This is a genomic window from Streptomyces sp. NPDC059008, from assembly GCF_042749045.1.
Lineage (GTDB): Bacteria > Actinomycetota > Actinomycetes > Streptomycetales > Streptomycetaceae > Streptomyces.
The window spans coordinates 1-112,748 of record NZ_JBHYJC010000001.1; the positions used below are offsets into that span (position 1 = coordinate 1).

Sequence of the window (112,748 nt, forward strand, 5' to 3'; positions counted from 1 at the left end):
CGGTTCTCGTGGGCTCGGATATTTTTATAAGAGACAGATTTCAGCCGGCGTCGCGGCCGCCCCTCCGGATCTTTTCCTCCCCCCGATGTGGGGGTTGCGGCCGGCCGCAACCCCCTGTTATCGGCGGGAATTTGCCGGGCGGATCAGGCGGACATGGCCTCGTGGCCGGTGTGTTCGGCCGGCGGGACGATGCCGTACGCCAGGAGTGCCGCCTCCACCCGGCCGTTCACCCCGCACTTCAGATAGATCGAGCGGATGTATTCCTTGACGGTGTTCGGCCGCAGCGAAAGCCGGTGCGCGATCTGCATATTGGTGAGGCCGCGGGCGAGGAAGAAGAGCACGGATCGCTCGCGCTCGGTGAGTTCCGCCAGCCGCGGATGGGCCGTGGGGGAAGGGGCCGGCCGGCGCCGACCGGGGGCCGGCCGGGTGGCCGGGAAGACCACGGCCGCCCCCTCGCCGAGCAGGTGCACCGCCCGTCGCAGATGCTCCGGGGGGACATCGCGGGGAATGACGCCGGACACCCCGGGGCTCAGCGCCGCATCCACGTGCGCCGGGCACGGGGCATCCCGCAGCACCGCGACGGCGGGCGGCTCGGGCAGGAGCGAGAACTCCTCGACCAAATAGCCGGAGTCGGGAAAGTCCGCACCGAGAAGAGTGACGTCGGGCCGCTCGCTCCAGGCGAATTCCAGTGCCTCGTCCGGCGTTAACGAGGCGTGGACGCCGAATCCCGCACCGTGGTCCAAAGAGCTGATGAGACCGGCTCGCAGCAATGGATTTCGCTCCAGTATGTGCACCCGAATCACAGATCTCCCCCGCAATCATTCCCGGTCACTGCGCTTCAACGGGCCGTATGTGGGCCGCATATGGGTCGTACATCGAGGGAATTTCGCCAGCTCTCCCCTTAATGGACCCTACCAGGGGTGATCAAGAAAATAGGAACAAATCACCATTTTCCCGGCTCGGGGTGGGGTGGTCGCGGGGAGCGGGGAGCGGGAAGTGGGGATCGGTGGGGGGGCGGGGCCGGGCGTACGTACTGCCGGGACCGGCGGGGCGCGAAGGCGGCCCGGGCGCGGTCGATGTGGCCTGGGCGCGGCCAAAGACGGCCCGGAGGATCAACCGGGGCCTGGGCGCGGTCAACTGACATTTGTCATCTATAGCGATGACACCGTTCACCGGCCGGCCCGTCGATCGCACGGGAGCCTTGAGGCATGAGAACCGGGGAATTCGGCGGAACCGAGACCGTGATCGAGGTCGGCGGGCTGCGGCGGCGCTACGGGCCGTCGGGCAGGAGCCGCGGCGGCGGGCGTGGGGGGAGCAATGGGCCTGGACCGCGCGGGGGGCGGCCCAGGTCCGTTGCGGCGGGGGACAGCGCGCGCGGCGCGGCCGGGCAGGGGTACGAAGCCGTGCGGGGGGTCGACTTCTCGGTCGCCCGCGGGGAGTTGTTCGCGCTGCTGGGGACCAACGGGGCGGGCAAGACCTCCACCGTCGAGCTGTTGGAGGGCCTGGCCCCGCCGAGCGGCGGGCAGGTGCGGGTGCTGGGTCACGACCCGTACAAGGAGCGGGACAAGGTACGCCCGCGGATCGGGGTGATGCTCCAAGAGGGCGGCTTTCCCTCGGAGTTGACGCCCACCGAAACCCTGCGGATGTGGGCCGGCTGCACCAGCGGCGCACGGCCGGTGGACGAGGCGCTGGCGATCGTCGGGCTGACCCCGCGCAAGGACGTACGGGTCAAGCAGCTCTCCGGCGGCGAGCGGCGCCGGCTGGATCTGGCGCTGGCGCTGCTGGGGCGGCCCGAGGTGCTGTTCCTCGACGAGCCGACGACCGGGCTGGACGCCGAAGCGCGGCACGAGACCTGGGAGTTGGTGCGCTCGCTGTGCGATGTCGGCACGACGGTGCTGCTGACCACGCACTACCTCGAAGAGGCCGAGGAGCTGGCGGACCGGCTGGCGATCATGCACGCCGGGCGGATAGCCGCGACCGGGCGGGTCAGCGAGGTGGTGGCCGCGCAGCCGTCCCGGATCTCCTTCGAGCTGCCGGCCGGGTTCCTGGTGGGCGATCTCCCGCCGCTGGCGGAGCTGGGGGTCACCGGGCAGGAGCAGAAGGGGCGCACGGTGCGGCTGCAGACCGCCGAACTGCAGCGGGCCGCTACCGGACTGCTGGTCTGGGCCCGGGACAAGGGCGTCGAACTGCACGGGCTGGATGTGCGGGCGGCGTCGCTGGAAGAGGCGTATCTACAGATATCGCGCGGCATCGACGAAGGCGTCGACAGCGGTTTCGGAGACGGGATGGAGAAGGGGGCGGAGAGCAAGTGAGTGCTGTCGGCGGTGAGACGGGGGCTCGTGCGGGGGCGGCGGTGAGCGGCGCGACGAGCGCGGCGGGGCGACTGATCGCGCTGGGACGGGCGGAGCTGACGCTGCTGGGGCGCAGCAAGCTCATGATCTATTCGGGGGTGTTCGCTCCCCTGCTGATCACCTACGGCATGAAGGCGTACTTCAGCGAGCAGTTGGATCCGCAGAAGACCGGGCTGTCCATCGGTGCGCTGATGCTGCCCGCGGCGCTCGGCATGGCCCTGCTCATGGCCGTCTACAACAACCTCGTCGGCGTGTATGTGACCCGGCGTGAGGATCTGGTGCTCAAGCGGCTGCGGACCGGTGAGCTGGCCGACTGGGAGATACTCGCCGGCGGAGCGCTGCCCGCCGTGCTGATCACGCTGGCGCAGTGCGTGCTCTATGTGGTCGGCGGCAGCCTGGCGCTGGGAGTGGGGATGCCCGAGGCTCCGCATCTGGTCGTGCTGGGCATCGTGATCGGTGTGGTCGTGATGGCCGGACTGGCCGCCCTCACCGCGGGCGTCACCAAGTCCGCGGAGGCCGCGCAGCTGACGCCGACGCCGCTGTTCATGGTGTCGCTGGTGGGGTCGGGGGTGTTCTTCCCGCTGGCGATGCTGCCGGACCGCCTGGCCCAGGTGCTCGAACTGCTGCCGCTGTCCCCCGTGATGGGGTTGCTGCAAGCCGGATGGACCGGTGGAGCCGATCCGGGTGAGACGGTGAAGCTGCTGGTCATCGGGTTGGTGTGGAGCGGAATCGCGGTGTTTGCTGGACAGCGGTGGTTCCGCTGGGAGCCACGGCGGTAGAGATGGACGAGGGCGAGGGCGGGGATCGCGTGATCGGGCGGGTGCGGCGGAAGTGGCGGGGGCGTAGCACCCTGGTCTGGATCGACACCTACTCGCGATGGATGCTCCAGGGGCAGCCATGGCTGAGCCTGGGTTTCACCTCGCTGATGCTGGTGGTCCCGGATCACCTCACCGCCGCACAGCTCGCCGTCGTCCGCACGATCATCGCGCTGTCCGCCCTGCAGGCCGTCGTGTTCGTGCCGCTGGGGCGCCGGGCCCTGGACCGGTATCTGGGGAAGGGGCCCGCGCCATGGGGCCTGCTTGCCGTCTCGGTGGTGCTGACCGTCGCGGTGTTCGGCACGCTGCTCGCGCTCAGCCTGCTCGTCGGCCGGCCCGACACCACCGACGCCAGCACCCTGGGCATGCTGGTGGGCGGGACGATGGTGACTGCTCTGATACCGAGCTGCGCCGCACTGAGCATGCTGATCCGCAAGCGGGTCTTCCTGGGGGGATTCGGCGCGCTCGCCGCTGCGCTGCTGGTCGTGGGCGGCGCACTCACCGGCGGCTGGTCGACCTGGGGGACCGCAGCGGCCCTGGTGGTCACCGTAGGGCTGATGTCCTGCTCCACCGGGCGGTCCGTCGGCTGGTTCCTCGCCGTGATGTGGAAGCTGGAGGCCGCCCGCGGTGTGCAGGCCCGCCTCGCCGTCGCCGAGGAGCGGTTGCGGTTCGGACGGGACATGCACGACGTGCTGGGGCGGAATCTGGCGGTGATCTCGTTGAAGAGCGAGCTGGCCGTGCAGCTGGCGCGGCGGGGGCGGGCCGAGGCCGTGGACCAGATGGTGGAGGTGCAGCGGATAGCGCAGGAGTCGCAGCGGGAGGTGCGCGAGGTGGTGCGCGGCTATCGGGAGGCCGATCTGCAGGTGGAGCTGGCCGGGGCGCGTTCCGTACTGCAGGCGGCCGGGGTGGGCTGCCAGATCGAGGGCGACGGCGGGACGGGGCTGCCGGCCGACGTGCAGTCGGCGCTGGGCTGGGTCGCGCGGGAGGGCACCACCAATGTGCTGCGGCATGCCCCGGACGCCGGGCGCTGTGTGATCCGGACGCGGGTGAGCGCCGGACAGGCGGTGCTGGTGATGGAGAACGACGGCGTACGGGCCTCCGCTCCCGGGCCGGACACGACTGGCGGGGGCAGCGGGCTGAAGGGCCTGCGGGAACGGCTCTCGCCGCTGGGGGGCACGCTGGAGGCGGAGCGGCGGCCGGACGGCTCGTACCGCCTGACGGCGCAGCTTCCGGTCCCGGCCGCCGGTGTACAGGAAGGCGGGGCGCTATGAGCGGGGCGCCGATCCGGGTGCTGCTGGCCGACGACGAGCATCTGATCCGGGGCGCGCTGGCCGCGCTGCTGTCCCTGGAGGACGATCTGCTGGTGGTGGCCGAGGCGGCTTCCGGGCCCGAGGCGCTGGCGATGGCGAGGGCGCACCGGCCGGACATAGCGGTGCTGGATCTGCAGATGCCGGGGGCGGACGGTGTGTCGGTGGCCACATCTGTGCGGGACGAGCTGCCGGAGTGCCGGTCGATGATCGTGACGAGTCATGGGCGGCCGGGCCATCTGAAGCGGGCGCTGGAAGCCGGGGTGCGGGGGTTCGTGCCGAAGACCGTGTCGGCGCAGCGCCTGGCGGAGATCATCCGTGCCGTCCATGCCGGAAACCGCTATGTGGACCCGGAGTTGGCGGCGGACGCGATCAGCGCCGGGGAGTCGCCGCTGACCGTCCGGGAGGCGGAGGTGCTGGAGTTCGCCGAGGCCGGGGCGCCGGTCACGGAGATCGCGGAGCGGGCGTCGCTGTCGCCGGGGACGGTGCGGAACTACCTCTCGTCGGCGACCGCGAAGCTGGGTGCGGAGAACCGTCACGCGGCGGCGCGCCTCGCTCGCGAGCGAGGTTGGCTATAGTGGACCCCGCACCGCGCGGTGGCGACTGGTTTCAGAAGCCGTGACGCGGAGCATGCGGACGTAGCTCAGTTGGTAGAGCGCAACCTTGCCAAGGTTGAGGTCGCGAGTTCGAGCCTCGTCGTCCGCTCAGGTGAGAAAGGACCCCGGTCGGTGACCGGGGTCCTTTCCGTTATGACCAGCTGAGGCCGGTGAGGCGCTCGTACGCCTCCAGGTACTTGGCGCGGGTGCGCTCGACGACCTCGTCCGGGAGGGCGGGCGGCGGCAGCTCGCCCGTGCGGTCCCAGCCCGTGGCGGGCGCGGTCAGCCAGTCGCGGACGAACTGCTTGTCGAAGGACGGCTGGGCGCGGCCCGGCTCCCACTGGTCAGCGGGCCAGAAGCGCGACGAGTCGGGGGTGAGCACCTCGTCGGCCAGGGTCAGCCGCTCCCCGTCGAAGCCGAACTCGAACTTGGTGTCCGCCAGGATGAGGCCGCGCTCGCGGGCGATGTCACGGGCCCGGCTATAGATGGCGAGGGTGGCCTGCCGCAGCTCGGTCGCGACCTCGGCACCGACCTGACGGGCGACCTCCTCGTAGGAGACGTTCTCGTCGTGGTCGCCGACGGCGGCCTTGGTGGCCGGGGTGAAGATCGGCGCGGGGAGCTCGGAGCCGTCGGAGAGGCCCTCGGGCAGGGCCAGTCCGCAGACCGTACGGGACTGGCGGTATTCGGCGAGGCCGGAGCCGGTGAGGTAGCCGCGGGCCACACACTCGACGGGGACCATCCGCAGCGACTTGCAGACCAGGGTGCGGCCCGCCCAGTCGGCGGGCGCGCCGGCCGGGAGGTCGGTGGAGACGACGTGGTGCGGGGCCAGGTCGGAGAGCTGGTCGAACCACCACAGGGACAGCTGGGTCAGTACGCGGCCCTTGTCGGGGATCTCGCTGGGCAGCACCCAGTCGTAGGCGGAGATGCGGTCGCTGGCGACCATGACCAGATCGCCGGCGGCGTTCTGGTAGAGGTCGCGCACCTTGCCGGTGTGGAGGTGGGTGAGCCCCGGAACCTCCACGGGCTCAGGCTTTTCTACAAAACCGGACACGCTTCCTCCGCGTAGGTTGATCCAGGAGTCGGTCCGATTCTCCCGTATACGGAAAGCCGACGCCCCACGGGGGCCGGAGGGCTTCTGGCGGGTGGACGGCCGGTAGCTCGGGGGCGATGGCCTCTAGGGGGTGGGGGAACAGATCCCGTAGGGGTCGCATGGCCCCCTTGCGAGCCACAACGTGGCGGGGGCGAAGGGGATTCCCGGGTGGCGGGCGGGGCCGGAGGGCGGGCGGACGGCCAAACCCAGGGGCCGACGGGCAACCAGGGCCGGAGGCTGGGGTGGGCAGCATCGGAGGCTGGACGGGCAACCAGGGCCGAAGCCGGGGGTGGGCGACATCGGAGGCTGGACGGGCGACCAGGGCCAGAGGCGAGGGTGGGCGACATCGGAGGCTGGACGGGCAACCAGGGCCGGAGGCTGGAGCGGGCAGCATCGGGGGCTGGGCGGCCGGGCCCGGAGGTTGGAGAAGCGGTCGGCACCAGAGCAGGACCGGAGGAGCCAGGCAGGTCACCGGTACTGGAGGTCGGGGCCAGGGGCCTGACGGGCGGCCAGGGCCGGGAGGGACCGGGAGCTGGAGCCGTAAGCCGGGGCCAGGGCAGGGCGGGCTATCGAGCCTGAATGGCCGGGCAGCGGGGGCCCAGGACCAGAGGGCGGGACCGGAGGACGGGCGGACGGCCAAACCCAGGGGCCGACGGGCGACCAGGGCCAGAGGCGGGGGTGGGCGGCATCGGAGGATGGACGGGCAACCAGGGCCAGAGGCTGGAGCGGGCAGCATCGGGGGCTGGGCGGCATCGGAGGATGGGCGGGCAGCCAGGGCCGGAGACCGGACAGGAACCAGCTGCCGGGCAGGTGGCCAGGACCAGCTGCCGGGCAGGTGGCCAGGACCAGCTGCCGGGCAGGTGGCCAGGACCAGCTGCCGGGCAGGTGGCCAGGGCCGGTGGCCGGGCTGGTGGCCAGGGCCGGTGACCGGGAGGGCGCTTCTGCTGATTGGGGTTAATCGCGTTTGCAGATGCGGTCCAGGAGGTTGGCGGTGGCGCGTTGGATGCGTTGGTCGACGTGGCCGGGGCGGTCCAGGGCGGGGGACCAGGCGAAGGTGCCGGAGGCGAAGACCAGGGCGCCGCTGGGGGCGCGGTAGAGGGACGTCTCCTGATGGCGGGGGGCGCCTTCGCCGTCGCGGTACGGGGAGTGGGCGAGCAGGATGCGGCGGGTGTGCTCGGGGAGGCTGGTGCGCGGGAAGTAGCGGTCGGCCTCGCCGGCGACCATGCCGGGGAGTTCATCGCCTTCGTGGGCGCCGGTGGCCTCCCACAGCCAGTGGTCGGCGTTGCGGACGACCATGGGGACGGGCTCGGGCACCCGGCCGGCGTACTGGATGCCCATCAGGCGCTGCTCGGGGTTGCCGATCTCGCGCCAGAGGGCGGGGCGGCCGGGGCCCTGGCGTTTGCGGCAGTTGAGCAGGGAGTGCGGTCCCGAGGGCGACGGGGAGAGCTCGACCTGCCAGTACATGGTGTTGGCGGAGAGGAAGACCAGTGAGGTGCCGGTGTCGCGGGCCAGCTCGACCGTGCGGCGCATGGGCACCGACCAGTACTCGTCGTGGCCGGGGAAGACCAGGCCGCGGTAGCGGGAGGGGTCGACGCGGCCGGCGTGCAGATCGCGGGCGTCGGCGTAGGCGAGGTCGTAGCCGTAGCGCTCGGCCCAGCGGATGAAGTCGTAGGCGTGGCCGACGTGGAGGGGCAGGCCGGCGCCGGCGTAGGGGCGGTCGAAGGAGACGGTGGTGGCGGCGTCCCGCTCGCCGAGCAGGGCGCCTTTCTCGTCCCAGGCGTGGTAGAGGCTGGCGCCGGTGCGACCGTCCTCCGGGTAGAGGTTGTAGGCCTGCCAGGTGATGTCCGGCAGCAGCAGGAGCAGGTCGGCGGGGTGGTCGTCGCGGACGGTGAAGGGGATGTGGGACCGATAGCCGTCGGCGGTGGTCAGCACCGCGACATAGGCGCCGAGCTGCCAGTACGTGGGGACCTGGAGGCGCCAGGAGAGCCACCAGTGGTGGCAGGAGACCGTGCGGTCGACGGTCAGCGGCGGCGGCTGGACGATGCCGGCCAGCCGGGGGCTGGTGGTGATCTTGGCGGCGCCGGCGCCGCCGTAATGGCCGATGCGGTACACGTCGATGCTGAAGGGCTGTGGAGGGTCGACCGAGACCCGGAAGTCGATCGCTTCACCGGGGGCCACCGCGCCGGTGCCGGCGAAGCCCTTGATCTGGCGGTGGACGTCGTCGGCGCTGCGCGGGCCGTTGTGCTTGCGGGGGGCGGGCAGCCGCAGGTCCCCTTGGGCGACGGCGGGATCGACGTACCAGGGAATGATCTGGCCGGATTCGAAGTAGTTCTCGCTGCCGCGCAGCCAGGGCAGCGGGCCCTGCCCGAACGGGTCCGTGACCGCGTGGGCGAGGGCGCCCGATTCCCATCGCCTGATCTGTTCCGTCGCCACCTTCCGCTCCCCTCCCGCGTCCCCCGTCGGCCTCGCCGATCGGGCCGGTGCTACGTCCGCTGAACGGACCCGGCCACCCCCAGCACATCACATTACGCACTCACTTCGTCACCCTTCGTTGTGAATTTAGATGCCACCGCCCCGAAGCACGAACTGGAATGGAACATTCAGCCGGTGCTCCGGACGCTTGCGGGTGAGGGCTTCGGGCGCGTGTTCGCCGATCGGAGCGGCAGTCGGGGCGCATACGGGCGCGGGCCCCGGCGCACGCTCCGGTCGGTCGCCCGTGTCATACCAGCCGGACCGGCTTCTCGGGGCGTACGCCGACCGTCGTCAGCCAGCCGCGGAGCGGTTCCGCGTCACCGTCGTCGACCAGGCTGAGCACCGGGCGGCCGAGGTCGGCGCGGCGGGCGCCGTCGACCAGCAGCGCCGGGCCGTCGAGCCAGTCGAGGCCGGGGGCGGCGCCGGCGGTGTCGACGGCGGCGCAGCAGACCATGGCCGTGACGTGGTCGGCGAGCAGCTCGCGGCCCGTCCGGGGCGGCTGCAGCGGGAACAGCGGAAGGCCGCCCTCGACCATGCCGTCGCCCCAGGCCACGCCCACCGCGGCGTCCTGCTCACGGCTGCCGCGGGCGGCCTGGCGGGCCGCCTCCTCGCGCTCCTCGCGCTCGACCTCGGCGCCCAGCCGGGCGGCGACGAGATCGCCCGCCCGCTCGTCATGGGCGAGCCGGTCGATGACCCGGGCCAGGGTGGGGCCCGCGGGCGGGGCGGCGGGCTCACCGGCCCGGCGGTCGGCGGGGGCGGGCGCGGGCGCCGGGCTCGTGGGCGGGCCGTCACCGGGGCGGCGGCCGGCGGGCCCGCGGGCCGGGGTGCTGGCGTAGGACAGGGTCGGGGCGGCGGGGGCCGCCTCCGGGGCCGTGGGCGGGGTCGTCGGGAGCGCCGCCGGGAGGTCGTCGAGGACACGGTGGAGGCGGGCGGCCTCCAGGCGCCATTTGCGGTCCACGACCTCTTCCGGGTACTGGTGCCAGCCGACCGGTGACCAGTCGGGTCCCGGCTCGGCCGGGCCGCCGTGGAAGAGGCGGGCGGCCAGCAGGGAGGCGGCGCTGTCGATGGCGCCCGGCTCCTCCAGGAGGTCGCAGGCGGGGCGCTCGCCCAGACGGGAGGCGAAGCCGTCGGCGAGGCGGTCGCGGCGGGAGAGCTCGGTGAGCGCGGAGACCACGCCGGCGTCCAGCCGGGATGGCCAGCGGCCCATCCGCCAGGCGGGCAGCGCGACCCGGGTCAGCAGCCGGTCCCAGCCGGCGTAGGCGAGGCCGACCTGCTCCTGGGCGACGATCCGCAGGCCGTAGTCGACGTTCTGGGCGCGCTCGGAGGCGGCGGCCGCGACGGCCCGCTCCATGATCGTGGCGTGCTCGCGGCAGGCCCGCAGCAGCAGCCGCGCCACCTGGCCGACGAAGCGGAGCGCCGGGCCGCGCAGCGGGCCGCGGGCGCGGGCCGAGACCGCCACCGCGGCGTCCAGCCCGCGGATGAAGCGGCGGGCGGCGGCTATGTCGGGGTGGGCCGACGGGCCGGTGCCGGCGACGACGGGGGCCAGCAGGGCGCGCAGCTCCGCGACCCGCATCCACCACAGGAACGGGGAGCCGATGACCAGGACCGGTGCCTTGGGCGCCCGCCGCGCCTCGGCCGGGGGGCGCTCGCCTCGGTCGGGCGGGCCGTGGGCGCGGTGCGTACGGTCCTCCAGCCAGCTGTCGCAGTCCGGTGTGAGCGCTATCGCGGACGGCGCGGGGACCTCCAGGCGGTCGGCGAGGTCGCGGACGAGGCGGTAGAGGTCGGGGGCCGACTTCTCGGAGATCGGCACGGAGGGACTGAGCGCGGGCCGGGCACGCGCGACGACGGTCGCCACCAGGGCCGCGAGCAGCAGGCTGAGCACCGCGGCGCCGCTGACGATCCAGCGGGCGAGGTCCCAGCCGCCGCCCGCGCCGAGATGGCCGCTCACCCTGCCGGCGAACAGCACCACCGCCGCGGCCGCGGGCAGCAGCGCCACCGCCAGCGCGGCGCCGCGCACCCGCAGCACGGCGAGGGCGCGGGCACGCGCCGCCAGGACGCCTGTTTCCGGACTTGCCACGAGCCTGTACACCCCCTGCTGTCCTGATGGAGCCGGACGGAGAGAACACGGGACGGACGCCTTCGAACACTGCGCTTTGTAGTGGTGCGAGCGAGCTCGCTCATCACCACTGTGGCACTGGCCACTGACATCGCAATGCCGGTGAGCCACTTGCCGGACGCCACCGCGGCAACCGCGCCGTAGCACGGCACGGCATCCGCAGGACGCTTGCGCGGCACCCTAGTTGGGGGTGTGGGCCTCGTCAGCCGGAATCTGGTGTGGTCACTCGATGGAATGGCTTTGGGTAAAGCCGGGAACCCGCGGTGAGGGTGTGGGCGCAGGGACTCGTGCGGGCCGGGGACATCGGTGCCCGCTATGCGCCCGACGCCTGCGCCGCCTCGTCCGCGACCTTGGCGGCGATGTCCGTACGGTGCTGGGAGCCGTCCAGGGAGATCCGGTCCACGGCGCGGTAGGCACGCCGGCGGGCGGTGGTGAGGTCGGCGCCGGTGGCGGTGACCGACAGCACCCGGCCGCCCGCGCTGAGCACCGCGCCGGAATCGCCGCGCCGGGTGCCGGCGTGCAGGACGTAGGCGTCCGGGGCGTCCTGCTCGGCGACCTCGGCCAGCCCCTCGACGGCATCGCCGGTGCGCGGGGTGCCCGGGTAGTTGTGGGAGGCGATGACGACCGTGACGGCCGCGTCGTCGCTCCAGCGCAGCGGCGGGAGCGCGGCCAGCTCGCCGGTGGCGGCGGCCCGCAGCAGTCCGCCGAGCGGGGTCTTGAGGCGGGCCAGGACGACCTGGGTCTCGGGGTCGCCGAAACGGGCGTTGAACTCGATCACCCGCACGCCGCGGGAGGTGATCGCCAGGCCCGCGTAGAGCAGCCCGGAGAAGGGGGTGCCGCGGCGGCGCAGCTCGTCGACCGTGGGCTGCAGGACGCCGGCCATGACCTCGTCGACCAGCTTGGGGTCGGCCCAGGGCAGCGGGCTGTACGCGCCCATGCCGCCGGTGTTGGGGCCCTGGTCCCCGTCGTAGGCGCGCTTGAAGTCCTGGGCGGGCTGCAGCGGGACGACGCACTCGCCGTCGGTGATCGCGAAGAGCGAGACCTCCGGGCCGTCGAGGAACTCCTCGATGACCACCCGGTCGCAGGCCAGCGCATGGGCGCGGGCCGCCTCGACGTCCTCGGTGACCACGACGCCCTTGCCGGCGGCCAGGCCGTCGTCCTTGACGACGTACGGCGCACCGAAGGCGTCCAGGGCCTCGTCGATCTCTTCCGGGGTGGTGCAGACGTAGCTGCGGGCCGTGGGGACGGCCGCGGCGGCCATCACGTCCTTGGCGAAGGCCTTGGAGCCCTCCAGCTGGGCGGCCTGGGCCGAGGGGCCGAAGACCGGGATGCCGCGGTCGCGTACGGCGTCCGCCACGCCCGCCACCAGGGGGGCCTCGGGGCCGACGACGACCAGGTCGGCCTCCAGGCCGGCCGCGAGTTCGGCGACGGCCGCGCCGTCGAGGGCGTCGACCCCGTGCAATTCGGCCACCTCGGCGATGCCGGCGTTGCCGGGAGCGCAGTGCAGCGCGGTGACGTCGGGGTCGAGGGACAGAGAGCGGCACAGGGCGTGTTCGCGGGCGCCGCCGCCGATGACGAGGACCTTCACGGTGGCAGCCTAGACGAACGCACCAGATGGCCGGACGCCGGGCTTGCGCCGATCGCACAAGGGCGGTCCGGCGGCCGGAAACCAACGCGGCCCTTCCGCGGCCGCGGCAACTCTTTCGGGTGAGATCCCCGATGTCCCCATAGCCGACTCCGCACCACTTCTGGGCGGAAATAGCGTGATCTTGGAGCCGACGCCAGCCGTTCGGCGGTAGGAAGGGGCTGTGCGTGACGGTCGTCACGTTATGTCACGCGTGCACCACGTATGTCACGCGCGCCCGCACGTTCTGGCGGGGTGGAGCAGAGAGCGCAGAGAGGGAGTGCACGGGTGAGTCAGCCGGAGATGCAGCCCGAGGGGCCCCCTCGGGAGGGCGGCCGCTCCCCCCGGCGGTACGGGAGGCGGGGCCGCGCCCGGCGGGACCTCGCCGGGCGGGCCTTTCCGCTCGGCGACTGGGGCGAGCCGGGCGGCCGCCTGCAGGCGCTCTATCTCTGGACCGAGGAGGGCGCCCTGCGCGCCGCCGACTGGTATCTGCACGACCGGCTGGCCAAGCGCCGCGGCGCGCGGGCGCTACGGCTGGGGGCCGCGGCCGGGGTCACGGTGGGCGGGGCGCTGCCGCTGCTGGATCTGGCCGGGGTCTGGGAGGGCGGGGCGTCCTGGGGCTGTCTGTCGCTGCTGCTGGCGGCGGTGTGCGTGGCCGGCGACCGGTACTTCGGGGTGACGGCCGGCTGGATGCGGGATCTGGCGACCGCCCAGGCCATTCACCGGCGGCTGGAGGCGCTGCAGTTCGACTGGGCGTCGGAGGGCGTACGCGAGGTGCTCGGGCCGACGGAGGGCACGGCGAGCGAGGCGGTGGAGCGCTGCCTGGGGGTGTTGCGGCGGTTCAACGAGGACCTCGGGGAGCTGGTGCGGAGCGAGACGACCGACTGGATGGCGGAGTTCCGGGCCGGGCCGGTGCCGCAGGCCACCCAGGCGATGGTGCCGTGGGCGGCGGCGCGGCCGGACGGTGCGGGGCCGCCGGGCCGGTTCGCGGTGCCGCACCGCGCACGACCGAACATGCCGCGTCAGCGGCCTCCGGAGCCTCCCCGCTAGGCGCTTGGCGCTTGGCCCGCCTCCCACGTTGTCGGCTGTCCCGCCGTAGTGGTTTGTCGCCGTTGCGCCTGCGGCGGGCGGTTGTTTGTCGGGTGCGGTGACAGCCCTACGGACTCCGTCCTACGGTCTGTCCCCTCCCGTGAGTGGGTGGAAGACGGCCCGGTGGGGGCGGGCCTGATCCGTCGGCTTCCTGCACACGGGGGCTTACGGGGACCCCCACCGGTCTTCCCTCCCCCCTCCCCCGGGAGGGGGCGGACCGCAGGACGGAGTCCGGAGGGCCGCACCCGCTGCCGAAAACGCCCCGCGCAGCGGCAACAGCCCGCCGCAGGCGCAACGGCGACAAACCACCACGGCGGGAAAGCCGACAACGTGGGCCGCAGCAAGGCGCAGCCGAAAACGTGGGAAGCAAACCCAAGCGCAGCGCCTAGCTGAAGACGATCATGGAGCCTTGGCCCAGGCTTCGGGTCGCGGCCGCGTGCAGGCCGAGCCACACATGGCGTTCCCGGGCGAAGGGGCCGTCGTCCGGGGGCACCGCGCCCGCGCGCTCCTCCAGGGAGGTGGGGCCGGACGGCGGTGCGGGGGCGGCCGGGGGGTTGGCCGGATCGATGCCCAGGGACGGCGCGACCAGTTCGAGCTCGCGCAGCAGGCCGTGCGAGGAGCCCAGCGGGCCGCCGCCCTCCAGCAGCTCGTCGTTGGCGAGCGGATGCGGGAAGTCGACCGGGACGTAGGCGCCCGCGTGGTCGTAGTGCCACACCAGGTGGGACTGCTGCGCGGTGGTCTCGAACATCTCCAGCAACTGCTCGTAGTCACCGCCCAGTTCGTCGACCGGAGTCACCTCCAGGCCGCACAGGCGCAGCAGGTAGGCACGGCGCAGGAAGTGCAGCGCGTCGTAGTCGAACCCGGCGATGGGGGCGACGTCACCCGACAGGCCCGGCATGTAGCTGAAGACCGGGACCGGCGGCAGTCCCGCCTCCGTCAGGGCCTTGTCGTAGGCGGCGATCTCTTCGGAGAACGGGTTGTCGGGGCTGTGGCACAGCACATCGACGAGGGGTACCAGCCACAGGTCACATGCCACGAGTGAGGGCTCGCTTCCGGTCGGGGACGGGGACACCGGCGCACGTACAGCTTCGAGTACGGCCCATTACGGCCGAGTCGGGACAGCGTAGTGCCAGCCGCGCGATCCGACGAGGGTGAGCGCGGGCGACAACGGGGTGCTAGCCGACGAGCGCGAGGGAGTGCTCGTTGTACTCGGCGATCAGCCGTTGCGCGGCGGGCAGGTCATGGCGGATCAGGGCGTCGGCCAGGGCGCTGTGGCCCTGCCAGAGGTGGCCCTTCAGGTCGTCCTCGCGGCGCAGCAGCGGGACCGCGAACATCCAGGTCTGGACGCGGATCCGGTCGAGGAAGTCGCTGATGTAGGGGTTGTTCACGATGCTGCTCAGCTCGCGCCAGAACCGCAGGTCGTAGCCGATGAGCACGTCCAGGTCGCCGGCCCTGGCGGCCCGCTCGGCCTCCTCGGCGCGGCGGCGGACGGAGACCAGCACCTGCCCGGGGGTGGCGCGCAGCGCCCGGTCGGCGTCGCTGCGGAAGATGCCCTCGATGATCAGGGTGCGGGCCTCGACCATGGCGCGGAAGTCGTCGGCGGTGAAGGCGTGCACCTTGAAGCCGCGGTGCTGCTCCACGTCGAGCAGCCCCTGGGCGCACAGGTCGAGCAGGGCCTCGCGCACCGGGGTCGCGGAGACGCCGTACTGGTCGGCGATCTCCTTGACGGTGAAGGGGTGGCCGGAGGGCAGCCGGCCCGACAGGAGCTCGTCGCGCAGCGCGTCGGCGATCTGCTGGCGCAGGGTGCTGCGACGTATGACCGAGCTGTCTCCGCCGGGGGCCATCGTGTGCGTCTCCTTCGACGTCCATGACCGCGCAGGTGGGAGCGGCCCCCGCCCACGATAGGCGAGGGCCGCGCGCACGTCTCGGACGGTGCGGGCCGTCGGGGCCGTACGCCCGCGGGCAGCGGGGTCAGCCCGTGTGCGCGTCCGCCGCCGTCAGGGCCTCGTCGAGGGCGGCCAGGCCCTCCTTCGCCTCGGCCTCGGTGACCGTGCAGGCCGGGACGACATGGGTACGGTTCATGTTCACGAACGGCCACAGACCGCCGCGCTTGCAGGCCGCGGCGAATTCGGCCATCGGAGCGTTGGCGGCACCGGAGGCGTTGTAGGGCACCAGCGGTTCGCGGGTCTCCTTGTTCCTGACCAGGTCCAGGGCCCAGAAGACGCCCAGGCCGCGGACCTCGCCGACGGCAGGGTGGCGCTCGGCGATCTCGCGGAGGGCCGGGCCGATGACGTTCTCGCCGATCTCGGCCGCGTTCTCCACGATCCGCTCCTCGGCCATCGCGTTGATCGTCGCGACGGCGGAGGCGCAGGCCAGCGGGTGGCCGGAGTACGTCAGACCGCCCGGGTAGGGGCGCGTTTCGAAGGTGGCGGCGATCTCGGCGCTGATCGCCACGCCGCCCAGCGGGACGTAGCCGGAGTTGACGCCCTTGGCGAAGGTCAGCAGGTCCGGGGTGACGCCGAAGTGGTCGGCGGCGAACCAGCGGCCGGTGCGCCCGAAGCCCGCCATGACCTCGTCGAGGATGAAGACGATGCCGTGGCGGTCGCAGATCTCGCGGACACCGGCGAGGTAGCCGGCCGGCGGGACCATGATGCCGGCGGTGCCCGGAACGGTCTCCAGGATGATCGCGGCGATCGACTGCGGCCCCTCGAAGGCGATCGTCTGCTCAAGATGGGCGAGGGCGCGCTCGCACTCCTGCTGCTCGCTGTCGGCGTGGAAGGGCGAGCGGTAGAGGAACGGGCCCCAGAAGTGGACGACGCCCGCGGAGGCGGTGTCGGAGGGCCAGCGGCGCGGGTCGCCGGTCAGGTTGATCGCGGCGGCGGTGGCGCCGTGGTACGAGCGGTAGGCGGAGAGCACCTTGGCGCGGCCGGTGTGCAGCCGGGCCATCCGGACCGCGTTCTCCACGGCCTCCGCACCGCCGTTGGTGAAGAAGATCTTGTCGAGGTCCCCGGGGGTGCGCTCGGCGATCAGCCGGGCGGCCTCGGAGCGGACGTCCACGGCGAAGCCGGGCGCGATGGTGCACAGCTTCGCGGCCTGCTCCTGGATCGCGGCGACGACCTTGGGGTGCTGGTGGCCGATGTTGGTGTTGACCAGCTGGGAGGAGAAGTCGAGGTAGCGGTTGCCGTCGTAGTCCCAGAAGTACGAGCCCTCGGCGCCGGCGATCGCCAGCGGGTCGATCAGGCCCTGCGCGGACCAGGAGTGGAAGACGTGTGCGCGGTCGTCGGCCTTTACGTCCCTCCCGTCGCCCACCCCCACCCTTCCCGGGAAGCGCTTCGCGCTGCTGTTTTCATCGGCGGCAGGGTCGGCAGCGGAGTGCGTCGTGGTCACGGTCAGTACCTCGGATCGGGTCGCTCGGGTCCGCCGGGGGATGGGCGCGGCGTACGCCTCTCAGCGTAAGGATCACCTTCCGCGGACCGGTACCGACACTGTGTATGGCACTCACCACGCGCGCGGACAGAATGTCGGCGGTGCTGTAGGAAGCTCCAGCGCGGCGGGGCGGCGGGTTCCGTCGGGTGCCTGCCGTCGGCGGACCGGCGCTGGCTACGGTGGCGGCATGCCGCATCTACTCGTCGTCGAGGACGATCCGCAGGTACGCGGCGCGCTGGTGCGGGCGCTGCGGGACCGCGGCCATGCCGTCGCCACCGCCGAGACCGGGATGTCCGGGCTCGACGCCGCCGTCACCCGCCGTCCCGACCTGGTCGTACTGGATCTCGGGCTGCCGGATGTGGACGGCGTTCAGGTGCTGCGGATGCTGCGGGCGGTCAGCGACGTCCCGGTGATCGTGGCCACCGCGCGGGACGACGAGCCGGACATGGTGGCCGTGCTCGGGCACGGCGCGGACGACTACGTCGTCAAGCCGTTCGGGGCCGCCCAGCTGGACGCCCGGATCAAGGCGGTGCTGCGGCGGCTGGGCGCCGAGGAACCCCGGCCGCCGCTGTGCGTGGGGGAACTGGTGCTGGACGAGGCGGCGCGCGAGGCCGCGCTGGCGGGTGCGCCGCTGGAGCTGACGCCCCGCGAATTCGATCTGCTGGCCTATCTGGCGCGGCGGGCCGGGCAGGTCGTCTCGCGGCGGGAGCTGCTCGCTCAGGTGTGGCAGCAGCCGCTGGGCGGCGCCGACAAGACCGTGGACGTCCATCTGTCGTGGCTGCGGCGGAAGTTGGGCGAGACGGCGCAGCGGCCGCGCTATCTGCACACGGTCCGCACCGTGGGGGTCAAGCTGGCCGCGCCGGACGCCGGCCCCGACGCCTCGGCGCACGGGCCCGCTTAGCCGTGCGCCGCAGCATCCTCCGGCTCACCGCCGCGACCACCGCGCTCGTCCTGGCCGCGCTGCTCGTGCCGCTCGCCCTGCTGGCCCGCAGCCACGCCGCGGACCGGGCCACCGCCGACGCCACCGCGCGCGCCCACTCCCTGGCCGCGGCGCTCGGCCAGGCGCTCGCCGGGCCCGCGGGCCGGCGCGCCGCCACCACCCTCGTCGGCTCGGCCAACGGCCCCGGCCTGCCCCGTACGTCGGTGATCCTGGCCGACGGCACGGTCCTGGGCCCCCCGGCCCCCGTCACCGACGCGGTGCGGCTGGCGCGCTACGGGCGGGCGTTCACCTACGAGCCCCCCGGGGGCGGCCGCACCGTCCTGGTGCCCGTACAGGGCGCGGCCGGGGGTCCGGCCGTGGTCCATGTCGGCCTCACCGAGGGCCAGTTGTCCGCCGGGACGCTCGCCTCCTCGCTCGCGTTCGCCGGGATCGGCGTGGGGCTGATGCTGCTCGGGCTGCTCTTCGCCGACCGGCTCGGCTCCCGGCTCGTCGGCTCCACCCGCCGGCTGGCGGCCGTGGCGGACCGGCTGGCCGGCGGCGACCTGACCGCCCGCGCCGAGCCCTCGGGCCCGCCCGAGCTGCGCCTGGTCGCCCGTCAGCTCAACCATCTCGCCCAGCGCATCGACGGCTTCCTGACCGCCGAGCGGGAGAACGCCGCCGACCTGGCGCACCGCCTGCGCACCCCGCTCGCCGCGCTGCGCCTGGACGCGGAGGGCCTGCGCGACCCGGCGGAGGCGGAGCGGATCGCCGCGGACGCGGCGGCGCTGGAGCGCGGCGTGGACGAGGTGATCCGCACGGCCCGCAGGCCGCTGCGGGGCGGTGGCGGCACGGTGGTGCGCGCCGATCTGGCCAGGGTCGCGCGCGAACGAGCCGACTTCTGGCGGCCGTTGGCGGAGGACCAGGGGCGGGTCCTGGCCTTCGCCGCGCCCGGTGGCGACCGGGCGGTGGTGCTCGTACGGGCCGAGCCGGCCGAGGTGGCGGCGGCGGTCGACGCGCTGATCGGCAATGTCTTCGACCACACGCCGGAGGGGGCCGGGATGCGGCTGTCCGTCGCGGGCGGGGACGGCGGCGGCCGGCTGGTCGTCGAGGACGACGGGCCCGGCTTCCCCGACGGCCATGTCCCCGGCCGCGGCAACAGCTCCGGCGGCTCCACCGGCCTGGGCCTGGACATCGTGCGCCGCGCCGCCCGGGAGTCGGGCGGGACGGTGGAGTTCGGCGCGGCGGCGGGCGGCGGGGTCCGTGTCGCGGTGGAGTTCGGGGGCGGGTCCGGTTGAGCGCCGGCGGGGGCGGCGTCAGGCGGCCGTGGGGAAGGCCGTGCGGACCGCCCGCCGCCAGTGGTTGGCGGACAGGTCCGGGCGCAGCGCCGCCAACGCGCCGCAGTACTTGGTGAATTCGGCGGCCCGCAGGCCGTGGCCGTGCAGCAGCCGGTCCGCCGCCGTCAGACGGCCGGTGGTCTTGATCTCGACCAGGACCAGTCCGCCGTCGGCCCGTACCGTGCGCCCGGTGGTCAGGTCCCGGCACAGCAGTGCCGCGTCGCAGGTGACGCGCTGTCCGTCCGCGACGAAGGTGGCCCGTAGGTAGTCGGTCTCGATCGAGCGGTCCAGCTCGGTGGGGGCCGCGATGCCGTAGCGGCGCTCCAGCACGGAGGCCAGGAAGTCGCGCGAGGCCGCGCCGAGGGCCGCGTCGTCCGGTAGCAGCGGCTGCCGGTGCTTGACCGTCTCGCCGCGCCGTCCCTTGAGCTTGATCTCGAACTGCCGCTCGCCGGTGTCCTCGTACAGCCGCTCGCGGATCTTGTAGCGCAGTCGGCGGCCCTGCCGGTGGTCGTGGAAGGACCGCAGGTCGGGGGTGTCGTAGTAGACGGAGTGGTAGCGGAACCAGCGGCGCCCGTTGATGCACAGCGCGGCGAACGGGCCTCCGGGCCGGCGGTGGTCGGTGAGCTCGGCGGCGAACGCGGTGAAGACCTCCACCGGGACCAGGTAGCTGCGGTCGAAGCGGGCGAGGAGTTCGGCCCGTGCCTGGACGTCGGCGAGCGGCACGGGGCGCGCGGCCATGGCGGCGCGGGCGAGGGCGCGTACGGCGGGGATCACACGGTCTCCTTGGCGGGCGGGTGGGGAAGGGGGATCGTGCGGGACCGGGGTGCGCTGGGCGGCGCTGTGGTCGTCGTGGTCGTGGGCGTTGCCGTCGTACGCGTTCGACGCTTCACCGGGCGGGAAAGTTCCGGTGCGCGGAAACGAACATCCACCACCATCAAGTCCCGGACGAAATCGACCTTCTGGACCGTCCAGCTCAGCGGCTCCCCCAGGCGCCGCGCCAAGTCGGCCCGCAGGGCGTCCTGGTCGGCGTGCACGACGTCCAGGGTGACCACCGCGCGGCGGGTGCCCGACAGCAGCCGCGGATGGTCGGCGACATGGATGACCAGCAACAACAGCACGGCCAGCGCTCCGGCGAGGGCGAGCGGCAGATGCGGCAGCGCGCACAGCAGGCCCAGCACCAGGGTCGTGAAGTAGTACGCGACCTCCTCGTGCTGGATGGAGTCCGAGCGCAGCCGGATGATCGACAGCACCCCGAACAGCCCGAACCCGAGCGCCACGCCGCCGCCCGCCCCCACCCGTGCGAGGGCCGCGACCACGGAGAACAGCGCGACGTTCAGCGCCAGATAGGCCGGAATCAGATCCCGCCGCCGGTGCCGCGGGTAGTACACGGCGAAGGTCAGCGCTCCCACCGCGGCCAGATCGATCCCCAGTCGCGCCGCCAGTTGCCCGTAGGTCTCCACGGCCACCCTCAACTCCCTCGCGTCGTACGGTCGGTTCGCCAGGGCCCGTCCTGGGGGCACGGCCGGACCGGTCCTGAGCCACGCACGCTAGGGAACGCCGGGTTAAGGCCGCCTCCGGCACGGGTTAAGGCCTGTCCTATGGGTCGGGGTCGCAAAGGCCCGGAAGGCCGGGGCCGCGCGGGGGCGAGCGGCGCGGCGGGCCGCCCGGCCCCGCCGGCGGAAGGGGACCCACGCACTCCCGGCGGCCCGGGGCCCCTCGATATCCTCACCGCGGAGACGGGCGGCGTGGACCCGTGTGCGAACGCGCCCGCGCCTGATCGCCCACGGGGGCGAATTCGGGGGAAGGACGACGGATCGTGGAACAGCCGGGACGTGCTGGGCGGCAGGAGCGGCCGGGGCGCGAGGGGCGGCCCGCGGGGCTGGCGCCGCTGGGGGCGCGGGATCCGCGGCAGATCGGTGAGTACCGCCTGCTGGGGCGGCTCGGCGAAGGCGGGATGGGGCGGGTGTTCCTGGCCCGTTCCGACCGCGGCCGTACCGTCGCGGTCAAGCTGGTGCGCGCGGAGCTGGCCGACGAGGAGGAGTTCCGGGCGCGCTTCCGGCGCGAGGTGCGGGCCGCCCAGCAGGTGGGCGGGGAGTGGACCGCGCCCGTACTGGACGCGGACACCGAGGCCGAGACCCCCTGGCTCGCCACGGGCTATCTCGCCGGCCTCTCCCTCCAGCAGGTCATCGGCGGCAGCGGCACACCGCTGCCCGAGCGGACGGTGCGGATCCTGGCCGCCGGGCTGGCCCGCGCGCTGGGCTCGGTCCACGCCGCCGGCATCATCCACCGCGACCTCAAGCCGTCCAACGTGCTGATCACCATCGACGGGCCCCGGGTCATCGACTTCGGCATCGCGCGGGCGCTGGAGGCGGTCACCGGAAACGGCGTCACGCGGACCGGCGCGGCGGTCGGCTCACCCGGCTTCATGGCGCCCGAGCAGGTGCGCGGCGAACCGCTCACACCGGCCTGCGACGTCTTCTCCCTCGGATCGGTGCTCACCTACGCGGCGACCGGGCGGCAACCCTTCGGGACGGCCGACAGCGCGGCGCACGCGCTGATGTACCGCGTCGCCCAGGAGGAGCCCGACCTGTCCGGGCTGCCCGAGGGGCTGCACGAGCTGATCAGCGGCTGCCTGGCGAAGGACCCCGCACAACGGCCCACCCCGGACCAGCTGGTGGCGCTGGCGGAGCGGGACGGCGCCGGGCCGGGCGCGGACGAGGAGCCGTGGCTGCCGGGCGCGCTGACCGCCCGGCTGGGGCGGCACGCCGTGGAGCTGTTGGAGGCGGAGAACCCGCACGGCGAGGAGCCGGCGGACGAGGCGACGGGCCCGGCCGGCGCACCGGCCCCCGCGCCCGCGGACCACGGTGTGCACGCCCTGCCCACCAGCGTCTCGCCCACCCCGGCCGGCGGCGGCACCCCGCCGCCCCGCCCCGTTCCGCACAGCCCGACGCCCTACCCCCCGCCCGCCGCCCACCAGGGCCGGCCCGCCGTCGCCGCCCCGGCGCCCGCGCCCGCCGCGCCCCGGCCCCGCCGCCGGATCGGCACCGCCCTGCTCACGGTGGCCGCGCTGGCGCTCGCCGGAGCCGGTGCGGCCACCGCATACTCGCTGCTGGGCCAGAAGGACAGCGGCGTACGGTCGGCGGACGCCGACGACGGCGGACCGAGCCCGGATCCGGGACGGCCCGCCGCGCACGGCGGGATTCCCACCGACTACCTGGGCACCTGGGAGACGACGGTCGGCGACTCGGGCGCCGACGTCCGGCGCTTCACCCTCACCCAGGGCGGGGCCGGCGACACCGTGCTGACGATGACGGCCACCGGGGCCAGCTACCGCTGCGAGTTCACCGCCACCCTCAGCAGCGCGGGCCCGCCGGTCCGCCTCGGCCCGTCCACGGTGGTCTCCGGTCCGTCCGACAGCTGCACTCCCGGCAAGCCGAGCACCCTGGAGATGGTGGGCGGTGCGCTGCGCCGGGTCTCCGACGACGGCAAGGCGCTGTCGTACCGCAGGACGGGGTGAGACGCCCGGGGGAAGCCCACCGGCGCCGGTGGCACCGCCCGGATCGTTCCCGCCTCGTAACGGACCGTCGTCCGGCCCGCGATCCGCGGCCGCCTAGGCTCGGGGAACGCCTGCTGCCGGAACGCGCCTCAGGCGTGGCGACGAGACGGGGGAGGGCGCCCGGATGGACGGCCTGCGTGGGCTGACGGCCGACGATCCGCAGTGGATCGGCGACTACCGGCTGATCGGCCGGCTCGGCAGCGGCGGGATGGGCCGGGTCTATCTCGCACGCTCCGAGGGCGGGCGGACCGTCGCGGTGAAGCTGGTGAAGGCCGAGCTGGCGGCCGAGGAGGAGTTCCGCGACCGCTTCCGCGCCGAGGTCGCGGCCGCGCGCCGGGTCGGCGGACGCTGGACCGCGCCGGTGCTGGACGCGGACACCGAGGCCGAGGTGCCGTGGGTCGCCACCGGGTACATCGCCGGCCCGACGCTGAGCGAGGTCGTCGGCGGTTCCTACGGCCGCGGCGGCAGCCACGGGCCGCTGCCGGAGCATTCGCTGCGCCGGCTCGCCTACGGGCTGTCCTGCGCGCTGCTCGACATCCACGGCGTGGGACTGGTGCACCGCGATCTGAAGCCGTCCAACGTGCTGCTGACCATCGCCGGACCGCGGGTGATCGACTTCGGCATCGCACGGGCGCTGGACGCGGTCGGGGACCAGACCCAGACCCGTAGCGGCACGGTCGTCGGCTCGCCCAGCTTCATGTCGCCCGAGCAGGTCCAGGGGCAGCGCGTCGGGCCGGCCAGCGACGTGTTCTGCGTGGGCGCGGTGCTGGCGTACGCGGCGACCGGGCGGCAGCCGTTCGGCAGCGCCGCCTCGGGGGTGCACGCGGTGATGTTCAAGATCGCCCAGGAGGAGCCGGACCTCGGCGGGGCACCGGCGGGGATCCGCGGTCTGATCGAGGACTGCCTGGCCAAGGACCCGGCGGCGCGCCCCGCGCCCGAGGAGATCACCGGCCGGCTCGGGTCGGCCCCCGGCGGCCCGTCGTCCGCCCCCTGGCTGCCGGCCGAGCTGATCGCGAGCCTGGGACAGCACGCCGTACGGCTCCTGGACACCGACACCCCTCCCGGGGGCCAGCCGCCGACGCTGACGGCCACCAGGGTCGCGCCCCGACCGGTCCCGGCACCCGCGGCGAACCGGCCCCGCCGCCGTCCGCACTGGCTGCCGCTCGCCGCCACCGCCGTGGTCGCGGCCGCCGCCACCGCCGTCGCCGTGCCGCTGCTCGGCGGCGGCGCGGACGCCGAGGGCCGCGACCGCGCCTCCGACATCCCCGCCCGCTACCTCGGCACCTGGGCGGGCCCGGTGCTGCGGGACGGCGAACCCACCGGGCAGCAACGGCGGTTCGTGATCAGCAACGGCAAGGTCGGCGAGGTGGTCGCCAACAGCACCAGCCTCGGCGCGACCTACGAATGCCGCAGCGACGGCACGTTGGTGTCCGTCACGGCGCACGACGGGCGCCCGGCGCTACGGCTGGACACCAAGGTCGTCCGGTCGGTCCCGGCGGGCCGCTGCACCGCGCTCGGCGAGCACACCCTGGAGGCGGGCAGCGCCGGAACCCTGAAGTGGGCGGCGGCCGGCCGCACCGCGACGCTGCACCGCTCCGCGCCGTCCGCCGGCACCGTCCCGGCCGGCTACCTCGGCACCTGGCAGGACACCGCGACCGGCGCCGCCCAGCGCCTGACCCTCCGCCAGGCCCCGGCGGGCAGCACCGTCCTGACCACCGTCGTCGAGGGTCCCGCAGGGCGCTGTACGGCGCACGCCGACCTGTACGCGGCCCAGGACGGCGGCCTGACCGTCGGCCCCTCGGTCATCGACCGCGCCGCCGCCGGCTGCACGCCGAGCGGCACCTCCGTCTTCCACCTGGCCGACGACGGGACCCTGCGGCGCACGTTCCTGGGGGACGGCAAACCGCCGCGCACGTACTCCAGGGTGGGCTAGCGACACGACCGGCGGTCCGGTGGAATGCGTCGTCAGCGCACGTAGTTCTTGAGGATCTCGGTGTCGAGGGTGATGGCGACCGGGGCGGGGAGGGTGACCGCTGTGCCGAAGGGAGCAATGTGGGTGTCGCAGTAGCGGCCACCCTTCGGGTCGGGGTTGCTATGGACGACGACCAGGCAGCTGTCGCGGTCGATGAGGAGGTAGACAGGAATGCCTGCGGCTGCGTAGGCGGTTGGTTTCTCCTGCCGGTCCCGGCGTTCGGTGTCGCCGTCGTACGACGTGATCTCGACCGTCATCAACACCCCGTCCGGGTCGGCCCACTCGCCTTGCCCTGCGAAGTGTGCGACGGGCGCAAGCGAGCCATCCGGACGGACCCGGCCCTTGCGATACTCCCCGACTCTCAGGCCCTGCGTAGGGTCGAGATCGAGCTCCGGGCGGGCTTGCATGCACTTCCTGATCAGCCACATGATGATCGCCCCGTGATCCCCATCCGGCACGCGCTTCTCCTCGATCCGTCCGTTGATGAACTCCAACGTGACGGTCTCGGGCGCGGCGGACGCGAGCTCCTCGAAGTCCTCCACCGCCATGTGAGACGTGTGCTCGGCCATAACCGTCATGCTGCACTCCTTTCCGAGTGAAAGCCAGCGTGGTCTGCCGACGGGCGGGGGCGGCCAAATTCCGGAGCATGCCACTAATACGAGGGATATGTAATTGACATATGCCAAGCGCCGAACGCAAAGGGGCCCGCGCCCCGTCGTGTGCTGACGGTGCGCGAGCCCCTCGGGCAGACGGTCCTACGACAGGAACGAGTTGATCTCGATCGTCTCGTCGCGGCCGGGGCCGACGCCGATCGCGGAGATCGGGGCGCCGGACATCTCCTCCAGCGCCTTGACGTAGGCCTGGGCGTTCTTCGGCAGGTCGGAGAACGTCTTCGCCTTGGTGATGTCCTCGGACCAGCCCGGCAGCATCTCGTAGACCGGCTTCGCGTGGTGGAAGTCGGACTGGCTGTAGGGCAGCTCCTCGACGCGCTTGCCGTCGATCTCGTACGCGACGCAGACCGGGATCTGCTCCCAGCCGGTCAGCACGTCCAGCTTGGTGAGGAAGAAGTCGGTCAGGCCGTTGACCCGGGTCGCGTAGCGGGCGATGACCGCGTCGAACCAGCCGCAGCGGCGGTCACGGCCGGTGGTGACACCCCGCTCGCCGCCGATGGTGCGCAGCGCCTCGCCGTCCTTGTCGAACAGCTCGGTCGGGAACGGTCCGGCGCCGACGCGCGTCGTATAGGCCTTGAGGATGCCGATGACGCGGTTGATCTTCGTGGGACCGACGCCGGCACCCGTGCAGGCGCCGCCCGCGGTCGGGTTCGAGGACGTGACGAAGGGGTACGTGCCGTGGTCGATGTCCAGCAGCGTGCCCTGGCCGCCCTCGAAGAGCACGACCTTGTCGTCGTCGAGCGCCTTGTTGAGGATCAGCGTGGTGTCGGCGACATAGCCCTTGATCTGCTCGGCGTAGCCCAGCAGCTCCTCCACGACCTGGCCGGCCTCGATGGCGCGGCGGTTGTAGAGCTTGGTCAGCAGCTGGTTCTTGACGTCGAGGGCCGCCTCGACCTTCTGGGTCAGGATCGACTCGTCGTAGAGGTCCTGCACCCGGATGCCGACGCGGTTGATCTTGTCGGCGTAGGTCGGGCCGATGCCGCGGCCGGTGGTGCCGATCTTCCGCTTGCCGAGGAAGCGTTCCGTCACCTTGTCGAGCGTCGTGTGATACGAGGTGATCAGGTGCGCGTTACCGCTGAGCAGCAGCTTGGACGTGTCGACGCCGCGCTCGTTGAGTCCGCTCAGCTCGGAGAGCAGGACCGCCGGGTCGACGACGACGCCGTTGCCGATGACCGGGGTGCACCCCGGCGAGAGGATTCCGGAAGGGAGAAGGTGCAGCGCGTACTTCTGGTCGCCGACGACGACCGTGTGGCCGGCGTTGTTGCCGCCCTGGTAGCGCACCACATAGTCAACGGACCCACCGAGCAGGTCGGTGGCCTTTCCCTTGCCCTCATCACCCCACTGAGCACCGAGCAGCACAAGTGCGGGCACAGGCGTACACCCCTTCCGGGCGGGGCATGTCCAACGTGCGTGGATGGCGTCAGCGTGCGTGTTCACGCGTCCGTCATCGCTAGAGCCGTTGAACCGGTGCCCCGGAATAGACGAAGCCCCTGGCGCAATAGCGCAAGGGGCTCTTGCACCGAGATGCTACCTGAGGAAGGACCGAGGTGTCGGCGCAGCCTTCTGGGCACTCTCCCGTGGACTCCGTTCGGGGGCATCCCCTGCTCGTGGTCATCGACCCGGTCGCCCGCAGTACCGACGGGGAATCCGTGCGGATCGCGAAGGACGTCCTGTGTGCGGGCGCGGGAGCGAAAATCTGCCTTCCCGAGGGGCCGGAGGAATTCGCGCGGATTCTTGCCCGACGGGGGCAGCGGCGACCGGTGGTGATCGGCGACGACCGGGCGCTGCTGCGGGTCGTGGGCCTGCTGCACAAGGAACGGGAGCTGGCCGGGGTGCCGGTCTCGATGGTCCCGGTCGGGGCGCCGGCCGCCGTCGCGCTGAGCCGGACGCTGGGCGTGCCCACGGACACCGTCGCCGCCGCCCGGGCCGTCCTGGACGGCGGGGAACGGGCGATGGACCTGCTCACGGACGACAGCGACGGCATCGTGCTCGGCGGGCTGCGCATCCCGTGCGGAACCGACGGCGGCGGTGCCCGGCACGGGCGTCCCGGGGCGTTCGTGCCCGGCGCGGCCGCCCCGGCCGACCCACCGGGGCCGGGGGCCGCACGGGGCGGGACGGCGGACGGGCGGTGGGAGTGCGCCCGCCCGAGCGGGGCCGGGAGCCCGCAGGGGCACCGGCCGTGGTGGGGGCCGGCGGCGCGCACCGCCCGTACGGCGCTGTCGCTGCTGGCGCCGGCGGCGGGCCTGGGAGGACGGCGCGCCCGGGAGCCGGGCCAGCGGCTGCGGATCGAGGCGGACGGGGTGCTACTGGCCGATCTGGACCGGCCGGTGCGCGGGGTGTCGGTGGTCCCGGCCCCCCAGGACGGGGCGCGGGCGGGCCGGATCGACGGCTCCGACGGCGGCCGGGCGCTGGCCGAGGTCGTGGTGCACTGGCCGGACGAGGGGCGGCCGGTACGGGCCCGGGCGCGGGCGGTGACGGTCTCCGGCACGGACTTCCACTACCGGGCGGACGCGGTGGTCGGCGGCCCGGTCAGGACTCGGACCTGGACCGTGCAGCCGGGGGCCTGGCGGCTCCAGCTCCCGCGGAACGGGTAACGGGTAACGGGTAAGGATCACGGGCCACAGGCCACGAGGCCGGGGAGCCTCCCGTCAGCCCTCGTACCGGGCTCCCGTCAGTCCTCGTACCGGCTGCGCAGCTCGTCGCGGTGCTCGCGCCAGCGTTCCAGCATGACGGGCAGTTCCTTCTGCAGGAACTCGAAGAAGACGACGGTCTCGTTGAGCCGGCGGCCGGCCGGGCTGGTCGCGCCGAGGCTCTCGACGCCGTCGCGCAGCGTGCCCTCCCAGCGGGTGAGGACGTTCTCCCGGCGCGCCAGCGCCTCGTACCACTGGTCGCTGTGGACGCGGTAGCGGTCGCGGCGGGAGCCGGGCTCGCGCTCCCGGCTGACCATGTCGACCTGGGCGAGGTAGCGGACCGCGCCGGAGACGGCGGCAGGGCTGATCTGGAGGCGCTCGCCCAGCTCCGCCGAGGTCAGCACGCCGGAGTCCGAGGAGAGCAGGCAGGCGAAGACCCGGGCGGGCATCCGCGCCATGCCCGCCTCGACCAGCTGTGCCGCGAAGCGCTCGACGAACTGCGAGACCGCCTCCTGGGTGCGCCCCTCGTCGCTCTGCTGCCGCTGCTCACTCATATCCGCATCATCTCCCCTGATCAGACCCGCTCCCCCGACTTTATACGGTTTCTTAACTTCACAAATTTGTGAAACAAGCGTAGCTTCAAAATCATGACCACGGCAATCGCTCCCGCTCCCGCCATCCGGGTGGACGGCCTCCACAAGTCGTTCGGGCGGACCCATGCACTGGACGGACTCGACCTGAACGTCGAGGCCGGCGAGGTACACGGCTTCCTCGGCCCCAACGGCGCCGGGAAGTCCACCACCATCCGCGTCCTGCTCGGCCTGCTGCGCGCCGACGGCGGCACCGCCCGGCTCCTGGGCAAGGACCCCTGGCACGACGCCGTCGAGCTGCACCGCCGCATCGCCTACGTCCCCGGCGACGTCACCCTGTGGCGCAACCTCTCCGGCGGCGAGGTCATCGACCTCTACGGGCGGCTGCGCGGAGGGCTGGACGCCACGCGGCGGGCCGCGCTCCTGGAGCGGTTCGAACTCGACCCCACCAAGAAGGGGCGGACGTACTCCAAGGGCAACCGCCAGAAGGTCGCCCTGGTCGCCGCGTTCGCCTCGGACGTCGACCTGCTGATCCTCGACGAGCCGACCTCCGGTCTGGACCCGCTGATGGAGGACGTCTTCCAGGACTGCGTCGCCGAGGAGCGCGACCGCGGCCGTACGGTCCTGCTCTCCAGCCATGTGCTGTCCGAGGTCGAGGCGCTCTGCGACCGCGTCAGCATCATCCGCAAGGGGCGGACCGTCGAATCCGGCTCCCTCGGCGAGCTGCGGCATCTGACCCGCACCTCGGTCGTCGCCGAACTCGCGGGCCCGCCCAACGGGCTGGCCGCGCTCCCCGGAGTGCACGACCTCGTCACCCAGCCGATCGAGCAGGGCCGGGCGCACCGCGTCCGCCTCCAGGTCGACACCGACAAGCTCGACGCCGTACTGCGCTCGCTCGGCACCTCCGGCGTCCGCAGCCTGACCAGCACCCCGCCGACCCTGGAAGAGCTCTTCCTGCGGCACTACCAGGACGACGGACACGCCGAGGTCGGTGCCGAAGGGACGGTCGCACGATGACCGCCGTGGCCGCACACCTCTCCGACCGCCCGGCACGCGCCCGCCATCTGGCGGGCACCGGCGCCCTGTTGCGCCTCGCGCTGCGTCGCGACCGGGTGATGGTCCCGGCCTGGGTGCTGGCGCTCGCCGTCACCGTCGCCGCCATGGGGTCGTCCTTCGAAGCGCTCTACGACACCGCCGCCCAGCGCGCCGAGCTGGCCGGCTCGATGAACTCCAACAGCTCGATGCGCGCGCTGTACGGACCGGTCTTCGGCGACTCCATCGGCGGCCTGATCGCCTGGCGGATGGCCGGCTTCGGTGCCGTCCTCGCCGCGGTGATGAGCCTGCTGATCGTCGTCCGGCACACCCGCGAGGAGGAGGAGACGGGTCGTCAGGAGCTGCTCTCCGCCGCCATGGTCGGCCGCCGCGCACCGCTGACCGCGGCCCTGCTGGCGGCGCTGCTCGCCAACGCCGTGCTCGCCGTACTGATCGCCGGCGGCCTCTCCCGGTCCGGGCAGCCGGCCGCCGGCTCGCTGGGGCTGGGCCTGGCGATCGGCTGCACCGGCATGCTCTTCGCCGGCCTGGCCGCCATCGCGGCCCAGCTCACCGAGAGCGCCCGGATGGCCAAGGGGCTGACCGGCGCGGTCCTCGGCCTCGCCTTCGCGCTGCGCGCCGCGGGCGACGCCGCCACCGCCGACGCCTCCTCCCCGCTCACCTGGATCTCGCCGATCGGCTGGTCGGAGAACCTCCGCCCGTACGCCGGGGAACGCTGGTGGGTGCTGCCGCTGTTCGTCGCGGCGGCCGCGCTGGCGGTGAGCGCCGCCTACGCCCTGACCGCCCGCCGCGACATCGGCATGAGCTTCCTGCCCGCCCGCCCCGGACCGGCCGCCGCACCCCGCTCCCTGAGCGGCCCCTTCGGCCTGGCCTGGCGGCTCCAGCGCACCACCCTGCTCGGCTGGACGCTCGGCTTCCTGTGCGCCGGCGGGATCTTCGGCGGAATCGCCAAGGGCGCCTCCGACCTGGTCGGCGGCAATCGGCAGACGCGGGAGATCTTCGAGCGGATGGGCGGGCAGCAGGGGCTGACCGACGCCTTCCTGGCCACGATGCTGGGCATGCTCGGCATGGTCGCGGCGATCTACGCGACCGGTGCGGTGCTCCGGCTGCGGAGCGAAGAGACCGGTGAGCGCGCGGAGCCCGTGCTGGCGGGCGCGGTGGGCCGGCTCCGCTGGGCCGGCAGCCATCTGGCCGTCGCCTACGCGGGCACCGCCGTCATCCTGGCGTTCGGCGGCCTGGCCCTGGGCCTGTCGTACGGCGTCTCGGCCGGCGACATCGGCGGCCACCTGGGCCCGGTGCTGGCGGGCGCCCTCGCGCAGGTCCCGGCCGTCTGGACGCTCACCGGGCTGGCGGTCCTGGTCTTCGGGGTGCTGCCCAGGGCCACCACCGCCGTCTGGGCCGTGGTGGGCGGCTGCCTGGCCATCGGGTGGATCGGGCCCAGCCTGAAGTTCCCCCAGTGGGCCATGGACCTCTCGCCGTACGGCCATCTGCCCAAGCTCCCCGGAGCCGAGGCCGCCGCGGCCCCGTTCCTCTGGCTCCTGGGCCTGACCGTCCTCTTCACCGCCGTCGGCCTCGCCGGTTTCCGCCGACGCGACATCGGCTGAGCACCGGGCGGCGGTTTCACGTGAAACCGCCGCCTCCACATCCGTGCGCCGCCGGAGCTGTAGCGGACTCCGGCGGCGCACCTGTTTGTCCACAGCCTGTGGACGGCGAACCCTCAACCCCCGGGCGTCACCAGTCGCGCCTCGTACGCGAACACCGCCGCCTGGGTGCGGTCGCGCAGCCCCAGCTTCACCAGGATGCGGCTGACGTGCGTCTTGACCGTGGATTCCGCGACGACGAGATGCGCGGCGATCTCACCGTTCGACAACCCCTGGGCCACCAGCACCAGCACCTCCGTCTCCCGCTCGGTGAGATCGGCGATGCGCTCCTGGGCGGGGGCACGCGGGGTGCCCAGGCGGGAGAACTCGGAGATCAGGCGCTTGGTCACGGTCGGGGCGAGCAGCGCCTCACCGGAGGCGACGATGCGCACGCCCTCGGCGAGCTGGCCGGCCGAGGCGTCCTTGAGCAGGAAGCCGCTGGCTCCGGCACGCAGCGCCTGGTACACGTACTCGTCGAGGTCGAAGGTGGTCAGCACCAGGACCTTGGCGTCCGCGTTGGCGGCGACGATCTCGCGGGTCGCCTCCAGGCCGTTCATCTCCGGCATCCGGATGTCCATCAGGACGACATCGGGCTTGAGGACGGAGACCTTGCGCACCGCCTGGAGCCCGTCGACGGCCTCGCCGACGACCTCGATGTCCGGCATGGCGTTGAGCAGGACGGAGAAGCCCTCGCGGACCATCACCTGATCATCGACGATCAGTACCCGGATCATGCGCCGCTCCCCTTGGGCGTGGTCTCCCCCGCCGCGTTCGACACCGGGATGAACGCGGCGACCTCGAAGCCGCCGTCCTCGGTGTGATCGGCGGTCATCTCGCCGCCCAGCATTTGTACCCGCTCGCGCATGCCCAGCACGCCGTGCCCCGCGCCCGGGGACGGCTTGGCCAGCCGGCTCGGGGTGCCGTTGACGATCCGCAGGCCGATCCCGCCCAGGACGTAGGAGATCTCCACCCGGGCGTCGGCACCCGGCGAGTGGCGCAGCGCGTTGCTCAGGGCCTCCTGGACGATCCGGTACGCGGAGAGCTCCACACCCTGCGGCAGCGGCCGGGGCGAGCCGGTGATCACGGCCTCCACGGTCAGTCCCGCGCTGCGGACGCTGTCGAGCAGCGAGTCGAGGCTGGCGAGCGTCGGCTGCGGGGCCTCCGGGGCGCCGTCGGCGAAGGCGTCCGGGTCCTCGGAGCGGACCACGCCCAGGATGCGGCGGAGTTCGGTGAGCGCGGCGACGGCGTTCTCCCGGATCGTGGCGAAGGACGTGGCGAGTTCGGGCGGGGTGTTCTCGACCCGGTACGGGGCGGCCTCGGCCTGGATGGCGATCACGGACATGTGGTGCGCGACCACATCGTGCAGCTCGCGGGCGATGGTGGCACGCTCCTCCAGGAGGGTGCGCCGGGACCGCTCCTCGGCGGTGGCGGTCTGGGTCTCGACGACCTGCCGGCGCTCCTCGCGCCAGGCGCGCACCGCCGCGGCGGCGATCAGCACCAGACCGGAGAAGAACGCCACCGGCGGCACATCGCCCGCACCGTTTCCGCTGAACACCGACAGCACGCCGGTCACACCGAAGGTGACCAGCCACATCTCCATCGCCAGCCGCGGCCGGGTCCGCAGCACCACGAGGGCCATCACGGCCAGATGGACGGGGAAGGCCGCATCACCGAAGGGACTGCCGTACGGGGAGAAGGCCGAGGTGACGAACCACCCCGCGACCACCGCGAACAGCGAGATCCAGTACGCGCCCACCGGACGGAAGAGCGTCAGCGCGGGCGGGGCGGCCACCAGCAGGCCGTAGCCCGCCACCAGCAGGCCCCGCAGCGGGCCGATGTCGTAGCTCATGGCGAAGGTCGCGAGGAAGACCAGCACCGCGAAGCCGACCACCATGAAGTGCGGCAGCCAGCGCGCCCAGTGCCGGATCCGCTCGGGCAGCCAGGGCACCCACCGGGACACCTTGGCGTCCTCCAGCGGCGGCATCGGGCGGAAGGCGAAGGCGTCGACGAACAGGTCCTGGCGCAGGCGGTGCAGCGCGCCATGAGCTATCCGGGCCTCGGAGCGCAGGGTGCTCTGCGTCTGGGTCTTCTCGTTCACGCTGACAACGGTAAGCAGAGAGCGGCCCCCGGGCGTCCCCACCAGTGGGGATCTCCGGAGGTCCGTCTCAAGTACTACCCGTCGGTCACAACAGCGCGGACAGAAGGCGGCAGCTGGGCGTGCCGGGGGTGACCGGCGCGTAGTGGCCCACGCCGGGCAGCTCGCGCAGGTCCGTACCCTCGGGGTGCGCCGCCGCGTAGCGCTGGGAGACGCCGAGCGGGACATCGTCGTCGTCGGCGCCGTGCAGGATCGTGACCGGGACGCCCGGCGGCGGGCGGCGGGCGGGGTCCGCGGCGGCCAGGCGCTCCGGGAGCCCGGGGCCCGCGCCCAGGAGCTCGGCGACCGCGCCGTTGCTCAGCCGCAGCTCATGGGCGTGGGCGAGATCGGCGACCGGCGAGACGGCGATCACCCGGGTGGCCGGGGTGCCGGGGCGGGCCGCGGCCAGCAGCGCGAGATGGCCGCCCGCGGAGTGCCCCACCAGGACGACGCCCGCGGCGTCGGGGACCTCGCGCACCGCCGCCTCGACGCCCGCCGCGACGTCCTCGAACGTCTGCGGCGCACCGCCCCCGGCACCGACCCTGCGGTACTCCGCGAGCGCCACCGGCAGCCCCCGCCCGGCCAGCTCGGCGGCGAGCGGCGACAGATGACGGCGGTCGTAGGCCGCGCGCCAGAACCCGCCGTGCAGGAGCACCACCAGCGGACCGGGCGCCCCCGAGGGGCTGTCCGCGCCCGCCCGCGGCCCGTAGAAGTCGACGATCTGGTCCGGATGCGACCCGTACGCCACTGTGCGGTCCGGCGCCACCGGGGCGAGCCCCAGCAGCGCCGTCTCCTCGTCCGGCACGCTCACCCGCCCGCTCCGGCCGCTCGCGGCTCCTCCTCGGGCAGCGCCCCCAGCACCTCGCCCAGCGTCCACGCCGCCCGCTCCGCCTCCGCGAAGGAGGTGTAGAGCGGGGTGAAGCCAAAGCGCAGCACGTCGGGCCGGCGGTAGTCGCCGACCACCCCGCGCCGGATCAGCTCCTCCATCACCGCGCCGGCGCCCGCACACGCCAGCGACACCTGGCTGCCGCGCCGCTGGTGGTCCACCGGTGTGACCGACCGGGCCCGGCCCGGCGGTACGTAGGCGCCGACACACTCCAGGAAGAAGTCCGTCAGGGCCAGGCTCTTGGTGCGGACGTCCTCGATGGCGACCCCGTCCCAGGCCTCCAGCGCCGCCTCCAGCGCGAGCAGCGACAGGATGTCGGGGGTGCCGACCCGGCCGCGCGCCGCACCGTCCGCCGGGGCGTAGGCGGGGTCCATGGCGAACGGGTCGGCGTGCGAGTTCCAGCCCGGCAGCGGCGATTCGAACCGCTCCTGGAGGCTCTCGCGGACGTAGAGGTACGCGGGCGAACCGGGGCCGCCGTTGAGGTACTTGTACGTGCAGCCGACGGCGAGGTCGACGTGGTGCGCGTCGAGGCCCACCGGCAGGGCGCCGGCGCTGTGGCACAGGTCCCAGACGGCGAGCGCGCCCGCGGAGTGCAGCGCGTGGGTGATGCCGGGCAGGTCGTTGAGCTCGCCGGTGCGGTAGTCGACGTGGTTGACCAGCGCCAGCGCGGTCCGCTCGGTGACCTCGTCGGCGATCCGCGCGGGCTCCACCGGCCGCACCGCGAGGCCGGTCATCCGGGCCGCGGACCGGGCGATATAGCCGTCGGTCGGGAAGGTCGCGGCGTCGACCAGGATCTCCGTGCAGCCCTTGCCGGCCATCCGGACGCCACCGACCACGGCCTTGAAGATGTTGACGCTGGTCGAGTCGCCGACCACCACCCGGCCGGGGGCCGCCCCGATCAGCGGGGCGATCTTGTCGCCGATCCGCTCGGGCGCGGTCCACCAGCCGGATTCCGTCCAGGAGCGGATGCGCAGCTCGCCCCACTCGCGGCCGATGACCTCGGCGATCCGGCCGGGCACCGCGCGGGGCAGCGCCCCCAGGGAGTTGCCGTCGAGGTAGACCGTGTCGTCGAGGGTGAAGCGGTCGCGTATCTCGGCGAGCGGATCGGCGGCGTCCAACTGCCGGGCGCGGACGGCCTGTTCCCGCTCACCGGCGGACTCGGGGGCGCCGGCGTCACCGGAGGTTCGGGGAGTCTCAGACATGGCTGCGCGCCGTCCACAGCTCGGGGAAGACGTTCTTGCGGGCCCGCTTCTCCAACCAGGCCACACCCGCGGAACCGCCTGTTCCCATCTTCGCCCCCATCGCCCGCCGGGTCGCGACGAGGTGGTCGTTGCGCCAGCGCCACACCAGCTCGCCGACGTCGGTCAGCGCCTCGGCGAGCCGGAGCAGCTCCGACTCCTGCGGACCGGCGTAGACCTCGGCCCAGGCCGCCTCGACGGCCGGGTCCGGCTCGTAGCGCTGCGCCGGGTCCCGCCGCAGTACGGCCTCGGGGACGGCATGGCCACGCCGCGCGAGCAGTCGCAGCACCTCGTCCCACAGGCTCGGCTCCTGGAGTGCCTTCTCCAGCTCGGCGTGGACCCGGGGCGCGCCGCGGTGCGGCACCAGCATGGACGAGGACTTCTCGCCGAGCAGGAACTCCATCCGCCGGTACATCGCGGACTGGAACCCGCTGCCCTCGCCGAGCGCGCTGCGGTACGCGTTGAACTGCGCCGGGGTCAGCTTCGCGAGCGGCTTCCAGGCCGCGTTCAGCGCCTCCAGCTCGTGGCAGGAGCGGCGCAGCGCGTCCATCGCCACCGTCAGGTCGTCGCGGCGCAGCGCCTCGGCGGCGGTCTGCCACTCATGGACGATGACGGTGAACCACAGCTCCATGACCTGGGTGGTGACCAGGAAGACCATCTCGCCGGGGTCGTCGGAGAGCGGGTGCTGGAGGTGGGTGAGAACGTCCGCCTGGACGTAGTCCTCGTACGGGGTGGTACCTGCGAAGTCGAGGTTCGGGGTCTCAGGCTCCTGAGCCCCGCCGGTTACCTCGTGGGACATCGCTGTCTCCTCGAAACGTACTCCGGGTAGCGGTCCGCCCCTGCCATGCCGGCACGGGGGCCCCGGTCCCCACCGGGCATCTTCCGCAATGGTCCCCGCAGATGGCAAGGCCCGCCTGGTCAGAGAGCCAGGCGGGCCAGCTCACGGCTCAGGAGAGGGTGTCGGCCGCGGTCGGCGAGGAGTCGCGCAGGAAGGTCGTGCAGCGCTCGTACTCGTCCTGTTCGCCGATCGCCTGGGCGGCGCGGGCCAGGGCGTGCAGGGCCCGCAGGAAGCCGCGGTTGGGCTCGTGCTCGAAGGGCACCGGGCCGTGGCCCTTCCAGCCTGCCCGGCGCAGCGCGTCCAGGCCGCGGTGGTAACCGGTGCGGGCGTAGGCGTACGACTCGACGACCCGGCCTTGCGCGAAGGCGTCGTCCGCGAGCTGCGCCCAGGCCAGGCAGGAGGTCGGGTACTTCGCGGCGACATCGGACGGCGCGGTGCCCGCGGCCAGCAGCTCGCGGGGCTCCGGGTCGTCGGGCAGATGGGTCGGGGGCGGTCCCCCGAGCAGGTTCTCGTGAATGGCCATGGGTCTAGTGTCCCCTGTCCTTGGCTGTCCGGTGTCTGTCCGCTGCCTGTCCGCTGCGCTTTGCCCGCCTCCCACGTTTTTGGCTTTCTCGCCGTGGTGGTTGTTCGCCGTTGCGCCTGCGGCGGGCTGGGTGCCGCTGCGCGGGGCGTTTTCGGCAGCGGGTGCGGCCCTCCGGACTCCGTCCTGCGGTCCGCCCCCTCCCGGGGGTGGGGGGAGGGAAGACCGGTGGGAGTCCCCGTAAGCCCCCGTGTGCCGGTAGTCGACGGACAGGGCCCGCCCCCACCGGCCGCTTTTCCCACCCACCCACGGGAGGGGACAGACCGTAGGACGGAGTCCGTAGGGCTGTCACCGCACCCGACACACAAACGCCCGCCGCAGGCGCAACGGCGACAAACCCCCACGGCGGGAAAGCCGACAACGTGGGATGCGGGCCAAGCGCCTAGCGATCTCCCGGATCCAGCGGCGGTGCGCTCACCCCGCAGTGGTAGGCGCACTCGGGATGGCACCGCTTCTCGGGGGCCGGCTCAGGCCCCCTCAGGCGGACCGTAGACCAGGCGATCAGCGCGCCGGCCACCAGCACGCCGGCGCACAGCGGCATCGCGCGCCGGAACGTCGCCGCGAACTCCTCCGCCGAGCGGTACGCCTCCGGGCCCATGCCCGCCAGCAGCGGCAGCGCGGCCACCGCCATCAGGCCCGCGGCCCGCGCCGCCGCGTTGTTGATACCGCTGGCCAGGCCCGCCCGGTCGACGTCCACCGACGCCAGCACGGTCGCGGTGAGCGGCGCGACCAGCGTCACCATCCCCGCACCGAGCACCACCATCGCGGGCAGCACATCGGTGAAGTACGACGCCTCGGAGCCCACCCGCAGCATCAGCAGCATCCCGGCGGCGCAGAGCAGCGGGCCGACGGTCAGCGGGATCCGCGGCCCGATGCGCTCCCCCAGCTCCCCGGAGCGGGCGGACAGCAGCAGCATCAGCACGGTCGCCGGCAGCAGCGCGGTACCCGCCTGCACCGCCGAATAGCCCGCCACGACCTGCAGCTGGAGCACCGAGAGGAAGAAGAACCCGCTGAACGCGGCGTAGACGCACACCGTCACCACGTTGATGGCGGAGAACAGCCGGATACGGAAGATCGCGGGCGGCAGCATCGGATCGGCACGGCGCCCTTCGACGCGCACGAAGACCACCCCGAGCAGCACCCCGGCCACCGCGGGCACCAGCACGCCCGGCGCGGCGCCCCGGTCCGGCGCGGCGATCAGCGCATAGGTCACCCCGGCCAGCGCCAGCGCCCCCAGCACCGCGCCTTGTACGTCGAAGCCACCGCGCGCGCGGGCGTCCCGCTCCCGGGTCTCCGGTACGTGCCGCAGCGCCACCGGCACACAGACCGCGGCGAGCGGCACGTTCAGGAAGAACACCCAGCGCCAGCCGGGGCCGTCCACCAGCCAGCCGCCGACGAACGGGCCGACCGCCGCCGCCACCCCGCCGAGGCCCGACCAGGCGCCGACGCCCCGCGCCCGGTCGTCGGGGTGGAAGACGGCCTGGATCAGCGCCAGCGAGCCGGGGGTGAGCAGCGCCCCGCCGACGCCCTGCAGCGCCCGGGCCGCGATCAGCACCCCGGCGCCCGGCGCGAGGCCGCACAGCAGCGAGGCCGCGGCGAACCAGACCACGCCGATCACGAAGATCCGGCGCCGCCCGTAGCGGTCCCCCAGCGCCCCGCCCAGCAGGATCAGCGAGGAGAGCGTGAGCAGGTACGCGGTCACGGTCCACTGCAGGACCGCCAGATCCGCGTCGAGGTCCTCGCCGATCCTCGGCAGCGCGACATTGACGACCGTGCTGTCGAGCAGCGCCATGCCGGAGCCCAGCACGGCCGTGGTCAGCACCCACCGGCCCTGCGCCGAGGCCAGCCGGACCCCGCCGGGGGCTTGCGACCCACGCCGTTCGCTCATACGGCGAGCTTGCCCGGCGGCAGGGAGCCGCGCACGGCGAAGGCCCCGCACCTTACGGAAGATGCGGGGCCTCGGAGCCGTACGGGACTACTTGATCTTGGTGCCCGTGGAGCGCAGGTTGGCGCAGGCCTCGGTCACCCGCTTGGCCATACCGGCCTCGGCCAGCTTGCCCCAGCTGCGCGGGTCGTAGGTCTTCTTGTTGCCGACCTCGCCGTCGACCTTCAGCACGCCGTCGTAGTTGCGGAACATGTGGTCCGCGACCGGGCGGGTGAAGGCGTACTGGGTGTCGGTGTCCAGGTTCATCTTGACCACGCCGTTTTCCAGCGCGGTGGCGATCTCCTGCTCGGTGGAGCCGGAGCCGCCGTGGAAGACGAAGTCGAACGGGGCGGCCTTGCCGTACTTGGCGCCGACGCCCTCCTGGAGGTCCTTCAGCAGCTCGGGGCGGAGCACGACGTTGCCCGGCTTGTACACGCCGTGGACGTTGCCGAAGGAGGCGGCGAGCAGGTAACGGCCCTTCTCGCCGAGACCGAGCGCCTCGGCCGTACGCAGCGCGTCGTCGACCGTGGTGTACAGCTCGTCGTTGATCTCGTGGGTGACGCCGTCCTCCTCGCCACCGGTCGGGGTGATCTCGACCTCAAGGATGATCTTGGCGGCGGAGGCCTTGGCCAGCAGCTCCTGGCCGATGGCCAGGTTGTCGGCCAGGTTCTCGGCCGAGCCGTCCCACATGTGCGACTGGAACAGCGGGTTCTGGCCCTTGGCCACCCGCTCCGCGGAGATGTCGATCAGCGGGCGGACATACCCGTCCAGCTTGTCCTTGGGGCAGTGGTCGGTGTGCAGCGCGACGGTGATGTCGTACTTGGCCGCGACGACGTGCGCGAACTCGGCGAGCGCGACGGCGCCGGTCACCATGTCCTTGTTGTACTGGCCGCCCAGGAACTCCGCGCCACCGGTGGAGATCTGGATGATGCCGTCGCTCTCGGCCTCGGCGAAGCCCCGCAGCGCGGCGTGCAGCGTCTGCGTCGACGTGACGTTGATGGCCGGGTAGGCGAACTTGCCTGCCTTCGCCCGGTCCAGCATCTCGTTGTAGACGTCGGGGGTTGCGATGGGCATCTGTCCGCTCCTTGTGTATGCGGGTGTGCGTTCTTGGCCCTGACCAGGCGAGGACTTCGCCGGGCCACATCTTTCCAGACTCGGCCGACAGCTCCACATCGCCCATCCGGCCGTCATGCGAAAGGGGTGCGGTGTTTCACGTGAAACACCGCACCCCCTCAACAAAGGCGCAGGTCAGCGCGGCACGTACCGGCTCTTGGGGCCCTTTGGCAGGCCTCAGCCCAGGCCGAGGTCACCGAGCTGGTAGCCCGTGATATAGGGCAGCCCGGCCTCGGCGATCGCCGACGCGGCGCCACGGTCGACGATCGTGGCGACCGCGACGACCTCGGCACCCGCCTCACGCGCCGCCTCGACGGCGGTCAGCGGCGAACCGCCGGTGGTGGAGGTGTCCTCGACGACCAGCACCCGGCGGCCCTTGATGTCCGGGCCCTCGATACGGCGCTGCATGCCGTGCGCCTTCTGGGCCTTGCGGACGACGAAGGAGTCCAGCCGACGGCCGCGGGCGGCGGAGGCGTGCAGCATCGAGGTGGCGACCGGATCGGCACCGAGCGTCAGTCCGCCCACCGCGTCGTAATCAAGGTCGGCGGTGATGTCCAGCATCAGCTGACCGACCAGCGGCGCGGCCTCGCCGTCCAGGGTGATCCGGCGCAGGTCGATGTAGTAGTCGGCCTCCTTGCCGGAGGAAAGCGTCACCTTGCCGTGCACCACGGCCTTGTCCTTGATCTGCTGCAGCAGCTCGCCGCGCACGTCGTCACTCATGCCCATGAGCTTAGGCGGTGCCCGGGGACAGGCTCCGCCAGCTCCACGTCGTGGAGATCTCCAGCGGGTCGATGGGGGTGACCAGGCACGGCAGTGTGTTGAGGCCGTTCGGCGGCCCGGACTGCGGCTCGACGCAGACCGCGGCCTCCTGCTCGTCGTAGACCACGACCCACTCGGCGCGGCTGGTGACCCTCAGCTCCAGACGGCCCGGCCAGGTGAGCGTGACATCGACGCCCCGCGGCATGCCGAAGCAGTCGTCCCAGGGCCCCGGCTTCGGCAAGATCCGCCGCCCGGTGGGGAGATGGTCGGCACCCCGCTCCTCCTGCCACTCCGGCGCGAAGTCGAGCCGCACGTCCTCACCGCCCTCGCCCAGATTGCGCAGGAACCAGGGGTGCCAGCCGGCCTGCGCCGGGAAGGAGTCGGCGGCCGCCTCGACGCCCATGGTGAGGGTGAGCGAACCGCCGTCCTCGGCCAGTTCGACGATCTGGGTGACCTGCCCCGGGTACGGCCACGGAGCAGCCGGGTCCGCGAGGTCGTAGGTGAAGACCGCCTGCGTCGCGCTCGAACGCGCGGTGCGCCAGCGGAGGTTGCGGCCGGTGCCGTGGATGGCGTGCGGTGCGGCGTTGACCGGCATCTGGTGCAGTTCCCCGCCGTTACGGAACCGGCCGTTCTCGATCCGGCCGCACCACGGGACCATCGGGAAGCAGCCGTAGTGGGTGCCCTGCCGCAGCAGCTCCGTACCGCCGACGCGGAGGCTGCCGATGCGGCAGCCGTTGTCCGGTTGAACGGTCACTTCGGCGGCCCCGGCCGCCAGCCGTACGCCCGCCGCCTGCGGCGCGGGCTGAGGGGGGTTGTCGGTGCTCACGGTCCGACCCTCCCATGTTTTCGGCTGTCCGCTGCGCTTTGCTGCGGCCCACGTTGTCGGCTTTCCCGCCGTGGGGGCTTGTCGCCGTTGCGCCTGCGGCGGGCGGTTGTGTGTCGGCTGCGGTGACAGCCCTACGGACTCCGTCCTACGGTCTGTCCCCTCCCGTGAGTGGGTGGAAGACAGCCCGGTGGGGGCGGGCCCTGTCTGCCGACTTCCTGCACACGGGGGCTTACGGGGACCCCCACCGGTCTTCCCTCCCCCCACCCCCGGGAGGGGGCGGACCGCAGGACGGAGTCCGGAGGGCCGCACCCGCTGCCGAAAACGCCCCGCGCAGCGGCACACAGCCCGCCGCAGGCGCAACGGCGACAAACCACCACGGCGGGCCAGCCAGAAAAGTCGGCCGCAACGGCGACAAACCCCCACGGCGGGAAAGCCGAAAACGTGGGAGGCGGGCAAAGCGCAGCGAACGGGCTATGCCCGCCGCCGCCTCAGCACGCGTCCCACCACCACCGCCGACGCCAGGACGACCGCCGCGGCCGGGGCCGCCCACCGCAGGGTCGCCGAGGTGCTGTTCGTCTCGGGTGCGGGTACCGGCGCGTAGCGTCCGCGGGGCGGAGCATGGTCGACCTCCTCCGCGCTGCGCCCGATCATCGTCCGGCGGGCGTGCGCGGCCTCCGCGGGGGCGGCGCCGTCCGCGTCCTCGCCATAGGCGTGCTCGGGGTGTGCGTCCCGCGCCGCGCCCTCCACGGCCTGGTCGTCCATCCCGGCCAGGTCGTCCGCCGCCCCGATGGCGTCCTCGTCGCTGAGCGGATCGAGGGAGGGCGGCGGCACCTCGGTGTCGAACACGCTGTGCCGGTCGGAGTCGTCGGCGTCGGCCACCGGCCGCTGCCGCAGATCCGCCGCCAGGTTCTCCGCGAAGCGGTCCAGCAGCCGACGGCCCGCGGACCGGGCGGCCTGGTCGCTGGCCTCGGCGAGCCGGCCGTCGCTGTGCAGCGTGCCGGCGCAGGCCAGGGTCGTACCGGGGCCGGGCTCGGTGGTCGGGGAGAGGCGTACGGCCAGCGTCAGCACGACCGCGCCGTCGCCCCGCGCCTCGGTGCCCTTCGCCTCCACGGTCACCGTGGCGGGCGCGCCGTCCTCGCCGGATCTGTCGTCCGCGGCGCCGCTGACCGTCAGCGTGCCGCGGTAGGTGATGGTGGAGCTTCCGATGCGCAGCCGCAGCCGGCCCTCGGGGCAGTGCGGGGCCGCGTCGGCGTCGAGCTGGACTCCCGGGACACAGCGCGCCACCCGCTCCGGCTCGGTGAGCGCCTGCCGCACGGTCCCGACGGGAAACGGAACGTACACCTCATGCTCCATGACATGGGAGCCTAATTCCTTCTCCGGCGCCGAGGGGACCCCTTGGCGGGTGTGGGCGCTGTGCGCGTCGGTCCGGCCGGCCCCGAGCCCGCCGTCGGCCGCGCGCACGGTGGCCCGTCGCATCAGTCCAGATACCGCGGGTGCATCAGCGTCGACGGCGGCAGTCCGGACATCCTGGCCCGGGTCGCGCCGCTCCGGCCGGCCAGCAGCTCGTCGACGGTGAGACCCCCCAGGCGCGGCGCATCGGACGCGCGCACGAACCTCGGGGTGCGCCGGGCGGCCAGTACGAAGCCCCAGTAACGCGGCCCGCCGGACGAGGGGACCGTGGTGCGCGCCGCCACGGCCGCCGACCGGGCCGGTCCCCCCAGCCGGTCCGGGCCGCCGGAGACGTCCGCGGGTCGGCCCGGCAGCCGGTACGGGACGGTCGCCAGACCCACCGACCGCACCGTCGTCTCCACCGTCCAGTACGACCGGGCCCGCGTGCCCGGCGGCCCGGCGTGCACCACCAGCCGCCCGTCGCGGGCCAGCATCCGCGCCGCCAGGCCGTAGAACTCCTGGGAGTAGAGCTTGGTGCTGGCGGTGATCCCGGGGTCGGGGAGATCGGAGACGATGACGTCGTACGGGTCCGGGGGCCGGCCGTGCGCACCGTGCCGCCGCAGCCAGTCGAAGGCGTCGGCGGTGACCACATGCACCCGCGGATCGTCCAGGGAGTGCTGGTTGAGGCGCGAGAGCCCGGGGTCGGTGCGCGCCAACCGCACGACGCCGGGGTCGAGTTCGACGACGGTCACCGAGCGGACCCCGCCATGGCGGAGGATCTCGCGCACTGCCAGGCCGTCGCCACCGCCCAGGACCAGCACCCGGGCGTGCGGTCCCCCCGCCAGCGCCGGATGCACCAGCGCTTCGTGGTAGCGGAACTCGGTGTCCGCGCTGACCCGCAACCGCCCGTCCAGATACAGCTCCAGCGGCTGGCCGGAACCTTTCCTCCCCCGTCCCGCACCGACGACGGGCCCCGTGCCACCGGTCATCACCACTTCCTGGACGCCGGTCTGCACCGCGACCCGCGCCGACGAGCCGTACACCGCCCGCCGGGCGGCGCGTTCGAACGGCGTGGCCAGCAGCACCCCCGTGGCCAGCAGCGCGAGCACCAGGACGTTGATGCCGAACAGCGTCCAGCGGGCGCGGGCGGTCAGATCGCGGCGGAACAGCCACAGCACCAGCACGCCCCCGGCCGCCGCGTTGACCGCGCCGGTGACCAGCGCGCCGGTCAGCTGGCCCAGGCTCGGCAGGAGCAGAAAGGGAAAGGCCAGTCCGCCGACGAGGGCACCGACGTAGTCCGCGGCGAACAGGTCGGCGACCGCGCCGCCCGCGTCCTGCCGACGGACCCGCTGGATCAGCGTCATCAGCAGCGGTACCTCGGCGCCGATCAGCACGCCGATGGCCAGGGAGAAGCCGACGAGTGCGGAGCGGGACTGGCCGTACCACGCGAAGCAGGCGTAGAGCGCCATCGCGGAGCAGCCGCCGACCAGCGCGAGGCCGGCCTCGACCGCGCCGAAGCCGACCGCCGCCCGGCAGCGCATCCGCTTGGCGAGCAGCGCGCCGACGCCCATCGCGAAGACCATGACGGACAGCACGACCGAGGCCTGGGTGACCGAGTCGCCGACCAAGTACGTCGCCAGGGCGACCAGTTCGAGTTCGTAGACCAGGCCGCAGGCGGCGCAGACGAAGACCACGGCGAGGACCAGCAGCCTGCCGAGCCCGGCCGGCACGGGAAGTCGCGCCGGTGTCATGGCCTCCGGCGGCCCGAGGGCGCCGGTAAAAGCGGACTCTGGCGGGTCGATCATGAAATGAACGCTACGTGACGATTCGACGCCTCTAGGTCACCCACACGAGTGCACTCTGCGGGCTACACGCGTCAGTTGGGGCGATGTCGATGCGTGGGGCAGATCGAGGCTCCCGCGCCGCACGCCCGGCGCACACAACGCCGCACGCGCCCCAGCGCACCTCAGGGCCCGGGGCGCGCACTCCCGACGACCCCCACACCCCCTCGCCCCCGACTCCGCTGCGCCCGCCGGCGACGCCGACCCGCCTGGTCACTTCCGCCGGTGCCCCGTTAGACCGCCGCGACCGCCGCACGTACGCCCACGCGGGTACGGGTGGCCACCAGGCGGCCCTCCTGCGGGTACGCGTGCCAGGTCCGCCAGCGCACCTGCCCCTGCTGACACTGCGCCAGCATCGCGGTGAAGGCGTGCGGCGAGCCGGGGAACGTACCGGCCAGGCCGTGCGGATGCTCGGCGACCAGCGCGAGCAACTCCTGCGCGCGACCCGCGAACGAGCCGCGCGAGAGCGTCTCCACGTGCGCGGCGAATTCGTACTCCCAGTCACCAAGGCGCTTGGCCACACCGAGCGGCAGCGGGGTGCTGCTGCCCGGCATACAGGCGACCGTCTCGGAACAGGTGCCGTGCTCCTCTTCGAGAAGCACCTGGTGAGAGGCGCCCAGCAGTCTCAACTGCACCTGCGCACCGTGGAGTTGGAGGTCGAGGACGGCGAGGGCCGGCAGGGGTTCCCTGCCCAGCGCCCAGGCCAGGTCGGATGCACGGGTATCGGTGTACGCCGTCGTCAAAGTGGTGAGCATGGGTCGGCTCCGCAAGCACGCAGTGGAATGGTGGGCCGGCCCGCCCGAGAAGGATCAGGGATGCACGTCTGCCCGCCGGCTCGTGCCCACGTGGGATCGGAGAACGTGGGGGATTCTCTATGAAGAGGGAATCATGAAAGCCCGGTCGACCACAGTCTTTTTACCCAACTTCGCCGGGTTTCCATCCCCTAGAGGGCCATGCAGTTCAACTGTTCAACATCCTTACGACCAGCGGGTGTTGGCCCCTTCGCCCACACCCGCCGGGCGCATATGCGAAGGGGCAAGAGCCACCCGCATGTGTGCAGCTGAACGGGCCCTTCGGCCGGTCCGGCCGGCGCCGTACGGAGGTACCGCGCCGGTGCTCAGCAACCCCCGCCGCCGCCACCGCCGCAGCCGCCACCGCCACCGCCGCCGCAGGAGGAGGAGCCGCCGCCGCACGAGTGGCCGCCGTGGTGCCCGCCCCCGTGGTGGCCGCCGCCCGAATCCGCTCCGCCGGCGGCCCACCAGCTGCCGCTGCTGCTACTGCTACTGCTACTGCTACTGCTACTGCTCGACTTGCGGTAGCCGCTCCCGCCCCGCCCGCCGGTGCCGCTCCGCGAGGCCAGGGCCACCAGCCCGATCACCACCGCGCAGATCACCAGGAAGACCACGATTCCCATCTGCCTCACACTCCCTTTCGTTCCCCCCGAAGCGTGGGGGCACCTCCCACGCCCTTTAGGCAGTGGGGGCGCATCGCTCCGTCCGGCGCCCCGTGCGCCGCTCGCGGCGCCGTCCGCGCCGCCGGCCGTCCGCGTCGACGGCCGTCACAGTCCTGTACGCGGGGCTGATGCCCGAGCCCGGGAGTCTCAAAGCACAGTTGAGGAAGTCCAGAGGTTCGGCGGAGGATGGCGCGCATGGACCGACCGCTGCTCAATCGCCGCCTCGCCGAATTCGGCACCACGATCTTCGCCGAAATGTCAGCACTCGCCCTACGGACCGGCTCCATCAACCTCGGCCAGGGTTTCCCCGACGCCGACGGTCCGGAGGAGGTCAGAGAGGCAGCGGTCCGTGCCCTGCGCGACGGCCGCGGCAACCAGTACCCGCCCGGCCCCGGCGTCCCCGAACTGCGCACCGCCGTCGCCGCCCACCAGGAGCGCTTCTACGGCCACCTCGGCCTGGCCTACGACCCCGACACCGAGGTCCTGGTCACCGCCGGCGCGACCGAGGCCATCGCGGCCTCGCTGCTCGCCCTGCTGGAGCCGGGCGACGAGGTCATCGCGCTGGAGCCGTACTACGACTCCTACGCCGCCTGTATCGCGATGGCCGGCGGCCGGCGCGTACCGGTGACCCTGCACGCCGATCCGGAGTCCGCGACCTACCGCCTCGACCTGGACGAGCTGCGCGACGCCGTCACCGACGACACCCGCCTCATCCTCCTCAACACCCCTCACAACCCCACCGGTACGGTCCTGACCCGCGCCGAGCTCACGGCCATCGCCGAGCTGGCGGTGGAGCGCGACCTCCTCGTCATCACCGACGAGGTCTACGAACACCTCGTCTTCGAGGGCGAGCACCTGCCCCTCGCGTCCTTCCCCGGGATGCGCGACCGCACCGTCACCATCGGCTCGGCCGGCAAGACCTTCTCCTTCACCGGCTGGAAGGTCGGCTGGGTCACGGCGGCGCCGGAGCTGGTGAGCGCGGTCCGCTCCGCCAAGCAGTTCCTCACTTTCGTCTCCGCCGGCCCCTTCCAGTACGCCGTGGCCGAGGCCCTCGCCCTGCCCGACGACTACTACACCGGCCTGCGCGACGATCTGCGCGCCAAGCGCGACATCCTGGCGACCGGCCTCGCCGACGCCGGCTTCCAGGTCTTCCGCCCGTCGGGCACGTACTTCATCACCACCGACATCCGCCCCCTCGGCGAAAAGGACGGCTTCGCCTTCTGCCGCGCCCTGCCCGAACGCGCCGGCGTCGTCGCCATCCCCAACGCCGTCTTCTACGACCACAAGGACCGGGGCGCACCGTACGTCCGCTTCGCCTTCTGCAAGAGCGTCGATCTGCTGCAGGAGGCGGCGGGCCGGCTGAAGCGGCTCTGAAGGGTCCGTCGACGCCCTTCTCCGCCCCCCGCACGCAGACGAAGGCCCCGGAGCCGACAGCTCCGGGGCCTTCGCAGCCGGGTGGGTGTGGGACGGACGGGGCTCAGGCCTCGTCGTCGCCCGGCTTGTCGTCGGAGTCGCCTTCGATCTCGGCCTCCAGGCCGAGCTGCTCGACGATCCACTTGTCGAATTCGATCGAGGCGCGGACCCAGCTGACCGTGCTCGACACAAAGTGTTCGAGCGAGACGCCGGTGCCGATCAGCATCGATGCCTCACCGATCAGACGGACCGTGCCGTCGTCATGGGTGTGGGTGTAGGCCTTGGGCCACAGCGTCCGGCGGTTCCAGTCGTCGATCGCCTCCAGCAGCTTCGACTTCTCGTCGATGCCGTGGGCACGGTCGTAGAACGTACGGACGGAGAAGATCTGCTGCTCCTCCTCGCCCCGGAACATGAAGTACGTGCGGAACTGCTCCCACGGGGCGGCGAGGTCACCCTCCTCGTCGACTACGTACTTCAGCTCCATCTGGTCGAGGAGCTGCTTGACCAGGTCCTGGTCTGGCACGACGGGACCATCAGGCCCCGACGGCTCGGGTTCGGGCTGGCCCCCGAAATTCGGAATCGAGGACGGGTCGATGCTCACCGTGGAATTCCCTTCGTATGGTCCTTGCCATCCTCCCCCACATCCGCCCCGTCCTGGCAAGCCCGGAGGGGCCGGTGCGGGCAAGCTGTCGGTCAAGGCAACGATCCGGCGGCACGATCAGGCACCCGGACCGGTCCGCCGGGCCGGCCCGGGAGCCGTCCTCGCAGCTCAGGCCGCCCCTTCTCGCAGCGGCAGCACCGCCAGCCGATCGCCGTCGACATCCACCCGCACGGTGTCCCCGTCCAGCACGTCACCCGCCAGGATGGCGCGCGCGAGCTGGTCGCCGATGGCCGTCTGGACCAGGCGGCGCAGGGGGCGCGCACCGTAGGACATGTCGGGGGCGGGGGCGCCGTCGACCGGCTCCTGGCCGAGCCAGGCGAGCCAGGTCAGGGCGCGGTCGGTGACGTCCAGCGTCAGCCGGCGCTCGCCGAGGCGGCGCTGGAGGTGGTCGAGCTGGAGCCGGGCGATCCGCTGCAGCTGGTCCGTGCCGAGCGGGTGGAAGACCACCACGTCGTCGAGCCGGTTGAGGAACTCGGGCCGGAACGAGGCCCGGACCGTCTCCAGCACCTTCTCCCGCTTCTCGTCCTCCTTCAGCAGCGGGTCCATCAGGAAGGCGGAGCCGAGGTTGGAGGTCAGGATCAGGATGGTGTTGCGGAAGTCGACCGTACGGCCCTGGCCGTCCGTGAGCCGTCCGTCGTCGAGCACCTGGAGCAGGATGTCGAAGACCTCGTGATGGGCCTTCTCCACCTCGTCCAGGAGGACGACGGAGTACGGGCGGCGGCGGACGGCCTCGGTGAGCTGGCCGCCCTCCTCGTAGCCGACGTAACCGGGCGGCGCGCCCACCAGGCGGGCGACGGAGTGCTTCTCGCCGTACTCCGACATGTCGATCCGGACCATCGCCCGCTCGTCGTCGAAGAGGAAGTCCGCGAGCGCCTTGGCCAGCTCGGTCTTGCCGACGCCGGTCGGCCCGAGGAAGAGGAACGAGCCGGTGGGGCGGTCCGGGTCGGCGATCCCGGCGCGGGTGCGCCGCACCGCGTCGGAGACCGCCCGGACGGCCTCGGCCTGGCCGATCAGCCGCTTGCCGAGCTCGTCCTCCATGCGCAGCAGCTTCTGGGTCTCGCCCTCCAGCAGACGGCCCGCCGGGATGCCGGTCCAGGAGCCGACCACATCGGCGATGTCGTCCGGACCGACCTCCTCCTTGACCATGGACTCCTTGGACGCCTCCTGCTCGGCCTCGGCGGCGGCCGCCGCCTCGAGCTCCTGCTCGACGGCCGGGATCTCGCCGTAGAGCAGCTTGGAGGCGGTGTCGAAGTCACCGTCGCGCTGGGCGCGCTCGGACTGGCCGCGCAGGTCGTCGAGCTTCTCCTTCAGCTCGCCGACCCGGTTGAGGCCCTGCTTCTCCTTCTCCCAGCGGGCGGTCAGGCCGCGCAGCTCCTCCTCCTTGTCGGCGAGGTCCTTGCGCAGCTTCTCCAGCCGCTGGACGGAGCCGGCGTCGGTCTCGTTCTTGAGCGCCAGCTCCTCCATCTTCAGACGGTCGACGGCGCGCTGCAGCTCGTCGATCTCCACGGGCGAGGAGTCGATCTCCATACGGAGTCGCGAGGCCGCCTCGTCGACGAGGTCGATGGCCTTGTCGGGCAGGAAGCGGGAGGTGATGTAGCGGTCGGAGAGGGTGGCGGCGGCGACCAGCGCGGAGTCGGCGATCTGCACCTTGTGGTGCGCCTCGTAGCGGCCCTTGAGACCGCGCAGGATGGCCACCGTGTCCTCGACGGTGGGCTCGGCGACCAGCACCTGCTGGAAGCGCCGCTCCAGCGCCGGGTCCTTCTCGATCCGCTCGCGGTACTCGTCGAGCGTCGTGGCACCGACCATCCGCAGTTCGCCGCGGGCCAGCATCGGCTTGAGCATGTTGCCGGCGTCCATGGACGAGTCGCCGCCGGCGCCCGCACCGACGACCGTGTGCAGCTCGTCGATGAAGGTGATGATCTGGCCCTCGCTGGACTTGATCTCCGCCAGGACCGTCTTCAGCCGCTCCTCGAACTCACCGCGGTACTTCGCGCCCGCGACCATCGCCCCCAGGTCGAGCGCGACCAGCCGCTTGTTGCGCAGCGACTCGGGCACATCGCCCTTGACGATCCGCTGGGCCAGGCCCTCGACGACGGCGGTCTTGCCGACGCCCGGCTCGCCGATCAGCACCGGGTTGTTCTTCGTCCGGCGGGACAGCACCTGCACCACCCGGCGGATCTCGTGGTCCCGGCCGATGACCGGGTCGAGCTTGCCCTCGCGGGCGGCCGCCGTGAAGTCCGTACCGAACTTCTCCAGCGCCTTGTACGTGCCCTCCGGGTCGGGGTTGGTCACCCGCTGCCCGCCGCGGCTCGCCTCGAAGGCGGCCAGCAGCTTCTTGGCGGAGGCGCCCTGCTGCTCCAGCAGCTCGCCGGTGCGGCCGCCCTTGGCGGCGATCCCGATCAGCAGATGCTCGGTCGAGACATAGGCGTCGCCCAGCTCCTTGGCCCGCTGGGTCGCGTCCGCGATCGCGGTGAGCAGATCGCGGTCCGGCTGCGGCGGGGCGACCGTCGAGCCCTGCACGCTGGGCAGCGCGGCGAGCTGGCGCTCGGCGCCGTTGCGCAGCACGGCGGCGTCCGCCTCGACGGCGGCCAGCAGGTCCATGATGTTCTCGTTGTCCTGCCCGGCCAGCAGCGCCAGCAGGAGATGCGCGGACGTCATGTCCGCATGCCCGGCGGTGATCGCCCGGTCATTGGCGGCGCTCAGCGCCTCCCGGCTCTTGTTGGTCAGCTCGGCGTCCACGGCCCGGTGTCCTCCCTGTGTGTGCTGTTCCGATGCTTCTGCTTGCAGGTACCAACGTGCAATAAGTTGAGTCTATTCCACTCAAGGCTCTACTCACGGCTCACCCCTGCGGGGGAATCGCCTCCGAATATGCCTCTGTCACTGGCCCAATCGGTCAAAGCTGGCCTTCAACCACAAGGAGGTGCAGCATGACGGCTATGGCACACGAGCCGATGGCGAACGACGTAGAAACCCTCCTGGATTACTTCCTCGCCCTGAAGATCCCAAAGGGTTTCCGGGCCGAGCTGATCGAGGGGGAGATCATTGTGACGCCACCGACTGACGGAGACCACGAGGACTACCTCAGCACGCTGAAGCGGCAGATCCTGAGGCAGTCCGTATCCGATATGGACGAATCCGCCAACAAGGGCATCAAGGCGCCCAGCGACAGTCGAGACCCCGACAATCGGCTCATCCCTGATGCCGTCTACGCCCCACGCGAGCTGCGCATCTTCCGAGGGGCGGAGCCGTGGATGCCATGCGCCGGCATCACCATGGTCGTCGAGGTGACATCGACCAAGCCCCGTAACGACCGCGAGGACAAGAGGCGCGCCTACGCCCGCGCCGGCATCCCGCTGTACCTCCTCGTCGATCGCGACAAGTCCACGGTGACGCTGTTCAGTGATCCTTCCGCGGAAGACTACGTAGGCAACACCACGTCCCCCTTCGGCAAACCCCTCCCCCTCCCCGCCCCCTTCTCCTTCGACCTGGAGACGACCGACTTCGTCTGACCAGCCGGGGGCCGGAGCCCGGGCACTCCCCTCTACTCTGGCCCCCATGGCCCACGACCTCTCCGCCCTCAGCCCCGAGTACCTCGCCTTCTGGGGCGAGTACCTGATGCCGACGCTCACCACGCTGCGTACGGACGGGACGCCGCATGTCGTCCCCGTGGGCGTCACCTACGACGCCGGGCAGCGGATCGCGCGGGTCATCACCCGCAAGGACAGCACCAAGGTCAAGAACATCCTCGCCGCCGGAGCGGACGGCGCGACCGTCGCCGTGTGCCAGGTCGACAAGGGCCGCTGGGCGACCCTGGAGGGCGTCGCGCGGGTGCGCACGGACGCCGAGACGGTGGCCGACGCGGTGCGCAGGTACGCCGAACGGTACGGGCGGACGCCGTCGCCGAACCCCGATCGAGTCATGATCGAGATCGCGGTGACCCGGGCGATGGGGCGGGCCTGAGAGCCCGTATCCGCACCGCCGGGACGGACCTGGCCGAAAACACACCCTCCACAGCAGACGACAACTGCCCAACTGGTACTCAGGTACGACAGGAAACCGAACAGCGCCGCGCAACGAACGGGCGGGATCGGACCTGTCCCGTGCACAAGACGGCAGCTGGAGGCCGCATGGCGTCGGCATTGAGCATCGTGACGACCGTTCCGCGCCCACCGCGCCCCGCCCCACCGAGACCGCACGCCGAGCTCTGCCCGCGCTGCGGTGGCCAACTCGCCGTGAACCAGGACGGCTGGAAGATCTGCCACGCCTGCGGTTACGCCTCGCCGCCCGGCACAGCCCCTCCACCACGGGCCGCCCTCGGGGGTATCGTCGCCCCCACAGTCGCCACGCCCCGGAGGGCACGATGAACTCGGTCCGAGTCACGGCGATCGCCTGCCTGATGCCGCTGTCCGAACTGGACGAGGATCCGTTCCTGGTCGACGACCGCAGCCAGCACGACATGTGCCAACAGTGGGCGGCGGCCCGTGACTACCACCTGACCTGCCAGCTCAGCCTGCATCAGCTGCGCGCCGACCACCGCGCGCTGTGGCGGGACGTCGAAGAGGGCCTGGTCGATGTGTTCGTCACGCCCAACCGCCGGGCGCTGGAGAACGCCATCGACGGCGCCGACGAGTTCTCCGCACGGTGCGCGGCGGCCGGCGTACGGCTGGAGACCGCCGACCTCGACGAGCCGGTCTACACGTTGGCGATGAAGTCGCAGGTGCACCGGCGGCTGTCGATGCCGACGGCCGGGTACAACGGCTGCTGACCGGCCCGGCGCACGGCGGAGCACACTCACGGAGATGACAAAAAGGGCCGGGATCACCCGGCCCTTTTCGCCACGTGGATGCGCGGCGCGCCCCGCGTCCGCTACTCGGACCGCTTGGGCCGCCACACCACCAGCGCACTGGTCTGCTGGACGTCCTGATACGGCACCAGGTCACGCCGGTAGGAGGCGTGCACCGCCGCCTCCCGCTGCCGCATCGCGCTGGCCGCGCCCTCCAGGGCGCCCTGCAGCTCCGCGACCCGCTGCTGCAGGGCCGCGACCTGGTTCTCCAGCTCGATGATGCGCTTGATGCCGGCGAGGTTGATGCCCTCGTCCTGGGACAACTGCTGCACCGTACGGAGCAGTTCGATGTCCCGGGCCGAATAGCGGCGGCCGCGCCCGGCCGTGCGGTCCGGCGAGACCAGACCCAGCCGGTCGTACTGCCGCAGGGTCTGCGGATGCAGTCCGGAGAGCTGAGCCGCGACGGAGATGACGTACACCGGCGACTCATCGGTCAGTTCATACGGATTACGACGCTGCCCGCCCCGGCTGTCCATCTCAGTCTCCCTTCGCGGCCTGGAACAGCTCCGCCCGCGGGTCGTGCCCCGCGGTCGCCTCGCGATAGGACTCCAGCGCTTCCTTCGCCTTGTCGCCGAGGTCCTCGGGGACGAGCACCTCTATGGTGACCAGCAGATCACCGCGGGTGCCGTCCTTACGGGCCGCGCCCTTGCCGCGGGCCCGCATCGTGCGTCCGTTGGGGGTGCCGGCCGGCAGCTTCAGCGTGACCGGCGGGCCGCCCAGCGTCGGCACCTTCACCTCGCCGCCGAGCGCGGCCTCCGGGAAGGTGACCGGCACCGTGACGGTGAGGTTGTCGCCCTTGCGTCCGAAGACCGGGTGGGCGCCGACATGCACGACGACATACAGATCGCCGGCCGGGCCGCCCTGCTCGCCCGGGGCGCCCTTGCCGCGCAGCCGGATGCGCTGCCCGTCGGAGACGCCCGCGGGGATGCGGACCTGCATCGTGCGGGCGCTCGTCGCGCGTCCGCTGCCCTTGCAGACCTCGCAGGGGTCCTGGGCGATCAGGCCCCGGCCCTTGCAGTCGGCGCACGGGTCGGTCAGCGAGAAGCCGCCGCCCGCACCCCGGCTGACCTGGCCGGTGCCGACACAGGTCGGGCAGACCCGAGGAGTACCGTTTTTGTCGCCGGTCCCCGAACACGCCTTGCAGGGCGCCTGGCTGGACATCCGCAGCGGGACCGTGGCCCCGTCGACCGCCTCGGTGAAGCTGAGCGTCACCTCGGACTCGATGTCCTGGCCGCGCCGCGGCTGGGTACGCGTACCCGCGCCGCCGCGGTTGAACAGGCCGCCGAAGACGTCCCCGAGCCCGCCGCCGAAGCCCCCGGCCCCCCCGGCTCCGCCCGAGCCCCCGAAGAGGTCGCCCAGGTCGAAGTTGAAGCTGCCGCCGCCCCCGCCGGGGCCGGGACGGAAGCCGCCGTTGCCGAACAGCGCCCGGGCCTCGTCGTACTCCTTGCGGCGCTTGGCGTCGCCCAGGACGTCGTTGGCCTCGGAGATCTCCTTGAAGCGCTCCTCGGCCTTGGCGTCGCCCTTGTTGGCGTCCGGGTGGTTCTCCCGGGCCAGCTTGCGGTACGCCTTCTTGATCTCCGCTTCGGTGGCGTCCTTGGGGACGCCGAGGACCTTGTAGTAGTCCTTCTCGACGAAGTCCTTGGTGCTCATCCCCGACGTCCCTCCTTTCCTGCGGTTTTCTCGTTGGTCCTCACGTCAGCCCTCGTCCGGGCCACCGCTCTCCTCGTCCGAGGCCTTGGCCTCGTCCTCGGATCCGGACTTGGCGCTCTGCGCGCCCGGCTGCGGCTCGGCGACGGCGACCCGCGCGGGGCGGATCGTTCGCTCACCGATGCGATACCCGGGCTGCAGGATCGCAACGCACGTCGTCTCGGTGACATCCGGCGCGTACGAGTGCATCAGCGCCTCGTGGATCGTCGGGTCGAAGGGCTCGCCCTCCTTGCCGAACTGCTGCAGACCCAGCTTGGCGACCACGGTCTCCAGCGATTCGGCCACCGACTTGAAGCCGCCGACCAGTTCACCGTGCTCGCGGGCGCGGCCGACGTCGTCGAGCACGGGCAGGAGCTCGGACAGGAGGTTCGCCGCGGCGATCTCCTTGACCGTGACCCGGTCCCGCTCCACCCGACGGCGGTAGTTCTGGTACTCCGCCTGGAGCCGCTGGAGGTCCGCCGTGCGCTCGTTGAGCGCGGTACGCACCTGGTCCAGCTGCGCCTGGAGCGCTACGTCCTGTACGTCCCCGGCCGGGGCCGAGCCCGCCTTGTCGGCGGACTCGGCCTCCTGCGCCGCGTCTTCGGGAGCGGCGTCGGAGGGGACGTCAGGCTTCTCTTCGAAACCCGGGGTCTCCTCCGTCACGCGGCACCGTCCTTCTTGGGCTTCTCGTCGTCGACGATCTCGGCGTCCACGACGTCGTCCTCGGCCTTGGGCTGCTCGCCCGCGGCACCGGCCTCGGCACCGGCAGCGCCCTGCGCGGCCTGGGCGTCGGCGTACATGGCCTGGCCGAGCTTCTGGGAGACGGCCGCGACCTTCTCGGTGGCGGTGCGGATCTCCGCGGTGTCCTCGCCCTTGAGCTTCTCCTTCAGCTCGGCGACGGCGGTCTCGACCTCGGTCTTGACCTCACCGGGGACCTTGTCCTCGTTGTCCTTGAGGAACTTCTCGGTCTGGTAGACCAGCTGCTCGCCCTGGTTGCGGGTCTCGGCGGCCTCGCGGCGGCGGTGGTCCTCGTCCGCGTACTGCTCGGCCTCCTGGCGCATCCGGTCGACCTCGTCCTTCGGCAGCGAGGAGCCGCCGGTGACGGTCATCTTCTGCTCCTTGCCCGTGCCCAGGTCCTTCGCGGTCACGTGCATGATGCCGTTGGCGTCGATGTCGAAGGAGACCTCGATCTGCGGGACGCCGCGCGGGGCCGGCGGCAGACCCGTCAGCTCGAACATCCCGAGCTTCTTGTTGTACGCCGCGATCTCGCGCTCGCCCTGGTAGACCTGGATCTGCACGGAGGGCTGGTTGTCCTCGGCGGTGGTGAAGATCTCCGAGCGCTTGGTCGGGATCGTGGTGTTGCGCTCGATGAGCTTGGTCATGATGCCGCCCTTGGTCTCGATACCGAGGGACAGCGGGGTGACGTCCAGCAGCAGGACGTCCTTGACCTCGCCCTTGAGGACACCGGCCTGGAGGGTGGCGCCGATGGCGACGACCTCGTCGGGGTTGACGCCCTTGTTGGCGTCCTTGCCGCCGGTCAGCTCCTTGACCAGCTCGGCGACGGCCGGCATACGGGTCGAGCCACCGACCAGGACCACGTGGTCGATCTCGGACAGCTGGATGCCGGCGTCCTTGATGACGTTGTGGAACGGGGTCTTGCAGCGGTCGAGCAGGTCCGCGGTCAGCTGCTGGAACTGCGAGCGGGTGAGCTTCTCGTCCAGGTGCAGCGGGCCCTCGGCGGAGGCGGTGATGTAGGGAAGGTTGATCGTCGTCTCGGTCGAGGACGACAGCTCGATCTTCGCCTTCTCAGCGGCCTCGCGCAGACGCTGGAGCGCCATCTTGTCCTTGGCCAGGTCGACGCCGTGGCCGTTCTGGAACTGCTTGACCAGGTAGTCGACGACGCGCTGGTCCCAGTCGTCACCACCGAGGTGGTTGTCACCGTTGGTGGCCTTCACCTCGACGACGCCGTCACCGATCTCCAGCAGCGAGACGTCGAAGGTGCCGCCACCGAGGTCGAAGACCAGAATGGTCTGGTCGTCCTTCTCCAGGCCGTAGGCCAGGGCGGCCGCGGTGGGCTCGTTGACGATGCGCAGGACGTTGAGGCCCGCGATCTCACCGGCCTCCTTGGTGGCCTGGCGCTCGGAGTCGTTGAAGTAGGCCGGAACGGTGATGACCGCGTCGACAACCTTCTCGCCCAGGTACGCCTCGGCATCCCGCTTGAGCTTCTGCAGGATGAAGGCGCTCATCTGCTGCGGGTTGAAGTCCTTGCCGTCGATGCCGATCTTCCAGTCGGTGCCCATGTGGCGCTTGACCGACCGGATGGTCCTGTCGACGTTGGTGACCGCCTGGCGCTTCGCGACCTCGCCGACCAGCACCTCGCCGTTCTTGGCGAAGGCGACGACGGACGGCGTGGTCCTGGCGCCCTCGGCGTTGGTGATGACGGTGGGCTCACCGCCCTCGAGAACACTGACGACGGAGTTCGTCGTACCCAGGTCGATGCCGACCGCACGTGCCATTTCGATTCCTCCAGCTGACTTGAGTGGAACAGGCTCAAGAGTGCAACACCGAGAAAAACCTGTCAACAGACCTGAGTCTGCGCCACTCAACTTTTATGTCGCCCTTACCGTCACCCGGCCGCCACCGAAGACGCCGGGCCGCCGCACAGGGTTGCCTTCGCGACACAGATCACCGGCCGGGCGGCTTCATGGCGCCCGGGAGAATGGGTAACCTCAGCCGCAGAACTAAAAAGTTACCGCTTAGTAGTTACCCGCTCAGCTTTCTCAGTCTTCCGCTCTCGCAGGTTCGAGGAGCCCGTCATGCAACTCGCCGCGATCATCGTGTCGCTGGTCCTAATCGCGGTCGGCGTCGCGCTGTTCGGCCGCGCCCTCCTGCAGATCTACCGCTTCATGCGGCTAGGCCAGCCCGTACCCGCCGGCACCCGCACCGACGATCCCACGCAGCGCACCGTCACGGTGGTCAAGGAGTTCCTCGGCCACACCCGGATGAACCGCTGGGGCATCGTCGGCGTGGCGCACTGGTTCGTGGCGGTGGGCTTCTTCTCGCTCCTGCTGACGATCGTCAACGCCATCGGACAGCTCTTCAAGGCCGACTGGCTCCTGCCGATCATCGGTGACTGGGCGCCGTACAACGTCTTCGTCGAGTTCCTCGGCACGATGACGGCGCTCGGCATCCTGACGCTCATCGTGATCCGGCAGCTGAACCGCCCGGACAAGCCGGGCCGCAAGTCCCGCTTCGCGGGCTCCAACATCGGCCAGGCGTACTTCGTCGAGGCCGTGATCCTCATCGTCGGCGTCTGCATCTTCATGCTGCACGCGCTCGAAGGCGCCCAGCACCACGTGGACGGCTACGAGGCCTCGTTCTTCGTCTCGTACCCGGTCGTCTCGTGGCTGGAGGGGATGGACGTCTCCACGCTCCAGAACCTCACCTACTTCTTCGCCGGCCTGAAGATCGCGACCTCCTTCATCTGGATGATCACGGTCGCCCTGAAGACCGACATGGGTGTCGCCTGGCACCGTTTCCTGGCCTTCCCCAACATCTGGTTCAAGCGCGAGGCCTCCGGCGACGTGGCGCTGGGCGCGCTGCCGCCGATGACCAGCCAGGGCAAGCCGATCGACTTCGAGGACCCGGGCGAGGACGACCAGTTCGGCGTCTCGCAGATCGAGCACTTCTCCTGGAAGGGCATCCTCGACTTCTCCACCTGCACCGAGTGCGGCCGCTGCCAGTCGCAGTGCCCCGCCTGGAACACGGGCAAGCCGCTCTCCCCCAAGCTCCTGATCATGTCGCTGCGCGACCACGCGCACGCCAAGGCCCCCTACCTCCTGGCCGGCGGCGGCAAGGACATGGAAGGCACGGAGCAGGCCACCGAGGAGCAGCTCAAGGACGTGCCCGCGTCGGCGCTGGCCGAGGCCGAGCGCCCGCTGATCGGGACGCTGGAGGAGAACGGCGTCATCGACCCGGACGTGCTGTGGTCCTGCACCACCTGCGGTGCGTGCGTCGAGCAGTGCCCGGTCGACATCGAGCACGTCGACCACATCGTCGACATGCGCCGCTACCAGGTCATGATCGAGTCCTCGTTCCCGTCCGAGGCGGGCACGATGCTCAAGAACCTGGAGAAGAAGGGCAACCCCTGGGGCCTGGCCAAGAAGCAGCGCCTCGCCTGGACCAAGGAGGTCGAGTTCGAGGTCCCGGTCGTCGGCAAGGACATCGAGGACCTCACCGAGGTCGACTACCTGTACTGGGTCGGCTGCGCGGGCGCCCTGGAGGACCGGGCGAAGAAGACCACCAAGGCCTTCGCCGAGCTGCTGCACATCGCGGGCGTGAAGTTCGCGATCATGGGCGGCGACGAGGCGTGCACCGGTGACTCGGCCCGCCGCCTGGGCAACGAGTTCCTCTTCCAGCAGCTCGGCCAGCAGAACGTCGAGATGCTGAACACGGCCTTCGGCGAGGACTCCGAGGACGAGTCGACGAAGAAGCCGAAGTCCAAGAAGAAGATCGTCGCCACCTGCCCGCACTGCTTCAACACCATCGCGAACGAGTACCCCCAGCTGGGCGGCGAGTTCGAGGTCATCCACCACACGCAGCTGCTGCAGCACCTCATCGACGAGGGCAAGCTCATCCCCGTCACCCCGGTCGAGGGGCTCATCACCTACCACGACCCCTGCTACCTGGGCCGCCACAACAAGGTCTACACCCCGCCGCGCGAGATCATCGCCAAGGTGCCGGGCCTGCGGAACGAGGAGATGCACCGCCACAAGGAGCGCGGCTTCTGCTGCGGCGCCGGTGGTGCCCGCATGTGGATGGAGGAGCGCATCGGCAAGCGCATCAACAACGAGCGTGTCGACGAGGCCCTCTCGCTCAACCCCGACATCGTCTCGACGGCCTGCCCCTTCTGCCTCGTGATGCTGACCGACTCGGTCAACGGCAAGAAGAACGACGGCAAGGCGAAGGAGTCGATCCAGGTCGTCGACGTCGCCCAGCTGCTGCTGGACTCCGTCAAGACCCCCATCGATCCGGCGGGTGACGAGGAGTCGGAGACGGCTCCGGAGCCCGAGCCGGTGAAGTAGCGGCGTCCGTAGGAGCGTTGACCGACGGCCGGTCCCCCAGAGGTACGGGGGGGCCGGCCGTCGGCGTGTTCCGGGAGTCCGCCGCACCGGCATCGGCAGCCGCCCGGTGACCGCCGGCCCCCGGGTCCCGGCGCCGCCCCCTCCGGGCTCCCCCTAGGGGATGTCACAGCTCCGCAGCAAACCCCGGCCCTGAGCCCGGCTCGGCCACCTGTTCCGCGCGGACCAGGTACTTTCGAAGGCGTGGCTGGATTCAGGATGGGTCGCGGACGGGATGCCCGCCCCGCGCAGAACGGACAGCAGGGGCAGCAGGCCCCGTACGGACAGCAAGGACCGTACGGGCAGCAGCCGCCCCCACCACCGCATGGGCAGTGGCAGCAGGCGCCGCAGCAGTACGGCGGCGGCCCGCAGGGACGGCCGCAGCCGCAGGGGCAGTACGGCGAGCCGGAGTACTTCGGCGACGGCGGCTACGAGCCCCAGCAGCAGTCCTACGCGCCGTACGCCCAGGACAACAACCCGGGTGCCACCCGGCAGTTCAGCATCGGTGAGGCGCCGGACTACGGCGACCACCCCGACCAGTACGGCGACGGCGACTACGCGGCCGGCGGCACCTACCGCGCCGGCCAGACCTCCGCGCCGCCCGCCGGCCCCCGGCTGCACTGGAAGCAGCTGCTGCCCGGCATCGTGCTGCGCCCCGACGCCACGTTCTGGCAGATGCGGGACCACCAGGTCTGGGCCCCGGCGCTGATCGTCACCTTCGTCTACGGCCTGCTGGCGGTCTTCGGCTTCGACAAGGCCCGCGAGGACGTGCTCAACGCCACGCTCTCCAACAGCATCCCCTGGGTGCTGATCACGGCTGTGATGTTCATCATCGGCAGCCTGATCCTGGGCGCGGTCACCCACACCATGGCCCGCCAGCTCGGCGGCGACGGCGCCTGGCAGCCGACCATCGGCCTGTCCATGCTGATCATGACGATCCCGGACGCGCCCCGCCTGCTGTTCGCGATGTTCCTCGGCGGCGACTCCACCCTGGTCCAGGTCCTGGGCTGGCTGACCTGGCTCGCGACCGGCTATCTGCTGACGTCGATGGTCAGCAGGTCCCACGACCTGCCGTGGCCCAAGGCCCTGGGCGCCGCCGCGATCCAGCTGGTGGCGCTGCTGGCCCTGGTCAAGCTCGGCACGCTGTAGGCCCGACCCGGCCACGAAAGGGGCCCGCCCGGAGCACACGGCTCCGGGCGGGCCCCTTCGACGTACCGGGCGCCCCACGGACGGGCCGCCCGAGCCGCCCGCCTCGCCGGGCGACGGGCGCCCCGCCTCACCGGACCGGCCTCAGGCGAACCGCTGCCCCGCCGACCCGTCGCAGGCCCGCAGTCTGAGCGGCTCCTTCGCCCCGTCCAGCGTCAGGCACAGCGACGAGGCGGCGGCCGGCCGGATCGACCCGCCGTCCGCCCGCACGAACCGCTGGTTCGCCGCCCCCGAGCAGTTCCACAGCACCAGCCCGGCGCCGGCCTCGTAGCGCGCGCCCGGCACGTCCAGGCACCGGTCCTGGGTCAGCCCCACGTGCACCGACCCCTGCCCGCCGTCGTACCACCAGTCCTGATGGCGCTGCCCGTTGCAGTCCCAGCCGACGACCGCCGTGCCGTTGCGGCTGGCGCCGCCCGTCGCGTCCACACAGCTGCCGGTGCCGGCGTTCTTCAGCGGCCGGTACGCGTCGTCCCAGGCCCCCGCGTACAGCTTCGGCCGCCCGGTACTGGCCACGTCCGCGCAGGACGCCTCCCGCAGCCCCGGCGCCGCGTACAGCTGGGTCAGACACGAGGCGAACGCGCCGTGCCCGCGCGCGTTGGGGTGGAAGGACTGCCGCACCGAATTCGCGTTCGGCGGGAAGGGGTTGGAGAGGTTCACATACAGCCCGCGGGCCCAGGTCTCCTCCATGCACACCTCGTGCCCGTGGAAGAGCCGCGAGGCGTCGAGGTAGGTCGCCCCCGAGTCCCGTGCGGCCTTGCGCACGCCCCGCTCGAAGGCCGGCACCGCGGCGTTGCGGCCCCACGCCGCGTCGGAGGTGTAGCCGGTGCAGCCGCCCGGCAACTTCCCCGGGTAGTGGGGGTTGTCCTCCATGTCCGGCCCGATCGGGCTCGGATACGACATCACCACGAGCCGGTAGTCGCCGTCCGCGTACCCGGCGTCGCGCATCACGGTCCGCAGATCGCCGACCGTCCGCTCGACCTTCGGCACCAGTCCGTCCACCCGCGCCTGCCAGCCCGGCTGGTACTTCGGCTCACAGGTGCCCTGCAGCAGGAACCAGCGCTCCACGCAGTCCGTCATCACCGGCCCGAACTGCAGATCGTCGTTGGCCCCGGCCACCAGCAGCACCATCTTCAGCCGGGTGTTGCGGGCCGCGACGGCCAGACTGTCGCTCTGCACCAGCTCGTCGGCGTACTGCTTGCTCCCGCCGATCACGATGTTGCCGCTGTACGCGCCCGAGCACGCGACGTTGTACGTCACGTCCGCCGCGATCCCGGTCCGGTGGATCGCCGAGTCCGGCGACCGGTGGCACCAGTTGTCGGGCCCGTCGGTCCCCGGCTCGTACGTCCCGACGCCCTCCCCCGAGATCTCGCTGTCCCCCAGCGAGATCAACGAGGTCTTCCGCTCCCCTACGGGCCACTCGGCCGGGTCGCCGTAGAGCTGGACGGCCTGCTGCGCCCGGATCGCCTCCAGGGCGGGCGGCAGCGGTGTGGCGCCGGACGCCCGGGGCGCGGCGGCGCTCGCCCCGCCCGCCGCCCCGGTGAACGCCACCGTCAAGGCCGCGGTCACGACCGCGAGCCCAGCCCTCACCCGCCGCCTACGTCTCGCACGCACCACGGGGCCTCCCCTCCGGTTCCGCGGGTCAGCCGTTTCCTCTGCACCCGCTGTTACCGCCGGTATTTACTCGCAGGTAAGCAACTGCGGAACGCCCGGCACGGGATTGGCCGAAACCCGCGCACGCACACGCGAAAGGGAGCCGGCCCACAGCCGACTCCCTTACCCCGAAGGACGATCAGCGCCCCACTCGCCCCTCCACTCACACGTAGAGGAACTCCCCCCCACACGTCGAGGACCGCCCCCCCACACGTCGAGGCCCCTCCCCTCGCCCGTCGAGGGCCCTCCCTCACGCCGCACCACCAGGCCCCCCGCGATCGGCGGCGCCCCCTGCCATAAGGTCTGTCCATGCCCACCACGAGTGATGTGCGGCCCACCGTCGCGGGCCGCGCCGCCGGCGTCGTCGGCCTGCTGATAGCCCTCACCATCTGCGGCGTGTCCCTGTCCCAGGCCGCCGCCGCGACCGGACTCGCGGGCACCGGCGGCAAGCTGACCGTCAGCCAGTGCCACAAGGGCCGAGGCATACGGCACTGCTACGGCACCTTCCGCCCGGCCGAGGCCGACGGCCGTACCGGCCTGCCGAGCGATCCGCACGCGCGGGTGAACACCCGGGAGGCCGACCCCGGCGACACGATCGAGGTCCGCAAGGGCATCGGCGGCTACGTCGTCGCCGGCACGGACTCGGCCTGGATCCTCGTCGCCTTCGCCTTCCTGGGCCTGCTGATCGGCTCGGCGGCGCTCCCCGTGGCGGCGAGCGGCGTCCTTCCGCGCAGGGGCACGTCGGGTCAGGACCTCTTCACGGCGGTACGCGGCACCCGGATCGCCTGGTTCGCCAAGCGCCTGGCGCTCACGTCCCTCGCCGGAATCGCCGTCTCCGCCTACCTGGCCTGGCTGTTGTGACCCTCCGCGGACACCTCAGGCGTCGAGGATCTGCCCCTCACGGCGCACCACCGGCGGCTCGACGCTCCACGGGAAGTTGATCCAGTCGTCGGTGCGCTTCCACACGTACTCGCACTTCACCAGCGAGTGCGACTTCTCATAGATCACCGCGCTGCGGACCTCGGCCACGGTCTCCAGGCAGAAGTCGCGCACCAGCTTCAGCGTCTTGCCGGTGTCCGCGACGTCATCGGCGATCAGCACCTTCTTCTCGCTGAAATCGATCGCGTTCGGCACCGGCGCCAGCATGACCGGCATCTCCAGGGTGGTCCCCACCCCGGTGTAGAACTCGACATTCACCAGGTGGATGTTCTTGCAGTCCAGCGCGTACGCCAGGCCCCCGGCGACGAAGACCCCGCCCCGGGCGATCGACAGCACGACATCGGGCTCGTACCCGTCGTCGGCGACCATCTGCGCCAGCTCACGGATCGCGCCGCCGAAGCGCTCGTACGTCAGGTTCTCCCGCACGTCACTCACGTATCTCTCTCAGACCTTCTGTGTCCCTGTGCCCACGCGCTCCGGCGCCCGCTGTGCGCCTGCGCCTGCCTCACACGTGCGTACGGTGGAAATTCCGGAACGAACGGGACGGCGTCGGACCGCGCTGCCCCTGGTATCGCGAGCCGTACCGCTCGCTGCCGTACGGGTGCTCGGCCGGCGAGCTCAGCCGGAACATGCACAGCTGCCCGATCTTCATGCCCGGCCACAGCTTGATCGGCAGCGTGGCGACATTGCTCAGCTCGAGCGTCACATGCCCGCTGAAGCCCGGGTCGATGAATCCGGCGGTCGAGTGCGTCAGCAGCCCCAGCCGCCCCAGCGAGCTCTTTCCCTCCAGCCGGGAAGCAAGATCATCCGGCAGCGAGATGACCTCGTACGTCGAGGCCAGCACGAACTCGCCCGGATGCAGAATGAACGCCTCGTCCCCCTCCGGAACGACCTCACGGGTCAGATCGGACTGCTCGACGGCGGGGTCGATGTGCGGATAGCGGTGATTCTCGAACACCCGGAAGTACCGGTCGAGGCGCACGTCAATACTGGACGGCTGCACCATCGACTCGTCATAGGGGTCGATGCGCACCCGACCAGCGTCGATCTCGGCCCGGATGTCCTTGTCTGAGAGAAGCACGCACACGAGGATACGCGCCCGCACCACCCCCACCGCACGACGAGGGCCCGGCTCCCACCAGGGAACCGGGCCCACCCATCCGTCTTCGGACCCCTCCGGATCCTTGTCGATCTCTCTTGGCCTCTGCCGGCTGCTGCGTTCCGGCTCCTCGCCGTTACCGCTTCACCGCCGCGGCCCCCCTACTGCCGCTCTCGGCCGTTCGCTCCGCGCCGCTCACCTACCGCTGCGCGGCTTCTTCCCCGGCACTGCGTCTTACCGCTTGACGTGCTCCACGGGCACCGAATGCCGCAGCCGAGCACAGCGCGGGCAGCGCAACAGCCGTCCGGGACCGAGCCGGTCGGTGGTCTGCATGGGGAACGAAGCGGTGCTGAACACGTGGCCCTCGGCACAACGTACGACGGTGCGCTCCATCAAGTCCCTCTCCCAACTGCGTGGACAACAAAAGCCACATTAGGGGATGAACTGGGTGCTACCGCACGCGGCACTCCGACGCCCAACCGTACGCCTCAACTCCCGCCCCCCGCACCCGCATCCCACCCACGGGCCGCACTCCGCCCCCACCTTCACCAGGCACCCCGCAGCCCCCACCCGGACATGCCAACACCCCCCACCCGGACATGCCAAATGCACCGCCCGGCGGCGATGAGGTAGAGTGTGCGACGATGTTCCGCACTCGATCCGAGGCGGGATTACGCGGGTGTAGTTTAATGGTAGAACATGAGCTTCCCAAGCTCAGAGCGCGGGTTCGATTCCCGTCACCCGCTCCATAGTTGAGGCCCAGGTCGGCGACCTGGGCCTTGTTCATCGTCTGGACCAGTTCAGGCGTCGCGCACCAGATTCGCGCGAGAAGGCTTCTGATCAGCCTTCTCGCGGTTGGCCCGCACAAGGCCGTCCAGCCCCGCTCGCGACTTCCTGTTGCCGCTCAAGATCCGAGTGCTGCTAGATCAGCGCGGCCTTCTCCGACGACCTACCGGCGCGGACCATCGTGTCCTTGAGCGTCGCTCCGGACCGGTGTCGCCAGGGTGCGACCGGTGTGACGAAGGCCGTAGAAACGGAAGCTCTCCGGTATGCCGACGAGCGTGCGGGCCCTGCGCCATTTCCGCCGAAGGCGGACCGCCGGAACGGCTTGCCCTTCTCCCCCACGAACAACAGCCCGGCCGGCCCCTGCTCCGCGTACCGGTCGAGGTGACGTCGGAGGTCGGCCCGGAGGAAGGCCGGCAGGGCCACAGGACCCCGCTACCGCGGGAGTTGGGACCGGATGGCCTTGCCGGGGGCGGGGGTGATGGTCAGGTGGCTGGGGAGGTAGCGGATCATGTGCCAGCCGAATCCACCGCTGCCGCCGTTGAGATCAGGTGTGCGGTCGCGGGGCGCCGCTGAGCTGAGGTTGTCGACCGCAGCGATCAGCGTGTCCGGGCCGGCAAAAAGTTGGAGGGTGTACCGGCCACCGCCGTGGCGCAGTGCGTTGGTGGCGAGTTCGGAGACCAGCAGGAGAACGGTGTCCGCGCGCTCGGGATCCGGTGCTGGGGTGAGGTTGCCAGTGAACGCGCGGGTCACCTCGCTGGCCCGATGATGCTGTCCGGGCTTTCGCCCCGCACCACGGTCGGGACGGGATGAGGGGCTGGTGATCTTCATGCCGTTCATGCGCGTACACCCCGCCTGTTATCTGTTGCGCCCTTCTCCCTGGGCAGGCAGTGTGCCCGCCCCTCGGTTCCCACACCCCGGCAACGCGCTTCCTGTTGCAGTTTCCATCAGACGTGGACGGTAGAAGCTCGGTCATCACCTTCAGAGAAAATCTGTCATGGCGGCAGTAGACATGCGCCCCACCGGGGGTTAGGCTTTTTGTTGTAGCCAAGAGATCGAAAGGCACGGCAGAGGTCGAACTGCCGTGCATGCAGCACCAGAAGAGGCACGGCAGCGGAGTCGCGGGGCCGAAAGGTATGCAGATGGGCCCCGCGACTGGCTGCCGGGCCGGGCGGCCCCCGGGGTCGCAAGCAGAACCGCAGGATCCGCATGAGCAAGCAGGTCAGCAGAAGGAAGAGAAGGAGGCAGACACCATCAGGATCGCCCGGGCGAGGAAGTGAGCCGCTCGGGTACCGCAGGCCCCAGATTGGAAGGTGGTCCCCGGTCACGCATCCGCGATCCCCGCACTTCCCGCCCTCTCCCGGGCGACGGTGCGGAAACAGAAGGCCGGCACCGCAGTAAGCCGGCAGATGGTGTTCTAATCCCTCGGGGCCCTGGTGTGTGTTCGACACCAGGGCCCCACGACGCGTTCCCCGATCAGAGGTGCAAATGACCGCAGAAAACTCTCACGACCGTCTCAACGACGAGGACTACCCCGCCTACACCATGGGGCGAGCCGCCGAAATGCTCGACACCACCCCCACCTTCCTGCGGGCCCTCGGTGAGGCCAAGCTGATCACGCCTTTGCGTTCCGAGGGTGGCCACCGCCGCTACTCCCGCTACCAGCTGCGTATCGCCGCACGCGCCCGCGAACTCGTCGACCAGGGAACCCCCGTCGACGCCGCCTGCCGCATCATCATGCTCGAAGACCAGCTCGACGAAGCTCGGCGCATCAACGAAGAATTGCGCACTTCACCCTCCGAGCCCCGCCTCAAGACCGACGGCTGAACTCCGTTCCCGCGCCCGCGCACGGCCGCCGCCTCGGGGACGTTCAGTCGGCCTCGGCCAGGACAGCGTCACAGCTGCCCCACAGCAGCCACGCAGACGAGCTCCGTCGATATCGTCGCCGGAGCTCTTCGCCGTCAACCTGACGCCCACCGGGCTGAGCACCGCGGTCGAGACGTCCCCTGATCTCGCGGCAGCGTCCGAGGCTCCGCGCCTCTGATTCATCGGGGCCGGGCGGGCCATCGGGACATGGACGGCCCACGAGCCAGCACACCGCTGTGGTCAGCAGGCGGCGAGGGAGATGGCGATGTGGTGCGCGGTGAAGCCTGCCACAGTCAGGACGTGGAAGACCTCGTGGAAGCCGAACCAGCGAGGTCGAGGGGACAGGGCGCTGGAGGGCGTAGACCACAGCGCCCACGCTGTAGAGGAGACCGCCGGTCACGATCAGGGTGAGTACGGCCGCTCCGCCGGTGTGCGGGAAGTCAGGCAGGTAACGCACCGGTGCCCAGCCCAGGGCCAGGTAGCAGGGGTGTACAGCCAGCGGGGAGCTCCGACCCGGAGGACGCGGAAGGCGATGCCGACCAGCGCCCCGGTCCACACGACCCGCAGCAGGACGGGCCGCTGAGCCGAAGGGAGGAGGAGCACGGCCAGGGGTGCACAGGTGCCGGCGACGACGAGGAAAATATTGGCGTGGTCGAGACGGCGCAGAACGGCCTCGCCGAGCGAGCCCCAAGTACCGCGGTGGTAGACGGCGCTCGTCCCGAACAGAGCAAGGCGGTGACGGCGTACACAGTGCAGGCGGCAGGGTGGAGTCGGAGCAGAGCAGTCAGTTGTCGCTCACCGTGATCGTCCAGGGCGCAGTCATCACCGGACGGCTGGACCCCGAGGCGGTGGCGGCAGGCGGATTCAGTGCCCACAGCGGTCCGGTCAGGCCCGGGCCAAGTGCCCCAGCAAGGCCGACGCCCTCTCCAGTGGTGTGAGACCGGTCGGTGGCACGAGCGCGGCAGCCGGGCGGCACACGAAGCCGAGGCGGCTCAGGGCTCGGGTCACTTCACCGGCGGAGAAGTCACGGCGGTCCTGCCGGGTGATGATCTCCCCGACCTGCTTGACGGGGTAATGGCGGCGACCGATGAGCACGGACTCACCCGTGACAGGTTCGGGTTTGATGCCCTTCATCGCCTCCTGCACCTCGGGCTTGAGCAGGTCGAAGGGGAAGCGGGCGATGACGACGCGCATAGTGCCTCTACAAGGTCGAAGAGAAGCCGGAAACGGATCGCCGGCCCGGGCGGAGAGGGATCAACGGGTGAGGAAGACGATGCCCAGGGCGTGCCCGTCCTCACCGATCACGGGTGAGGCCCGCAGTGCGCGTTGGCGCATGGCGCGTTCCGCGTCGTGTACAGACATCACGGGCGAAGTGAAGGGCCCACGGTCGTAGGCGAGGTCCCGCAACCGGGTCTCCTCGGTGTACCAGGAGCCTTGATGGTGGGCTGTCATCTGGGAACGGGTGATCAGGCCCGTACACCGCCCGTCCTCGTCACGGACGAGAAGATGATCGGCACGGGCCCCGATGAGGATGGACAGGGCCAGGTCGACGATCATGTCGTCGCCGACCTGTGGTCCCGGCGACGACATGACGTCGCCGACTGCCTGGCCGGAGCTGTCTGCCTGGGGGTAGCTCTGAAGCATCAACGAAAGCCTCCGTGACGAGAGTGATCCGACGAGCTGAGCGTGATCGTCCGGGACCGGCCTTAGGCGGCCGGGGCCGAGGAGGTCTGCCGCGGAATCGGTGTCGCGGTCCGGGATGATCCGGCGGCACGGCGGGCCGGGGCGGGGCGGCTGCGGCGGCCACGCGTGGAAGAGCCGCTGCGCTTGGCGCGTTCGACGACTGGTGCGGCGATGGTGACCGGGATGCCGGAGGGTGCCTGGGCGCCGGTGATGCGGCTCAGTTCGGCCTCGCCGGAGCGGACCTGGGTGGACTGCGGGGTGATGCCCGCGTCCGCCATCAGGCGATTCATGGTGCGGCGCTGGTTGGGCAGGACGAGGGTGACGACGCTGCCGGACTCGCCGGCACGGGCGGTGCGTCCCCCGCGGTGCAGGTAGTCCTTGTGATCGCTCGGCGGGTCGACGTTGACGACGAGGTCGAGGTTGTCGACGTGGATGCCGCGGGCGGCGACGTTGGTGGCCACCAGGACGGTGACATGGCCGGTCTTGAACTGGGCCAGGGTGCGTGTGCGTTGGGGCTGGGACTTGCCACCGTGCAGGGCCGCGGCGCGCACGCCGCTGTTCAGCAGGTGTTTGGTGAGGCTGTCGACCGCGTGCTTGGTGTCCAGGAACATGATCGACCGACCTTCGCGGGCCGCGATCTCGGTGGTGGTGGCGTGCTTGTCGGCACCGTGGACGTGCAGCACGTGGTGCTCCATCGTGGTCACGGCACCCGCCGAGGGATCGACGGAGTGGACCACCGGGTCGGTGAGGTAGCGGCGGACCAGGAGGTCGACGTTGCGGTCCAGGGTGGCCGAGAAAAGCATGCGCTGCCCCTCGGGCCGGACCTGGTCGAGCAGGGCGGTGACCTGAGGCATGAAGCCCATGTCGGCCATCTGGTCGGCCTCGTCCAGCACGGTGATGGCGACCTGGTTGAGGCGGCAGTCGCCGCGCTCGATGAGGTCCTTGAGCCGTCCCGGCGTGGCGACGACCACTTCGACGCCGCCGCGCAGTGCGCTGGACTGGCGGCCGATCGACATCCCACCGACGACGGTGGCCATCCGCAGCTTCAGCGATCGGGCGTAGGGGGTGAGTGCGTCGGTGACCTGCTGCGCCAGCTCCCGGGTGGGGACCAGGGCCAGGGCCAGCGGCTGGCGGGGCTCGGCGCGCTGTCCGGCGGTGCGGGCCAGCAGGGCCAGACCGAAGGCCAGCGTCTTGCCCGATCCGGTACGTCCGCGGCCGAGAACATCGCGTCCGGCCAGCGAGTTCGGCAGCGTGGCGGCCTGGATGGGGAACGGGGCGGACATGCCTTCCACGCTGAGGGCCGCCAGCAGCGCCGCCGGCATGTCCAGCTCGGCGAAAGTTTCGGCCGGGGGCAGGGCGGGAGTGTGGGTGACGGGCAGGGCGAACTCTCCCTGCAGTGTCGCGGGACGCCGTCCGGGGCCCCCGGAACGGCCCGTGCCCGAGCGGTTCGGCCCACCGGAGCGGTAGCCGCCGCGGCCTGAGCCGGACGAGCTGGCAGAGCGGGAGTAGCGGTCATTCGTGCGAGCTGTGCGGTTCAAGGCGAACCTTCCTCGATGCGGTACGTTGAGGAATTCCCGGCAGCGATGAGCCGCACACAAAGAATCGCAAGAACGAACCGATGAATTGAGATGAAACGAAGCGGGTCGGAAACATGTCGACCCTGCACGCCGAAGCGGGAACGGCAACGTCGCAAAAGAAGAGCGAAACAGTTGCCGGATCTTGAATCCGGGCGGATTGCCCGCCGTGTCATAGCGGCCGGGAAGTCGAACTGGCTGCCCGCACGCCGCGTGTGCGGCCGTTGCGGGGCACACGGGCAACACCGAAAAGCAACGAGCTGGGGCCCGCACCCAAGGTGCGGGCCCCAGCTACGGTGTACGCGTCAGCGTCAGGCGGGAACGATGTTCTCGGCCTGCGGGCCCTTCTGGCCCTGCGTGACGTCGAAGTTCACCTTCTGGCCTTCCTGCAGCTCGCGGAAGCCCTGGGCAGCGATGTTCGAGTAGTGGGCGAAGACGTCGGCGCCGCCACCCTCCTGCTCGATGAAGCCGAAACCCTTTTCCGCGTTGAACCACTTCACGGTGCCAGTAGCCATGTGATATCTCCTTCGGGGCAGTGCCCGGAGCCCACACTGTGCGGACTCCGTGTCGCTGCGTTGATTGCCCGTCCGGAAACAAACACCGGAAATACGAAAGCGCTCCGCCATGTACGACAGCGAGCACGCTTGAAGTCTTGGGAACCACAACTGCAACTGAGATCGACGGTAGCACGGTACTGGCGGCCGTGCGCGGCACATGGTCCCGACGCTTTCGAGAGGGTAAAAAACAACTACCGTCCCCGTGGTCATTTCTGCAGTTGCGGCATGAGATATTCAGCACCGGCGCTCTCCTCTATTCGACTGGAAGTGCGCCGCCCTCCTCGGCCACCGCCCAGGCCCCGCAGGCACGGGCCGGGCACCATCTGTGCCTGACCGCACCGCACCGGTACAGGTCGCGCCGCGCCGCGCCGCGATGGGACCACAAGACCTTCGGAACGGCCTGGTGCCCCGTCGTGAAGCCGGCTGTCGTCCAGTTCGCATGGTGGCTACCCGCAGGGGCCGCGGCGGGATGTCCCGGAGCGGTACGGGCGCCAAGCGCTCCCCCAGACCACGAGCGCCCTTGCCCCACACCGACGACGTACGACGCCACGTCACCGAGGGCCGCCTTCCGGCTCGGGAACTGGCCCCGTGCCACCGTCCCGGGAGTCTGACTCGTACGGCAATCTTCAATGAAGTGCGGTCACAGGGGTGTTCAGACCGGTCGGGCACGACCAGGACGGCATGCGTGAGCCATGTCACTCGCCGAGGGTGCATAGCGGGGCAGGGGCCAATGTCTTTATCGAGGGTGTAGGGGCGTGTTGAGGTGAGGGGTGACGCTGATGGGGCAGTTACGGGCCGATGAGTTCGACCGGTTCGTGGCGGCTCGGTGGTCGGCGTTGCTTCACCTGGCGCGGCTGTTCACCGGCGGAGACCGGCACCGGGCCGAGGATCTGCTGCAGGAAGCGCTCGTCAAACTGTGGTTCGCCTGGCCGAAGGTGGCCAAGGAGGCGCCCGAGGCGTATGTGCGCAGGGTCCTGGCCCGTGCTGCGGCTCGCTCGGCACGGCGTCGCTGGTGGGGCGAGCACCCTGTGGACCAGCTGCCCGACCCGCCCGAGGTGGCGGACGAGACCGCTGCCGTGGACGAGCAGACCCGGTTGGAGGCCGTGTTGGCGTTGCTGCCGGCGCGGCAGCGGGCCGCGGTGGTGCTGCGCTACTACCAAGACCTGCCCGAGCGGGATGTCGCGCAGGTACTGGGCTGTCCGGTGGGTACCGCCCGTTCACTGACGACCCGCGGCGTTGCACGGCTGCGTCAGCTTCTGGCTGAGGCAGAGCCGGTGGAGTGAGGAGGGAGCTATGGATCACTTCGAGCAGGAGCTGGCGCGGATGATGCGCGACAGCCAGGAGGACACGCTCTATGAGGACCGCCACCGAGACCGACTGCACGCCGGCGTTCGCGCACGCCGGCGGGCAAGAGCCGCCTGGACGGCGACCGGATCCGTACTGACCGTTGCCGGACTCGGAGTCGGACTGATGGTCATGCCGAGCTCCTTCGCTCAGGACGGCCCCACCGGCCCTCATCGCCGCCCCGGCACCCCCGCCGAGTCGGTCCCGATGCCGTCGACGCCCCGCCCCGTGCCCGGTGCCACGAAGGCGCCGATGCCGACCTGCACGTCAACCACCCGGCCGGTGCCGACGCCGTATCACCGCTCACCCTCCGAGCCTCCGATGCCCCCCCGCACATCACCCGCCAAGCCGGTTCCGATGCCGACCTGCGCTTCAACCACCGGTCCGGTGCCGATGCCGTACCGTCCCTGAACCGCCGATCCGGTTCCGACGGCGACACGCACCTCGACCGCCAGGTAGCGCCCTGGCCGCGTTCAAGCGGTCCCGATGGGTGTGTCCGGAAGCCCCGTGCCCGAACACCGGAGCGAGAGGGAGACGGCGGCGTCGTCTGCGCGCGCACCGCGCCCTGGGCACAACCAACAACCAAGTCGGCCACAGGCTCCTACCTCGCAACCCGCCGTGCGGGCGAGCTCCGCGCAGTACAGCGCTATGTATTCGTCGATCCTCAAGACAGTCGTCTCCCTGCCCTGAAAGTGACGGGAGGCGCAGGAGGCACCGTGCTCACCGCGTTCGCCCGAGCGTTCAAGACACCCGACCTGCGCAAGAAGCTGCTGTTCACACTGGGCATCATCGTGCTCTACCAGATCGGAGCGCACATCCCGGTCCCCGGCGTGAACTACGCGAACGTCGAGTTCTGCATGGAGCGGACCCACGCCAACAGCGGGTTGTTCGGCCTGGTGAACATGTTCAGCGGTGGTGCGCTGCTGCAGATCACGATCTTCGCGCTGGGGATCATGCCGTACATCACGGCGAGCATCATCCTCCAGCTGCTGACCGTGGTGATCCCGCGGTTGGAGGCCCTCAAGAAGGAGGGGCAGACCGGCCAGGCGAAGATCACCCAGTACACCCGCTATCTGACTGTGGCGCTCGCCGCCCTGGAGGGCACCGCTCTGGTGGCCGCCGCCCGCGGCCGTTCGCTCTTCCAGGGCTGCACGCGCCCGATCGTGCCCGACGACTCGGTCTTCACCACCCTCACGATGGTCATCACGATGACCGCCGGCACCTGCCTGGCCATGTGGCTCGGTGAGCTGGTCACCGACCGCGGTATCGGCAACGGCATGTCGATCCTGATGTTCATCTCGATCGCCGCCCGCTTCCCGGGCGCGCTGTGGCAGGTCAAGCTCCAGGGCAAGCTCGCCGACGGCTGGATCGAGTTCTTCGCGGTGATCGCGGTGGGCCTGGCGATGGTCGCGCTGGTGGTCTTCGTCGAGCAGGCGCAGCGGCGCATCCCGGTGCAGTACGCGAAGCGGATGATCGGCCGCCGGTCCTACGGCGGTACGTCCACCTACCTTCCGCTCAAGGTGAACCAGGCAGGGGTGATTCCCGTGATCTTCGCGTCGTCGCTGCTCTCCGTCCCGCCGCTCATCGCGCAGTTCAGCGGGTCGAAGGCGGCATGGGCGACCTGGACCGCCACCACCTTCACCAAGGGAGACAGCCCCGTCTACGTCGCCGCGTACGTCCTGTTGATCGTGTTCTTCGCCTTCTTCTACGTGGCCATCAGCTTCAATCCCGAAGAAGTCACCGACAACATGAAGAAGCACCGTGGCTTCATCCCGGGCATCCGGGCCGGTCGCCCGACGGCCGAGTACCTCAGCTACGTACTCAACCGGATCACGTGGCCGGGCTCGCTGTACCTGGGGCTGATCGCACTCGTACCCACAATGGAGTTGGTGCTCTTCAACGCGAACCAGAACTTCCCGTTCGGCGGGACGAGCATCCTCATCATCGTGAGTGTGGGCCTGGAGACCGTGAAGCAGATCGAGAGCCAGCTTCGCCAGCGCAACTACGAAGGATTCCTCCGCTGATGCGACTCGTCCTCGTCGGACCCCCGGGGGCCGGCAAGGGTACCCAGGCCGCGTACTTCGCCAAGAACCTCGCGATCCTGGAGGTTCGTCCCCGCCCTGAAGCCGCCCTGTGCGCATCCGCCTGCCCGTGGGCCGTCCCCGCACCCGGCCCGCTGCGCGACGCGGCGGGAGAGCGCGCACTTGCGGTCTGGCCTGCGTGTGCCGTCAAGGAGCCCCGTCACGCGCCGTATTGGCGGCCGCAGGCTCGTGCAGCGCCTTGGTCAGCGTGCCGGTGATTCCAGCGTCGGGCAGATCCGGTGCCGAACCAGGGCGGCTCCGGCTGCGACGGTGGCGAGCATCCCGACCAGTCCGATCGGCAAGCCGATGATGGCGTAGTACCCGAACAGGTAAGGGGCCAGGAAGCCGATCGCGCCGGCGACCAGGGCCGCCGCCAGGATGATGAGAGGGAGGGTCTTGGCCAGGGCCCGCACAGTCGCTTCGCGCGCGGGGGCGAGAAGTCGCTCAAGCTGCGCGGCCACGGAGCGCCGGACCATGAAGAAGGCGGCAAGCATGCACACACCCCATCCCACCCACATCACGGGGATGCCGGGATCGGGGTAATGGCGCACGTCCACCCGCACCCCTCCGCCGAGCGTGGTGACGAGGGATTCGTAGCTGCTGTCGAACACCCCGGCCCATCCCACGAACCAGAAGATCGTGGCGGCAAGGGCAGGGAGAGCGGCGCCCTTGGCTGCCGCGGCGGCGGTCTCCTTCAAGCGCGGGTGGGGGGAGAGCAGACCGCGTTCGACCGCCCAGGAGCCGGCGAGCACGTCCACGTCGCCACCGACGTAGGCGCGGACGTCCCGGCCGTCCAGGACCGCGGCGTCCAGGTCGGCGGCCAGCTCTTCGGCCATCTCCTGGGCCGTTTCCTCGTCCACCCCCAGGCGGCGCCACGCCTTCGTGGCCTGGGATATCGCATCCTCGACGAGCATCGTCACAGTCCCTTCCGTCCCGCCTCGGTGATCATGGTGGTGACGTTCATGGCGAACTCGCTCCAGTCGCGTCGCATCGACCGGAGCAACTGCAGACCCGCTTCGCTGGGCTTGTAGTAGGTGCGGGCGGGGCCGCCCTCGCCGGTGCGGCGTTCGACCTCGACGAGTTGGCGTTTACGCAGGCGCGCCAAGGCCGGGTAGATCGAGCCGTCCGCGACGTCCAGTCCGGCCTTGCCGAGCCGGACGGTCATCTCGTAGCCGTAGACGGGAGCCTCCGCCATCAAGGCGAGCAAGCACATGTCCAGCACGCCCCGAAGCCACTGGGCGTGCAGAGCGGATGTCTCCTCCATGGCCAGTACCTTACACAGCAAGAGTCATGCACAACAAGCTAGTGCGGTGCAAGGTAGTCGTCGTCTCCGGCAGGGCGGGGCGGCGTGCCCTGCGCGCGCTTCGTTTGTGTCGCCGGTCGCTACCGGGGCTTGAGGAGCGGTGCTATCTGGCGCTCGGTGACCTCGCCCATCTTGACGGTCGTGATCTTGCCCTGCGGGTCGACGATGAGGGTGAAGGGGATCGACTGCGCGTTGACCATGCCGCGGGGGAGCTTGAGGAGCTGCTTTCCCGACGGATCGTGCAGGGACGGGTAGCCGAGGTGGTACTCCCGCTGGAAGGCGCGTCCGTTGTCGGCGCTGGTGTCGTTGTCCATTCCCAGGACCTGGACGCCGCGCTTGGACCACTTGTCGTGGATCTTCTGCAGTTCGGGGGCCTCCCCCCGGCAGGGGCCGCACCAGGAGGCCCATACGTTCAGGACCACGAACTTCCCGCGGTAGTCGGACAGGCTGATCTTCTTGCCGTCCAGGGACGTGCCGGAGAAGTCGGGGGCCTGGGGCCGCTTGCCTTCGGGGAAGGTCTTGGTCAGTGGGTCGTCCGCGCTGGTCTCGCCGATGGTCTTGGTGGGGGCGCAGCCGGCGAGAAGGGCGCAGGCCACGGCCGCCCCCACGGCGGCGTGTCGGGTGATCCTCATGGCTCGTAGTGTGTCAGCGCCGCCCCGACAGCCGTGCTGTGGGGCGGCGCTGACGGCGGGTGGCATCAGCCGATGCCGCCGTACGCCTTCTTGCCCTTCACGCCGTAGCTGAAGACCAGGTAGTAGCTGCCTTCGGAGTAGTTCTTCCAGTCAGCCATGTACTCCGTGAAGTTGTCCTTCCACTTGATCGTCTGGATGAGCTTGTCGTTGCCGCCGCCCTTGCCCCCGACGACCTTGTAGGCCTTGGCCGTGAACGAGTGCCTGCCGTTGCCCTTGATGCTCATGTGGAGGAAGTGCTTGCCCTTGCTGACGTGGTGGGCAGCGGTGGTCTGGGTCCCGCCGTTGGTCGTCCAGGAGTCCTGCCACCTGTCGGCTGCGAACGAGCTGGTGGCCGCGCCGAGGGACAGGGCCGCTGCGACCGAGAGGACGCCGGCGGACTTCGCTATCGCGGATGCCTTCATGATGGTGCTCCTTGTGTGTGGTGTGGTCAGGACGTTGATTGCTGACCGGCCGTACGGGACGGGGTACTTGGCGGCGGATTACTTGGTGGCGGGTTACTTGAACTTGCCGTGGTAGCCGGTGAGGTCGGCCTCGGGGCATGTGGCGGAGCCGACCAGGCACATGGCGTTCGCGTACTTCCGCGTGTAAACGTTGGTGACCTTGCCGCCGTTGTAGATGTAGATGTGGTGGTTCGGCATCAGGCGGTGCTTGCCGGAGATGATCGACCAGTTCCCGCCCTTGGTCAGATGCATCGAGAGGGCACCGTCGATGGCGCCCTTGACGCCTGCCAGGCCCTTGCAGAAGGGGTTCGTGGCATGCGTGACCATGCGCACGTCCACGTAGTTGCTGCCGGAGCCCATCTTCTTGGCCTTCATGGACCTGCCGCTGGCGGTCTTCGTCGCCACGTGCCTGCCGGTGCTCTTGACGTAGACGTGGCTGGCGCCGATGTCCGCGAAGCCCTGGACCTTCTTGGACGACCAGGTGACGACGGCGTTCAGGGACGTGCGGTACTTGCCGGACTTCCAGTTGAAGCCGTGGCCGTCGCCGCCGAACTGGAACTTCGAGCCGTAGTCGCAGCCGGCACCGGGGGAGTTGATCCGCTTCTGGGGGATGAAGGTCATCCACGTCACGGTCGTCATCGAGGCGGCCGCCGAGCTCTTGGCGCGGTTGACGGCGGCGGTGCGCAGGGCCTGCCGGCTGTCGGAGGTCGGAGTGGTGACCTTCATGCCCCAGGCACGGGAGTCGGGGTTGCCGCCCTCGGGGAGGATCGGCGTGACCCGGTAGTCGTAGGTGGCGCCCGGCTTGACGGTGGTGTCGTGGAAGGTGGTGACGCCGGCGCCGAGGCTGGCGATGTCCTTGTCCCCACGGCTGACGACGTAGCGGGCGTCGGGGGCGTAGCCCTTCCAGGACAGGTCGACGAAGCCCGCGCCGGCGGCGCTGGTGATGCCCTGACCGCTCTGGGACCGGTCGACGACCGCCGCGCGCCCGGAGTCGGTGCCCAGGACGGCGAAGCCCTGGGCCTTGAGGGCCTTGCCGTCGGCGCTGGTGGCGCTGACTCCGCTGAGGTCGTCGAGGGCGTCGGACCGGACGGCGGAGAGCGTGAAGGCGGAGGCCTTGTGGGCCGCGGGAGCGGGCGCGGGAGAGGGGGCGGCGGATGCCTGCACGCCGGCGGCCAGCAGGGCCACCGGCACCGAGACCAGACCTGCCTTGTAAAGGGTGGAGCGGGCTATACCCATGGAATATCTCCTTTGTTTGCGGCGGCGGGGGTTTTGCAGTGCGGGGGTGGTTGGTGCGCGGAGGAGATTTGGTGTGTGTGGGGGGGCGGTTTTGCCGGTGAGGGGTTGTTCAGGGTGTGCGAGGTCGCTGGGTGTATGCGGCCGTAACCCGTTTGTGGTGGTGGCTCTTTGAGGGCCGACCCGCCGGTCGCCGCCGTTGCGTGCGGTGGCATGATGAGAAGTGCGGGACCCCCCTATCCCGCGCATACGACACGGAATTGAGGAAGTCGTCATGAGCACCGGCCGAAGCAATAGCGACAGTCCCGCGACTTTGTACGGCCCGGTTTCTCTCGGTCTGGGGTTCGTCGCCGTCTGCGCTTCCGTCTTCAGCGGCTATATCGGCATCGCGTTCGCGCTGCTGGCGGGCGCGCTGGCGGTGACGTTCGGCCTGCTCGGGGTGGCCGGCGGCGTCAACCGGGGTCAGTCCCTGGCCGGGCTGCTCATCGGGAGCGTCGGCGTGATCTTCTTCGCCGTCATCGTCGGCGGGTTCTGACCCGCTCGGGTCAGGAGAGGGCCCAGTGCTGCTTGACGATGTCGCTGTGCTTGTCCGAGTACTTGGCCAGGTAGGGCTTGTAGCCCACCGCGTTGCTCGGCGCGGTGATCGCGGTGTAGTTCCACGGGTAGATGATCTTCGAGCCGGACACGGCGAACCGCTGGCCGCGCCAGCGGGCCGCACTGCAGGTGTTCTGGACGAGCTTGCCGGACTTGTTCTCCAGGCACTTTCCCGACTTGTCGTTGTGGAACGTGTAGGTGGCGCTGCCCGGATTACCGGCGACCTTGAGGGTCCACCGCTGCGACTTGTCCGTCTTGCTGCACTTGGCGAGCACCAGCCGCGCGCCGTTCTTCTTGCTCCCGCCGAACGACAGGCACCGCTCGACCCCCTTGGGCGTCCAGACCTTCTGGAGCCGGGTGTGCGCGTAGGGGTTCTTCGCCGCCGTCGCCGCGTCGGCCGTGACGACAGAGCCCCCGATCAGTGCCGTCGAGGCCGCCGCGACGACCATTCCGTACGATGCCTTGCGCATGCGCAACTCTCCCACTCGCCTTTGCCTCTTATGGGATAGCGGTGCGCCTTTCAACTTCCCGGCCGGGTTCAGGAAAGGCCCGCTCCACCCATGGATCCGAACAGACCGCACCACACGTCGACTTGAGCAAGCGATTCCCCTGCCCCAAGGACATCGTGATGTGGTCGCCCTGCGAGCTTAGAGAAGATCCCAGCCTGCCGGTATTGTCCGAAGGGACCTGCCCAAAAGGGCAATTGCTGCGCTGAGGTAGCGTTCTTTCCCTCTCCCCCACAGGGCAGTTGAACGGAATCCCGATGAAGAACCTCTCCCCCCGCACGCGCGTCCTGCTGGGCGTCGGCGCGGTCACCGCCTTGACGGCATCCGTCGCGCTGGTCCGGCTCGCCGACCGGCCGTCCTACGCGATCATTGCCGCGCCCTTCGCGGAGAACTCCGTCTGCCGCGGCCTGGACGGCGACTATCCGGGACGGCTCGCGGGGCAGGAGCGGACCACCACGGACGTTGCGGGGGCCGCGGTGTGGGGGGACGGCGCGATCATCCTGCGCTGCGGGCTGCCGACACCGAAGCCGAGCACCGACCCCTGCGTCACCGCCGATGGCGTCGACTGGGTCCTCCGGAGCGCGAAGGGCACCGACACCAGCAAGACGATCGTCACCTATGGGCGTTCGCCGGCTGTCGAGGTCACCATGGACGCCTCGGTCAAGGCACCCGATGCCGTCATGATCGACCTGGCCCGGCTGGTCAAGCCGATACGGCAGGTCAAGAAGTGCATCGCCGCCGCCGGTTGAGGGGTGTCCCCTCGCCCTCATGGCGCGAGGGCGAGGGGACCGCGCGTCATGCGGCAGACATCGCCCGTCGGCTCTGCGCAAGGATCCCCGGCAGGTGCCGCGAACACAGCGGATCCGTGCACAGCCTGGCGTGCGAGAGCACCGAGACGACCACGGCTTGCACCCTGGTCTCCAGCCGGAGCTTCTCCACAATCCGTGCCACGTGTGCCTTCACCGTGCGTTCCGCGATTCCCAACTCCCGCGCCAGCTGACGGTTTGCCAGACCGGTCCCGAGAAGGAGAAGAACCTCCTGCTCGCGGTCTGTCAGCCTCTCCAACTTCCGGATTCCGCGTTCCGGATCCTCTCCGGTGCGGCGGTAGGGACAGGCAGTCTCTCCCGCATCGGACCGTTCGGTCATTCCGGTCCTTTCTGATCGCCGCTCTTCCCCCGCGGACCCCCGTGGCCACGTGCTGCGGCGACCGTCTTTCACTCTAACGCGCAGGTCAGACAGGGGCATGTCAGCGCCGGGGCCTCGCCATGGCGCTCAAGACTCAGGCCCGGCCCAGGGGTTCACCCCCCAAGCCGGGCCTCTGTGTCGTCCGGGCCGCATGGTGTCGAGTCCCACGTTCTGGGCGTACCCGGCGAACAGGAATCACAAGCAGTTGCGGTTTTTGAAACTGGATGGCAGTGTTGCAGATATGACGCCCGATGAGCTCCGGTCCGGCCCCGCCGAGCAGCTGGCCGTGATCAACGCCTCCCCAGACCTGTCCCGTTCCGCTTCCGTGCGTGAACGCGCCGTCGGCCTGGCCACCCTCGCCGTCCTCTACGTCGGCCTGGTCACGGCCATGGAGTGCGATCTGCCTCGCGTTGCCGGACTCGGCGTCTACCTCGCCGCGTTGGTCCTTCTGCTCGCCTGGAACGGCCACCACGACGACGCGGCCCGCAGGCGGCCCCACGCTCGTCTGGAGAAGGCCGCGCGGTTCGGTGGCGTCGCCCTGCTGTCCATCCCCGGCATCAACCTCATCTTCGGCCAGGGGCCCGACACCTTCGTCGGTCACCTCGTCACCGCCGCGATCCCCACCGTGTGCGCCGCGGTCTACCTCGTCCTGCGCTGGAAGCGGTGACCGGTGGCAGACGACACCGCGGCACGGCAGCCGCGCGAGGTGCTGGCCAATCTCATCCATTCCCCGAACCGCCTGGCCATCCTGGCCACCCTCAACCGGGTCCAGCACGTGGCCTTCGCCGACCTGCGCGAGAGCCTGCACCTGACCGCACCGGAGCTCTCCCGCCAGATCGCGATCCTGGAGAAGGAAGGGATGGTGGAGGTCGCCAAGCTGCGCGTCAAACGCGTCGCCGTCACCCACGTCCGTCTCTCCGACACCGGACGCGAACGCTTCGCCTCGTATCTGGCCGATCTGCACGCCATCGTGGACGGATGAGGCCCTCGACCGCCCGCGCGCACCGCGACGCGGACGAACGGGGCCTGCGCCGCGCCATGCCGCAGGCCCCGTTCGCGCTCTCGCCGGCTACGCCCAGATGCAGGTGACGGCGGCGACGGCGAGGGACGCGGCCAGCCCCGCGGCGCCACCCTTGCCCGCGATCTTGATTCCGCGCTTGGCCGCTTCCTTGATGCCGATCTCGGCGACCTTCCGCCAGTTCTTCTTCTTGATGTGCTCCCTGACCTTCTCCACGACACCGCTGATGCCACCGACACCGATCGCATTGAGCAGGCACATCTCGTAGGACATGCGCTTCACGCGCTTCGGGCCCTGCCCGCCCAGCTCCTTGTGGGACTGGATGGCGTCGGCGAACTCGACGCCGAACTTCGCCTTGGTGGCCTCGTAGTCGAACTTGCCGTCGGCGTCGAGGTGTTCCCCCTTGTCGATCGCCTCGAGGTAGCGGGCGACCTGGTCGATCTGCTCCTGCGTGACCTGATCGTCCTGCACCACGGCGGCGGCCTCGTCCGCCGGGGCGTAGGCCTGCGCGACACCGGTGGCGCCCACGGACAGGGCACAGACGGCGGATATGAGCATGGCGCTGATACGCATACGCGTGTTCACGTGAGAGGTTCCCTTGCGTGTCGATACGCAGGGAGAAGGATCGCCGCGTTGCCGTGCACGGCGTCGCGGGGCCATGCGGACCCGCCCGGATTCCCCCTGCCATAACTGCCCCGGCTGCCTTGGTCAGTAGCCCCGGGGTTGAACGGCGTGAACCTATCGACCCTGATCACACGCATTCAAAGCGCAACGACACCTTCCGCGCCAATAGCCGCCTTTGACCGTTTTATTGGGTCGGTTGACGGGTGCCGGACCCCCGCCACCCGACGGGGGTGTCCGTCCGGTCGGCCGTCTCCCGGTACGGCTCGGGCGCCGGCCGGCACGGCAGTACCGCGTGGACCGTGAAACCGCCGTCCGGGGTCGGCATGGCCCGGAGCGCACCTCCCAGGAGGGACGCCCGCTCGCGCAGACCGGCGAGCCCCCGACCGGAGGAGGAGCGGTGGGAGAGGCCGGCCGGCGGTCCGGTGTCGCAGCCGGGAGGAGGGGCGTTGCGCACCTCGACGTGCAGCGCGCCACCGTCGGGGAACGCCGAGAGGGTGACGGTGACCTCGCTGCCCGGCGCGTGCTTGACCACGTTGGTCAGGGCCTCCTGCACGGTGCGGTAGGCGGCGTGCTCCGCCTCCGGCGACAACGGCCCCGTCGGCGGGCGGTGCTCGATACGCACCGCGAGCCCGCTGGCCGCGACGAGGGCGGACAGATCGGCGAGGCCCGGCGGGCCGGCGGGGTCCGCGGTGCCGCGCAGCGCGCCCAGCATGACGTGGAGTTCGTCGAGGGTCCTGGTGCCCAGCTCATTGATGTGTTCACCGCTTCTGCGGGCCCGGGGGTCCGATGACGTCAGGGCCAGTGCCCCGGCCTCCACGGAGATCAGGCTCACCTGATGGGACACCACGTCGTGCATCTCGCGGGCGAGCCGGGCGCGTTCGGCCGTGATGGCCTTCTCGGCCACCAGCATGCGCTCCCGCTCCTGGCTCGCTTTGAGCTCGGTGAGCCGGGCCGCCAGCTCACGGCGGGTACGGGCCAGCCGCCCCAGCGCCGTCGGCCCCCCGACGAACAAGGCGGGGCCCAGCAGCGCGGCGCCCCACTCGTGCGCCTTCCACGAGCGGACCTCCGCCAGTGACGACGGTGTCGCGGCGACCAGGAACATCACGGCGGCGCAGCCGTAGACGAGGAGCCGGCCGGGCAGGGCGGCGGCCGCCGTGCCCAGGGCGCACATCGGCGCGAGCCACAGATATCCGCTGACCGCGGCGGGAACCGTGACGAGCGCGACCGCGAGCGGCCACCGCCTGCGCAGCGCCAGGGCCGTCACGGCCAGCACATAGGCGGCGATCGTCGCCGGTCCGACCTGGTCGATGACGGTGACCAGCTCCGCGGCGGCAACAGCGACGATCACTGCGTCCAGGGCCCATTGCGGGGGACGACACCTCATGACCGCTCGGCGCTCGTCTCGCCTCGGCTCGCGCGATCGGTCCCCCCGTACCCGGCCCTGACCGATTCGGCCAGGACCGCCGCCTGGACGCGGTTGGCCGCGCCCAGCTTGGCGAGGAGCGAGCTGACATGGTCCTTGACCGTGCACCGGCTGAGGAAGAGCCGCTCGGCGATCTCGCCGTTGGTCATCCCCGTGGGCAGTAGCTCCAGCACGTCCCGTTCCCGTTCGGTCAGCGGGGCGCCGGCCTGCGCACGGGGACCAAAACCGTCGGGGACGGTGCGCGCGAAGGAACGCGCGACCGAGTGGGTGATCCGTGAGGACAGGGCGCTGCCTCCCGCGGCGAGCAGCCGCACGCCCGGGATCAGCTCCTGGGCCGCGGTGTCCTTGAGGAAGAAGCCGGCGGCGCCGGCGGCCAGTGCCCGTGCGACGTTCTCATCGGTCCCGAAGCCGGTCAGCATGGCCACGACGGGCGGGTCGTCGAGCTCGCGCAGTGCCGCCAGCACCTCCAGCCCGCTGACATCGGGCATGTAGATGTCGACGAGCGCGACCTGGGGCCGGTGCCGTACGGCCAGGTCCACGGCTTCGAGACCGTCACAGGTCACGGACACGCGGATGTCGTCGGCGCTCTCCAGGATCCTTTCCAGGCCGTACCGCAACAGCTTGTCGTCGTCGACGACCATCACATTCACGGGAGGCACGGAACCACTCACCTAGAAAGGAAAAATCAGACTAATGCTGCCCGGTGCACCTTATCCGATGCTTTTCAGCCTCCTCTGATCACGAAGCGGGGCGCATACCGCGTCATCCGTTCCGTGCGGTGCGACGGCCGTTGGAGGCGAGGTCGCGTTCGAGGGGGGTGCGGTAGCAGGGGGTGACGCGGGTGCCGGCGAGGAAGGTGGTCAGGCGGGTGATCTCGTCGTCGACGGCGGTGCGGGCTTCCTGGCCGGGGTCGGTGAGGAGGTGGTGGTTGATGTGGCCGTCGGGGCGCTGGGCCCAGGCGCCGATGATGCGGCCGTGCCACCAGATGGTGGGGCCGATGTTGCCGTTGCGGTCGAAGAGGGCCTTGGTGTGGTCGGGGTCGAGGTACCAGTCGCGGTGGCGCCAGCCCATGGCCGTGGGGTCGAGGCCGGGCAGGAGGGCAGCGCCCGGCTCGGGGAGGCCGGGGACAGCGTCGAGGTCCTCGGGGAGGAGGTAGCCGGTGCCCTCGTCGAGTTCGACGGCCTGGGCGCCGGTGGCGGCCAGTGCCGTGCGGGTGTCGGTGAGGTTCCAGCCGGTCCACCACTTCAGGTCGTCCACGGTGACCGGGCCGAACGCCGCGAGGTAGTGACGGGCCAGCGTGGTCCTCGCCTCGGCCACGGGGAGGTGCGGCAGGGGCCGGGCCGGGGCCCACCGGAACTGTGCGGAGGTCCACGAACCGGCGGGCCGGGCCCGGCGGATGCGGCCCTCGGCGGCGAGCACGCCCAGGACGGAGGCGCTGGCCCGCTGCCGCGACTCATAGGGCTTGCCGGGCGAGAGGACGATCTGCTCGCGCAGGGCGGGTATGTCCGCGGCGAGTTGGGCGGCGGTGGCCTCGCCGCGGGCCGTGAGGGCGGCGAGGGTGGCCTGCTCGGCGGCCGTGTAGCCGCGCTCGTCCCAGCCGAGGGTGTCGCGGAGCCTCGCCATGGTGTCGGCGCGGTGGCGGTGGGTGTCGCGGACGGTAGCGGACCGGACGGCCGGGGCCAGGGGGGCGGGGAGGACGAACATGGTGCGGCGCATGCACCGGATGCGCTCCAGCGCCGGGGCGCCGGCGGCGGTGTCGTAGAGAGGCCGTTCGACGGCGGCGACGCTGGGCCGGTGCATGCGGGCGGCCGTGGCGAGGAAGACGGTGGCGGGGTCGGTGGCGTGCAGGCCGATCAGCGCCTCGGCCACCGCCTCGGCCGTCCTCTCCCGCACGGAGGGTGCGAGGAGGTGACGGCGGACGAGGCGGGCGCGGCGCTGGGCTGCGGTGACGCGGGGAAGAACGCTCATGCTCGCTAACGGGTCAGTGGGTGCCGTGGATGCAGAAGGGCTGGCCGGAGGGGTCGAGCAGGACCGTCCAGTACTTTCCGCCGGGCTGGTGGGCGGGCTTGGTGGCGCCCAGCTGCAGTAGTCGCTCCTCCGCCGCTCGGACGTCGGGGAAGGAGAAGTCCATGTGGAAGGGCAGTTCCTCCTCGGGCCAGTTGGGGGCCTGGTAGGAGGCGGAGGTGTAGAAGAGGTACATCGCCCCGTCGACGTGGAGGGCGAAGGCGACGTCGTTCCCGTCCTTGTCGGGGTAGGTCCGAGAGACCTCGGTGCCGAGGGCGGTGGCGTAGAAGTCGGCGAGCCGTCGTCCGTCCCGGGCCCACAGGGCGTGGCACATGATCTTCCCGGACAGGGTGACGGGGCCGGTGCTGCTGTTCTCGTTGCTCATGGGAGTGCTCTCTCGCGTGCGGCGGGGGTCAGCGGACGACCTTGACGCCGAAGTGGGTGCCGAAGCCCAGGGCGAAGCCGATGGCGCTGTGCATGTGGGCGTACATCTCCATGCCGCGGGCGGCGACGATGCCGCCGAGGTCGAGGACGTCGTCCCAGCCGTAGGACGTGAGCAGGTCGGTGACCTGCCGCCGGGCGTCGGCGTCCTCGCCGGCGACGAACATGGTGTGGTCCCCGCCGCCGACGGCCTTCGGGTCGACGACGGTGTCCTGCTCCTGGGTGACGAACGCCTTGACGACCTTGGTGCGCGGCAGGGCGCGCTGGATGCGCTCGCCGAGGCTGTCGCTGTCGCAGGGGTCGAGGACGGGCATGGTGCCCCAGGGGGTGGGCCAGGGGTGCTCGATGTCGGGGTTGTAGACGAACGGCACGGCGTAGTCGACGAGCGTCTTGCCGGCGAGCTGGTCGGCGATGGCGGACAGGGCCGCCACCGCGTTGTGGCCGTCGATGCCGTTGATGACGAGGTCGCCCTCGGCGGCGGCGTCGCCGAAGGTGTGCAGCCCGGTGCCGGGGTGCTCGGCGAGGAACTGCCGGTAGGGCGGGGTGCCCATCATGTCGGGCTCGGTGCGGGCCAGGGTGGCCTTCGGGTCACGGGTGCCGACGTGGACCTCGTGGCCGAGTTCGGCGAGCTTGGCGATGTGGGCGCGGGCACCGCTACCGGTACCGAGAACAGCGATCTTCATGGGTAACCTCCCGGTTTGATCTGTTTTGATCCGTTCGGACGGATCCACCGTAGAGGGCATTCAGGACAGCGGGTGTCCTTTGACGGCGGCATCATGGAATTCATGACCAGCGACATGACCGCCCGGATGCTGCGCCTGCTGTCCCTGCTGCAGACCCGTCGGGAGTGGTCCGGCGCCGACCTCGCCGAGCGCCTCTCGGTGACCGTGCGCACCGTCCGCCGGGACATGGACCGGCTGCGTGAGCTGGGCTATCCCGTCGACAGCACCCGTGGACACGCCGGCGGCTACCGCCTCACCTCCGGCAGCGACCTGCCGCCCCTGCTGCTGGACGACGACGAGGCGGTCGCCGTCGCGGTCGCCCTGCGCACCGCCGCGGGCGGCCTGACCGGCATCGAGGAGACCGCCGTACGGGCCCTGGCCAAGCTCGAACAGGTCCTGCCGCGTCGCCTGCGCGGCCAGGTCACGGCCCTCCAGACGTCCCTGGCGGGCATCGCCTGGGAGACCCGCGGGCCACGCGCGGACCCGGGCCTCCTCGCGGCCTTCGCCGTCGCGTGCCGCGATCACGAGATCGTCGCGTTCGACTACACCACCCGCCACGGCGGTACGGCGCGGCGCCGCGTGGAGCCCTGCCATGTCGTCTCCTCCGGCGCCCTGTGGTACCTCCTGGCCCACGACACCGACAAGGACGACTGGCGCCTCTTCCGCCTCGACCGCATCTCCGGTGCCGTGCCCACCGGGCACCGCGTCCCGCCCCGCGCCGTACCCGGCGGCAACCCCGCCGCCTTCGTCGCCGGCCGGCTGTCCGCCGCCCCCACCCGCTACCGCGCCCTCGCCACCGTCCAGGCGTCCGCCGAGCACGTCCGCGCCCGCACCCGGGGGCTGGCCACCCGTCTGCAACCCGTCGACGAGCACACCTGCCGCGTCGACGCCTCCGACGACCACTTGCCCCGTATCGCCCAGACCCTGGCCGATCTCGACGCCGACTACACCCTCGACGCCGACCCCGACGTCCTCAGCCATCTCCGCGACACCGCCCACCGCGTCCTGCGCGCCACGGGATGAGATGTGGGTCCGGCCCTGCCTGCCGGGTGCGTCAGGCCTGCCGGGTGGGCAGCACGATCGCCTGGCGCAGGTTCACATGGCGGGCGCGGCTCGTGGTGTAGGCGATCAGGTCGGCGATGTCGTCCGCCGACAGACCGATCAGCGCGTCGAACATGCCGTCCAGCCGGCCGGACAGCTCGGCGTTGTCGATGTGGCCGCCCAGCTCCGTGTCCGTCAGGCCCGGTTCGATGTTGGTGACGCGGACGTCGCGCGGGCCCAGCTCCGTGCGCAGGGACTGCGAGAGGTAGGTGAGTGCGGCCTTCGTCGCGCCGTACACCGCGTAGTGGGGGAAGGTGAGGTGCGCGCCGATGGAGGAGATGTTCACCAGGTCCGCCGTGCGGCCGGCCTCCGCCACCGCGATCAGGTCCGGCGTGAACGCGCGGATGACGCGCAGCGCGCCGGCCACGTTCGTGTCCAGCATGCGCTGCCACTCGTCGGCGCGGCCGTCGGTGACGGGGTTCGGCAGCATCACGCCCGCCGCGTTGACCACGAGGTCCGCCTCGCCGTACGCGGCGTGGACCCGGTCGACCGCCGCATCCACCGAAGCCGCGTCGGTGACGTCGGTGGCGACCGCGAGGGCCTGCCCGCCGTCCGCCTCGATCCTGGCGGCCAGCTCGGTCAGCCGATCGGCCCGGCGGGCGAGCAGCGCCACCCGCACGCCGTGCGAGGCGAGCAGCCGGGCGGTGGCCTCGCCCATACCGCTGGCGGCTCCGGTGACGACGGCGGTGCGGCCGATGAGGGTGTCGTATGCCATGGGGACTCCTGGGTCGGTGGTGGTACGAGAGGGGCGCCGCCGGGTGTCTCCCGGCGATGACCACCACCCTGCGCCGGGCCGCCGCGCCTACCCAGGGCTGCCGTTTTCCTGGGTCCGGCAGTACCAGGAACCAGCCGGTCCCGGGACCTAGGATCGCCGGCATGGACATACCCGTCGGCCGGGAACTCGGCGACTTCCTGCGCTCGCGACGCGCCCGCATCCGGCCCGAGGAGGTCGGGCTGCCAGGTCACGGCAGGCGGCGGGTGCCGGGCCTGCGCCGTGAGGAGGTCGCCCACCTCGCGGGCGTCAGTGTCGACTACTACATCCGCCTCGAACAGGGCCGCGGCCCCTCGGTCTCGGACGCGGTCCTCGACGCCATCGGGCGGGTCCTGCGCCTCGACGACACCGAGCAGGAGTATCTGCGCACGGTGGCCAGGCCCGCCGACCGCCGCGCCTCCGGTGCCCGTCGTACCTCCGCCGCCGGTTCCGCCCCCCAGAGGGTCCGCCCGGGGCTGCGACTCCTCCTGGACACCCTCGACCGGGCCCCGGCGTTCGTACTCGGCCGCCGCATGGACGTGCTGGCGTGGAACGACCTGGGCGACGCCGTCCTCGGCTTCTCGCAGCTGCCGCCCGAGGAGCGCAACATGCCACGCCAGGTGTTCCTCAACCCGCTGACGCGTGAGCTGTACCCGGACTGGCCGGCGGTGGCCGCGGAGACGGTGGCCCATCTGCGCCTGGACGCGGGGAGACATCCGCAGGACCGGCGACTGGCCACGCTGGTGGGCGAACTGTCGCTGGGCAGCGAGGACTTCCGCAGACTGTGGGCGGACCACCAGGTCAAGGAGAAGAGCTACGGGTCCAAGCGCATGGTGCACCCCGTGGTGGGCGAACTCACCCTGCCCTACGAGACGTTGACCGTTCCCGGGGAGCCGGACCAGATGCTGGTGGTCTACACGCCGAAGCCCGGTACGCGGACGGAGGAGCGCCTGAGGCTCCTGGCCAGCTGGGCGGCGACACCCAACGGTTGTTAGTGAGGCGTTATCGGTGCGCTAGCGATCTCCGTCAGAGTCATGTGCGTCCAAGGGCGTTGATGAAGGGCGGCGGGGGTCTTCGGCTTCTCGCCCGCCCATTGAACGGGGGAGCACGAAATGCGGAAGACGCGGAAGGCGACGGCGCCGGGCACCGACGGTCGCGCCGGTGGTATGCGCGAGTTACCGGGGTCGCCGATTCCCCGCACGGGGGCGCGGCGGCGCGATCGGTCACCTTCTCTCTTTCGGAGTTGACCACGGCGCGGTCCGTCGAAGCGCAGGGACAGGACCAGCAGCGTTACGGAGGCGCGCGGGTCCGACAAAGGCCCTCGGAAAACCCTTGAAGACTTCGGAGCGTAATCCTCCGTCGACCCTCCGTTGAGAATTCTCCTTTTCGGGGCCGAAGCGGAACCTCGACATCCGCCACCCCATCTTTCTGGGCGTCCCAATTTCCTCTGGGCGACCCACACACCAGAACTTCGAACGAATGCGATGGGGACCGTCATGCGCGAATTCAGCCGTCGAGGCATAGTCGGGCTCGGAATAGGGGCGGCGGCCGCGCTCTCCGTGGCCGGCTGCTCGCCCTCCGGGTCGTCGACCTCCGACAAGGTCGGCACCAAGCCCGGAAAGGCAAAGAGCAAGCCGATAGGCGACGGCTCGACCGCGTACACCGGAAAGCAGCCCAACCAGCCGCCCGCACCGGAGAAGCTGGAGCCGGGCCAGAAGCCGCCGCAGTTCGTCGTCTTCTCGTGGGACGGGGCGGGCGAGGTGGGCAACGGCCTCTTCCCGCGGTTCCGCAAGCTCGCCAAGGAACACAACGCCTCGATGACCTTCTTCCTCTCCGGGCTGTATCTGCTGCCCGAGTCGAAGAGGCGGCTGTACCGGCCGCCGAACAACCCCGTCGGCGCCTCCGACATCGAGCTGCTCACCGATGAGCACATCAAGGTGACGCTGAAGAACCTGCGCGCGGCGTGGCTGGAGGGCCACGAGATAGGCACCCACTTCAACGGCCACTTCTGCGGCGAGGGCCGCGGCTCGGTGAAGCACTGGACGCCCGCCCAGTGGGACGACGAGATCGAGCAGGCCATGTCCTTCGTCACCAAGTGGCGGACCAACACCGGCTTCACCGACCTCGAACCGCTGCCCTTCGACTACAGCAAGGAGCTGGTCGGCGGCCGTACGCCGTGCCTGCTCGGCCAGGAGAACCTGCTGCCGACGGCGAGGAAGCGCGGCTGGCGGTACGACGCCAGCTCGCCCGGCGGCCTCCAGGTCTGGCCCACCAAGAAGCAGGGCATCTGGGACTTCCCCCTCCAGGGGATACCGTTCCCCGGCCACAGCTTCCCGGTCCTGTCGATGGACTACAACATCCTGGCCAACCAGTCGAAGAACTCCACCAAGGCCCCGCCGGCCAACTACCCGGGCTGGCGCAAGCAGGCCACGGGGGCGTACATCGCCGGTTTCCAGCGGGCCTACGAGACCAACCGGGCGCCGTTCTTCATCGGCAACCACTTCGAGCAGTGGAACGGCGGCATCTACATGGACGCCGTCGAGGAGGCGATCAAGCACATCGCCGACGAGAAGCACAAGGACGTCCGGATGGTCTCCTTCCGCCAGCTCTGCGACTGGCTGGACGCCCAGGACCCGAAGGTCCTGGCCGGCCTGCGCGGGCTCGGTGTGGGTCAGCAGTTCACCGGGCGCGGCTGACGGCCCCGGTCGGGGGGCGCTCCTCCCCGCTCCACGCGAAAGCCCCAGGCCGACCGAGCGGCCTGGGGCTCGTGGGCGTTCGGGGCTCGTGGGCGTGCACGGGGGCGAGGGGTTCGACCGGTGACGCCGTCGAGGCGCCGGGTCCCTGCGCACGCAAACCGCAGTTCAATGGAAGCAGAGCGGCGTGCCGCCGAGCACGCCTGAGCAAGGGAAGAGCCTCCCGGCACCGGATGAGGAGAGACCCATGTACCGACGTCTCTTCCGAGCGGGTGCCGTCGTCGGCGCCGCGCTTTCGGCCCTGATCGTCGGCGGCGCGGCCCAAGCCGCCGTCGCCGCGCCCCACGTTCCCGCATCGCACCGGATGGCCGCCGCCCAGCACCCTCGGCTCGTACCGGAGGAGTGCGGGGTGGTGCCCGTGATCACGCCCGTCACCGTCCACGGCAAGAAGACCTTCACCACCATGTGGTACTTCAACTGCACGCTCAAGGAACCACAGCCCGCTCAGGAACCGCCTCCCTGAGAGGGGCGGCGACCGGTGGCGTGCGAACGCCGGTGGAGGAACCACAGGCCCCCCAGGAGCAGGGAGAGCACCACCAGGGCGATCAGAGCGGTGCCCCAGAAGCCGCCGACCAGCCGGACCCCCGCGAGGGCGAGCCCGGCGGCGGCAAGGACGGGCAGCAGGGTCAGGGCCAGGAAGCGCAGGACGACGGCGACACCGGCGGCCCTGGGCAGGCGGGTGAACGGCCGCCGGTGCCTCGCCCGGTCCCCGGTGGCACCGGGCGAGTAGTACCGCACAGCCTTGTCCGCCAGTCGCAGGGTGCTCTGCCGGTAGAGCACGGCGAGCGCGGGCACCCAGATCAGGGGGAGCACCATCCCCACGAGGAACAGGGCGCCGAGCAGGGCCGTCGACAGGGCCCGACGCAGTCTGCTGGGCTTGTCGCCGCCCGTGAGGCCGAGCACGGCGGCCATCCTGACGATGAGTGACCAGCGGGTACGTCGGGGGAGGTGGCCGTGGCCACCCGGGGGATGGCGGCTCACCTCGGCAAGGGCCCGGCCGGCCGCCTCGGTCGACGGGTACACGTCCTGCAGGACCAGGATGTCGGCGACCCGTTGTTCGCTGCAGGGGTCGTGGCCGGCGACGGCGGCCAGTTCGAGCACCATCGTCGCCTGCGACAACAAGGCCGCCACGAAGCTCACCGGCATCAGGACGATGAACGGCCCACCCAGTGCGGCGCCGTCGACGATCGTCATCCGCGTCCCGTGGGCGATCGCGTCATGACCGAGCTCATCGGCTCCGGCCAGGGGCTTTCGCCGTCTGCGGCGGGCCACCGCGGCAGACGCTCGCGGCCCGAACCGCCGTACGGCGAAGAAGGCCAGCTGCTCGGGCATGTGCTGCGGGTCCGCCCAGATCATCGGCAGCAGCGCCTGGGCCTCGACCGTCACCGGCTCGTCCGCGCGGGCGGAGCGCGCCTGGGGCCCGTTCCGTTCACCGCCGTTCATCCGGTACCGGCTCTTCTGCGCCGTCGCACGGGCCCTCGACCGCCGCGTGGACCTTCGGCGCGCGGCACGGCTCCTCGCCCCCTTTCGGCCGGCCGCTCACCGGTCGGCCGGATTCGACAATGCGACGTTCTCCGATGCGGATTCGACGTTCCGGGTACCCGATTCGGCGTTCCCGGGTGCCGGCGTGGGTTGGATACCGGGGAGTGGGGACGTACGAAGACGGGACGTACCGAAGACGGGACATGCCGAGACGGGACGTTGCCCGTTTCGTCAGCCCTGGGCCGGCAGCCTCGTCACGCCGTCCTACGCCGTCCTACGCGGTCTCCAGCTCCGTGACGATTTCGGCGAAACCGAGCGCGCGCAGAACGCTGCCGGCCGCGTCGACCACCCGCGCGCTGCCGACGATCGGCGCGATCGCCACACAGACGGCCTTGGCGTCCTCGGCGGTCAGGCCGGCCTCTTTCGCCACGCTGAGATTGGCCAGGTACGAGGCGGGCGCGGCGTCCATCGCGATGAGCGCCGCCAACCGCACGAGGTGGTAGGTGCGCTCGTCGAGGCCGGAATTGGGCAGCGTTTCGATGGTCATCCGGGCCAACTGCTCGAAGACCGGGTGCTCACCTTGCGCCAGGGCGCCCAGGGCTCGTTCGGGAGCTTGTCCTGCTGTCATGATCAGCGACCTTCTCACTCCATGTGTCCTGCAGAACCACACAGGCCGCGCGGGAAGGAAAGGCCGAGCAGGAAGGACCCTCAACGCAGGAAGTGCCTATATCCATGGCATTCCTTCGCGGGCCCGGCGTCAAATGCTCCCGGCCCGCGCGGCGGAGGGACCGGCCGGTGCTCCGGACGGCCGCGGATCAGCTGTCCGAGCAAGCATCTGCCGGACGGGGAGCCGACGGACCGGGGAGCCGTCGGACGGGGAGCCGGCAGTCGAGGAGCCGTCAGTCGAGGACGGGGTAGTCGGTGTAGCCGCGCTGGTCGCCGCCGTAGAAGGTGGCCGGGTCCGGTGCGGTGAACGGTCCGCCCAGGGCCAGCCGGCGGGGCAGGTCGGGGTTGGCCAGGAACAGCGCGCCGAAGGCGATCAGGTCCGCCAGCCCCTCCTCGACCAGGGGCAGCGCCTCGTGGGCGGTGGGCTGCGGGTGGGTGAAGGGGTTGAGGACGAACGCGGTCGGCCACGCCTGCCTCAGCTGCCGGGTCAGCTCCCGGTCCGGGCCCTCCATGACGTGCAGATAGGCCAGATTCATGGGCGCCAGCCGCGCCACCAGGGCGCCGTAGAGCTCGGCGGGGTCCTCCTCGACGATGTCGTTGTACGGGTTGCCCGGCGAGACGCGGAAGCCGACCCGTTCACCACCGACGGCGTCGGCCACGGCGGCGGCGATCTCGACGCCGAGGCGGATACGGCCCTCGACGGAGCCTCCCCAGCCGTCGGTGCGCTGGTTGGCGTTGGCGGAGAGGAACTGGTGGATCAGGTAGCCGTTCGCGCCGTGGACCTCCACTCCGTCGAAGCCGGCGGCGATCGCGTTGCGGGCCGCGGCGGCGAAGTCGGCGATCGTCTGCGCGATCTCCTGCTCGCTCAGCTCCCGGGGCACCACGAAGTCCTTCGGGCCCTCATGGGTGAAGACCTGTCCCTGGGCGGCCACGGCCGAGGGTCCGACCGGCACCAGGCCGTCGGGCAGCAGGCTGGGGTGTCCGATCCGGCCGGTGTGCATGAGCTGGGCGAAGATCACCCCGCCGCGCTCGTGGACCGCCTGGGTGACCGGTCGCCACGCCTCGACCTGGGCCTGGCTGTGCAGCCCGGGGGTGTCCGGGTAGCCCTGCCCGACGACGCTGGGCTGGATGCCCTCGGTGACGATCAGGCCGGCCGACGCCCGCTGGCCGTAGTACACGGCCATCTCGGGTGTCGGGGTCGCGCCGGGTCCGAAGGCACGGCTCCGCGTCATCGGGGCCATCGCGATCCGGTTCGCGAGCTTGGCGCCGGCCAGATCGAACGAGTCGAACGCAGTGGACATGACTGACTCCTCCAAGGGTGGGTGCGGGGTGGGAGAGGGTGCCGCAACACCTTCAGCATGGCACATTACTTGTTCGAGCAACAAACTTCCCCCGAGTAGGCTCATCGGGGCCGTTCACCCGTAGCCTGGGCTGCTTCTTGCCTGGGCAAGTACGATGGCCGGACGCATTGCCCGCCGGCCCGCCCGCCGGGGACGAAGGAGTTACTCGTGGCCGATGAGCCCACCCCGCCGCCCACGGCACGCCGACGGTCCGCCCGCGACACCGCCCCGCCGGCCGGCGGGGCCCTGCCCGCGACGGCGCGCAGCGGTCCCCTCAGCCACGCCGTCTTCCGCACCGCCCGCCTGCACCGGGCGGCCGCCGCGCACCTGCTGCGCTCCACCGGCCTCTACACCGGCCAGGAGCTGCTGATGATGCACCTGTGGGAGAACGGACCGCAGACCCAGTCGGAGCTGGTCCGCCTCCTGGACGCCGAGCCGTCCACCGTCACCCGCATGGTCAAGCGCCTGGAGCAGGGCGGCTTCGTCCGCCGCCGGCCCTCCGCCACCGACCGGCGGGTGATGACGGTCGAGGCCACCACCGCCAGCCAGGCCCTGCGCCGCCAGGTCGAGAGCGCCTGGCAGGAGCTGGAGCAGACCACCGTCGGCGGGCTCACCGACGCCGAGCGCGACACCCTCGGCGCCCTGATGCGCAAGGTGGAGGACAACCTCAGCCGGGCACTCGGCTCCTGGGCCCAGGACGCCTAGGCAGCCGCGGAGCGGGCCCCCGTCGGCCGGTATGTTCGAAACGGCCATCGCCGCGGGGGCGGGCCGCCGAGGACGAGGGGACGCATGGACACGGCTACGATCCTGGCCCGCCTGGAAGAGGCTCGTGCCGCCGATTCCACGGCGCGCAACCGGATCTGCGACGAGGCGGCCGCCGCACTACTGGCGGCCGGGTCCCCGCCGGAGTTCGAGGTGGACTCCGCCGACTTCGACACGGACCCGTACTTCGTGTGCGCCGACCGCTACTGGCGCCGGCGGCTCCAGGACCGGCCTACGGTCGCCACGGCGCTCGCGTGCGGGCGGTGGATGACGGACCATGTGACGGACGAGGGCTGGATCGCGGTCGCCGAGCAGTGGGGGCTGGGGAACGGGTTCATCAACCGGCACAGCGCCGAGTCGGTGGGTCAACTCACCGAGGCGGCCCGGGAGATCGCCGGCCTCGGCGAAACCGCGGGGCAGCGCGTCGCGTACCTCGTCGCCCTGTTCCACGGCGGCAAGCTGCGCTCGAACTTCTGCTTCGACGAGCTGCACGACTTCCTCGCGTCCTCGCCGCTGGCCCTGGCCGCCGGCGCCCACCGCGAGCAGCCGCTCTTCCTGGCCCTCAGGTCGTTCGCCGCCTTCGGCAGCCGCGCGTTGACCGTCGAGTACGCCACCGATCTGCTGGTCCGGGCCTGGGCATCGCCCCGCCGCACCCGGCACACCGTGGACCTCTGCCTCAACGGGCTGGCGCTCGCCGTCCCCTTCGAGGGCCAGGGGGAGCTCTTGCGCAGGCACGCCGAGGAGGCCGTCGAGGAGTACCCGCGCAACCACATGTTCCACGCCCGGCTCGCCGCCGGACTGCACATGTGCGGACGGCATGACGACGCGCTGGCGCGCATCGACACCGCGCTCGCGCTGCTCGGAGCGAACCCCGCCTTCAGCCACAACATCCTGCAGGACCAGTACCTCGCCAAGCGGGACGCGATCCAGGAGGGGCGGCTGCGTGCCCTGCGGGACGCCGAGCAGCAGCGGCGCTGGGACCAGCAGATCGCCGCCAACGCCCAGTTGGAGCGCTCCTTGCACACGTCCTCCGTGCGGGCTGTCGAAGTCGTCGCCGTCTTCACCGCCGCCATCGCCTTCGCCGTCGGATCCCTCCAGGTCACCCTGACCGGCAAACTCCCCCTGTCCGACCGCCTCTACCTCCTGGCCGCCCAGGGCGTGGGCCTGGCCGTCTTCGCGCTGCTGATAGTCGGAGGGACGTGGTGGATCACCCGGCGGCGTCAGCACGGGGGCGGCGGGGACGCATGACGTCCCACCGGTGACGGGCGCCGGGCGGTACGCGGGGCCACGCGCGCATCGCCGCCCGGCGTCGCGGGCCTCGTGGCGGTGTGCCCGGCGGGTGGCCGGATCGCAGCGTACGGCCGAAGGGCAAGGGAGATCGCTCTTATGGCCGTTGTAGCAGACAGGTACGGTTTGGCCATGGATGCATCCGGAACGCTCGCGGCCGAGGAGAACACCGGGCCGCCGGCGGTCATCAAGGCCGCCGCGCGCCAACTGCTGGTGAAACTGGGCGCCGGCGGGCTGACCCTGGAGGCCGTCGCCGGTGCCGGCGGTCTCGCCGTCGCCGACGTGACGGCCGTCTTCCCGCATCGGGACGACCTGCTGACCGCGCTGGTCATCGACGCCTACAACGAGTCCGGCGCCGCGATGGAGCGGGCCGATCGGGCCGCCGGGGACACCGGTGCGACGGCGGGCGCACGGCTGCTGGCGGTGACCCGCGCACTGCGGCAGTGGTCCTTCGACAACCCCGCCGAGTTCACGCTGATCTACGGCTCGCCCGTGCCGGACTACCACGCCCCGCAGAGCACGGTCCCGCCCGCGTCGCGTACCCCCGGGGTACTGGCCGGCATCGTGCGTGCGGCGCTGGAGGCCGGTGAACTCACCCCGCCCCGGCGGACGGTGGCGCCACCCGGTGCGCCGCTGCTGCGGCCCGAGGCCGTGGAGCTCTTCGGCGGTGTGCCCGAGGCTCCGTTCTCGGACATCATCGAGCGCGGCATCGTGCTGTGGAGCAATCTGATCGGGCTCCTGGTGTTCCAGGTCTTCAGCCGTACCCACGACAGCGTCCGGGACGAGTCCGCGTTCTTCGACTACGCCATCGCCGTGGCGGCCGAAGGCATCGGGCTCGTGGTCCCCCTGGGCGAGGACACCGACTAGACCGTCCGCCGCACGCGCGGCGCCGCCGGGGAATCAGGCCGTGAACACCACTAGAACCCTCTGCTTCGTCATCGCGGCGCTCTCGTCGTACGCCGCGCTCGTCTACCGGCTGGGCCAGGTCAGGCGCAGCTGGCGGGACAACGCCTACCGCACACTCGTGATCACTCTGCTGCTGCAGTGCCTCACCTTCACGATGGGCGCCGTCGCCATGGGAGGCGAGAGCTTCCTGGGCGTCGGCAACCTCGCCATCCTGGTGATGCACCTGTCGGCGGTCGCCTTCTGCGTCAGCGCGCAGATCATCCTGCTGCGCTGGGCGACCGACGCCGAGGAGGCGGTGCGCAAGACCCGCTACTGGCTGATCACCGGCATCACCCTCGACGTGCTGCTGCTGGTGCTCTTCCTGATCGCCGACGGCCCCGGCCGGCCCGCCTCGGACTTCAACACCGGCAGCGGCCAGCCGCTGGTCCTCACCTACCTCCTGGTCTTCATCGTCTCCCAGGCGGTTCCGTGCGTGACCATCTTCCGCCAGTGCGGCCCCTACGCGCGGATGGCCGGCAAGGCCGAGCTGAGGCAGGCCCTGCGGATGCTCTCCGTCGCCGCGGTGATCCTCTTCCTCTACTGCCTGGGCAGGACCGTCAACATCCTCACCGCCGCGGCCGGGATCGACATCGGCGTCTGGCAGTTGGCCTCCAACGTCTTCAGCGCGGTGGGCATCCTCACCCTCTCCCTCGCCCTGACGATCTCCTCCTGGGGGACCTCGGCCGCCAAACTGCTGGCGTGGGCGCGCAGTTACCGGTCCTACCGCGCCCTCTACCCGCTGTGGCGGGACCTGTACGAGTCCTCGCCGGACATCGTCCTGGAGCCGCCGGGGGCCGCGGTCTCCGACCTCGACTACCGCCTCCACCGCCGGGTGATCGAAATCCGGGACGGCTGGCGGGACCTGCGCCCCTATATAGACCGCACCGCCACCGGAACCGACGGGGCGGGCCCCGAGGCGAGCGAGGAGTCCCGGCAGGCCTTCGCCGAAGCGGCCCAGATCCGGCAGGCCCTGCACGCCAAGCGCGCCGGCACCATCCCCGACGACAACAAGGACGACGGCGACTTCGACGACCGCGACACCGACAACCTGACCGCGGAGGTCGCCTGGCTGACCCAGGTCGCCTCCGCCTACCGGAAGCTCGGCAGCGCCGGTTGAGAGCTCCCGCCCGGTCTGCCCCCGTCAGGCCGGGCGGGTTTCTCCCATTTCCCCCGTGGTTCCCCCCGCGGATCCCCCGTGGATCCCCGGGGGTTCCCTGTTTCCCCCGTGCTTCCCCCGTTTTTCCTGTCGCGCCGGATGGGTGTGCCCCACCCGACCCCTGGCCCGGCCTCTCCCCCGAGAGCCGGGCCAGACCGACAAGACCGGCAACCAACTCGGCTACCCCCGTAAGCAAAGTTAGCTATCAGCTATCGGCAAGGTCCACGTTGGCGGAGTCCGGCCCGATTGTCAACTGACCGCTAATCTGCGAAACTGACGGATAGCCGAGGGCAATGCCAAGGAGGTGACGGGAGGGAGATTTCGCAATGTCTGAGACTGATGACCGGCCCGTGCTGGCAGTGCGTCTGGACAACCTCTTCAAGACGGTTCGTCCCAAGGGCAAGCACTGGACCAACGCCGAAGTGGCGGAGGAACTGAAGCAGGCCAACCCCGAACTCCGCGTCGGGGGCGTCTATCTGTCGCAGCTGCGGACGGGCAAGCGCTCCAATCCCTCACCGGACCTCCTCGCCGCCCTGGCACGCTTCTTCGGAGTGTCGGTCGCCTACTTCTTCGACGACGAGGTCGCCGAGTCGGTGCTCAGCGAGGTCGCCGCCATCGAGGCGCTGCGACAGGCCGGAGTCCGCTCCGTGGCGATGCGGGCGGCCGGAATGAAGAAGGAGAACCTCCAGGCCATCACGGCCATCATGGATCAGTACCGGCAGATGCAGGGCCTGCCGCCCGTCGCCGACAGCTCCGACGCGGAGTAGGGGCCCGGGGAGTGAGGGGCGCCAGGAAGGGACGGTCGGCCGATCAGGACCGCCGCAGCCGGCTCAAGAAGCTCCGCACGGCCGGCGCCCGGAAGATCGCCGAACTCGATCTGCCGAAGGTGGCCGATGTCGCCGAACTCTGCCGCCACCTCGGCGAGGTGCGCGACCGCCCGATCACCCTGGTCCCGATGCAGATGCCCGCGTCGCACCCGTGCGGCATGTGGGTCGCCGCCCGCGACGAGGACCTGATCTTCTACGACGCCAACACGACCAGCGCGCATCAGGAGCACATCATCTTGCACGAGCTGGGTCACATCATCTGCTGCCATCGCGGGGCGGGTTGGCTGGACGAGGCGAGCGCCCGCCTCCTCTTCCCCAACCTCGACCCCGACCTCGTGCGTGACATGCTCCTGCGCGCGACCTACGACGACGTACAGGAACAGGAAGCGGAGATCATCGCCTATCTGCTCTCGCAGCAGGTGGGCAGCGCCGAGGAACGGCGTGCCGCGCCCCCGGCCGAGGACGCCGCGGGCGGCGCGGAGGCCGGCCGGACCGCCATGCTCCATCGGATCGAACGCACCCTGATCTGACGTGGGTTACTTACCCCCCGGCGGACGCCACCTCCTCTGCCAGGATCGACACCGCACGCCGGATGTCGTCCTCACGGTGCTCGCTGGTGACGAAGAACCGCAGCCTGGCGAGCCCCTCGTCCACGGCGGGGTGGAAGATCGGATCGGCGATGACGCCCCGGTCGAACAGCCGGTCCGCGACCCGCAGGGTCCGCGCCGAGTCGCCGAGGACACACGGCACGATCGGCGTGCCGGCACTGGCGCCCGTCGCCAGACCGGCCGAGGCGGCCAGGCCCACGAACAGCTCCGCGTTGCGCCGCAGCGCCCGCACCCGGTGCGGTTCCGCGGTGATCAGCTCGGTGGCGGCCAGCGCCGCGGCCGCGTTGGCCGGGGTCAGGCCGACGCTGTAGACGAAGCCCGGCAGCGTGTGCCGCAGCCAGCGCACCATCCTGGCCGAGCCGCCGAGGTAACCGCCGCAGCTGGCGAAGGACTTGGACAGGGTGCCCATCCACAGGTCCACGTCGGAGCGGTCCACACCGAAGAGCTCGCCGACGCCGCGGCCGCGCTCGCCCACGGTTCCGATGCTGTGCGCCTCGTCGACCATCAGCAGGGCGCCGTAGCGCCGCTTCAGCTCGATCACCGCGGGCAGATCGACCAGGTCACCGTCCATGCTGTAGGCGCCCTCGACGGCGATCAGCACCCTTCGGAACCGCGAGCGGTTGAGCCGCAGCAGCTGCTCCAGCCGGCCGATGTCGTTGTGGGCGAAGGGGCGCCGCGCCGCCCCGGACAGGGCACAGCCCTGCAGGATGCTGTCGTGGGCGAGCGCGTCGTGCACCACGAGGTCGCCCGCGCCGACGAGGTGCCCGATCGCGGTGACATTGGTGGCATGGCCGCTCACCAGCGTCAGACAGTCCTCGACGCCGAGGAAGTCGGCGAGCGCGCGTTCCAGCCGTACGGTCAGGTCCCGTTCGCCGGAGAGCGGCCGGCTCGCGGAGACCGAGGTGCCGTACCGCTCCACCGCCCGGTGCACGGCCTCGTTGACCGCCGGATGGCCGGAGAGCCCCAGGTAGTTGTAGCTGCCGAAGGACAGGTACGTCCGCTCGCCGATCACGGTCGTGTCGCGGATGTTGCCCTGATGGACCCGGAAGTACGGGAAGGCCGCACCGCTGTCGGCGATCGCGTCGACGCGGTCCTCGAACTGCCGCACCTCCGGGAAGTCGTCGACACGGGCCGTCGCGGCGTCGAAGTCCGGCCGCGTCTGCCGGGGCAGCGGCTCACCCGGGGCCGGGGGCCGCGCCAGATGCGGGTCGACCAGGGCGATCAGCCGCTCGACGGTGAGGTCGGGCGAGAACATCTCCTCGGTGCGGAAGTCCGGTATCCGCTTGCCGATGTTGACCTCCAGCTCCTGCAGCATCAGGGAGTCGAAACCGAGGTCGGCCACCAGCGCCATCCGCTCGCTCAGGTCGGAGAGCGGGAAGACACCGGTCCGCGACACCTCTTCGAGCACGAGGGACGCGGCGGCCGCGCCTTTGGCCCGTATCGCCCCGGGTGCCTCCTGGGGCGGGGCCACCGGATCCGGCGGGTCTGGGTCCTCCCCCGCGGCCTTGAGGGCGGGGGCGGGGGCGCCCGCGACAGCAGCGGGCGGTACGCCACCGCCCTCGCGTGCCGTCTCGTCCACCGCCCAGTGGTGGCGCGGGGCGAGCGGACTCGGCGGCAGGGTGTACGGGGGTATCCGCTCGCGTACCGGGCGGAGCCCCGAGCCGGTGACCGCACGCGCCGCGAGCTGTGCCAACGCGGCCCTGTGCGCCTCGGCGGGCAGCGCGCCCGACACGGGGACGGCGACCTCCGGCGGCTCACCGCGAGGCACCGTGCCGGCCAGCTGCCCCGGCCCGAGGTCTCCGCTACGGCCCGCCGCCACGGCCTCGGCCGCGGCGGTCAGCTTCGTGGCGGCGTCGGCGGCGTCGTCCGCCACCAGGGCGAGCCGTTCGGCCAAGGGCGCCCGGCGGGCCAGGGTGTCCGCCACCCGGGCCAGCGACGGCCGGTCCTCGTCGAGGGTGTGGGCCAGCTCCCGGGCGTAACGGGCCAGCCCGGCCCGGTCGCGGGCGCTGAGCACGAGCAGCTGCGGGCCCGCGTCCGGTGCCGGACGGGCCGGCGCCGTGGTGCACTCCTCGACCACCAGATGGACACCGGTGCCGCCGAAGCCGAAGGCGCTCACTCCGGCCCGGCGCGGCCGGTCGGACCGCGGCCAGCGGGTCGGCGTGGTCGGGACGGTCAGCCGCGCGGCGTCGAGCCCGCGGCGGTCGGCCAGGTCGAACTCCGGCTGCGGCGGGATCACCCCCCGCTGCACGGCCAGGACGGTCTTGATGAGTCCGGCCGTCCCCGCGGCGTTGAGCGCGTGCCCGACCACCGCCTTCACCGCGCCGAGGTAGGCGGGTGCGCCCCGTGCACCGCGCAGTTCGCGCAGCACCTCGACCTCGACGGGATCGCCGACCGTGGTCCCGGTGCCGTGCGCCTCCAGATACTCCACCGCGTCCGGAGCCAGGCCCGCATCGCGGTAGGCCCGCCGCAGCGCGCGGAGCTGACCGGACGCCTGGGGGTGCATACCGCCCTGCACGGTCCCGTCATTGGCCGTGCCCACGCCCCGGATCACCGCATAGACCCGGTCGCCGGCGGCCAGCGCGTCGGCCAGCGGCCGCAGCACCAGCACTCCGGCGCCCTCCCCCAGAACGAAGCCGTCGGCCGCCGCGCCGAACGGCAGGCAGCGGCCGCTGCGCGAGATGGCGCCGATCCGGCACAGCCCCACCAACAGGTCGGGGGTGAGGATCAGTTGGGCCCCGCCCGCGAGGGCGATCCGGCTCCGGCCCGCGCGCAGCGCGTACACGGCGTTGGCCACGGCCATCAGTCCACCGGAGCACGCCGAGTCCAGCGCATAGCTCTCGCCGTGCAGATCGAAGACCGAACTGATCGTGTTCGGCCCCATGTTGAGCAGAAGCCCGGCGACGGACGTGCCGTGCAGCCCGTCGACCGCGCGGGCCGTCTCCGGCCACCGGGGGTCTCTCGCCCGCGCCCCGAACTCTCCGCCGGCCAGCTGGCGCATCCGGATCTGCAGGGTGCTGATCTCGCGGTAGCCGCTCTCGGTGAGCGAGGTGATCACCGAGGTCTCCTCGCGGTCGAAACCGTCGACCTCCCACCCCGCGTCCTGGATCGCCTCCCGGGCGAGGTCGATCAGCAGCCGGTGCTGCGGATCCATCGACCTGGCCCGCCGTGGCGGGATGCCGTAGTGCGCCGCGTCGAAGTGGCCGACGTCCGGCAGCAGCGCCATGGTGTCCGTATAGGCCGAGGACGCCTGGCGGAAGTCGTCGCTGAGGAAGGTCGCGGAGTGCCACCGCGAGTCCGGGACGGGGGAGAACTGCGGCCGGGGGTCCGAGAGCAGCCGCCAGTACTGGTTGACGTTCCGCGCCCCCGGGAACCGGCAGGCCATCCCCACGATCGCGACGTCGTCACGCCGCGCGCCCGCCGGTTTTATGGATGAACCCGCCGCGCCCGCCGGGGAGTCCTGCGCCGTCGCGGGCGTCACGTGGTGGTGCCCAGCCGCTCACGCCACCACTCCACCGTCGCCTTGATCTGCTCGTCGACGGGGGTGGCGCGGACCGCGAACTCGGCTTCGTAGGCACCGGCGTCCACCACGAACGGGCGGTCGAACTGGTAGCGGATCTCCTTCATCTCCCGGATCAGCGGGGACAGGAGCGCCACGACGCCCAGCACGGCCGGCGACAGTCCGCGCACCGCGACCGGACCCGTCCCCGCCTGGGCGGCGAGGCGGTCGACCATCTCCCGGACGGACCGCGCGGGCTCCGTCGGCACGTGCCAGGCCCGTCCCCACGCCCGTTCCTCGCCGGCGACCTCGACCAGGGCCCGGGCCACATCGGGGAGGTAGCTCCAGCTGTGCGGGGCGTCCGGATCCCCGAGCGTGGAGACCGGCTTGCCGCGCAGCAGTCGCGGCATGACCCGCGCGGCGAGGTGTCCGGCGTCGGTCACGCCCGGCCCGAAGAAGTCCGAGGCGCGCAGCTCGACGGCCTTGATCCGCCCCTGCTCGTGCAGTTTCCGCGCCCGCTCCCACACGGCGGCGCGCACCCGCCCCTTGGGGCCGGTCGCGGCGAGCGGCAGGTCCTCGGTCAGCGGGCCGTCCACCGGGCCGTAGCCGTAGAGGTTGCCCAGCATGACCAGGGCGGCCCCGGTCGCCTCGGCCGCCGCGCAGAGCGACGAGGCCAGCGGCGGCCATTGACTCGCCCAGCGGTGGTAGGGCGGTGCGGCACAGCTGAAGATCGCCGTCGCGCCCCGTGCCGCCTCGGTCAGCCGCTCGCTGTCCGCCGCGTCCAGCGCGACATGTTCGATACCGGGTTCCGGGCTCCGGCCTGTCTTGGTGATCACCCGCACCGAATGACCCTTTTCGACCAGCAGCCGAGCGGTAGCCATTCCGGCGGGCCCGAATCCTATTACGACATAAAGGCTCACGGGCGCACACTAGCGTGAGCGTCTGTGCGCCCTGCGTCTGGTGAGTCGGGGCTGCGCCACGCGGGGCCGGATGCCGATGCTTTCGGTCAGCCGCACGTCGGCCCGAATCCGTACCCCGCGGCTCCACGCTCCCGGGCCCCCGGCCGGAAGAAGCCGACCGGGGCAAGGAAAACGTGGCGCGATCAGCGTCCGACGAAGTCCCTGGCGCATTCCCCGAGGACGTCTTGAAATGGCCGATCCGCTGCGCATGCCGCTCGCCGCATTTCGAGCCGGGCTTCCTCACATTTCAAGCCAGGTTTCCTCCATGTCGAATGTGGCGTCCTCGGTATGCCGGACGCGGAAGGCGGACATGGACCGGCCGCCCCTGTAGAGCGGTGCGACGCTGCCGAGCGCGAGTTGCGCCAGACCGGACCAGTGGAAGACGTTGACGGCGTCGTCCAGGTCGACGTCCGCCGCGGCGAGGGCCTCTGGCGAGATGCCGAAGGAGCGGACGACGGCGCGGACGTCTCCGTCGAAGTCCCAGTGGTCCTCGCCGTGCCAGCCGGCGGCGAAGAGGCTCGTCCCGTCCGGGTGGAGGATCGACCAGGCGCCGTAGGTCATGTTGTAGTCGATGGTGGCCGACGCGACGATCACCGCGTCGGGGAAGCGTGCGCGGAGCGCCTGCGACTGCTCAAGGACGGGGAAGCTGTCTCCGCAGTGGCCCAGGGCCGGATCGACGATCTCGGTCACGCCGCCCCAGCACCCGACAGTGACCAGGTCCAGGTCGCGGCGGGTCTCCAGGGGCACCAGGTCGACCGCGTCGACCGGGCCGAGCTCCTCCAGGACGGCGTCGACGGTCCCGAAGGAGGCGACGAACTCGCGGGCCCGGTCCGGGTCGTGCGGGGGCAGGGTCGCGGAGTTGCCCGGAGGGGGCGCGTGGACGACGGTGAGACCGAACTCGCCGTGTCTGACTATCTCTTGGTCCTCATCGGCATCCCAGAAGCTTTCCTCACTCATGACGGCGACCCTAGGGCCTGTCGGGGCGAGCGGTGTGGGCGGACCGGGTCTCGTGGGCCGGTTCTAGCGGGCCGGTCCCGCCCAGATGGCGTCCTCGTGCCGGCCGTCGGGGGAGACCTCCAGCTGGACCTCCTTCGCGCCGCCGGGGGAGACGGAGTAGGAGAACCGGCTCACCGCCCGCTTGCCGGGCAGCAGCGTGCCGGAGAACGGCTTGGTCGCGCCGTCACCGTCGAAGATGTTCCCCGCCGACACTCCGTCGGCGTCCCGTACGGACGGCAGCGCACTGGTGATGTCGATCGGCTTCTTGCCGCCGTTGACGATCGTGACCTTCCACTGGACCGCCAGATCGCCCTTCTCGTGGCCGACGGCGAAGTCGTCCAGCCGGTACGGCTCGGGCCTGCCGACGGTGACGGTGACGCCGTCGTCGTACTTCCGCGCCTGGCCGAAGCGCAGCGGCCTCTGGGCGCCCGGGTCCGACGGGGCGGCGGTCGGAGTGTGCCGTGCGCGGATCTTCGCCCTCGCGTCGTCGACGGCGTTCTTGACGAACATCACGGTGAGGAAGAGGCCGACGACCGCCAGCACCATCGTCAGGCCGCCCAGGACCGCGCCGGCGAGGGCCATCCGCTTGTGTGTGGCCAGGCCCTTGCGGGCCCGGCTGTGACCGACCAGGCCGAAGATCAGGGCGAGCACCCCGAGGATGCCCGAGAGCCAGAACAGGAACGGCAGGAAACCGAGGACCGTGCCGATGATGCCGACGGTCAGCGCGGCGACGCCGAGACCGTTGCCCACCTGCCCGGGCGCCGGCGGAACCATCGCCGGGTACGCGAAGGGCGGCGGGTCGTGCGGCCGGTCCTCGGGGGGCGGGGCCCAGGGATCCGGGCTGGACGGGTTCTCGGACAGCGTCATTCGTGGTCCTTCTCGGAAACTCCTGGACAGATCACCCTAACAAGCGGTTTACCTGGCCTTTACTTGAGGGGCGAATTCACGAGTCGCTCCCGGCCCTCTTCTTCCGCTCGGCGGACCTGAAGGACTCGGCCAGGTCGATTGCGCCGATGACCAGCAGCGCAAGACCGAGTGGCCCGCCTTGGAACCAGACGTACTCAAGATCCCAGAAGAAAATCGCCAGGACGGCACCGACGACGACAAGGACGATCCCAAGAACCCTTTTGACGTTCACTATTCCCTCGGCACTGTCTCGCGCTTCCGACGGTCGGCACGGCTGGGACATCCTAAGGAAAGGGGCGACTACCGGCCAACCGGCTTTCGCGGGTGAGGTGTTCGTTCGTCGGCGGGTGGCGGGGAGGTCGTCCGACACCGGCACGGGGAACCGGACGTCAACTGCTGGGCGGCGGGCGGCGGCTAGAAGCCGAAGACCTGGGTCCAGGTCCAGTCCTCGGGGACCAGGCCGACGCCCATGGTGTTCAGGTCGCAGTTGAGGATGTTCGCGCGGTGGCCGGGCGAGTTCATCCACGACTGCATCACGCTCTCCGGGGAGCTCTGGCCCTGGGCGATGTTCTCGGCACCGGGGTTCTGGTAGCCCTGCGCCTGCGCCCGGTCGACGAAGCTCCGGCCGTCCCGGCTGGTGTGGTCGAAGTAGCCGTTGCCGGACATGTCCTCGCTGTGCAGCTGGGCGGCGCGGGCCAGGCGGTCGTCGGAGGTCAGCTTGCCGCAACCCGCCTTCGCCCGCTCGGCGTTGACGAGGGCCAGGACCTTCTCGGCCGGTGTGTCGACGGGATCGGCCGCGGGCGTGGACGGCGGCGCGGGCTTCGCCGTCGGCGCCTTGCTCTTCGACGGGCGCGGGGTGGCGGTCGAAGGGGCCGACGAGGGCTTTCGGGACGCGGACTTTTCCGGCTTGGGCGAGGGGGACTTCGAGGCGGTGCGCGACGGCGGGACGGCGGGGGTCGAGGACCGGGTGACCTGCGGCTCGGTGGCGGGCGCCGACCGCACCGTCTCCCGCTCCTCGCCCGGCGACAGGATGGCTATCCCGCCGACCGTCCCGCCTATGACCAGCAGGGCGAGACCGGCGGCCGTCCGGGACGCCCGCCGCCGCTGTTTCTGCCTGCGGCTCACCCGGCTCTGGGCGCGGCCCCGACCCGGGCTCTGGGCGGGGCTCGGTATTCGATGGCCACCGCCCGTCGACGGGACGACGGTGGTGCCGTCGCCCGGGCCCGCGCCGCCGACCCGGCCGACCGCCTCGAACGCCACGGTCTCGGCGGACGCCCTGGCCCCGTGGAGGGCGGCCAGTCCCGCCAGCCCTCCCAGCACCCCGGCGACCGGCACCAGACCGAGGCCCACCAGCAGCCCCTCGGCGGGCACCAGTCCCGCCTCGAACCCCGAACAGACCGTGCAGTCACGGGCGTGCCGGGCGATCCGCTTGCGCCACAGCGCCGACGGGACGCCGTCCCAGGCCGCGATCACCTCGTCGAGCAGCACACAGCGGGGCGTCGCGGTCAGCGCCCGCACCACCAGCCGGGCCGTCTCCAGCTGCGCCTTCATCCGCTGGACCCGGACCGCGGTGTGCTGCGGCGACAGCTCCAGTGCCGCGGCCACCTCGGCCCGCCGCAGCTCGCCCGCGGCCTCCAGCCACCACAGCGACAACAGCGCGCGATCGTCGGTGTCCAGCCAGCGAGTGGCCTGTGCCGCCTCCCGCCGCTGCCCCTCCAGTCCCAGCCGCAGAATCGTCAGGTCCACGAAGTCCGCGCCCGGGTCGGCCACGTCGTACGCGTCCTGCAGACCGGAGTCGGCCGGTGCGGCGCGGTGCTTCTGCCAGTGGTTGCGTATCTGGTTCATCGTGATGGCCACCAGCCAGGACCGGAAACGTCCCGGATCCTGCAGTGAGCCGAGGCCGCCGAGCGCGCGGATCATGGTCTCCTGCACCACGTCGTCGACGTCCGCGTGCCCGTTCAGCGCACGGCCCACGACGTTGTACACCAGCGGCAGATAACCGGCGACCAGCTCGTCCTGCGCGCGCTGGTCCCCTCGCCGCGCCGCCTCCACCACGCTGTCGTGTTCGGTGCTCACGCTCACGCCTGTCCACTCCCTTTCCCGGTCCTCGCCTTTCCCGCCCGGCACAAGGGAGACCGCCGGCGGCGGTGCACGATAACGGAAAGTGCGCCGCGAACCCGAGCGCACGCTCATCACAGGAGTTCCGCGGGGGCGCATCGCACGGCGGCGGCCCTGGTGCGGGCCGCCGCCGGCTACGCCGCGATCAGGAGCAGACGGTCCCGTCCGCCGGGACCTTGCCGTCGAGCAGGTGACCGTTCACGGCCTTGGTGGCGCACTGGTTCACGCCGTACGTGCCGTGCCCCTCGCCCTTGACGGTGAGCAGCACCCCCACGCCCGCGCCGAGCTTGTCGGCCATCTTCCGGGCGCCCTCGACGGGGGTCGCCGGGTCGCCCGCGTTGCCGATGACGACGATGGGGGCGGCGCCCGGCGCCGAGACCTCCGGGGTGTCGCTCCTGCCGGTGACCGGCCAGCCCTCACAGCCGAGCAGGCCCTTCGCGGTCAGCTCACCGAAGACCGGCGACGCCTTGCGGAACTCCGGCAGCCTGTCCCGCACCTGTGCGGGGGTGAGGCGCTGCCTGGTGTCGGCGCAGTTGATCGCGGAGTTGGCCGTCATCATGTTGTTGTAGTGGCCCTTGTCGTCGCGGCCGGCGTAGTTGTCCGCCATCATCAGCAGGTTGTCGCCGCTGCCCCGCTCCGCGTCGGAGAGCGAGATCGAAAGGCTCGGCCAGCTCTCCTTGGAGTAGAGCATCGCGACGATGCCGACGACCGCCTGCTCCTGGGTGAGCTTGCGCCCGCTCTGGGTCGGCAGCGGCCGCTTCCCGGTCTTCGCCAGCAGGGCGGCGATCCGCCGGCGGCCGTCCTCGGGGTCGGGGTACGGGCAGCTGCCGGGCTTCTTGGCGCAGTCGGCGAGGTAGTTGTCCAGCGCCAGCTGGAAGCCCTTCGCCTGGCCCAGGGACTCCTCGACGGGGTCCTTGGTCGGGTCGACCACGGCGTCCAGGACCGTGCGTCCCACGTTCTTCGGGAACAAGTGGGCGTAGACGCCGCCGAGTTCGGTCCCGTAGGACATGCCGAAGTAGTTGAGCTTGGCATCTCCCAGGACCTGGCGTATCAGGTCCATGTCGCGGGCCGCGCTCTCGGTGCCGACGTGCGGCAGCACCTTGCCGGAGTGCTTCTTGCAGGCCGCCACGACCTTCTCGTTCTGCTTGGCCGTCGCGGCCAGATCGAGGGTCTCGGCGCGCAGCTCGTCGATCTCCTTGTCGCTCAGGCACGTCACGCCCGCGCTGTCGCCGACGCCCCGGGGGTCGAAGCTGACCAGGTCGTAGCGCGAGCGCAGCGGCTCGGCCGGGGAGTAGCCCGGCAGGGTGGCCACGCCCGAGGCGCCCGGCCCGCCGAAGTTGAAGAGCAGCGAGCCGATCCGCTTGCCGCCGCCCTCGGCCTTGGCGCGGATCAGCGCGAGGTCGAGGGTGTCGCCGGCGGGCTTGCCGTAGTCCAGGGGCGCCTTCAGCTTCGCGCACTCCCACGCCGTGCCGTCCGGCAGCTTGCCGGGTGCCGTGCCGCCGCCCTGAGCGGTGGACGGTGCCGGGCAGGGCCGCCAGTCGAGCTTCTGGGCGGTGAGCGAGGCGGGCAGGGCGCCGGCCGCCTTGGAGGAGGAAGTGGGGTGGGGCGTCGCGGGGCCGGTGTCGTCCTGGCGGGGGCCGCAGGCGGTGGCGGTGAGGGCGAGGAGTACGGAGGCGGAGAGGAGCGTGGTGGTACGCAGAGAACGCGATCCGGGCATGGGTCGTCTTTCTGTGACAGGACGCTGTGGCAGGGGGGCGGCTGGGGGCTGTTGCTCCGCGGGTGCGGGTCGGCAGGCCGTGTCGTATGCCGCCGGCAGAAGGGTCACGGGTGGGAGGACCGCTGCCGGCGGGCTCGCAGCGGATGTGATCGGGTGCTGTGGTGGGCCGGTCAGGTCCCCAGGCCGGCGTCCCGCGCAAGGAGGGCGGCCTGTACGCGGTTCTCGCAGCCCAGCTTGGACAGGATCCGGCTCACATACGTCTTGACCGTGGCCTCGCTCATATGGATCCGGGCTCCCGCGTCCGCGTTGGACAGGCCCTCGCCCAGCAGGGCCAGGACCTCCAGTTCGCGGTCCGTCAGCGTCTCCAGCCTGCGGCGGGCCTGTTCGGTGCGGCGCGCGGTCTGGCCGGACGCCAGGGAGTCCACTACGTGGCGGGTGGCGCCCGGCGACAAATACGCGTCCCCGGCCGCGGCGGCCCGTACGGCGCCCATCAGCTCCCCGGGGGCCGAGTCCTTGAGGAGGAAGCCCGCACTGCCCTCGGCCAGGGCGCGCAGCACGTTCTGCTGCTCCCCGAACGTCGTCAGGATCAGCACCCGGGTGTCGGGGACGGTCCGGCGGAGTTCGGCCAGGGCCGTCAGCCCGTCCATGACCGGCATCTGGATGTCGAGCAGGACGACGTCCACGCGCTGGGCGCGGGCCAGTTCGACCGCCTCGCGGCCGTTGGCCGCCTCCGCGACGACGTCGATGTCGTCGGCCGAGGTGAGAATCATCCTGATGCCCGCCCGAATGAGCGGCTCGTCATCCGTGACGAGAACCCTGATCACGACTCTCCTGCGCGGTCTTGAGCGGTCCTGCCTGCGGCCACTCGCCATCATCTCCGATCCGCCCGCCCGGAGCGCATGGCGGCCCTGCGCCACCCTCAGGGGGGCGTCTCTCCGATCTCCGCTAGGGGGACACGGGGGGACACCCCTCAGCCCTTGACCTCGAAGGAGTTCTTCTCGATCAGCTTGCCGTCCCTGAAGCAGAACCGGTAGACCGGGGTCTTGTCCAGACTGCTGCCGAACTCCGTGGAGCTCAGGCTGAGGCACTTCGCCCCCTTGGGCGCGGGCGGCGCGCCCTTCTCCAGGCCCTCGTTGATGAACGAGACTCCGTCGGGCAGCTTCTTGCGGACCTCCGACTCCGACTCCCCCACCGTCACCGCGTCGTACTGCTTGGGCTCGATCATGGACTTGTCCGCTTCGCCCGCCATGACGACCAGCCCGAGGACCGCGGCGATCACCAGCAGCAGCGCGATCACCGCCGCCACCCCGCAGCCGATGGCTATCCCACTCCCCCGCCTGTTCCTGCTCATCGCCTTGGCCAGCTCCTTCGGCATGCCGTTCCAGTCGTTGACCGGATCAGCCTCGCCCGGCGAGCCCGCCGGAAGCTGCTGTCGAAAGTCTCCTGTGCCGTCGACGAACGTCTCCGCCGTGCCGCTGGACGCGGGGCCCGGGGCGCCGCCCTCCGGCGAGGTGTAGGGCAGCACGCCCGCGAGCCGGAAACCGCCGTCCGCCGTCGGGCCGGCGTGCACCATGCCTCCGACGAGCCGGGTCCGCTCCCCGAGGCCGGTCAGCCCCTGACCGCCGCTCACCACGCTGCGGCCGCCGCCCGCCGGGGCGGGACCGTTGGTGACCTCCACGACCAGTGAGTCCGGCTCGTAGCGCAGCTCGATGGTGATCGAGGCGCCCGGGGCGTGCTTGTGAGCGTTGGTCAGGCCCTCCTGGACGAGGCGGTACGCCGCGTGGTCGGCGGTCGGGGCGAGCGGGCGCACCTCGCCCGAGCGCCGCAGCCGCACGGCCGCGCCCGCGCCCCGGGACGCCTCCACCAGGCCCTCGATGCCGGCCACTCCCCGCGACGGCGCCTTGGCCTCCTCCTCTCCCAGTGCCGCGAGGGCGTGGGTGGGGACTCCCCCGGCGGTCA

At 71.4% G+C, this 112,748-nt stretch carries 103 protein-coding genes, 2 tRNA genes and 3 pseudogenes (1 of these 108 running past the window's edge); 39 read left to right on the top strand and 69 right to left on the bottom strand.

Going from position 1 to position 112,748, the window contains the following annotated elements; translation table 11 throughout:
- Positions 1-143: 143 nt before the first annotated feature.
- Complete coding sequence (locus ACFWZH_RS00005) at positions 144-770, bottom strand: LuxR C-terminal-related transcriptional regulator (RefSeq protein WP_384423973.1); 627 nt, start codon at positions 768-770, stop codon at positions 144-146.
- A gap of 438 nt (positions 771-1,208) precedes the next feature.
- Between ACFWZH_RS00005 and ACFWZH_RS00010 the strand changes: the two genes are divergently transcribed.
- The 5 genes from ACFWZH_RS00010 to ACFWZH_RS00030 all read left to right on the top strand — a co-directional run bounded on the left by ACFWZH_RS00010 (position 1,209) and on the right by ACFWZH_RS00030 (position 5,178).
- A complete protein-coding gene (locus ACFWZH_RS00010) occupies positions 1,209-2,312 on the top strand; it encodes an ABC transporter ATP-binding protein (RefSeq protein ID WP_384423974.1) in 1,104 nt (367 codons plus the stop codon).
- The gene (locus ACFWZH_RS00015; protein ID WP_384423975.1) at positions 2,309-3,130 is read left to right on the top strand and encodes an ABC transporter permease; all 822 of its coding nucleotides are present in this window, start codon (positions 2,309-2,311) and stop codon (positions 3,128-3,130) included. The genes ACFWZH_RS00010 and ACFWZH_RS00015 overlap by 4 nt, the downstream gene beginning before the upstream one ends.
- Positions 3,131-3,132: 2 nt before the next feature.
- Positions 3,133-4,437 carry a histidine kinase gene (locus ACFWZH_RS00020; RefSeq protein ID WP_384423976.1) on the top strand — a complete coding sequence of 435 codons (1,305 nt, stop codon included), beginning with the start codon at positions 3,133-3,135 and terminating at the stop codon, positions 4,435-4,437.
- Positions 4,434-5,051 (top strand): response regulator, encoded by a 618-nt coding sequence (locus tag ACFWZH_RS00025; protein ID WP_384423977.1) that lies wholly within the window; start codon positions 4,434-4,436, stop codon positions 5,049-5,051. Before ACFWZH_RS00020 ends, ACFWZH_RS00025 begins: the two co-directional genes overlap by 4 nt.
- Positions 5,052-5,105: 54 nt before the next feature.
- A tRNA-Gly gene (locus ACFWZH_RS00030) sits at positions 5,106-5,178 on the top strand.
- Positions 5,179-5,220: 42 nt separating this feature from the next.
- Here ACFWZH_RS00030 and ACFWZH_RS00035 read toward each other — a convergent pair.
- From ACFWZH_RS00035 to purD, 4 genes are all read right to left on the bottom strand, one after another.
- Positions 5,221-6,120 (bottom strand): phosphoribosylaminoimidazolesuccinocarboxamide synthase, encoded by a 900-nt coding sequence (locus ACFWZH_RS00035; protein ID WP_384423978.1) that lies wholly within the window; start codon positions 6,118-6,120, stop codon positions 5,221-5,223.
- 993 nt (positions 6,121-7,113) lie between these two features.
- Positions 7,114-8,592 (bottom strand): N,N-dimethylformamidase beta subunit family domain-containing protein, encoded by a 1,479-nt coding sequence (locus ACFWZH_RS00040; RefSeq protein WP_384423979.1) that lies wholly within the window; start codon positions 8,590-8,592, stop codon positions 7,114-7,116.
- Between the two features lie 286 nt (positions 8,593-8,878).
- Positions 8,879-10,708 (bottom strand): hypothetical protein, encoded by a 1,830-nt coding sequence (locus ACFWZH_RS00045; protein ID WP_384423980.1) that lies wholly within the window; start codon positions 10,706-10,708, stop codon positions 8,879-8,881.
- 352 nt (positions 10,709-11,060) lie between these two features.
- Positions 11,061-12,335, bottom strand: coding sequence for a phosphoribosylamine--glycine ligase (purD, locus tag ACFWZH_RS00050; protein ID WP_384423981.1), 1,275 nt, complete (start codon positions 12,333-12,335; stop codon positions 11,061-11,063).
- A gap of 324 nt (positions 12,336-12,659) precedes the next feature.
- Between purD and ACFWZH_RS00055 the strand changes: the two genes are divergently transcribed.
- Complete coding sequence (locus ACFWZH_RS00055; protein WP_384423982.1) at positions 12,660-13,421, top strand: SLATT domain-containing protein; 762 nt, start codon at positions 12,660-12,662, stop codon at positions 13,419-13,421.
- Positions 13,422-13,845: 424 nt separating this feature from the next.
- On the opposite strand, the gene ACFWZH_RS00060 is transcribed toward ACFWZH_RS00055, so the two are convergent.
- From ACFWZH_RS00060 to ACFWZH_RS00070, 3 genes are all read right to left on the bottom strand, one after another.
- The gene (locus ACFWZH_RS00060) at positions 13,846-14,496 is read right to left on the bottom strand and encodes a hypothetical protein (RefSeq protein ID WP_384423983.1); all 651 of its coding nucleotides are present in this window, start codon (positions 14,494-14,496) and stop codon (positions 13,846-13,848) included.
- Between the two features lie 139 nt (positions 14,497-14,635).
- Complete coding sequence (locus ACFWZH_RS00065) at positions 14,636-15,304, bottom strand: GntR family transcriptional regulator (RefSeq protein WP_384423984.1); 669 nt, start codon at positions 15,302-15,304, stop codon at positions 14,636-14,638.
- A 127-nt stretch (positions 15,305-15,431) separates the two neighbouring features.
- Positions 15,432-16,775, bottom strand: coding sequence for an aspartate aminotransferase family protein (locus ACFWZH_RS00070; RefSeq protein ID WP_384424583.1), 1,344 nt, complete (start codon positions 16,773-16,775; stop codon positions 15,432-15,434).
- A gap of 298 nt (positions 16,776-17,073) precedes the next feature.
- On the opposite strand from ACFWZH_RS00070, the gene ACFWZH_RS00075 reads away from it, so the two are divergent.
- Positions 17,074-17,787, top strand: a complete 714-nt coding sequence (locus ACFWZH_RS00075) for a response regulator transcription factor (protein ID WP_384423985.1) — start codon at positions 17,074-17,076, stop codon at positions 17,785-17,787.
- A gap of 2 nt (positions 17,788-17,789) precedes the next feature.
- The gene (locus ACFWZH_RS00080; protein ID WP_384423986.1) at positions 17,790-19,100 is read left to right on the top strand and encodes a sensor histidine kinase; all 1,311 of its coding nucleotides are present in this window, start codon (positions 17,790-17,792) and stop codon (positions 19,098-19,100) included.
- Positions 19,101-19,118: 18 nt separating this feature from the next.
- Here ACFWZH_RS00080 and ACFWZH_RS00085 read toward each other — a convergent pair whose 3' ends face one another.
- Positions 19,119-19,913 carry a polyphosphate polymerase domain-containing protein gene (locus tag ACFWZH_RS00085; protein ID WP_384423987.1) on the bottom strand — a complete coding sequence of 265 codons (795 nt, stop codon included), beginning with the start codon at positions 19,911-19,913 and terminating at the stop codon, positions 19,119-19,121.
- Entirely contained in the window at positions 19,910-20,605 is a 696-nt protein-coding gene (locus tag ACFWZH_RS00090) for a DUF4956 domain-containing protein (RefSeq protein ID WP_384423988.1), read from the bottom strand. The genes ACFWZH_RS00085 and ACFWZH_RS00090 overlap by 4 nt, the downstream gene beginning before the upstream one ends.
- 350 nt (positions 20,606-20,955) lie before the next feature.
- Here ACFWZH_RS00090 and ACFWZH_RS00095 point away from each other — a divergent pair, with 350 nt between their 5' ends.
- Together ACFWZH_RS00095 and ACFWZH_RS00100 are read left to right on the top strand one after the other, a co-directional pair.
- Positions 20,956-22,656 (top strand): serine/threonine-protein kinase, encoded by a 1,701-nt coding sequence (locus tag ACFWZH_RS00095; RefSeq protein ID WP_384423989.1) that lies wholly within the window; start codon positions 20,956-20,958, stop codon positions 22,654-22,656.
- 163 nt (positions 22,657-22,819) lie between these two features.
- Positions 22,820-24,628: a serine/threonine-protein kinase gene (locus ACFWZH_RS00100; protein ID WP_384423990.1), complete on the top strand. Its 1,809-nt coding sequence runs from the start codon at positions 22,820-22,822 to the stop codon at positions 24,626-24,628.
- A gap of 32 nt (positions 24,629-24,660) precedes the next feature.
- Here ACFWZH_RS00100 and ACFWZH_RS00105 read toward each other — a convergent pair whose 3' ends face one another.
- Positions 24,661-25,245 (bottom strand): Uma2 family endonuclease, encoded by a 585-nt coding sequence (locus ACFWZH_RS00105; protein WP_384423991.1) that lies wholly within the window; start codon positions 25,243-25,245, stop codon positions 24,661-24,663.
- 177 nt (positions 25,246-25,422) lie between these two features.
- The gene (locus tag ACFWZH_RS00110; protein WP_384423992.1) at positions 25,423-26,709 is read right to left on the bottom strand and encodes an adenylosuccinate synthase; all 1,287 of its coding nucleotides are present in this window, start codon (positions 26,707-26,709) and stop codon (positions 25,423-25,425) included.
- Positions 26,710-26,915: 206 nt separating this feature from the next.
- Between ACFWZH_RS00110 and ACFWZH_RS00115 the strand changes: the two genes are divergently transcribed.
- Complete coding sequence (locus ACFWZH_RS00115; RefSeq protein WP_384423993.1) at positions 26,916-27,932, top strand: hypothetical protein; 1,017 nt, start codon at positions 26,916-26,918, stop codon at positions 27,930-27,932.
- A gap of 77 nt (positions 27,933-28,009) precedes the next feature.
- Here the strand turns inward: ACFWZH_RS00115 and ACFWZH_RS00120 are convergent, their stop codons facing one another.
- A complete protein-coding gene (locus tag ACFWZH_RS00120; RefSeq protein ID WP_384423994.1) occupies positions 28,010-28,522 on the bottom strand; it encodes a GbsR/MarR family transcriptional regulator in 513 nt (170 codons plus the stop codon).
- A gap of 93 nt (positions 28,523-28,615) precedes the next feature.
- Between ACFWZH_RS00120 and ACFWZH_RS00125 the strand changes: the two genes are divergently transcribed.
- Positions 28,616-29,575, top strand: coding sequence for an ATP-binding cassette domain-containing protein (locus ACFWZH_RS00125; RefSeq protein ID WP_384423995.1), 960 nt, complete (start codon positions 28,616-28,618; stop codon positions 29,573-29,575).
- Entirely contained in the window at positions 29,572-31,212 is a 1,641-nt protein-coding gene (locus tag ACFWZH_RS00130) for an ABC transporter permease (protein WP_384423996.1), read from the top strand. The genes ACFWZH_RS00125 and ACFWZH_RS00130 overlap by 4 nt, the downstream gene beginning before the upstream one ends.
- A gap of 113 nt (positions 31,213-31,325) precedes the next feature.
- Here the strand turns inward: ACFWZH_RS00130 and ACFWZH_RS00135 are convergent, their stop codons facing one another.
- The 14 genes from ACFWZH_RS00135 to ACFWZH_RS00200 all read right to left on the bottom strand — a co-directional run bounded on the left by ACFWZH_RS00135 (position 31,326) and on the right by ACFWZH_RS00200 (position 46,190).
- Complete coding sequence (locus tag ACFWZH_RS00135; protein WP_384423997.1) at positions 31,326-31,982, bottom strand: response regulator; 657 nt, start codon at positions 31,980-31,982, stop codon at positions 31,326-31,328.
- Positions 31,979-33,346, bottom strand: coding sequence for a sensor histidine kinase (locus tag ACFWZH_RS00140; RefSeq protein WP_384423998.1), 1,368 nt, complete (start codon positions 33,344-33,346; stop codon positions 31,979-31,981). Before ACFWZH_RS00140 ends, ACFWZH_RS00135 begins: the two co-directional genes overlap by 4 nt.
- 85 nt (positions 33,347-33,431) lie before the next feature.
- Positions 33,432-34,193: an alpha/beta hydrolase family protein gene (locus ACFWZH_RS00145; RefSeq protein ID WP_384423999.1), complete on the bottom strand. Its 762-nt coding sequence runs from the start codon at positions 34,191-34,193 to the stop codon at positions 33,432-33,434.
- Entirely contained in the window at positions 34,190-35,470 is a 1,281-nt protein-coding gene (gene kynU, locus ACFWZH_RS00150; protein WP_384424000.1) for a kynureninase, read from the bottom strand. The genes ACFWZH_RS00145 and kynU overlap by 4 nt, the downstream gene beginning before the upstream one ends.
- Entirely contained in the window at positions 35,463-36,305 is an 843-nt protein-coding gene (locus ACFWZH_RS00155) for a tryptophan 2,3-dioxygenase family protein (protein ID WP_384424001.1), read from the bottom strand. Before ACFWZH_RS00155 ends, kynU begins: the two co-directional genes overlap by 8 nt.
- A 148-nt stretch (positions 36,306-36,453) precedes the next feature.
- Positions 36,454-36,867, bottom strand: coding sequence for a DUF3151 domain-containing protein (locus ACFWZH_RS00160; RefSeq protein WP_384424002.1), 414 nt, complete (start codon positions 36,865-36,867; stop codon positions 36,454-36,456).
- Between the two features lie 439 nt (positions 36,868-37,306).
- The gene (locus tag ACFWZH_RS00165; protein ID WP_384424003.1) at positions 37,307-38,812 is read right to left on the bottom strand and encodes an MFS transporter; all 1,506 of its coding nucleotides are present in this window, start codon (positions 38,810-38,812) and stop codon (positions 37,307-37,309) included.
- A gap of 87 nt (positions 38,813-38,899) precedes the next feature.
- Positions 38,900-39,922 carry a class II fructose-bisphosphate aldolase gene (gene fbaA / locus ACFWZH_RS00170; protein ID WP_384424004.1) on the bottom strand — a complete coding sequence of 341 codons (1,023 nt, stop codon included), beginning with the start codon at positions 39,920-39,922 and terminating at the stop codon, positions 38,900-38,902.
- Positions 39,923-40,138: 216 nt separating this feature from the next.
- Positions 40,139-40,681, bottom strand: coding sequence for an orotate phosphoribosyltransferase (gene pyrE / locus ACFWZH_RS00175; RefSeq protein WP_362710425.1), 543 nt, complete (start codon positions 40,679-40,681; stop codon positions 40,139-40,141).
- 10 nt (positions 40,682-40,691) lie between these two features.
- Positions 40,692-41,546, bottom strand: a complete 855-nt coding sequence (locus ACFWZH_RS00180; protein ID WP_384424005.1) for an aldose 1-epimerase — start codon at positions 41,544-41,546, stop codon at positions 40,692-40,694.
- 471 nt (positions 41,547-42,017) lie between these two features.
- A complete protein-coding gene (locus tag ACFWZH_RS00185; protein ID WP_384424006.1) occupies positions 42,018-42,899 on the bottom strand; it encodes an SRPBCC domain-containing protein in 882 nt (293 codons plus the stop codon).
- 122 nt (positions 42,900-43,021) lie between these two features.
- Positions 43,022-44,740, bottom strand: coding sequence for a polyamine aminopropyltransferase (locus ACFWZH_RS00190; protein WP_384424007.1), 1,719 nt, complete (start codon positions 44,738-44,740; stop codon positions 43,022-43,024).
- 269 nt (positions 44,741-45,009) lie between these two features.
- The gene (locus ACFWZH_RS00195; RefSeq protein ID WP_384424008.1) at positions 45,010-45,531 is read right to left on the bottom strand and encodes a DUF2617 family protein; all 522 of its coding nucleotides are present in this window, start codon (positions 45,529-45,531) and stop codon (positions 45,010-45,012) included.
- Between the two features lie 362 nt (positions 45,532-45,893).
- Complete coding sequence (locus ACFWZH_RS00200; RefSeq protein WP_384424009.1) at positions 45,894-46,190, bottom strand: hypothetical protein; 297 nt, start codon at positions 46,188-46,190, stop codon at positions 45,894-45,896.
- Between the two features lie 234 nt (positions 46,191-46,424).
- On the opposite strand from ACFWZH_RS00200, the gene ACFWZH_RS00205 reads away from it, so the two are divergent.
- Positions 46,425-47,603 (top strand): pyridoxal phosphate-dependent aminotransferase, encoded by a 1,179-nt coding sequence (locus ACFWZH_RS00205; protein ID WP_384424010.1) that lies wholly within the window; start codon positions 46,425-46,427, stop codon positions 47,601-47,603.
- A 103-nt stretch (positions 47,604-47,706) separates the two neighbouring features.
- Here ACFWZH_RS00205 and ACFWZH_RS00210 read toward each other — a convergent pair whose 3' ends face one another.
- Positions 47,707-48,243 (bottom strand): YbjN domain-containing protein, encoded by a 537-nt coding sequence (locus ACFWZH_RS00210; RefSeq protein WP_384424011.1) that lies wholly within the window; start codon positions 48,241-48,243, stop codon positions 47,707-47,709.
- Positions 48,244-48,411: 168 nt separating this feature from the next.
- Positions 48,412-51,042 carry an ATP-dependent chaperone ClpB gene (clpB, locus tag ACFWZH_RS00215; RefSeq protein ID WP_384424012.1) on the bottom strand — a complete coding sequence of 877 codons (2,631 nt, stop codon included), beginning with the start codon at positions 51,040-51,042 and terminating at the stop codon, positions 48,412-48,414.
- A 188-nt stretch (positions 51,043-51,230) separates the two neighbouring features.
- Here clpB and ACFWZH_RS00220 point away from each other — a divergent pair, with 188 nt between their 5' ends.
- From ACFWZH_RS00220 to ACFWZH_RS00230, 3 genes are all read left to right on the top strand, one after another.
- A complete protein-coding gene (locus ACFWZH_RS00220; RefSeq protein ID WP_384424013.1) occupies positions 51,231-51,812 on the top strand; it encodes a Uma2 family endonuclease in 582 nt (193 codons plus the stop codon).
- A gap of 46 nt (positions 51,813-51,858) precedes the next feature.
- Positions 51,859-52,263: a pyridoxamine 5'-phosphate oxidase family protein gene (locus ACFWZH_RS00225; RefSeq protein WP_384424014.1), complete on the top strand. Its 405-nt coding sequence runs from the start codon at positions 51,859-51,861 to the stop codon at positions 52,261-52,263.
- A gap of 400 nt (positions 52,264-52,663) precedes the next feature.
- Complete coding sequence (locus tag ACFWZH_RS00230) at positions 52,664-53,068, top strand: hypothetical protein (protein WP_384424015.1); 405 nt, start codon at positions 52,664-52,666, stop codon at positions 53,066-53,068.
- Positions 53,069-53,169: 101 nt separating this feature from the next.
- Here the strand turns inward: ACFWZH_RS00230 and ACFWZH_RS00235 are convergent, their stop codons facing one another.
- Genes ACFWZH_RS00235 through dnaK form a run of 4 tightly spaced genes read right to left on the bottom strand, consistent with a single transcriptional unit; the run spans position 53,170 to position 57,348 of the window.
- On the bottom strand, positions 53,170-53,622 hold the full coding sequence (locus tag ACFWZH_RS00235) for a heat shock protein transcriptional repressor HspR (protein WP_384424016.1): 453 nt from the start codon (positions 53,620-53,622) through the stop codon (positions 53,170-53,172).
- A gap of 1 nt (position 53,623) precedes the next feature.
- The gene (gene dnaJ, locus ACFWZH_RS00240) at positions 53,624-54,796 is read right to left on the bottom strand and encodes a molecular chaperone DnaJ (protein ID WP_384424017.1); all 1,173 of its coding nucleotides are present in this window, start codon (positions 54,794-54,796) and stop codon (positions 53,624-53,626) included.
- A gap of 45 nt (positions 54,797-54,841) precedes the next feature.
- On the bottom strand, positions 54,842-55,495 hold the full coding sequence (gene grpE / locus ACFWZH_RS00245; protein WP_384424018.1) for a nucleotide exchange factor GrpE: 654 nt from the start codon (positions 55,493-55,495) through the stop codon (positions 54,842-54,844).
- Positions 55,492-57,348 carry a molecular chaperone DnaK gene (gene dnaK / locus ACFWZH_RS00250; protein WP_384424019.1) on the bottom strand — a complete coding sequence of 619 codons (1,857 nt, stop codon included), beginning with the start codon at positions 57,346-57,348 and terminating at the stop codon, positions 55,492-55,494. Before dnaK ends, grpE begins: the two co-directional genes overlap by 4 nt.
- A 300-nt stretch (positions 57,349-57,648) precedes the next feature.
- Here dnaK and ACFWZH_RS00255 point away from each other — a divergent pair, with 300 nt between their 5' ends.
- Positions 57,649-59,916 carry a (Fe-S)-binding protein gene (locus ACFWZH_RS00255; RefSeq protein WP_384424020.1) on the top strand — a complete coding sequence of 756 codons (2,268 nt, stop codon included), beginning with the start codon at positions 57,649-57,651 and terminating at the stop codon, positions 59,914-59,916.
- Positions 59,917-60,171: 255 nt separating this feature from the next.
- Positions 60,172-61,101 carry a Yip1 family protein gene (locus ACFWZH_RS00260; RefSeq protein ID WP_384424585.1) on the top strand — a complete coding sequence of 310 codons (930 nt, stop codon included), beginning with the start codon at positions 60,172-60,174 and terminating at the stop codon, positions 61,099-61,101.
- 141 nt (positions 61,102-61,242) lie between these two features.
- On the opposite strand, the gene ACFWZH_RS00265 is transcribed toward ACFWZH_RS00260, so the two are convergent.
- Positions 61,243-62,724, bottom strand: a complete 1,482-nt coding sequence (locus ACFWZH_RS00265) for a ricin-type beta-trefoil lectin domain protein (RefSeq protein WP_384424021.1) — start codon at positions 62,722-62,724, stop codon at positions 61,243-61,245.
- Between the two features lie 393 nt (positions 62,725-63,117).
- On the opposite strand from ACFWZH_RS00265, the gene ACFWZH_RS00270 reads away from it, so the two are divergent.
- Complete coding sequence (locus ACFWZH_RS00270) at positions 63,118-63,669, top strand: hypothetical protein (protein ID WP_384424022.1); 552 nt, start codon at positions 63,118-63,120, stop codon at positions 63,667-63,669.
- Positions 63,670-63,684: 15 nt separating this feature from the next.
- Here ACFWZH_RS00270 and ACFWZH_RS00275 read toward each other — a convergent pair whose 3' ends face one another.
- Positions 63,685-64,173, bottom strand: a complete 489-nt coding sequence (locus ACFWZH_RS00275) for a phosphoribosyltransferase (RefSeq protein ID WP_384424587.1) — start codon at positions 64,171-64,173, stop codon at positions 63,685-63,687.
- Between the two features lie 79 nt (positions 64,174-64,252).
- Positions 64,253-64,828 carry a dCTP deaminase gene (gene dcd / locus ACFWZH_RS00280; RefSeq protein ID WP_384424023.1) on the bottom strand — a complete coding sequence of 192 codons (576 nt, stop codon included), beginning with the start codon at positions 64,826-64,828 and terminating at the stop codon, positions 64,253-64,255.
- A 693-nt stretch (positions 64,829-65,521) separates the two neighbouring features.
- Between dcd and ACFWZH_RS00285 the strand changes: the two genes are divergently transcribed.
- Positions 65,522-65,595, top strand: a tRNA-Gly gene (locus ACFWZH_RS00285).
- Positions 65,596-65,646: 51 nt separating this feature from the next.
- Here the strand turns inward: ACFWZH_RS00285 and ACFWZH_RS00290 are convergent.
- Both ACFWZH_RS00290 and ACFWZH_RS00295 read right to left on the bottom strand, forming a co-directional pair.
- Positions 65,647-66,055: pseudogene (locus ACFWZH_RS00290) on the bottom strand (site-specific integrase); the annotation flags it as partial.
- Between the two features lie 9 nt (positions 66,056-66,064).
- Entirely contained in the window at positions 66,065-66,469 is a 405-nt protein-coding gene (locus ACFWZH_RS00295; protein ID WP_384424024.1) for an ATP-binding protein, read from the bottom strand.
- 648 nt (positions 66,470-67,117) lie between these two features.
- On the opposite strand from ACFWZH_RS00295, the gene ACFWZH_RS00300 reads away from it, so the two are divergent.
- Positions 67,118-67,456: a MerR family transcriptional regulator gene (locus ACFWZH_RS00300; protein WP_384424025.1), complete on the top strand. Its 339-nt coding sequence runs from the start codon at positions 67,118-67,120 to the stop codon at positions 67,454-67,456.
- A gap of 279 nt (positions 67,457-67,735) precedes the next feature.
- Here the strand turns inward: ACFWZH_RS00300 and ACFWZH_RS00305 are convergent.
- From ACFWZH_RS00305 to ACFWZH_RS00325, 5 genes and pseudogenes are all read right to left on the bottom strand, one after another.
- A pseudogene (locus ACFWZH_RS00305) lies at positions 67,736-68,253 on the bottom strand (hemolysin III family protein); the annotation flags it as partial.
- A 127-nt stretch (positions 68,254-68,380) separates the two neighbouring features.
- Positions 68,381-68,689, bottom strand: coding sequence for an SCO5918 family protein (locus ACFWZH_RS00310; protein WP_384424026.1), 309 nt, complete (start codon positions 68,687-68,689; stop codon positions 68,381-68,383).
- Positions 68,690-68,749: 60 nt separating this feature from the next.
- Positions 68,750-69,139, bottom strand: a complete 390-nt coding sequence (locus ACFWZH_RS00315) for a CBS domain-containing protein (protein WP_384424027.1) — start codon at positions 69,137-69,139, stop codon at positions 68,750-68,752.
- A gap of 62 nt (positions 69,140-69,201) precedes the next feature.
- Positions 69,202-70,716, bottom strand: a complete 1,515-nt coding sequence (locus ACFWZH_RS00320; protein ID WP_384424028.1) for a DEAD/DEAH box helicase — start codon at positions 70,714-70,716, stop codon at positions 69,202-69,204.
- A gap of 347 nt (positions 70,717-71,063) precedes the next feature.
- Positions 71,064-71,267, bottom strand: a complete 204-nt coding sequence (locus ACFWZH_RS00325; RefSeq protein ID WP_006604711.1) for a cold-shock protein — start codon at positions 71,265-71,267, stop codon at positions 71,064-71,066.
- Between the two features lie 821 nt (positions 71,268-72,088).
- On the opposite strand from ACFWZH_RS00325, the gene ACFWZH_RS00330 reads away from it, so the two are divergent.
- The 3 genes and pseudogenes from ACFWZH_RS00330 to ACFWZH_RS00340 all read left to right on the top strand — a co-directional run.
- A complete protein-coding gene (locus ACFWZH_RS00330; protein ID WP_384424588.1) occupies positions 72,089-72,592 on the top strand; it encodes a SigE family RNA polymerase sigma factor in 504 nt (167 codons plus the stop codon).
- A 777-nt stretch (positions 72,593-73,369) separates the two neighbouring features.
- Positions 73,370-74,677 (top strand): preprotein translocase subunit SecY, encoded by a 1,308-nt coding sequence (gene secY / locus ACFWZH_RS00335; protein WP_384424029.1) that lies wholly within the window; start codon positions 73,370-73,372, stop codon positions 74,675-74,677.
- A pseudogene (locus ACFWZH_RS00340) lies at positions 74,677-74,754 on the top strand (adenylate kinase); the annotation flags it as partial. The gene secY and the pseudogene ACFWZH_RS00340, both read left to right, overlap by 1 nt.
- A gap of 183 nt (positions 74,755-74,937) precedes the next feature.
- Here ACFWZH_RS00340 and ACFWZH_RS00345 read toward each other — a convergent pair.
- The 5 genes from ACFWZH_RS00345 to ACFWZH_RS00365 all read right to left on the bottom strand — a co-directional run bounded on the left by ACFWZH_RS00345 (position 74,938) and on the right by ACFWZH_RS00365 (position 78,405).
- Positions 74,938-75,654: a hypothetical protein gene (locus ACFWZH_RS00345; RefSeq protein WP_384424030.1), complete on the bottom strand. Its 717-nt coding sequence runs from the start codon at positions 75,652-75,654 to the stop codon at positions 74,938-74,940.
- On the bottom strand, positions 75,651-75,998 hold the full coding sequence (locus ACFWZH_RS00350) for a PadR family transcriptional regulator (RefSeq protein WP_384424031.1): 348 nt from the start codon (positions 75,996-75,998) through the stop codon (positions 75,651-75,653). Before ACFWZH_RS00350 ends, ACFWZH_RS00345 begins: the two co-directional genes overlap by 4 nt.
- A 119-nt stretch (positions 75,999-76,117) precedes the next feature.
- On the bottom strand, positions 76,118-76,669 hold the full coding sequence (locus ACFWZH_RS00355) for a TlpA family protein disulfide reductase (protein ID WP_384424032.1): 552 nt from the start codon (positions 76,667-76,669) through the stop codon (positions 76,118-76,120).
- Positions 76,670-76,734: 65 nt separating this feature from the next.
- Complete coding sequence (locus ACFWZH_RS00360) at positions 76,735-77,130, bottom strand: hypothetical protein (protein ID WP_384424033.1); 396 nt, start codon at positions 77,128-77,130, stop codon at positions 76,735-76,737.
- Positions 77,131-77,223: 93 nt separating this feature from the next.
- Positions 77,224-78,405, bottom strand: coding sequence for a hypothetical protein (locus ACFWZH_RS00365; RefSeq protein WP_384424034.1), 1,182 nt, complete (start codon positions 78,403-78,405; stop codon positions 77,224-77,226).
- Between the two features lie 271 nt (positions 78,406-78,676).
- On the opposite strand from ACFWZH_RS00365, the gene ACFWZH_RS00370 reads away from it, so the two are divergent.
- On the top strand, positions 78,677-78,937 hold the full coding sequence (locus ACFWZH_RS00370) for a hypothetical protein (RefSeq protein WP_384424035.1): 261 nt from the start codon (positions 78,677-78,679) through the stop codon (positions 78,935-78,937).
- Between the two features lie 10 nt (positions 78,938-78,947).
- On the opposite strand, the gene ACFWZH_RS00375 is transcribed toward ACFWZH_RS00370, so the two are convergent.
- Complete coding sequence (locus ACFWZH_RS00375) at positions 78,948-79,466, bottom strand: ricin-type beta-trefoil lectin domain protein (protein WP_384424036.1); 519 nt, start codon at positions 79,464-79,466, stop codon at positions 78,948-78,950.
- A 293-nt stretch (positions 79,467-79,759) separates the two neighbouring features.
- Here ACFWZH_RS00375 and ACFWZH_RS00380 point away from each other — a divergent pair, with 293 nt between their 5' ends.
- Positions 79,760-80,251 carry a DUF3515 family protein gene (locus ACFWZH_RS00380; RefSeq protein ID WP_384424037.1) on the top strand — a complete coding sequence of 164 codons (492 nt, stop codon included), beginning with the start codon at positions 79,760-79,762 and terminating at the stop codon, positions 80,249-80,251.
- Positions 80,252-80,297: 46 nt separating this feature from the next.
- On the opposite strand, the gene ACFWZH_RS00385 is transcribed toward ACFWZH_RS00380, so the two are convergent.
- On the bottom strand, positions 80,298-80,648 hold the full coding sequence (locus ACFWZH_RS00385; RefSeq protein WP_384424038.1) for a response regulator transcription factor: 351 nt from the start codon (positions 80,646-80,648) through the stop codon (positions 80,298-80,300).
- Positions 80,649-80,928: 280 nt separating this feature from the next.
- On the opposite strand from ACFWZH_RS00385, the gene ACFWZH_RS00390 reads away from it, so the two are divergent.
- Entirely contained in the window at positions 80,929-81,354 is a 426-nt protein-coding gene (locus ACFWZH_RS00390; RefSeq protein WP_384424039.1) for a hypothetical protein, read from the top strand.
- Between the two features lie 3 nt (positions 81,355-81,357).
- Positions 81,358-81,669, top strand: a complete 312-nt coding sequence (locus tag ACFWZH_RS00395) for a transcriptional regulator (RefSeq protein WP_384424040.1) — start codon at positions 81,358-81,360, stop codon at positions 81,667-81,669.
- Between the two features lie 87 nt (positions 81,670-81,756).
- Here ACFWZH_RS00395 and ACFWZH_RS00400 read toward each other — a convergent pair whose 3' ends face one another.
- From ACFWZH_RS00400 to ACFWZH_RS00425, 6 genes are all read right to left on the bottom strand, one after another.
- The gene (locus ACFWZH_RS00400) at positions 81,757-82,290 is read right to left on the bottom strand and encodes a hypothetical protein (protein WP_384424041.1); all 534 of its coding nucleotides are present in this window, start codon (positions 82,288-82,290) and stop codon (positions 81,757-81,759) included.
- 223 nt (positions 82,291-82,513) lie between these two features.
- The gene (locus ACFWZH_RS00405; protein WP_384424042.1) at positions 82,514-83,677 is read right to left on the bottom strand and encodes a sensor histidine kinase; all 1,164 of its coding nucleotides are present in this window, start codon (positions 83,675-83,677) and stop codon (positions 82,514-82,516) included.
- Positions 83,678-83,709: 32 nt separating this feature from the next.
- A complete protein-coding gene (locus ACFWZH_RS00410) occupies positions 83,710-84,393 on the bottom strand; it encodes a response regulator (protein WP_384424590.1) in 684 nt (227 codons plus the stop codon).
- Positions 84,394-84,514: 121 nt separating this feature from the next.
- A complete protein-coding gene (locus tag ACFWZH_RS00415) occupies positions 84,515-85,720 on the bottom strand; it encodes a winged helix DNA-binding domain-containing protein (RefSeq protein WP_384424043.1) in 1,206 nt (401 codons plus the stop codon).
- Positions 85,721-85,733: 13 nt separating this feature from the next.
- The gene (locus ACFWZH_RS00420; RefSeq protein WP_384424044.1) at positions 85,734-86,141 is read right to left on the bottom strand and encodes a VOC family protein; all 408 of its coding nucleotides are present in this window, start codon (positions 86,139-86,141) and stop codon (positions 85,734-85,736) included.
- 28 nt (positions 86,142-86,169) lie between these two features.
- Entirely contained in the window at positions 86,170-86,880 is a 711-nt protein-coding gene (locus ACFWZH_RS00425) for an NADPH-dependent F420 reductase (RefSeq protein WP_384424045.1), read from the bottom strand.
- Positions 86,881-86,982: 102 nt separating this feature from the next.
- On the opposite strand from ACFWZH_RS00425, the gene ACFWZH_RS00430 reads away from it, so the two are divergent.
- A complete protein-coding gene (locus ACFWZH_RS00430) occupies positions 86,983-87,942 on the top strand; it encodes a helix-turn-helix transcriptional regulator (protein ID WP_384424046.1) in 960 nt (319 codons plus the stop codon).
- Positions 87,943-87,973: 31 nt separating this feature from the next.
- Here the strand turns inward: ACFWZH_RS00430 and ACFWZH_RS00435 are convergent, their stop codons facing one another.
- Positions 87,974-88,735, bottom strand: coding sequence for an SDR family oxidoreductase (locus tag ACFWZH_RS00435; protein ID WP_384424047.1), 762 nt, complete (start codon positions 88,733-88,735; stop codon positions 87,974-87,976).
- Positions 88,736-88,896: 161 nt separating this feature from the next.
- On the opposite strand from ACFWZH_RS00435, the gene ACFWZH_RS00440 reads away from it, so the two are divergent.
- The 3 genes from ACFWZH_RS00440 to ACFWZH_RS00450 all read left to right on the top strand — a co-directional run bounded on the left by ACFWZH_RS00440 (position 88,897) and on the right by ACFWZH_RS00450 (position 91,987).
- Entirely contained in the window at positions 88,897-89,766 is an 870-nt protein-coding gene (locus tag ACFWZH_RS00440) for a helix-turn-helix transcriptional regulator (protein ID WP_384424048.1), read from the top strand.
- A gap of 501 nt (positions 89,767-90,267) precedes the next feature.
- Positions 90,268-91,467: a hypothetical protein gene (locus tag ACFWZH_RS00445; protein ID WP_384424049.1), complete on the top strand. Its 1,200-nt coding sequence runs from the start codon at positions 90,268-90,270 to the stop codon at positions 91,465-91,467.
- Positions 91,468-91,711: 244 nt separating this feature from the next.
- Complete coding sequence (locus ACFWZH_RS00450) at positions 91,712-91,987, top strand: hypothetical protein (RefSeq protein WP_384424050.1); 276 nt, start codon at positions 91,712-91,714, stop codon at positions 91,985-91,987.
- Here ACFWZH_RS00450 and ACFWZH_RS00455 read toward each other — a convergent pair.
- The 3 genes from ACFWZH_RS00455 to ACFWZH_RS00465 form a co-directional block, all read right to left on the bottom strand.
- On the bottom strand, positions 91,969-92,967 hold the full coding sequence (locus ACFWZH_RS00455) for a hypothetical protein (protein ID WP_384424051.1): 999 nt from the start codon (positions 92,965-92,967) through the stop codon (positions 91,969-91,971). The two genes, ACFWZH_RS00450 and ACFWZH_RS00455, sit on opposite strands and share 19 nt — an antisense overlap.
- Before the next feature lie 313 nt (positions 92,968-93,280).
- Entirely contained in the window at positions 93,281-93,634 is a 354-nt protein-coding gene (locus ACFWZH_RS00460; RefSeq protein ID WP_384424052.1) for a carboxymuconolactone decarboxylase family protein, read from the bottom strand.
- Positions 93,635-93,905: 271 nt separating this feature from the next.
- Positions 93,906-94,973 carry an alkene reductase gene (locus tag ACFWZH_RS00465; RefSeq protein WP_384424053.1) on the bottom strand — a complete coding sequence of 356 codons (1,068 nt, stop codon included), beginning with the start codon at positions 94,971-94,973 and terminating at the stop codon, positions 93,906-93,908.
- Positions 94,974-95,180: 207 nt separating this feature from the next.
- Between ACFWZH_RS00465 and ACFWZH_RS00470 the strand changes: the two genes are divergently transcribed.
- The 6 genes from ACFWZH_RS00470 to ACFWZH_RS00495 all read left to right on the top strand — a co-directional run bounded on the left by ACFWZH_RS00470 (position 95,181) and on the right by ACFWZH_RS00495 (position 100,519).
- Complete coding sequence (locus tag ACFWZH_RS00470) at positions 95,181-95,717, top strand: MarR family winged helix-turn-helix transcriptional regulator (protein WP_384424054.1); 537 nt, start codon at positions 95,181-95,183, stop codon at positions 95,715-95,717.
- Between the two features lie 84 nt (positions 95,718-95,801).
- On the top strand, positions 95,802-97,022 hold the full coding sequence (locus ACFWZH_RS00475; RefSeq protein ID WP_384424055.1) for a hypothetical protein: 1,221 nt from the start codon (positions 95,802-95,804) through the stop codon (positions 97,020-97,022).
- A gap of 171 nt (positions 97,023-97,193) precedes the next feature.
- Entirely contained in the window at positions 97,194-97,928 is a 735-nt protein-coding gene (locus ACFWZH_RS00480; protein ID WP_384424056.1) for a TetR/AcrR family transcriptional regulator, read from the top strand.
- Positions 97,929-97,968: 40 nt separating this feature from the next.
- Positions 97,969-99,123 (top strand): MAB_1171c family putative transporter, encoded by a 1,155-nt coding sequence (locus ACFWZH_RS00485; RefSeq protein ID WP_384424057.1) that lies wholly within the window; start codon positions 97,969-97,971, stop codon positions 99,121-99,123.
- 365 nt (positions 99,124-99,488) lie between these two features.
- The gene (locus tag ACFWZH_RS00490; protein WP_384424058.1) at positions 99,489-99,929 is read left to right on the top strand and encodes a helix-turn-helix domain-containing protein; all 441 of its coding nucleotides are present in this window, start codon (positions 99,489-99,491) and stop codon (positions 99,927-99,929) included.
- Positions 99,930-99,940: 11 nt separating this feature from the next.
- Positions 99,941-100,519, top strand: a complete 579-nt coding sequence (locus tag ACFWZH_RS00495; RefSeq protein WP_384424059.1) for a toxin — start codon at positions 99,941-99,943, stop codon at positions 100,517-100,519.
- Between the two features lie 10 nt (positions 100,520-100,529).
- On the opposite strand, the gene ACFWZH_RS00500 is transcribed toward ACFWZH_RS00495, so the two are convergent.
- From ACFWZH_RS00500 to ACFWZH_RS00540, 9 genes are all read right to left on the bottom strand, one after another.
- Positions 100,530-103,979: an aminotransferase class I/II-fold pyridoxal phosphate-dependent enzyme gene (locus ACFWZH_RS00500; protein WP_384424592.1), complete on the bottom strand. Its 3,450-nt coding sequence runs from the start codon at positions 103,977-103,979 to the stop codon at positions 100,530-100,532.
- 92 nt (positions 103,980-104,071) lie between these two features.
- On the bottom strand, positions 104,072-105,013 hold the full coding sequence (locus tag ACFWZH_RS00505; protein WP_384424060.1) for an NAD-dependent epimerase/dehydratase family protein: 942 nt from the start codon (positions 105,011-105,013) through the stop codon (positions 104,072-104,074).
- Positions 105,014-105,292: 279 nt separating this feature from the next.
- A complete protein-coding gene (locus ACFWZH_RS00510) occupies positions 105,293-106,009 on the bottom strand; it encodes a DUF6333 family protein (RefSeq protein WP_384424061.1) in 717 nt (238 codons plus the stop codon).
- A gap of 63 nt (positions 106,010-106,072) precedes the next feature.
- Positions 106,073-106,915, bottom strand: coding sequence for a DUF4190 domain-containing protein (locus ACFWZH_RS00515; RefSeq protein WP_384424062.1), 843 nt, complete (start codon positions 106,913-106,915; stop codon positions 106,073-106,075).
- 76 nt (positions 106,916-106,991) lie between these two features.
- A complete protein-coding gene (locus tag ACFWZH_RS00520; protein WP_384424063.1) occupies positions 106,992-107,186 on the bottom strand; it encodes a hypothetical protein in 195 nt (64 codons plus the stop codon).
- Between the two features lie 182 nt (positions 107,187-107,368).
- On the bottom strand, positions 107,369-109,030 hold the full coding sequence (locus tag ACFWZH_RS00525; RefSeq protein ID WP_384424594.1) for a sigma-70 family RNA polymerase sigma factor: 1,662 nt from the start codon (positions 109,028-109,030) through the stop codon (positions 107,369-107,371).
- 187 nt (positions 109,031-109,217) lie between these two features.
- Positions 109,218-110,789: an alpha/beta hydrolase gene (locus ACFWZH_RS00530; RefSeq protein ID WP_384424064.1), complete on the bottom strand. Its 1,572-nt coding sequence runs from the start codon at positions 110,787-110,789 to the stop codon at positions 109,218-109,220.
- A 170-nt stretch (positions 110,790-110,959) separates the two neighbouring features.
- Positions 110,960-111,613 carry a response regulator gene (locus tag ACFWZH_RS00535; RefSeq protein ID WP_384424065.1) on the bottom strand — a complete coding sequence of 218 codons (654 nt, stop codon included), beginning with the start codon at positions 111,611-111,613 and terminating at the stop codon, positions 110,960-110,962.
- 146 nt (positions 111,614-111,759) lie between these two features.
- Positions 111,760-112,748 carry the 3' portion of a sensor histidine kinase gene (locus ACFWZH_RS00540; RefSeq protein ID WP_384424596.1) on the bottom strand. Its footprint extends 742 nt past the window's final position, so the window shows 989 of its 1,731 coding nt (coding positions 743-1,731); its start codon lies beyond the right edge, outside the window; its stop codon occupies positions 111,760-111,762.

What these genes read in the sequence shown, in the direction of transcription:
- ACFWZH_RS00010 (WP_384423974.1), top strand. Translation starts at nt 1,209, where the DNA reads ATGAGAACCGGGGAATTCGGCGGAACCGAGACCGTGATCGAGGTCGGC.
- ACFWZH_RS00020 (WP_384423976.1), top strand. Translation starts at nt 3,133, where the DNA reads ATGGACGAGGGCGAGGGCGGGGATCGCGTGATCGGGCGGGTGCGGCGG.
- ACFWZH_RS00025 (WP_384423977.1), top strand. Translation starts at nt 4,434, where the DNA reads ATGAGCGGGGCGCCGATCCGGGTGCTGCTGGCCGACGACGAGCATCTG.
- ACFWZH_RS00065 (WP_384423984.1), bottom strand. Translation starts at nt 15,304, where the DNA reads ATGGCCCCCGGCGGAGACAGCTCGGTCATACGTCGCAGCACCCTGCGC.
- ACFWZH_RS00075 (WP_384423985.1), top strand. Translation starts at nt 17,074, where the DNA reads ATGCCGCATCTACTCGTCGTCGAGGACGATCCGCAGGTACGCGGCGCG.
- ACFWZH_RS00100 (WP_384423990.1), top strand. Translation starts at nt 22,820, where the DNA reads ATGGACGGCCTGCGTGGGCTGACGGCCGACGATCCGCAGTGGATCGGC.
- ACFWZH_RS00105 (WP_384423991.1), bottom strand. Translation starts at nt 25,245, where the DNA reads ATGACGGTTATGGCCGAGCACACGTCTCACATGGCGGTGGAGGACTTC.
- ACFWZH_RS00120 (WP_384423994.1), bottom strand. Translation starts at nt 28,522, where the DNA reads ATGAGTGAGCAGCGGCAGCAGAGCGACGAGGGGCGCACCCAGGAGGCG.
- ACFWZH_RS00125 (WP_384423995.1), top strand. Translation starts at nt 28,616, where the DNA reads ATGACCACGGCAATCGCTCCCGCTCCCGCCATCCGGGTGGACGGCCTC.
- ACFWZH_RS00130 (WP_384423996.1), top strand. Translation starts at nt 29,572, where the DNA reads ATGACCGCCGTGGCCGCACACCTCTCCGACCGCCCGGCACGCGCCCGC.
- ACFWZH_RS00135 (WP_384423997.1), bottom strand. Translation starts at nt 31,982, where the DNA reads ATGATCCGGGTACTGATCGTCGATGATCAGGTGATGGTCCGCGAGGGC.
- kynU (WP_384424000.1), bottom strand. Translation starts at nt 35,470, where the DNA reads ATGTCTGAGACTCCCCGAACCTCCGGTGACGCCGGCGCCCCCGAGTCC.
- ACFWZH_RS00155 (WP_384424001.1), bottom strand. Translation starts at nt 36,305, where the DNA reads ATGTCCCACGAGGTAACCGGCGGGGCTCAGGAGCCTGAGACCCCGAAC.
- ACFWZH_RS00160 (WP_384424002.1), bottom strand. Translation starts at nt 36,867, where the DNA reads ATGGCCATTCACGAGAACCTGCTCGGGGGACCGCCCCCGACCCATCTG.
- ACFWZH_RS00165 (WP_384424003.1), bottom strand. Translation starts at nt 38,812, where the DNA reads ATGAGCGAACGGCGTGGGTCGCAAGCCCCCGGCGGGGTCCGGCTGGCC.
- fbaA (WP_384424004.1), bottom strand. Translation starts at nt 39,922, where the DNA reads ATGCCCATCGCAACCCCCGACGTCTACAACGAGATGCTGGACCGGGCG.
- pyrE (WP_362710425.1), bottom strand. Translation starts at nt 40,681, where the DNA reads ATGAGTGACGACGTGCGCGGCGAGCTGCTGCAGCAGATCAAGGACAAG.
- ACFWZH_RS00185 (WP_384424006.1), bottom strand. Translation starts at nt 42,899, where the DNA reads ATGGAGCATGAGGTGTACGTTCCGTTTCCCGTCGGGACCGTGCGGCAG.
- ACFWZH_RS00190 (WP_384424007.1), bottom strand. Translation starts at nt 44,740, where the DNA reads ATGATCGACCCGCCAGAGTCCGCTTTTACCGGCGCCCTCGGGCCGCCG.
- ACFWZH_RS00195 (WP_384424008.1), bottom strand. Translation starts at nt 45,531, where the DNA reads ATGCTCACCACTTTGACGACGGCGTACACCGATACCCGTGCATCCGAC.
- ACFWZH_RS00200 (WP_384424009.1), bottom strand. Translation starts at nt 46,190, where the DNA reads ATGGGAATCGTGGTCTTCCTGGTGATCTGCGCGGTGGTGATCGGGCTG.
- ACFWZH_RS00205 (WP_384424010.1), top strand. Translation starts at nt 46,425, where the DNA reads ATGGACCGACCGCTGCTCAATCGCCGCCTCGCCGAATTCGGCACCACG.
- ACFWZH_RS00220 (WP_384424013.1), top strand. Translation starts at nt 51,231, where the DNA reads ATGACGGCTATGGCACACGAGCCGATGGCGAACGACGTAGAAACCCTC.
- ACFWZH_RS00225 (WP_384424014.1), top strand. Translation starts at nt 51,859, where the DNA reads ATGGCCCACGACCTCTCCGCCCTCAGCCCCGAGTACCTCGCCTTCTGG.
- ACFWZH_RS00230 (WP_384424015.1), top strand. Translation starts at nt 52,664, where the DNA reads ATGAACTCGGTCCGAGTCACGGCGATCGCCTGCCTGATGCCGCTGTCC.
- ACFWZH_RS00235 (WP_384424016.1), bottom strand. Translation starts at nt 53,622, where the DNA reads ATGGACAGCCGGGGCGGGCAGCGTCGTAATCCGTATGAACTGACCGAT.
- dnaJ (WP_384424017.1), bottom strand. Translation starts at nt 54,796, where the DNA reads ATGAGCACCAAGGACTTCGTCGAGAAGGACTACTACAAGGTCCTCGGC.
- dnaK (WP_384424019.1), bottom strand. Translation starts at nt 57,348, where the DNA reads ATGGCACGTGCGGTCGGCATCGACCTGGGTACGACGAACTCCGTCGTC.
- ACFWZH_RS00255 (WP_384424020.1), top strand. Translation starts at nt 57,649, where the DNA reads ATGCAACTCGCCGCGATCATCGTGTCGCTGGTCCTAATCGCGGTCGGC.
- ACFWZH_RS00260 (WP_384424585.1), top strand. Translation starts at nt 60,172, where the DNA reads ATGGGTCGCGGACGGGATGCCCGCCCCGCGCAGAACGGACAGCAGGGG.
- ACFWZH_RS00270 (WP_384424022.1), top strand. Translation starts at nt 63,118, where the DNA reads ATGCCCACCACGAGTGATGTGCGGCCCACCGTCGCGGGCCGCGCCGCC.
- ACFWZH_RS00295 (WP_384424024.1), bottom strand. Translation starts at nt 66,469, where the DNA reads ATGAACGGCATGAAGATCACCAGCCCCTCATCCCGTCCCGACCGTGGT.
- ACFWZH_RS00300 (WP_384424025.1), top strand. Translation starts at nt 67,118, where the DNA reads ATGACCGCAGAAAACTCTCACGACCGTCTCAACGACGAGGACTACCCC.
- ACFWZH_RS00310 (WP_384424026.1), bottom strand. Translation starts at nt 68,689, where the DNA reads ATGCGCGTCGTCATCGCCCGCTTCCCCTTCGACCTGCTCAAGCCCGAG.
- ACFWZH_RS00315 (WP_384424027.1), bottom strand. Translation starts at nt 69,139, where the DNA reads ATGCTTCAGAGCTACCCCCAGGCAGACAGCTCCGGCCAGGCAGTCGGC.
- ACFWZH_RS00325 (WP_006604711.1), bottom strand. Translation starts at nt 71,267, where the DNA reads ATGGCTACTGGCACCGTGAAGTGGTTCAACGCGGAAAAGGGTTTCGGC.
- ACFWZH_RS00330 (WP_384424588.1), top strand. Translation starts at nt 72,089, where the DNA reads ATGGGGCAGTTACGGGCCGATGAGTTCGACCGGTTCGTGGCGGCTCGG.
- ACFWZH_RS00350 (WP_384424031.1), bottom strand. Translation starts at nt 75,998, where the DNA reads ATGGAGGAGACATCCGCTCTGCACGCCCAGTGGCTTCGGGGCGTGCTG.
- ACFWZH_RS00355 (WP_384424032.1), bottom strand. Translation starts at nt 76,669, where the DNA reads ATGAGGATCACCCGACACGCCGCCGTGGGGGCGGCCGTGGCCTGCGCC.
- ACFWZH_RS00360 (WP_384424033.1), bottom strand. Translation starts at nt 77,130, where the DNA reads ATGAAGGCATCCGCGATAGCGAAGTCCGCCGGCGTCCTCTCGGTCGCA.
- ACFWZH_RS00365 (WP_384424034.1), bottom strand. Translation starts at nt 78,405, where the DNA reads ATGGGTATAGCCCGCTCCACCCTTTACAAGGCAGGTCTGGTCTCGGTG.
- ACFWZH_RS00370 (WP_384424035.1), top strand. Translation starts at nt 78,677, where the DNA reads ATGAGCACCGGCCGAAGCAATAGCGACAGTCCCGCGACTTTGTACGGC.
- ACFWZH_RS00375 (WP_384424036.1), bottom strand. Translation starts at nt 79,466, where the DNA reads ATGCGCAAGGCATCGTACGGAATGGTCGTCGCGGCGGCCTCGACGGCA.
- ACFWZH_RS00380 (WP_384424037.1), top strand. Translation starts at nt 79,760, where the DNA reads ATGAAGAACCTCTCCCCCCGCACGCGCGTCCTGCTGGGCGTCGGCGCG.
- ACFWZH_RS00385 (WP_384424038.1), bottom strand. Translation starts at nt 80,648, where the DNA reads ATGACCGAACGGTCCGATGCGGGAGAGACTGCCTGTCCCTACCGCCGC.
- ACFWZH_RS00390 (WP_384424039.1), top strand. Translation starts at nt 80,929, where the DNA reads ATGACGCCCGATGAGCTCCGGTCCGGCCCCGCCGAGCAGCTGGCCGTG.
- ACFWZH_RS00410 (WP_384424590.1), bottom strand. Translation starts at nt 84,393, where the DNA reads ATGGTCGTCGACGACGACAAGCTGTTGCGGTACGGCCTGGAAAGGATC.
- ACFWZH_RS00415 (WP_384424043.1), bottom strand. Translation starts at nt 85,720, where the DNA reads ATGAGCGTTCTTCCCCGCGTCACCGCAGCCCAGCGCCGCGCCCGCCTC.
- ACFWZH_RS00420 (WP_384424044.1), bottom strand. Translation starts at nt 86,141, where the DNA reads ATGAGCAACGAGAACAGCAGCACCGGCCCCGTCACCCTGTCCGGGAAG.
- ACFWZH_RS00425 (WP_384424045.1), bottom strand. Translation starts at nt 86,880, where the DNA reads ATGAAGATCGCTGTTCTCGGTACCGGTAGCGGTGCCCGCGCCCACATC.
- ACFWZH_RS00430 (WP_384424046.1), top strand. Translation starts at nt 86,983, where the DNA reads ATGACCAGCGACATGACCGCCCGGATGCTGCGCCTGCTGTCCCTGCTG.
- ACFWZH_RS00435 (WP_384424047.1), bottom strand. Translation starts at nt 88,735, where the DNA reads ATGGCATACGACACCCTCATCGGCCGCACCGCCGTCGTCACCGGAGCC.
- ACFWZH_RS00440 (WP_384424048.1), top strand. Translation starts at nt 88,897, where the DNA reads ATGGACATACCCGTCGGCCGGGAACTCGGCGACTTCCTGCGCTCGCGA.
- ACFWZH_RS00445 (WP_384424049.1), top strand. Translation starts at nt 90,268, where the DNA reads ATGCGCGAATTCAGCCGTCGAGGCATAGTCGGGCTCGGAATAGGGGCG.
- ACFWZH_RS00450 (WP_384424050.1), top strand. Translation starts at nt 91,712, where the DNA reads ATGTACCGACGTCTCTTCCGAGCGGGTGCCGTCGTCGGCGCCGCGCTT.
- ACFWZH_RS00455 (WP_384424051.1), bottom strand. Translation starts at nt 92,967, where the DNA reads ATGAACGGCGGTGAACGGAACGGGCCCCAGGCGCGCTCCGCCCGCGCG.
- ACFWZH_RS00460 (WP_384424052.1), bottom strand. Translation starts at nt 93,634, where the DNA reads ATGACAGCAGGACAAGCTCCCGAACGAGCCCTGGGCGCCCTGGCGCAA.
- ACFWZH_RS00465 (WP_384424053.1), bottom strand. Translation starts at nt 94,973, where the DNA reads ATGTCCACTGCGTTCGACTCGTTCGATCTGGCCGGCGCCAAGCTCGCG.
- ACFWZH_RS00475 (WP_384424055.1), top strand. Translation starts at nt 95,802, where the DNA reads ATGGACACGGCTACGATCCTGGCCCGCCTGGAAGAGGCTCGTGCCGCC.
- ACFWZH_RS00480 (WP_384424056.1), top strand. Translation starts at nt 97,194, where the DNA reads ATGGATGCATCCGGAACGCTCGCGGCCGAGGAGAACACCGGGCCGCCG.
- ACFWZH_RS00490 (WP_384424058.1), top strand. Translation starts at nt 99,489, where the DNA reads ATGTCTGAGACTGATGACCGGCCCGTGCTGGCAGTGCGTCTGGACAAC.
- ACFWZH_RS00500 (WP_384424592.1), bottom strand. Translation starts at nt 103,979, where the DNA reads ATGGCCTGCCGGTTCCCGGGGGCGCGGAACGTCAACCAGTACTGGCGG.
- ACFWZH_RS00510 (WP_384424061.1), bottom strand. Translation starts at nt 106,009, where the DNA reads ATGAGTGAGGAAAGCTTCTGGGATGCCGATGAGGACCAAGAGATAGTC.
- ACFWZH_RS00515 (WP_384424062.1), bottom strand. Translation starts at nt 106,915, where the DNA reads ATGACGCTGTCCGAGAACCCGTCCAGCCCGGATCCCTGGGCCCCGCCC.
- ACFWZH_RS00530 (WP_384424064.1), bottom strand. Translation starts at nt 110,789, where the DNA reads ATGCCCGGATCGCGTTCTCTGCGTACCACCACGCTCCTCTCCGCCTCC.